92 protein-coding genes, 1 tRNA gene, 2 pseudogenes and 1 riboswitch are annotated in these 92,038 nt (G+C 69.1%); of the genes and pseudogenes, 65 read left to right on the top strand and 30 right to left on the bottom strand.

Features of this window, described 5'->3' with window-relative positions:
- The 14 genes and pseudogenes from RT323_RS02080 to RT323_RS02015 all read left to right on the top strand — a co-directional run.
- Window positions 1–307, top strand: a pseudogene (locus RT323_RS02080) (prephenate dehydrogenase); the annotation flags it as partial.
- A 10-nt stretch (window positions 308–317) separates the two neighbouring features.
- A complete protein-coding gene (cmk, locus tag RT323_RS02075; RefSeq protein ID WP_313404569.1) occupies window positions 318–971 on the top strand; it encodes a (d)CMP kinase in 654 nt (217 codons plus the stop codon).
- 163 nt (window positions 972–1,134) lie between these two features.
- Entirely contained in the window at window positions 1,135–1,617 is a 483-nt protein-coding gene (gene rpsP / locus RT323_RS02070) for a 30S ribosomal protein S16 (protein ID WP_313404567.1), read from the top strand.
- Between the two features lie 14 nt (window positions 1,618–1,631).
- Window positions 1,632–1,871 (top strand): RNA-binding protein, encoded by a 240-nt coding sequence (locus RT323_RS02065; RefSeq protein ID WP_313404571.1) that lies wholly within the window; start codon window positions 1,632–1,634, stop codon window positions 1,869–1,871.
- Between the two features lie 4 nt (window positions 1,872–1,875).
- On the top strand, window positions 1,876–2,391 hold the full coding sequence (gene rimM / locus RT323_RS02060) for a ribosome maturation factor RimM (protein ID WP_313404565.1): 516 nt from the start codon (window positions 1,876–1,878) through the stop codon (window positions 2,389–2,391).
- On the top strand, window positions 2,391–3,080 hold the full coding sequence (trmD, locus tag RT323_RS02055; RefSeq protein WP_313404563.1) for a tRNA (guanosine(37)-N1)-methyltransferase TrmD: 690 nt from the start codon (window positions 2,391–2,393) through the stop codon (window positions 3,078–3,080). Before rimM ends, trmD begins: the two co-directional genes overlap by 1 nt.
- 114 nt (window positions 3,081–3,194) lie before the next feature.
- Window positions 3,195–4,424: an ammonium transporter gene (locus tag RT323_RS02050; protein ID WP_313404562.1), complete on the top strand. Its 1,230-nt coding sequence runs from the start codon at window positions 3,195–3,197 to the stop codon at window positions 4,422–4,424.
- Window positions 4,425–4,597: 173 nt separating this feature from the next.
- Window positions 4,598–4,948 (top strand): 50S ribosomal protein L19, encoded by a 351-nt coding sequence (gene rplS / locus RT323_RS02045; RefSeq protein WP_313404561.1) that lies wholly within the window; start codon window positions 4,598–4,600, stop codon window positions 4,946–4,948.
- A gap of 70 nt (window positions 4,949–5,018) precedes the next feature.
- Complete coding sequence (gene lepB / locus RT323_RS02040; RefSeq protein ID WP_313404560.1) at window positions 5,019–5,684, top strand: signal peptidase I; 666 nt, start codon at window positions 5,019–5,021, stop codon at window positions 5,682–5,684.
- Window positions 5,685–5,726: 42 nt separating this feature from the next.
- Entirely contained in the window at window positions 5,727–6,383 is a 657-nt protein-coding gene (lepB, locus tag RT323_RS02035; protein ID WP_313404559.1) for a signal peptidase I, read from the top strand.
- Window positions 6,380–7,102 (top strand): ribonuclease HII, encoded by a 723-nt coding sequence (locus tag RT323_RS02030; RefSeq protein ID WP_313404557.1) that lies wholly within the window; start codon window positions 6,380–6,382, stop codon window positions 7,100–7,102. Before lepB (RT323_RS02035) ends, RT323_RS02030 begins: the two co-directional genes overlap by 4 nt.
- A complete protein-coding gene (locus RT323_RS02025) occupies window positions 7,099–7,404 on the top strand; it encodes a DUF2469 domain-containing protein (RefSeq protein WP_313404556.1) in 306 nt (101 codons plus the stop codon). The genes RT323_RS02030 and RT323_RS02025 overlap by 4 nt, the downstream gene beginning before the upstream one ends.
- A gap of 10 nt (window positions 7,405–7,414) precedes the next feature.
- Window positions 7,415–8,794, top strand: a complete 1,380-nt coding sequence (locus tag RT323_RS02020) for an MFS transporter (RefSeq protein WP_313404555.1) — start codon at window positions 7,415–7,417, stop codon at window positions 8,792–8,794.
- A 14-nt stretch (window positions 8,795–8,808) separates the two neighbouring features.
- Window positions 8,809–8,882: transfer RNA gene (locus RT323_RS02015), tRNA-Met, on the top strand.
- Window positions 8,883–9,297: 415 nt separating this feature from the next.
- Here RT323_RS02015 and RT323_RS02010 read toward each other — a convergent pair.
- Both RT323_RS02010 and RT323_RS02005 read right to left on the bottom strand, forming a co-directional pair.
- Window positions 9,298–10,428, bottom strand: a complete 1,131-nt coding sequence (locus RT323_RS02010; protein ID WP_313404553.1) for a low temperature requirement protein A — start codon at window positions 10,426–10,428, stop codon at window positions 9,298–9,300.
- Between the two features lie 492 nt (window positions 10,429–10,920).
- The gene (locus RT323_RS02005; RefSeq protein WP_313404551.1) at window positions 10,921–11,613 is read right to left on the bottom strand and encodes an SDR family NAD(P)-dependent oxidoreductase; all 693 of its coding nucleotides are present in this window, start codon (window positions 11,611–11,613) and stop codon (window positions 10,921–10,923) included.
- Between the two features lie 166 nt (window positions 11,614–11,779).
- Here RT323_RS02005 and RT323_RS02000 point away from each other — a divergent pair, with 166 nt between their 5' ends.
- Window positions 11,780–12,424, top strand: a complete 645-nt coding sequence (locus RT323_RS02000; protein WP_313404549.1) for a TetR/AcrR family transcriptional regulator — start codon at window positions 11,780–11,782, stop codon at window positions 12,422–12,424.
- Window positions 12,425–12,436: 12 nt separating this feature from the next.
- Here the strand turns inward: RT323_RS02000 and RT323_RS01995 are convergent, their stop codons facing one another.
- Window positions 12,437–13,663 carry an acyl-CoA dehydrogenase family protein gene (locus RT323_RS01995; protein WP_313404547.1) on the bottom strand — a complete coding sequence of 409 codons (1,227 nt, stop codon included), beginning with the start codon at window positions 13,661–13,663 and terminating at the stop codon, window positions 12,437–12,439.
- Window positions 13,664–13,790: 127 nt separating this feature from the next.
- Complete coding sequence (locus RT323_RS01990) at window positions 13,791–15,530, bottom strand: AMP-binding protein (protein ID WP_313404545.1); 1,740 nt, start codon at window positions 15,528–15,530, stop codon at window positions 13,791–13,793.
- A 165-nt stretch (window positions 15,531–15,695) separates the two neighbouring features.
- Between RT323_RS01990 and RT323_RS01985 the strand changes: the two genes are divergently transcribed.
- From RT323_RS01985 to RT323_RS01970, 4 genes are all read left to right on the top strand, one after another.
- Window positions 15,696–17,231: an FAD-dependent monooxygenase gene (locus tag RT323_RS01985; RefSeq protein ID WP_313404543.1), complete on the top strand. Its 1,536-nt coding sequence runs from the start codon at window positions 15,696–15,698 to the stop codon at window positions 17,229–17,231.
- Window positions 17,228–17,728, top strand: a complete 501-nt coding sequence (locus tag RT323_RS01980) for a MaoC/PaaZ C-terminal domain-containing protein (protein WP_313404541.1) — start codon at window positions 17,228–17,230, stop codon at window positions 17,726–17,728. The genes RT323_RS01985 and RT323_RS01980 overlap by 4 nt, the downstream gene beginning before the upstream one ends.
- 71 nt (window positions 17,729–17,799) lie before the next feature.
- Complete coding sequence (locus RT323_RS01975; protein ID WP_313404539.1) at window positions 17,800–19,134, top strand: MFS transporter; 1,335 nt, start codon at window positions 17,800–17,802, stop codon at window positions 19,132–19,134.
- A 10-nt stretch (window positions 19,135–19,144) separates the two neighbouring features.
- Window positions 19,145–19,873 (top strand): TetR/AcrR family transcriptional regulator, encoded by a 729-nt coding sequence (locus tag RT323_RS01970; RefSeq protein WP_313404537.1) that lies wholly within the window; start codon window positions 19,145–19,147, stop codon window positions 19,871–19,873.
- Here the strand turns inward: RT323_RS01970 and RT323_RS01965 are convergent.
- Window positions 19,863–20,873 (bottom strand): NADP-dependent oxidoreductase, encoded by a 1,011-nt coding sequence (locus RT323_RS01965; protein ID WP_313404535.1) that lies wholly within the window; start codon window positions 20,871–20,873, stop codon window positions 19,863–19,865. The genes RT323_RS01970 and RT323_RS01965 overlap by 11 nt on opposite strands.
- Before the next feature lie 90 nt (window positions 20,874–20,963).
- On the opposite strand from RT323_RS01965, the gene RT323_RS01960 reads away from it, so the two are divergent.
- The 6 genes from RT323_RS01960 to RT323_RS01935 all read left to right on the top strand — a co-directional run bounded on the left by RT323_RS01960 (window position 20,964) and on the right by RT323_RS01935 (window position 26,216).
- A complete protein-coding gene (locus RT323_RS01960; RefSeq protein ID WP_313404533.1) occupies window positions 20,964–21,716 on the top strand; it encodes a maleate cis-trans isomerase in 753 nt (250 codons plus the stop codon).
- A gap of 27 nt (window positions 21,717–21,743) precedes the next feature.
- Window positions 21,744–22,448 (top strand): VOC family protein, encoded by a 705-nt coding sequence (locus tag RT323_RS01955; RefSeq protein WP_313404531.1) that lies wholly within the window; start codon window positions 21,744–21,746, stop codon window positions 22,446–22,448.
- Between the two features lies 1 nt (window position 22,449).
- Window positions 22,450–22,695 carry a hypothetical protein gene (locus RT323_RS01950; protein ID WP_313404529.1) on the top strand — a complete coding sequence of 82 codons (246 nt, stop codon included), beginning with the start codon at window positions 22,450–22,452 and terminating at the stop codon, window positions 22,693–22,695.
- Window positions 22,692–23,945, top strand: coding sequence for an alpha/beta hydrolase (locus tag RT323_RS01945; RefSeq protein ID WP_313404527.1), 1,254 nt, complete (start codon window positions 22,692–22,694; stop codon window positions 23,943–23,945). The genes RT323_RS01950 and RT323_RS01945 overlap by 4 nt, the downstream gene beginning before the upstream one ends.
- 245 nt (window positions 23,946–24,190) lie before the next feature.
- Entirely contained in the window at window positions 24,191–24,574 is a 384-nt protein-coding gene (locus tag RT323_RS01940; protein WP_313404525.1) for a hypothetical protein, read from the top strand.
- Window positions 24,575–25,625: 1,051 nt separating this feature from the next.
- The gene (locus RT323_RS01935) at window positions 25,626–26,216 is read left to right on the top strand and encodes a TetR/AcrR family transcriptional regulator (RefSeq protein ID WP_313404523.1); all 591 of its coding nucleotides are present in this window, start codon (window positions 25,626–25,628) and stop codon (window positions 26,214–26,216) included.
- Window positions 26,217–26,226: 10 nt separating this feature from the next.
- Here the strand turns inward: RT323_RS01935 and RT323_RS01930 are convergent, their stop codons facing one another.
- Entirely contained in the window at window positions 26,227–27,633 is a 1,407-nt protein-coding gene (locus tag RT323_RS01930) for an amidase (RefSeq protein WP_313404521.1), read from the bottom strand.
- A 113-nt stretch (window positions 27,634–27,746) separates the two neighbouring features.
- On the opposite strand from RT323_RS01930, the gene RT323_RS01925 reads away from it, so the two are divergent.
- From RT323_RS01925 to RT323_RS01875, 11 genes and pseudogenes are all read left to right on the top strand, one after another.
- Window positions 27,747–28,853, top strand: a complete 1,107-nt coding sequence (locus tag RT323_RS01925; protein ID WP_313404519.1) for an alcohol dehydrogenase catalytic domain-containing protein — start codon at window positions 27,747–27,749, stop codon at window positions 28,851–28,853.
- A gap of 11 nt (window positions 28,854–28,864) precedes the next feature.
- Entirely contained in the window at window positions 28,865–29,062 is a 198-nt protein-coding gene (locus tag RT323_RS01920) for a hypothetical protein (RefSeq protein ID WP_313404517.1), read from the top strand.
- The gene (locus RT323_RS01915; protein ID WP_313404515.1) at window positions 29,059–30,516 is read left to right on the top strand and encodes a cytosine permease; all 1,458 of its coding nucleotides are present in this window, start codon (window positions 29,059–29,061) and stop codon (window positions 30,514–30,516) included. The genes RT323_RS01920 and RT323_RS01915 overlap by 4 nt, the downstream gene beginning before the upstream one ends.
- A gap of 152 nt (window positions 30,517–30,668) precedes the next feature.
- On the top strand, window positions 30,669–32,720 hold the full coding sequence (locus RT323_RS01910) for an acetate--CoA ligase family protein (protein ID WP_313404514.1): 2,052 nt from the start codon (window positions 30,669–30,671) through the stop codon (window positions 32,718–32,720).
- Window positions 32,720–34,129: an aldehyde dehydrogenase family protein gene (locus tag RT323_RS01905; RefSeq protein WP_313404513.1), complete on the top strand. Its 1,410-nt coding sequence runs from the start codon at window positions 32,720–32,722 to the stop codon at window positions 34,127–34,129. The genes RT323_RS01910 and RT323_RS01905 overlap by 1 nt, the downstream gene beginning before the upstream one ends.
- A 57-nt stretch (window positions 34,130–34,186) precedes the next feature.
- Entirely contained in the window at window positions 34,187–35,344 is a 1,158-nt protein-coding gene (locus RT323_RS01900; protein ID WP_313404511.1) for an acyl-CoA dehydrogenase family protein, read from the top strand.
- Window positions 35,345–35,363: 19 nt separating this feature from the next.
- A pseudogene (locus RT323_RS01895) lies at window positions 35,364–36,340 on the top strand (NAD(P)H-dependent flavin oxidoreductase).
- Window positions 36,337–37,464 carry a class II histone deacetylase gene (locus tag RT323_RS01890; RefSeq protein ID WP_313404509.1) on the top strand — a complete coding sequence of 376 codons (1,128 nt, stop codon included), beginning with the start codon at window positions 36,337–36,339 and terminating at the stop codon, window positions 37,462–37,464. The pseudogene RT323_RS01895 and the gene RT323_RS01890 overlap by 4 nt, the downstream one beginning before the upstream one ends.
- Window positions 37,465–37,478: 14 nt before the next feature.
- A complete protein-coding gene (locus RT323_RS01885; protein WP_313404507.1) occupies window positions 37,479–38,855 on the top strand; it encodes an FAD-dependent oxidoreductase in 1,377 nt (458 codons plus the stop codon).
- Window positions 38,856–38,902: 47 nt separating this feature from the next.
- Complete coding sequence (locus tag RT323_RS01880) at window positions 38,903–39,913, top strand: carbon-nitrogen hydrolase family protein (protein WP_313404505.1); 1,011 nt, start codon at window positions 38,903–38,905, stop codon at window positions 39,911–39,913.
- 253 nt (window positions 39,914–40,166) lie between these two features.
- Window positions 40,167–40,256 carry a hypothetical protein gene (locus RT323_RS01875; protein ID WP_396171746.1) on the top strand — a complete coding sequence of 30 codons (90 nt, stop codon included), beginning with the start codon at window positions 40,167–40,169 and terminating at the stop codon, window positions 40,254–40,256.
- A 1,194-nt stretch (window positions 40,257–41,450) separates the two neighbouring features.
- Here RT323_RS01875 and RT323_RS01870 read toward each other — a convergent pair.
- Window positions 41,451–42,089 (bottom strand): DUF998 domain-containing protein, encoded by a 639-nt coding sequence (locus tag RT323_RS01870; RefSeq protein WP_313404501.1) that lies wholly within the window; start codon window positions 42,087–42,089, stop codon window positions 41,451–41,453.
- A gap of 17 nt (window positions 42,090–42,106) precedes the next feature.
- On the bottom strand, window positions 42,107–42,319 hold the full coding sequence (locus RT323_RS01865; RefSeq protein ID WP_313404499.1) for a hypothetical protein: 213 nt from the start codon (window positions 42,317–42,319) through the stop codon (window positions 42,107–42,109).
- An 85-nt stretch (window positions 42,320–42,404) separates the two neighbouring features.
- On the opposite strand from RT323_RS01865, the gene RT323_RS01860 reads away from it, so the two are divergent.
- Both RT323_RS01860 and RT323_RS01855 read left to right on the top strand, forming a co-directional pair.
- Window positions 42,405–43,295, top strand: a complete 891-nt coding sequence (locus RT323_RS01860) for an ABC transporter ATP-binding protein (RefSeq protein WP_313404497.1) — start codon at window positions 42,405–42,407, stop codon at window positions 43,293–43,295.
- Window positions 43,292–44,890 (top strand): hypothetical protein, encoded by a 1,599-nt coding sequence (locus RT323_RS01855; protein WP_313404496.1) that lies wholly within the window; start codon window positions 43,292–43,294, stop codon window positions 44,888–44,890. Before RT323_RS01860 ends, RT323_RS01855 begins: the two co-directional genes overlap by 4 nt.
- Window positions 44,891–44,893: 3 nt before the next feature.
- Here RT323_RS01855 and ald read toward each other — a convergent pair whose 3' ends face one another.
- The gene (gene ald / locus RT323_RS01850; RefSeq protein ID WP_313404495.1) at window positions 44,894–46,024 is read right to left on the bottom strand and encodes an alanine dehydrogenase; all 1,131 of its coding nucleotides are present in this window, start codon (window positions 46,022–46,024) and stop codon (window positions 44,894–44,896) included.
- Between the two features lie 37 nt (window positions 46,025–46,061).
- A complete protein-coding gene (locus RT323_RS01845) occupies window positions 46,062–46,661 on the bottom strand; it encodes a phosphatase PAP2 family protein (protein WP_313404494.1) in 600 nt (199 codons plus the stop codon).
- A gap of 186 nt (window positions 46,662–46,847) precedes the next feature.
- Here RT323_RS01845 and RT323_RS01840 point away from each other — a divergent pair, with 186 nt between their 5' ends.
- The 4 genes from RT323_RS01840 to RT323_RS01825 all read left to right on the top strand — a co-directional run bounded on the left by RT323_RS01840 (window position 46,848) and on the right by RT323_RS01825 (window position 51,708).
- Window positions 46,848–49,433: an Ig-like domain repeat protein gene (locus RT323_RS01840; protein WP_313404493.1), complete on the top strand. Its 2,586-nt coding sequence runs from the start codon at window positions 46,848–46,850 to the stop codon at window positions 49,431–49,433.
- A 175-nt stretch (window positions 49,434–49,608) separates the two neighbouring features.
- Entirely contained in the window at window positions 49,609–50,103 is a 495-nt protein-coding gene (locus RT323_RS01835; protein WP_313404491.1) for a hypothetical protein, read from the top strand.
- A gap of 102 nt (window positions 50,104–50,205) precedes the next feature.
- A complete protein-coding gene (locus tag RT323_RS01830; protein WP_313404490.1) occupies window positions 50,206–50,994 on the top strand; it encodes an SDR family NAD(P)-dependent oxidoreductase in 789 nt (262 codons plus the stop codon).
- A 153-nt stretch (window positions 50,995–51,147) separates the two neighbouring features.
- Window positions 51,148–51,708: a hypothetical protein gene (locus RT323_RS01825; protein WP_313404488.1), complete on the top strand. Its 561-nt coding sequence runs from the start codon at window positions 51,148–51,150 to the stop codon at window positions 51,706–51,708.
- Between the two features lie 104 nt (window positions 51,709–51,812).
- Here the strand turns inward: RT323_RS01825 and RT323_RS01820 are convergent, their stop codons facing one another.
- Window positions 51,813–52,715 (bottom strand): LysR substrate-binding domain-containing protein, encoded by a 903-nt coding sequence (locus tag RT323_RS01820; protein ID WP_313404486.1) that lies wholly within the window; start codon window positions 52,713–52,715, stop codon window positions 51,813–51,815.
- A gap of 70 nt (window positions 52,716–52,785) precedes the next feature.
- On the opposite strand from RT323_RS01820, the gene RT323_RS01815 reads away from it, so the two are divergent.
- From RT323_RS01815 to RT323_RS01805, 3 genes are all read left to right on the top strand, one after another.
- The gene (locus RT323_RS01815) at window positions 52,786–53,766 is read left to right on the top strand and encodes a putative sulfate exporter family transporter (protein WP_313404484.1); all 981 of its coding nucleotides are present in this window, start codon (window positions 52,786–52,788) and stop codon (window positions 53,764–53,766) included.
- Window positions 53,767–53,837: 71 nt separating this feature from the next.
- Window positions 53,838–54,179 (top strand): DUF202 domain-containing protein, encoded by a 342-nt coding sequence (locus tag RT323_RS01810; RefSeq protein WP_313404482.1) that lies wholly within the window; start codon window positions 53,838–53,840, stop codon window positions 54,177–54,179.
- Between the two features lie 19 nt (window positions 54,180–54,198).
- Window positions 54,199–55,698, top strand: a complete 1,500-nt coding sequence (locus RT323_RS01805) for a mannitol dehydrogenase family protein (RefSeq protein WP_313404480.1) — start codon at window positions 54,199–54,201, stop codon at window positions 55,696–55,698.
- A gap of 78 nt (window positions 55,699–55,776) precedes the next feature.
- Here the strand turns inward: RT323_RS01805 and RT323_RS01800 are convergent, their stop codons facing one another.
- From RT323_RS01800 to RT323_RS01785, 4 genes are all read right to left on the bottom strand, one after another.
- Window positions 55,777–57,447, bottom strand: a complete 1,671-nt coding sequence (locus RT323_RS01800; protein ID WP_313404478.1) for an AarF/ABC1/UbiB kinase family protein — start codon at window positions 57,445–57,447, stop codon at window positions 55,777–55,779.
- 61 nt (window positions 57,448–57,508) lie between these two features.
- Entirely contained in the window at window positions 57,509–58,222 is a 714-nt protein-coding gene (locus RT323_RS01795) for a GAF and ANTAR domain-containing protein (protein ID WP_313404476.1), read from the bottom strand.
- 156 nt (window positions 58,223–58,378) lie between these two features.
- Window positions 58,379–58,948 (bottom strand): TetR family transcriptional regulator, encoded by a 570-nt coding sequence (locus tag RT323_RS01790; RefSeq protein ID WP_313404475.1) that lies wholly within the window; start codon window positions 58,946–58,948, stop codon window positions 58,379–58,381.
- Window positions 58,945–60,915, bottom strand: coding sequence for an MFS transporter (locus RT323_RS01785; protein WP_313404473.1), 1,971 nt, complete (start codon window positions 60,913–60,915; stop codon window positions 58,945–58,947). Before RT323_RS01785 ends, RT323_RS01790 begins: the two co-directional genes overlap by 4 nt.
- Before the next feature lie 161 nt (window positions 60,916–61,076).
- Between RT323_RS01785 and RT323_RS01780 the strand changes: the two genes are divergently transcribed.
- From RT323_RS01780 to RT323_RS01755, 6 genes are all read left to right on the top strand, one after another.
- A complete protein-coding gene (locus RT323_RS01780) occupies window positions 61,077–61,373 on the top strand; it encodes a hypothetical protein (protein ID WP_313404472.1) in 297 nt (98 codons plus the stop codon).
- 143 nt (window positions 61,374–61,516) lie between these two features.
- Entirely contained in the window at window positions 61,517–62,146 is a 630-nt protein-coding gene (gene bluB / locus RT323_RS01775) for a 5,6-dimethylbenzimidazole synthase (protein WP_313404471.1), read from the top strand.
- A gap of 155 nt (window positions 62,147–62,301) precedes the next feature.
- Entirely contained in the window at window positions 62,302–62,958 is a 657-nt protein-coding gene (locus RT323_RS01770; protein WP_313404469.1) for a hypothetical protein, read from the top strand.
- Window positions 62,959–63,034: 76 nt separating this feature from the next.
- On the top strand, window positions 63,035–63,397 hold the full coding sequence (locus RT323_RS01765) for a hypothetical protein (protein ID WP_313404468.1): 363 nt from the start codon (window positions 63,035–63,037) through the stop codon (window positions 63,395–63,397).
- 33 nt (window positions 63,398–63,430) lie between these two features.
- Window positions 63,431–64,054: a hypothetical protein gene (locus RT323_RS01760; RefSeq protein WP_313404467.1), complete on the top strand. Its 624-nt coding sequence runs from the start codon at window positions 63,431–63,433 to the stop codon at window positions 64,052–64,054.
- A 258-nt stretch (window positions 64,055–64,312) separates the two neighbouring features.
- Window positions 64,313–64,582 (top strand): hypothetical protein, encoded by a 270-nt coding sequence (locus tag RT323_RS01755; RefSeq protein ID WP_313404465.1) that lies wholly within the window; start codon window positions 64,313–64,315, stop codon window positions 64,580–64,582.
- A 144-nt stretch (window positions 64,583–64,726) separates the two neighbouring features.
- Here RT323_RS01755 and RT323_RS01750 read toward each other — a convergent pair whose 3' ends face one another.
- The 3 genes from RT323_RS01750 to RT323_RS01740 form a co-directional block, all read right to left on the bottom strand.
- A complete protein-coding gene (locus RT323_RS01750) occupies window positions 64,727–67,627 on the bottom strand; it encodes a DEAD/DEAH box helicase (protein WP_313404464.1) in 2,901 nt (966 codons plus the stop codon).
- A complete protein-coding gene (locus RT323_RS01745; RefSeq protein ID WP_313404462.1) occupies window positions 67,624–68,031 on the bottom strand; it encodes a (deoxy)nucleoside triphosphate pyrophosphohydrolase in 408 nt (135 codons plus the stop codon). The genes RT323_RS01750 and RT323_RS01745 overlap by 4 nt, the downstream gene beginning before the upstream one ends.
- A gap of 212 nt (window positions 68,032–68,243) precedes the next feature.
- On the bottom strand, window positions 68,244–69,434 hold the full coding sequence (locus RT323_RS01740; protein ID WP_313404460.1) for an MFS transporter: 1,191 nt from the start codon (window positions 69,432–69,434) through the stop codon (window positions 68,244–68,246).
- Between the two features lie 78 nt (window positions 69,435–69,512).
- On the opposite strand from RT323_RS01740, the gene RT323_RS01735 reads away from it, so the two are divergent.
- The gene (locus tag RT323_RS01735; RefSeq protein WP_313404458.1) at window positions 69,513–70,088 is read left to right on the top strand and encodes a TetR/AcrR family transcriptional regulator; all 576 of its coding nucleotides are present in this window, start codon (window positions 69,513–69,515) and stop codon (window positions 70,086–70,088) included.
- Here RT323_RS01735 and RT323_RS01730 read toward each other — a convergent pair.
- A complete protein-coding gene (locus RT323_RS01730) occupies window positions 70,085–70,369 on the bottom strand; it encodes a hypothetical protein (RefSeq protein WP_313404456.1) in 285 nt (94 codons plus the stop codon). The two genes, RT323_RS01735 and RT323_RS01730, sit on opposite strands and share 4 nt — an antisense overlap.
- 27 nt (window positions 70,370–70,396) lie before the next feature.
- Window positions 70,397–70,513: riboswitch (SAM riboswitch) on the bottom strand.
- 147 nt (window positions 70,514–70,660) lie between these two features.
- Between RT323_RS01730 and RT323_RS01725 the strand changes: the two genes are divergently transcribed.
- The 6 genes from RT323_RS01725 to RT323_RS01700 all read left to right on the top strand — a co-directional run bounded on the left by RT323_RS01725 (window position 70,661) and on the right by RT323_RS01700 (window position 76,203).
- Window positions 70,661–71,053 carry a PLDc N-terminal domain-containing protein gene (locus RT323_RS01725; RefSeq protein WP_313404454.1) on the top strand — a complete coding sequence of 131 codons (393 nt, stop codon included), beginning with the start codon at window positions 70,661–70,663 and terminating at the stop codon, window positions 71,051–71,053.
- Window positions 71,054–71,063: 10 nt separating this feature from the next.
- The gene (locus RT323_RS01720; RefSeq protein ID WP_313404452.1) at window positions 71,064–71,720 is read left to right on the top strand and encodes a GAP family protein; all 657 of its coding nucleotides are present in this window, start codon (window positions 71,064–71,066) and stop codon (window positions 71,718–71,720) included.
- Window positions 71,721–71,784: 64 nt separating this feature from the next.
- Window positions 71,785–74,364: a LuxR C-terminal-related transcriptional regulator gene (locus RT323_RS01715; protein ID WP_313404451.1), complete on the top strand. Its 2,580-nt coding sequence runs from the start codon at window positions 71,785–71,787 to the stop codon at window positions 74,362–74,364.
- Between the two features lie 94 nt (window positions 74,365–74,458).
- Window positions 74,459–74,716: a GlsB/YeaQ/YmgE family stress response membrane protein gene (locus tag RT323_RS01710; protein WP_313404450.1), complete on the top strand. Its 258-nt coding sequence runs from the start codon at window positions 74,459–74,461 to the stop codon at window positions 74,714–74,716.
- Window positions 74,717–74,817: 101 nt separating this feature from the next.
- A complete protein-coding gene (locus tag RT323_RS01705) occupies window positions 74,818–75,759 on the top strand; it encodes a DUF1214 domain-containing protein (RefSeq protein WP_313404449.1) in 942 nt (313 codons plus the stop codon).
- 30 nt (window positions 75,760–75,789) lie between these two features.
- Window positions 75,790–76,203, top strand: coding sequence for a hypothetical protein (locus tag RT323_RS01700; RefSeq protein ID WP_313404448.1), 414 nt, complete (start codon window positions 75,790–75,792; stop codon window positions 76,201–76,203).
- Between the two features lie 6 nt (window positions 76,204–76,209).
- On the opposite strand, the gene RT323_RS01695 is transcribed toward RT323_RS01700, so the two are convergent.
- Window positions 76,210–76,707 (bottom strand): hypothetical protein, encoded by a 498-nt coding sequence (locus RT323_RS01695; RefSeq protein ID WP_313404447.1) that lies wholly within the window; start codon window positions 76,705–76,707, stop codon window positions 76,210–76,212.
- A gap of 68 nt (window positions 76,708–76,775) precedes the next feature.
- On the opposite strand from RT323_RS01695, the gene RT323_RS01690 reads away from it, so the two are divergent.
- Window positions 76,776–77,441: a dihydrofolate reductase family protein gene (locus RT323_RS01690; protein WP_313404446.1), complete on the top strand. Its 666-nt coding sequence runs from the start codon at window positions 76,776–76,778 to the stop codon at window positions 77,439–77,441.
- Here the strand turns inward: RT323_RS01690 and RT323_RS01685 are convergent.
- Window positions 77,434–77,811 (bottom strand): hypothetical protein, encoded by a 378-nt coding sequence (locus RT323_RS01685; protein WP_313404445.1) that lies wholly within the window; start codon window positions 77,809–77,811, stop codon window positions 77,434–77,436. The genes RT323_RS01690 and RT323_RS01685 overlap by 8 nt on opposite strands.
- Before the next feature lie 144 nt (window positions 77,812–77,955).
- Here RT323_RS01685 and RT323_RS01680 point away from each other — a divergent pair, with 144 nt between their 5' ends.
- On the top strand, window positions 77,956–78,870 hold the full coding sequence (locus tag RT323_RS01680; RefSeq protein ID WP_313404444.1) for an LLM class flavin-dependent oxidoreductase: 915 nt from the start codon (window positions 77,956–77,958) through the stop codon (window positions 78,868–78,870).
- The gene (locus RT323_RS01675) at window positions 78,863–79,336 is read left to right on the top strand and encodes a MarR family winged helix-turn-helix transcriptional regulator (protein ID WP_313404443.1); all 474 of its coding nucleotides are present in this window, start codon (window positions 78,863–78,865) and stop codon (window positions 79,334–79,336) included. The genes RT323_RS01680 and RT323_RS01675 overlap by 8 nt, the downstream gene beginning before the upstream one ends.
- Before the next feature lie 9 nt (window positions 79,337–79,345).
- On the opposite strand, the gene RT323_RS01670 is transcribed toward RT323_RS01675, so the two are convergent.
- The 7 genes from RT323_RS01670 to kdpA form a co-directional block, all read right to left on the bottom strand.
- A complete protein-coding gene (locus RT323_RS01670; protein ID WP_313404442.1) occupies window positions 79,346–79,771 on the bottom strand; it encodes a hypothetical protein in 426 nt (141 codons plus the stop codon).
- Window positions 79,772–79,856: 85 nt separating this feature from the next.
- Window positions 79,857–80,474 (bottom strand): class I SAM-dependent methyltransferase, encoded by a 618-nt coding sequence (locus RT323_RS01665; protein WP_313404441.1) that lies wholly within the window; start codon window positions 80,472–80,474, stop codon window positions 79,857–79,859.
- Window positions 80,475–80,532: 58 nt separating this feature from the next.
- A complete protein-coding gene (locus RT323_RS01660; protein WP_313404439.1) occupies window positions 80,533–81,207 on the bottom strand; it encodes a response regulator transcription factor in 675 nt (224 codons plus the stop codon).
- The gene (locus tag RT323_RS01655; protein ID WP_313404437.1) at window positions 81,204–83,714 is read right to left on the bottom strand and encodes an ATP-binding protein; all 2,511 of its coding nucleotides are present in this window, start codon (window positions 83,712–83,714) and stop codon (window positions 81,204–81,206) included. Before RT323_RS01655 ends, RT323_RS01660 begins: the two co-directional genes overlap by 4 nt.
- 29 nt (window positions 83,715–83,743) lie before the next feature.
- A complete protein-coding gene (kdpC, locus tag RT323_RS01650; protein ID WP_313404435.1) occupies window positions 83,744–84,331 on the bottom strand; it encodes a potassium-transporting ATPase subunit KdpC in 588 nt (195 codons plus the stop codon).
- A gap of 5 nt (window positions 84,332–84,336) precedes the next feature.
- Complete coding sequence (gene kdpB, locus RT323_RS01645; RefSeq protein ID WP_313404434.1) at window positions 84,337–86,424, bottom strand: potassium-transporting ATPase subunit KdpB; 2,088 nt, start codon at window positions 86,422–86,424, stop codon at window positions 84,337–84,339.
- Window positions 86,421–88,067, bottom strand: a complete 1,647-nt coding sequence (kdpA, locus tag RT323_RS01640) for a potassium-transporting ATPase subunit KdpA (protein WP_396171744.1) — start codon at window positions 88,065–88,067, stop codon at window positions 86,421–86,423. The genes kdpB and kdpA overlap by 4 nt, the downstream gene beginning before the upstream one ends.
- A gap of 280 nt (window positions 88,068–88,347) precedes the next feature.
- On the opposite strand from kdpA, the gene RT323_RS01635 reads away from it, so the two are divergent.
- From RT323_RS01635 to RT323_RS01625, 3 genes are all read left to right on the top strand, one after another.
- Complete coding sequence (locus RT323_RS01635) at window positions 88,348–88,917, top strand: carboxymuconolactone decarboxylase family protein (RefSeq protein WP_313404430.1); 570 nt, start codon at window positions 88,348–88,350, stop codon at window positions 88,915–88,917.
- Window positions 88,914–89,780: an RNA polymerase sigma-70 factor gene (locus RT323_RS01630; RefSeq protein WP_313404429.1), complete on the top strand. Its 867-nt coding sequence runs from the start codon at window positions 88,914–88,916 to the stop codon at window positions 89,778–89,780. Before RT323_RS01635 ends, RT323_RS01630 begins: the two co-directional genes overlap by 4 nt.
- A gap of 115 nt (window positions 89,781–89,895) precedes the next feature.
- Window positions 89,896–90,462, top strand: coding sequence for a DUF2231 domain-containing protein (locus RT323_RS01625; protein ID WP_313404427.1), 567 nt, complete (start codon window positions 89,896–89,898; stop codon window positions 90,460–90,462).
- Here RT323_RS01625 and RT323_RS01620 read toward each other — a convergent pair.
- On the bottom strand, window positions 90,411–91,229 hold the full coding sequence (locus RT323_RS01620) for a cytochrome c oxidase assembly protein (RefSeq protein ID WP_313404425.1): 819 nt from the start codon (window positions 91,227–91,229) through the stop codon (window positions 90,411–90,413). The two genes, RT323_RS01625 and RT323_RS01620, sit on opposite strands and share 52 nt — an antisense overlap.
- 2 nt (window positions 91,230–91,231) lie before the next feature.
- The gene (locus RT323_RS01615; protein ID WP_313404424.1) at window positions 91,232–91,753 is read right to left on the bottom strand and encodes a DUF2243 domain-containing protein; all 522 of its coding nucleotides are present in this window, start codon (window positions 91,751–91,753) and stop codon (window positions 91,232–91,234) included.
- Window positions 91,754–91,852: 99 nt separating this feature from the next.
- Here RT323_RS01615 and RT323_RS01610 point away from each other — a divergent pair.
- Window positions 91,853–92,038 (top strand): deoxyribodipyrimidine photo-lyase (locus tag RT323_RS01610; RefSeq protein ID WP_313404423.1); only part of this gene is annotated, 186 nt, incomplete at its 3' end.

Below are 92,038 nucleotides of genomic sequence, written 5' to 3'. Positions count from 1 at the left end.
GCGATCGGCCGACGGCTCGGTCGCCGACCATCTCGACCGGGGCCGGGCCGGCGTCCAGCGCGTGCCCGGCAAGCACGGCGCCCACCCGACCGCCGTCGAGGGCGTCTTCGTCTCGATCGATGACACCCCCGGCGAGCTCTCCCGCCTGTTCGCCGACATCGGCGACGCGGGGGTCAACATCGAGGACATGCGCATCGACCACGAGCTCGGCCGAATGGTCGGCGTGGTCGAGGTCGTCGTCCGCGTCGGCGTCGCCGACGACCTGCACACCGCACTGACCGAACGCGGCTGGGCCGCGTTCCGCTGAGGAGACCTTCGTGACCCACGTCATCGCCATCGACGGGCCCTCGGGCTCGGGCAAGTCCAGCACCTCGCGCGGGGTGGCCTCCACGCTGGGGTACGCCTACCTCGACACGGGCGCGATGTACCGCGCGATGACGTGGGCGATGCTGCAGCGCGGCGTCGACGTGCACGACGCGGAGGCGGTCGCCTCCGCCTCGGCCGAGGTCGTGCTGGCCTCGGGCACCGACCCGCAGCATCCGACCATCGAGGCCGACGGAGTCGACGTCTCCGAGCCGATCCGCGGCGACGAGGTCACGGGTGCGGTCAGTCCCGTCGCGACCGTCCCGGAGGTGCGCCGGCAGCTGGTCGACCTGCAGCGCAAGCTGATCGCCGAGGCCGTGGGCGGCATCGTCGTGGAGGGCCGCGACATCGGAACGGTCGTCGCTCCCGACGCCTCCCTGAAGGTCTACCTCGTCGCCGATCCCGTCGCCCGTGCACGCCGCCGGGCGCTCGAGTTGGGCGTCGAGGACGCCGAGGCGATGCGCGAGGCGCTGGCCCGCCGCGACGCGATCGACTCGAACCGCAAGACCGCTCCGCTGGCCCAGGCCGAGGACGCGATCGTCGTCGACGGCACGGACATGACGCTCGACGAGGTCATCGACCGCATCGTCGCCCTCGCGCAGCGCTGACACGGGTTGGAGTGCGGGCGCCACGTCTGGCAGAATGGGTGATTGCGTCCGGAATCGGTGGGCCCTCTCTCCCGCCGCGCCCGGCCCTCGACGATGACCGGCATGCCCCACACGCCGGGTCGGACTCACCCACAGATCGATACATCAAGGAGACACCACACTCGTGGCAGTCAAGATTCGCCTCAAGCGGATGGGCAAGATCCGCACGCCTTTCTACCGCATCGTCGTCGCCGACAGCCGCACCAAGCGTGACGGCCGCGTGATCGAGGAGATCGGCACGTACAACCCCAAGACGGAGCCGTCGACGATCCACGTCGACAGCGAGCGCGCGCAGTACTGGCTCGGCGTCGGCGCCCAGCCGACCGAGTCCGTCGCGGCGATCCTCAAGCTCACCGGTGACATCGGTGGCCAGAGCACCCTCAAGCAGCCCGAGCCCAAGGCCGACAAGGCCGAGGCGTTCCAGGCCGCCCTGAAGGAGCTGCACGCCGAGCCCAAGAAGTCCGCCACCACCAAGTCCAAGAAGGACAAGGCCCAGGACAAGGCTGACGAGACGCCCGCCGAGGAGCCCAAGGCCGAGGAGACCCCGGCCGAGGAGCCCAAGGCTGACGACGCCAAGGCTGACGACGCGAAGGCTGACGAGGCCTGATCGTGGCCGCTCCCATGCAGGAGGTCGTCGAGCACCTCGTCGCCGGCATCGTCGAACATCCCGACGAGGTCACGGTCCGCACCAAGCAGACCCGCCAGGGCGAGCTGTTCGAGGTTCGCGTGAACCCGAACGACCTCGGCAAGGTCATCGGCCGCCAGGGTCGTACGGCCACGGCGATCCGCACCGTCGCGTCGGCCATCGCCGGACGCGGCGGCGCGCGGATCGACTTCGTGGACGTCGACCGTCGCCGCTGATCTGATGCGTGTCGTCGTCGGCCGTATCGGCCGTGCCCATGGCATCCGTGGCGACCTCTCCGTCGATCCCAGGACCGACGAGCCCGAACGGCGCTTCGCGCCGGGCTCGTCGGTCCTGTGTCGTGACGGGGTGCTGACGATCGCGGCCGCCCGCGAGCACTCGGGCAAGCTGCTCGTGACGTTCGCCGAGGTCCCGGACCGCACCGCCGCCGAGCAGTTGCACGGCGCGCTGCTCGAGATCGAGATCGATCCCGACGAGGTCCCCGACGAGGACGACGCCTTCTACGACCACCAGCTCGAAGGGCTGAAGGTCATGGTCGACGGCACCGAGCGCGGCACCGTGCTCGAGGTGCTGCACCTGCCCGCCCACGACTCGCTGCTGCTCGCCGTCGACGGCCGCCGCGTCCAGGTCCCGTTCGTCGAGGCGCTCGTGCCCGAGGTCGACCTCGAGTCCGGCACCGTGACGGTGGCCGACCGGCCGGGCCTGCTGAACCCCGAAGAAGCCGACGAGGTCCGCTAGTGCGCATCGACGCGCTGTCGATCTTCCCCGACTACTTCGCTCCGCTGGACCTGTCGCTGCCGGGCAAGGCGCGACGCTCCGGCCTCATCGACTTCCGCGCGCACGACCTGCGCGACTGGACCCACGACCGTCACCGCACGGTCGACGACACTCCCTACGGCGGCGGCGCGGGCATGGTCATGCGCCCCGAGCCGTGGGGTGAGGCGCTCGACGCCGTCTGCTCCGACACCGCCGTCGTGATCGTGCCGACGCCCTCGGGCAAGCCCTTCGTGCACGAGGACGCCGTGCGCCTGTCGCGTGCCGAGCACCTCGTGTTCGCGTGCGGTCGGTACGAGGGCATCGACCAGCGCGTCCTCGACCACGCCGCCGACCGGTGGCAGGTCCGGGAGATCTCGCTGGGCGACTTCGTGGTCAACGGGGGAGAGGTCGCCGCACTCGCGATCATCGAGGCCGTCGTGCGGCTGCTCCCGGGCTTCATGGGCAACCCCGAGTCGCTCACCGAGGAGTCCCACGCCGACGGGCTGCTCGAGTACCCCGTCTACACCAAGCCGGCGCAGTGGCGCGGGCTCGACGTCCCGGACGTGCTGCTCTCGGGCGACCACGGGCGGATCGCCACGTGGCGTCGCGAGCAGTCGCAGCTGCGAACGCAGCAGCGTCGCCCCGATTTAACGGGCGACGACCTCAGGTAACACGCTCGTAACGGCTGGGGTGCCGCCGCGTAATCGCGGCTGAGCAGTATCGGTGACGCGCCGCGGCAAGGGAGCCCGGGCGCTTCCCACCGTTACCTATGCGAAGAGGTTGATATGGAACCCGGGACGATCTGGCTGCTGATCTGCGCAGCCCTTGTTCTCTTCATGACGCCGGGCCTGGCGTTCTTCTACGGCGGCCTCGTCAAGGCCCAGAGCGTCATCTCGATGATGATGCTGAGCTTCGGCGCCATGGGCCTGGTCTTCGTGCTGTGGATCCTCTACGGGTCCAACATGACGGCCATCGGCGACGGCGACTGGATCTCGGGCTGGCTCGGCAACCCGTTCGCCGACTTCGCGATGCAGGACATGGCCACGGGTGACGGCGCGTCCTCGCTGGCCGGTGTCGCCTTCGCGGGCACCTTCGCCGTCATCACGACGGCCCTGATCTCAGGCGCGGTGGCCGACCGTGCCCGCTTCTTCCCCTGGATGCTCTTCGCCGGCCTGTGGGCGACGATCGTCTACTTCCCATCGCAGGGCTGGGTCTGGGGCCTCGACGCCGAGGGCGAGCTCTCCGGCTGGATCGGCAAGCTGACGATCGGTGACGCCGCCCCGATCGACTGGGCGGGTGGCACGGTCGTGCACATCAGTGCCGGTGCCGCGGCCCTCGCCCTGGCGCTCGTCCTGGGCAAGCGTGCCGCGGGCTTCAGCAAGGAGTCCGCCGAGCCGCACAACGTGCCGCTCGTCCTGATCGGCGCCGCGATCCTGTGGTTCGGCTGGTTCGGCTTCAACACCGGCGCGGCCACCGACGGCAACACGGGCGCGCTGATCTTCCTCAACACGATCGCCGCCCCCGCTGCCGGAGTCATCGGATACATCGTCGTCGAGCACTTCAAGGACGGGAAGCCTACCGCCGTCGGTGCCGCCTCGGGCATCGTCGCGGGCCTCGTGGCCATCACGCCGGCCTGCGCCAACCTGACGCCGTTCTGGGCGATCGTCCTGGGCCTCGTGGCCGGTGCGGTCTGCTGCTTCGCGATCGACCTCAAGTACAAGCTGGGCTACGACGACTCGCTCGACGTGGTCGGCCTGCACCTGGTCGCCGGCCTGCTCGGCTGCCTGTACCTGGGCTTCTTCGCCACGGACACGGGCCTGTTCACCGGCGGTGACCTGGACCAGCTGATCGCCCAGATCATCCCGACGGTCGCCGTCGCGGTGTTCTCCTTCGCGGTGGCCTTCGGCCTCGGCAAGGCGATCGACGCCACGGTGGGCTTCCGCGTGACCGAGGAGGAGGAGGTCGCCGGACTGGACAACGTCCTGCACGGCGGCGCCGCCTACAAGTTCGACTGACCGAGCGCCAAGCACCGCCCCGTCCCCGATTTCCTCGGGGGCGGGGCGTTGTGTCATCATTGGCTGTTGGTGCCGGACGACTCTGCCATGAGGGAGTCCCGAACAGCGCCACCCGAAACTTCCAGCAACACCGACATCCGCAGGTGACTCGTGGCACCGGCGAGGAGACCATCATGACGAACGTCATCGACCAGATCGCCGCCCAGAGCAAGCGCGACGACATCCCCGAGTTCCGTGCGGGCGACACCCTCAAGGTGCACGTCAACATCGTCGAGGGCAACCGCTCGCGTGTCCAGATGTTCCAGGGCGTCTGCATCAAGGTGCAGGGCTCGGGCATCGGCCGCACCTTCACCGTCCGCAAGGTGAGCTTCGGCGTCGGCGTCGAGCGTACGTTCCCGGTCCACTCGCCCGTGATCGACAAGATCGAGGTCGCCACCCGTGGCGACGTCCGTCGCGCGAAGCTGTACTACCTGCGCAGCCTGCGCGGCAAGGCCGCCAAGATCAAGGAGAAGCGCGACATCTGATCGCCCCTCCTCGACGCCCCCGCTCCGGATCCGGAGCGGGGGCGTCGTCGTCCACCGCTAGGCTCTGCGCGTGACCGACGAGCGCCGCACGCGAAGGCGTCGCCTGCCGTGGTGGCTCGACGTCCCGGTGGGGCTCGCGGTGGCCCTCGCCATCGCCCTCGTGGTGACCACGTTCGTCGCGCAGGCCTTCGTCATCCCGTCGGGGTCGATGACGCCCACGCTCGTGAAGGGCGACCGGATCGTCGTGCAGAAATGGTCCGGTTCGCCCGAGCGCGGGGACATCGTGGTGTTCCGGGACCCGGGCGGGTGGCTCGACCAACCCACCGATCCCACGCCGGTGGTCCGTGCCCTGCAGGTCGTCGGCCTGTCGCCCGAGGGCGGGCACCTGGTCAAGCGGGTGATCGGCGTCGCGGGCGACGAGGTGCGCTGCTGCGACGCCCGGGGGCGCACCCTGGTCAACGGCACCGCGCTCGACGAGCCGTACCTGGCCGACCCGGCGGCCAACGGCGTGCCGACGTTCCAGGCGACGGTCCCGCGGGGGCGCGTGTGGGTGCAGGGCGACAATCGGGGCGACTCCGAGGACTCGCGACTGCAGATGGACAGCCCCAGCGGCGGCTTCGTCCCGGTCGACCTCGTGGTCGGTCGGGTGTGGGCCCGGATCTGGCCGCTCGACCGTTTCGGAGCCCCGGAGTCGACCGTGGCGTTCGAGGACGTGCCGGCCCCCGGTCGCGACTGAGTCCTGCGTCGATGGACGGGGGCGAGGGGCTAGGCTCTTCGGGTGTCCGAGGAGAAGCGCCAGTTGCCGTTGTGGCAGGAGTCCATTCTTCTCGTGGCGACGGCCCTCGTCCTGGCCCTCATCGTCAAGACGTTCTTCTTCCAGGCCTTCTACATCCCGTCGGACTCGATGGTCCCGACGATGGTCAAGGACGACAAGCTCCTCGTGCAGAAGTGGTCGTACTGGGGCGGCGGGCCCGAGCGGGGCGACATCGTCGTGTTCCGCGACCCCGGGAACTGGCTGGGAGCCGACGAGTCCGACGACGGTGGCAACCCGGTGCAGGGCGCACTCGAGCTCGTGGGGCTCTTCCCGTCCGGTGACCACCTCATCAAGCGCGTGATCGGCACCGGCGGCGACACCGTCAAGTGCTGCGACGACCAGGGCCGCACGACCGTCAACGGCGCGTCCGTGGACGAGCCCTACCTCAACGACCAGGACGTGAACTCCGACCAGACCTTCGAGGTCGAGGTCCCGAAGGGCTACCTGTGGGTGCAGGGCGACAACCGCGGCAACTCGGCCGACTCGCGCGCCCACCTGGGACAGCCCGGCGGCGGGTTCATCGCCGAGGACGATGTCGTGGGCAAGGCGTGGCTGCGGGTCTGGCCGGTCGGTCGATTCGGCTTGATCCCGGGCACCGACGCGTTCGACGAGGTGCCATGAGCACCGCGCCGTCGCTGCGGATCGAGCGCCGGCTCCTGCGGGAGGGGCGCACGGCCCTCGCCTGCGCCGACGAGGTCGGACGCGGCGCGCTGTGCGGACCGGTCACGATCGGCATGGTCCTGGTGACCGAGCAGACCCGCACCGCACCGCAGGGGGTGCGCGACAGCAAGCTGCTGACGCCGGCCGCGCGTGAGGCGCTCGTGCCGAAGATCCGTCGCTGGGCGCCGGTCCACGGCGTGGGCCACGCGAGCCCGGCCGAGATCGACCAGTACGGGATCATCGCCGCCATGCGGCTGGCCGGCCACCGGGCACTGGCCCAACTGTCCGTGCGACCCGACGCGGTCCTGCTGGACGGCAACCACGACTACCTGAGCGTGCCCGAGCAGTCCGCGCTGTTCGGCCCACCGGGCCTGTCGGACGACGTCCCGGCGGTCACGACGATGATCAAGGCCGACATGCGCTGCGCCGCCGTCGCGGCGGCCAGCATCCTGGCCAAGACGACGCGCGACGCGATGATGGTCGACCTGGCGAAGGAGCATCCCCAGTACGGCTGGGAGCTCAACAAGGGCTACTCGGCGCCTGAGCACATCGCGGCGCTGGCCGAGCACGGTCCGTGCGACCATCACCGTCGCTCGTGGTCGCTGCCGGGCTGCGAACCGCGGGGCGACGCGGCGGTTACGATGGCCGACACGACGACGCGTGAGGTGGTGGCCGGGTGAGCGCCGAGGACCTGGAGCGGTACGAGAACGAGATGGAGCTCGCGCTCTACCGTGAGTACCGCGACGTCGTCTCGATCTTCAAGTACGTCGTCGAGACCGATCGGCGGCTGTACCTGTGCAACGCGGTCGACGTGAAGGTGCGCTCCGAGTCCGGTGACGCGTACTTCGAAGTCACGATGGCGGATGCGTGGGTGTGGGACATCTACCGCCCGGCGCGCTTCGCGAAGAACGTCAAGGTGCTGACGTTCAAGGACGTCAACGTCGAGGAGCTGCAGGACTCCGACGTCAAGCTCCCCGACTGAGCCTCGCCCGATGTCCACACCCACCGCGCCCGCCGACGGAGTGCGGGTGTTCGGCCACGTCCTGGTCAACACCCTCGTCGCGAACGTCACCACGAGCTTCCTGTGGTTCGCGCTGACCTTCTGGGTCTACCTCGAGACGCGCTCGGTGCTCGCGACCGGAGTGGTCGGCGGCGCCTACATGCTGATGTTGGCGTTCTTCGCGATGCTCTTCGGCACGATCGTCGACCGTCATCGCAAGCGCGACGTGCTGGTCGGCTCGAGCGTCGTGACGATGGCGTCGTTCGCGCTCGCGGGCCTGCTGTACGTCGTGGTCGGGCCCGGTGCGATCGTCCACATGTCGGGGCCGTGGTTCTGGCTGTTCGCCGGCATCGTCCTGTTCGGCTCCGTCGTCGAGAGCATGCGCAACATCGCGCTCTCGACACTCGTGACGCTGTTGATCCCCGACGGCAGGCGCGACCGCGCGAACGGCCTGGTGGGGACGGTCCAGGGGTTGGCGTTCATCGTCACGAGCGTGTTCAGTGGCTTGGCGATCGGCCAGCTGGGGATGGGCTGGACGCTCGTCATCGCGAACGTCCTCACGGTCTGCACGATGCTGCACCTGTTCTTCGTGCACGTGCCCGAGGAGCGTCCGGAGGCCGTGGGGGAGTCTGCTCCGAGGGTCGACGTCCGCGGCGCGCTGACGGCCATCGGGCTGGTGCCCGGCCTGTTCGCGCTCATCATCTTCACGACGTTCAACAACCTGATCTCGGGCGTCTTCATGGCGCTGATGGATCCGTACGGCCTGACGCTGTTCAGCGTGGAGTGGTGGGGGATCGTCTTCGGCATCGGCTCGACCGGGTTCATCCTCGGCGGCCTCATCATCGCGCGGTGGGGCCTGGGCTCGAATCCGGTGCGGACGATGCTGTGGGTCGTCGTCGCGATGGGCATCCTGAACGCGACGTTCACGATCCGCGAGTGGGAGTGGCTGTGCGTGCTCGGCATCTGGCTGTTCCTGCTGATGATCCCCGCGGTCGAGGCCGCCGAGCAGACCGTCATCCAGCGGGTCGTGCCGTTCGCCAGCCAGGGGCGGGTGTTCGGCTTCGCGCAGGCCTTCGAGTCGGCCGCAGCCCCGGTGACGGCGTTCCTGATCGCGCCGATCGCCGAGTTCTGGGTGATTCCGTACCTGGACTCGGACGCCGGTGCCGACCAGTGGGCGTGGCTCGTCGGTCGCGGGGACGCGCGCGGCATCGCGCTCGTGTTCTTCTTCGCGGGGATGATCATGGTCTTCGCTGCGCTGGCGGTGTTCGGGACCCGCTCGTACCGGCTGCTCTCGGACCAGTACCGGTCATCGGCGCCCGATCCGGCGGCTGCACAGGACCCCGGATTTGGGTCGACCGAAACCGTCCGGTAATGTTGCTCTTGCAACGCGGGGTGGAGCAGTTCGGTAGCTCGCTGGGCTCATAACCCAGAGGTCGCAGGTTCAAATCCTGCCCCCGCTACGAAGAAAGTCCAGGTCAACCACAGGTTGACCTGGACTTTTGCTTTGGGGGCAAACATGCGATCCCATCGTTTACCCATCACATTGACTGGGTCCGGCAGGCCGAGATCGACGCCGGCGCTCGACCCGGCACCACCTCGGCGGAGGCCGAGCGGATCGCGCTCCGCCAGGCCAGACCGACATCTCATTCTCGTGGCCGCTGGCTTGGATACCGCGTCCAGCAGGATGCGTTGGAATGGGCAACGATGGGAAGCGTCGGGAAAGGTCCCGATTTCTTCCACGGGTCGCAGGTTCAAATCCTGCCCTCGCTATCGACACGATCAGGCCCGGCATCCAACAGATTTCCGGGCCTGGTCGTTCTCGGGACTCGATCGACTGCACGTTTCGAATTCCAGCCCGATGCACGACAGTGCGAACTATCGCGGCGTCGCCCCAGTCACGTGCTCTGCGTTTCGCTCTCCCTGATCAAGAAGGGCCACGCCGATGAGCACCATGACGAGCATTCCGCTGACCAGTAGGGCAGGGACAGGGAGGCTGCCGGAGAGGAGCCCGACCGCCACGCAGATGAGACCTGCGATCAGTCGGGTGTGGCCGACACGACGGGACGCACGCAGTTGTAGAGCGAATTGCGCGAGAAGGAACAGAGCTGGTCCCGCGACGACGGTCGTCAGTTCGGCGCGGTCCAGCCGGTCCCATGGGTGGGCGATCACGAGCTCGTCACCCACGGCCGTCAGGAGAATCGCGGCCACGATCAGGACGTGACCGTACGTGTAGATGTCCCTCGCCCGACTCGTGCGACTCGCTTCACCGGCGAGGGAACGCTCGCTGAGCTCGCGGGTAGAGATGAAGTACAGCCACCACAGGGCCGCGGTTCCGGCAAAGGAGCTGACGAACGCGGCGACGGTTCCGGTGTTCAATTCAAGCTTGGCGGCGGCGGACCCCGTCAGGATGATCGTCTCGCCGAGTGCAGCGATCACGAAGAGCCCGAATCGCTCGGCGAAATGGCCGGTGGCGAGGCGCCAGGAGCCTGCAGCCAGCCTCGGCCGCCCGGGGAGCGGGAACAGAACGAGGGGGGCTGTGTAATCGAGGGCGAGCGCCATGAGCCAGAACCAGGCCCTGGGTGCCCCCTCGACCAGCCCGCCACCGATCCAGAACACGCCGGCCATGAGGAACCACACGAGAATGCGTCCTGCTTGCCCTCGTTCGATGCTCCCACGGCCGGCCGCCACGAACGCGAGGAAAGCATGGCGACCCACCTGGATGGCGAGATAGGCCACGGCGAAGAGCAGTCCGCGGTCGTCGAAAGCGTGCGGGATCGCGATGGCCATCAGCAGACTGCCGAACATCAGCGCGAACAGCAGGAGGCGGACGGGATTGGTCTCCGGGTTGAGCTCATTCGTGGCCCACGTCGTGTAGTTCCAGGACCACCACACTGCCAGCAGGACGATCGTCGCCTGGCCTGCTCCTGCCCAGGTGAGGTGTCCCAGAAGGAGATGCGATACCTGAGTGATCGAGAAGACGAACACCAAGTCGTAGAAGAGCTCCAAGGTCGCGGCGCGTTGAGTCTCAGCACCACCACGACGCCGGAGCCGTCTGCTCACTACACCGGAGTCCCAGCCCGATCGATCACGGTTCCAACAGGCTCCTCGGGACCGAGTGGCGGCGACTGCTCGTGGCAGCTCGAGCGGTTCCTCACGGTTGAGCTGAGTCACGGGATCTCCATTCGGTGACGTGTGGAAGGCGTGGGCGCGGCCCGCGCTTCGGGTCGCGGACCGCGTCCATCGGGTGCGGTGACTTGAGAGAACTGCCTTCAGGTGAGCGACGGCGGCGGGAAGAACGCCAACTGTGCCTCCATTGCGCGGAGTGGGAAGCGGTGATCTGCGCACGGTCCTCCTCGCTCGTCGTGTACTGGTCCCAGAACAACTTCATGCCGTCGAGGGCGAGGAAGCATCCCTCCTTGGACGGGTGCGATCCTGTTCGAGGCGAGGGCGCCCGCCGCGAACTGGGAATGAGGATTCCTCGGAGCCCGAGCCGCCCGCTCACCACGGCACGGTTCCTTCTCGATCGGTCACGGTTCCGGTGGGCGTCGCCGGACCGAGCGTGGCGACTCGTACGGCCGCCTCGGCCCCTTCTGCGACGCTGTGCCCGACATGACCCGTGAAGTCCGTTGCGGTCTGCCCGGGGTCGACCGCGTTGAAGCGGACGTCCGGGATCGTCTTCGCGTACTGCGTGGTGAGCATCGTCACCGCGCTCTTGGACGAGCCGTAGGCGGCGAGTGGGTACCGAGACTCCACCCGGGCAGGATCCTGCGTCAACGCGAATGAGCCCATGCCGCTGGTGACGTTGACCACCGAGGGATTGCTACCTGCTCGAAGCAGCGGGAGGAATGCGTGCGTGACCCGGACGAGTCCGAACACGTTGGTCTCGTAGACATCGCGCAGGTGGTCCGCTGTCATGTGCTCCGGTGCCGTGACCTCGCCGAGGATTCCGGCGTTGTTGATGAGGACATCGAGGTGCCCGACGCGTTCGTGCAGCGTGGCCACGGCAGCGTCGACGGACCCGTCGTCCGTCACGTCCAACTGCACGAAGCGGGCGCCGAGCCGGTCGGCCGCGTCCTGCCCGCTGACCGCATCGCGACCGCCGATCCAGACGTTCTGGCCGACGTCGATGAGACGGCGCGCGATCTCGCGGCCGATCCCGCGGTTCGCGCCGGTGATGAGAGTTGTTGTCATGTGGTCCATCCTCGAAATCGTCGGGGCTCCTCTGTGCGGACCGTCGGTCCCCGCAGATAAGTTACAAGCAGTCGCTGTAACGCAACTAGCCCGAAAGTAGCACCCCCGTTTCGTTACAGTCAAGACGTGTAAACTAACCCGTGGAGTCGAGCAACGGAGGGGTCGAATGTCTGGGGCAAGTACCGGAGAAGGGGCGCCCAGCGGCGCCGGGGGACGGCCACGCGATCCGGCCATCGAAGAGGCGATCATCGAATCGACCCGCATACTGCTCGCAACCAAGGGTTACTCGTCGATGACCATTGGCGACATCGTCGCGGACGCCGGGGTGACCCGCCCGACGTTGTACCGACGATGGGCGAACAAGTACGAGTTGGTGGTGGACGCGCTGCAGCACGGCTTGCGCAAACAACGCGAGGCCTACCCGCCTCTGGACCTTCAGAAGTTGGCGCCGCGGGAAGCGATGGTGGAGGCGGTGCGCCGGCTGGATCCGCGCTATCACAATCCGCGCGCCATGACCTTGCACGGCAACTTTATGGCCGAGGCGGAGCGTGAGCCGGGCCTCCTCCAGCAGATGCGGGAGCACGGGAACCAGCCGCGGTGCGAGGAGCTCGCCGAGGTGCTGCGCGACCTGCAGCGCCGGGGCGCAGTACGTGAGGACGTGGACCTTGACATGATCGTGAGTCTGGCGTTCGGCAGCTACTTCGCCGACTTCAACCGGTACGGACGTGCCGTGCCGACCGACTTCGCCGACCGACTCGTGGCCACCCTGTGGCCGGTTTTGGCCACACCGGACGGGAAAGGTCTCGTCTGACCGAACGGCGTCTCAGGCGTCGACCGTTCGCCGACGTGCCAGCTCTGCCTTCGCGAGCGCGTTCTTGTGCACCTCGTCAGGTCCGTCCGCGAACCGTAGCGTCCGGATGTAGGCGTACGCATTGGCAAGCGGGAAGTCTTGCGAGAGCCCTGCGGCGCCGTGCACTTGCATGGCCTTGTCCAGGATCCACTGGACGGTCGTCGGGGTGGCGATCTTGATGGCCTGGATCTCGGTGTGGGCCCCGCGGTTTCCCACCGTGTCCATCAGCCACGCGGTCTTCAGCACGAGGAGGCGCAGCTGCTCGACCCGCACGCGCGACTCGGCGATCCACTCGCGCACCACGCCCTGCTCCGAGAGCGGCTTGCCGAAGGCAACCCGGCCGTCCGCACGGTCGCACATCAGCTCGATCGCCCTCTCGGCGACACCGATGGCGCGCATGCAGTGATGGATGCGTCCCGGGCCCAGGCGTGCCTGCGCGATCGCGAATCCAGCCCCCTCCTCGGCGATCAGGTTCGTGGCGGGTACGCGCACGTCGGTGAACGACAGCTCGGCGTGACCGCCGTGGTCGTTGTCGCGATAGCCCAGGACCTGCATGCCTCGGTGCACCTCGACGCCCGGTGTGTCCCGCTCCACCAGGACCATGGACTGTTGCCGATGGCGACTGGCGTTCGTGTCCGTCTTGCCCATGACGATGAAGATCCGGGCGTTCGGGTTCATCGCGCCGGTGATCCACCACTTGCGCCCGTTGATGACGTAGTCGTCTCCGTCGCGTTCGATGCTGGTGGCGATGTTGGTCGCATCGGAGGAGGCCACCGCGGGCTCCGTCATCGCAAAGGACGAGCGGATGCGTCCGTCGAGCAACGGCGTGAGCCACGTGGCCTTCTGCTCGGGCGTGCCGAACAGGTTCAGGACCTCCATGTTCCCCGTGTCCGGGGCGGCGCAGTTGAACGTCGGCGGCCCGAGGTGCGGACTGCGTCCCATGATCTCGGCTAGGGGAGCGTATTGCAGGTTGGTCAGTTCGGCACCGTTCACTCCGGGCAGGAAGAGGTTCCACAGCCCTTGGGACCGGGCTCGCGCGCGGAGGTCGTGCAGGATCGGGACCGCGTCCCACGCCCACGGATCGTCGAGCTCGGCCAACTGGTCCTCGAAGACGTGCTCGGCCGGCAGGACATGCTCCTGCATGAACGCTTCGAGAGCAGCGCTGAGCTCTTGGGTGGTGGTGTCGGGTTCGAAGTTCATGACTGATCATCCTGGGAAGAGAGGGGAAGGAACCGAGGTGCGCGGAAGGGCGCGCGCGGGGTCAATGAGGAGAGTCGCGGTCGTGGACGGACCGCAAGGTCGCTCTCGTCGGACGCGGTGTCGGTGCTCACGCCGAGGCGACCTTCTCGGGTCCCGCGTCCGAGGACGCGCTCTCCTGGCGAACCTGAGCCGCGATGTCCGCGCTCATCTGCTTCTTGTCGAACTTGCCGACCCCAGTGCGGGGGAGCCGCTCGACCCACTCGAGGCGCTCCGGCCACTTGAACTTGGCCAGGCCGTGCGACTGGAGGTGGTCCTGCACCATCGACATGGTCAGCGGCGTGTCCACGGCCACGACGAACGCGCAGGCCCGTTCGCCGAGCCGGGCATCGGGCATCGGGACGACGGCCGCCTCCTCGATCCCCGGATGCTCGATCAGCAGGGCCTCGACCTCGGCGGCGCTCACCTTCTCCCCGCCGCGGTTGATGAGGTCCTTGATCCGTCCTTCGATCGCGAGATACGGCCGGCCGTCGTGCATCTGGACTACCACCAGGTCGCCGGTGCGGAAGAAGCCGTCCGATGTGAAGGCGGTGGCGTTGACGTCAGGGGCGCCGTAGTAGCCGTGGAGGGTGTACGGGCCTCGACAGACGAGCTCCCCGATTGATCCTGGTGCGACCTCCTCCTCCGAGGTCGGCTCGAGGACCTTGTACTCGTCCAGCGGCGACAGGGGCGTCCCGATGGTGTGCAGCCGAGCGAGTCGGGGCGAGTTCAGCGCCGTCACCGTGAAGAATCCCTCGCCCATGCCGAACAGCTGTCCGGCCCACGCGCCGTTGCCCTCGATGGCGTCGAAGATCTCCTCGGGGATCTTGCCTCCGGACAGGATCACTCGCCGCAGGCTGCGGGTGGCCCGGGCGAACTCCGGTCGCCCGACGGCCGCGAACATGAAGGGCGCGATCATGATGTCCGTCGCCTGCTCGGCCTCGACGAGGCGCAGGATGTCGTCGGTGTTCGCGCTGCCGAGCACGGCGCACCCGCCGACGGCGTGGGACGCGTGCAGGGTGCACACGGTCCCGGCGTTGTGGACGACGGGGGTGGGACAGTACATCCGCGTGGTCTCGTCCCACCCGAGATACTCGGCGTAGGCGCGTGCGTTGTACCAGTACTCGGCGTGAAGCCGAGGAATGATCTTCGGGACGCCCGTCGTCCCGCCGGAGAGCTGGAACACGGCGACGTCGTCGGGATCGATGTGTGCCTGCCTCGCGTCCACGGCCGAGCGTGCCTGTGAGGGGGAGGCGCCTTCGGTCAGGTCCTCGATCCGCCACTCGCCGGGAGACGTGGACGCTCCCGTGGGGGATCCGATCGTGAGGACATGCCGCAGCGTCTCGTGCTCGTCCCGGGCGCGGTGGGCGAAGGCGACGAGGTCGAAGCTGCCGCCCGCGCGGACGTCGACGACGTGCGCCACCGCGCGCACCTTGCGGCTGATCGGACCGATCTCGTGCTCGCGGTGCGCGGGAAGCGTGCAGACCGGGACGAGGCCCGCCTTGAGGAGCCCGTACCAGGTGACGACCGTGCCGACGGAGTTGCCGACCTGCAGCAGGACGGACCCGCCGGCCTCGAGCCCCAGGTCCATCAACGCGCACGCGAGACGGTCGGCCTGCTCGTCGAGCTGGCGGTACGTCAGCCGGCCATCCGGTGTGACGACAGCGTCTCGGTCGGGGAAGGCGTCGGCGGTGGCCCGGAGCTCATCGGCCACGGTGCGTTCGGACCACAGCCCGCGCGCGCGGTAGCTCTCGACGAGCTCGGGAGGGTACGGCGTAACGGCGGACGCCACGTCCTCGGACCCGGTGGAGCGCGGGCTCGGATTCGACATGCGAGGTCCCTTCGTAGTTGAACGTGAGCGTCACTTTATCGACACAAGTTTCAATGTCAAGCAGGTCTTGTCTTAAAGGGCAATCTGCGAACGTTCATCTGCGGGAGTCAAAGTATTGACGTACATGTTAAATTCAAGGGACCAATGCGACGAGAGGACTAGATCATGAAGTTGCGATCCGTGGCCGTTCTGGGCGGTGGCCCGGGCGGGCTGTACGCAGCCCGGCTGCTCAAGCTGCAGTATCCGGAGTGTGAGGTCGTGGTCCATGAGCAGACCGCGCCGCAGGCGACGTTCGGGTTCGGAGTCGGCCTCGCCGGCCGCACGCAGCGCAATCTGCGCGAAGCAGATCCGTCGTCCCTGGAGTCGATCGTCGATGCCGCCTGGCCTCATGACTCCGGCATGGCAGTGGGCGAGCGGCGGGTCGTGCTGCCGGGGGACAACCTGATCGCCATCAATCGTGCGGTGCTGCTGGAGGTGCTCAGGGGCCACGCCGAGGACATTGGCGTGATCGTGCGTTCCGGATCCCGCGTGGACGTCGAGGACCTGGAAGCCGATCTCGTGATCGCCGCGGACGGCGTGAGCAGTGCGACGAGACAGCGGTGGGCCGAGGACTTCGGTGCGGAGGTGGCGACCCACGACAGCCTCTACCTGTGGTGCGGCACGGACTTCGCGCTGCCGAGCGCGGTGTTCCGTCCGGTCGAGACCGAGTACGGGACGTTCGTCGCGCACGCCTATCCGTACCAAGGTGACCGCAGCACGTTCCTGATCGAGACGGACCGCGAGACCTGGTCGCGAGCAGGCTTCGATCGGAGCACCGACGAGACGCCGTGGGACGAGAGTGACCAGCACTCGCTGGCGTACCTGGCCAAGGCCTTCGACGAGGAGCTCCACGGACATCCGCTCATCGGGAACCGGACTCGCTGGTCGCAGTTCAGGACGGTCTCGTGCGCACGATGGCATCGCGGGAATGTCGTACTCCTCGGCGATGCCGTGCATACCGCGCACTATTCCATCGGGTCGGGCACGAAACTCGCCATGGAGGACGCGATCGCGCTCGTCCGTGAGCTGGTGCGCGGTGAGGACCTCGAGTCGGCGCTCGTGGCCTACCAGGACGCGCGCCGCCCGGCGGTCGAGCACCTCCAGGACACCGCGCGCCGGAGCATGCTGTGGTGGGACTCGTTCCCGTGGCGTCTCGACCTGAGTGTCGAGCAGCTCCTGATGTCCTACATGACGCGGGCCGGCAAGGTGTCGATCGAGCGCTTCAACAGCATGGCTCCCGAGGTCGTCGGCCAGGCCCTCGCCGCGTACGCGGGCGTCGACCGGGTTCAGGTGCCGGCGAGCGGGCTGGAGGACTGGGTCCTGTCGCGACCGCTGGTCCGGGACGGGGCGGGATGGACGCAGCGGTTGGTCGATCCCCGGGATCTGCCTGCGCCGTTCCGCGTCGACGTGGATGACGCATGGTCCCTGGACGCGGACCGAGTCGTGACCGCCTTGGCCACGGCACCGACGCTCGCCGGCGCTCCGACCGTTCTCGGGTGTGCGCGCGACGGCGGCGCGGTGCTGACGATGTTCGACGTGGCCGAGCGACTGCGCAGGGATCACGAGGTGGTCGTGGCGGCGGTGCTGCCCGAGGAGTTCAAGGACCTGGCCGCCGGGGCGCTCGCGAGCGAGCGTGTGGACCTGGTCGCGTGGTGCACGTGAGCAGTCCGGCGCCGGTAGGCGCTTCACAGCCGCTGTTCGCCGAGGACCTGCCGGTCGCCGAGGTCGTGGACCTCGGCACCTACGTCGTCAGCGTCGACGAGATCGTCGACTTCGCGCTGCAGTGGGACCCGCAGCCCTTCCACGTGGACGTCGCAGCAGCTTCCGACGGCTACTTCGGTGAGGTCATCGCCGCAGGGGTGCACGCGGTCGCGATCTTCCAGCGCCTGGCGGTCATCGGGGCGTATCGGCACTGGGCGGTCGTGGCCGGCCGGCAGGTCCAGCTGAGCATGCCCGCCCCCTTGCGTCCAGCCGTCCCCGTGCGCGGGGAGCTGGCCGTCCGGGAGGTCGTCGAGACGCACCCCGATCGGTCCCTCGTGACGGTGGACGGGCGCCTCCTGCAAGACGGCACGGACGTCCTGATCGCTCGCGTCGACCTGTACGTGCGGCGTCGCCACGTCGGTGAACCGATGCGCCAGGACAAATTGTCACAGACGTAAAGTTATGGACAAATCTGTAGAAGTTCAATAATGTGAGTGGCGTCACATTCCCGAGTTCGCTGGAGCGCTAGATGACACGTCCCTTCCACGTCCGTCCCGGACGCGTGCCTCGATCAGTCCTCGTCCTGTCGTTCCTGGCTCTCGTTCTCGAGGGCTATGACCTGACGATGTACGGCACGGTCGTTCCCGACCTGCTGGCTCAGCCGGGATGGAACGTCACCCCCGACACCGCCGGACACATCGCTTCGATGGCCGTGGTGGGCATGCTGATCGGCGCCTTCCTCGCCGCCGTGCTGACGCATCGGATCGCGCGACGGAACCTGCTCGTCGCGGGGGTGACCACCTTCTCCGTCGGCATGGCCCTGTGTTCGATCGCAGGGTCCGCGCAACAGCTCGGTGCCCTGCGCTTCGTCGTGGGCCTCGGTGTTGGCGTGCTGATGCCCACGGTGGCAGCGACGCTGGTCGAGTTCGCCCCCGTGGGCAAACGGGCGCTCCACACGGCAATCGGGTTCGCCGGCGTCGGCGTCGGCGGCTGCCTCGCCGGCCTGCTCGGCTCGCAGATCGTCCCCGAGCACGGGTTCCGGCCGATGTTCGTCATCGGCGCCGCACCGGCCCTCGTCGTCGTCCCGCTCCTCGTGCGATTCATGCCGCCGTCGATCGGACAGCTCGCGGAGCAGGGGCGGTTCGAGGAAGCGTCGGCGCTCGCCGCCCGCTTCGGTGCCAGTGCCCCCGACGGCGCCTCCCGCGATGAGCGCCCGCGCACCTCGTTGAACGACATCAGGACGCTGCTCGACGCGCGCCATGCGCCGGCGATGGTCCTGTTCAGTGCCGCGACGTTCCTGTGCCTGATGCTGATGTACGGCGCGGCTGCCTGGCTGCCGACCCTGATGATCTCGGCCGGTTACGGCGTGAAGTCCTCGTTGGCCTTCCTGCTCGTCCTGAACGTCGGAGCGACGATCGGCGGACTCCTGGCCTCGCCGGTCGCCGACAGGGCGGGCTTCAAGCCGGTGGTGGTGTCGGGCTTCCTTGCGGCGGCCGTGTCCCTCGTCCTGCTGCCGCACACCTCCGAAGGTCTCGTCGTGATCGCATTGATCGCACTGGTCGGCGCCGGCAGCACCGGCACCCAGGTCCTGATGAACGCCTTCGTCGGCAGCTACTTCCCCGGCAGCCTGCGGGGGTCCGCGCTGGGACTCGCTCTCGGCGTGGGACGAGTGGGCGGCATCGTCGGTCCGATGTACGGTGCGATGCTGATCAGCGACCACACGCCGACCGAGCAGTTCTACGGCTGGGCCATTCCCGGGATCATCGGCGCAGGGCTCATCGCGCTCGTCCCGCTCACGCGTTCCGCCGACAGCCGGGCGACCCCGATGGACGAAGGGGACCACGCGGTGAGCGAGGCTCGCTAGGGTGGTGCGAGTGAGCACACCCGAGACCCCGGCGGCCGCGGGAGGATCATCCTCCCGCGGTCGTCCGTCCGTGCGTCGCGAGCTGGTCGAGCAGCGGATCTTCGACGAGGCGACCCGTCTGTTCGCGGAGCGCGGATTCGCGGGCACGGGCTTCCAGGACATCGCCGACGCCGTGGGACTGACGCGCCCGGCGCTCTACCACTACTTCCCGAGCAAGGACGACTTGCTCGCGCGGATCGTCGTCGGCAGCACCGACGACTCCGCACGTGAGATGGAGGCGGTTCTCGAGCGAACGGATCTGGACGCCGCCGAGAAGCTGCATCGCGTCGTCGCGCTCACGGTGCGGCGCAATGCGCGGCAGCCCGAGCGGCTCCGCCTTCTCATCAGGTCCGAGTCCGATCTCCCGGAGGCCATCGCAGCGAGACACCGGGAGGGCCGCCGGACGGTGCTGCGCCTCCTGGTCAACATGATCGAGCGAGGGATCGCCGATGGACTGTTCCGGCCTGTCGATGCACGCGTCGCCGCGTTGGGGATCATCGGGACGATGAACTGGGTGGCTTGGTGGTACGACCCGCTCGGCAGCGAGGATCTGACCGCGTTGGCCGACCAGCTCGCGGATCAGGCGGTCGCCGGCCTGCTTGACCCTACGCGCGATGCGGCCGCAGGTGGAGGTCCGCTGGCCGCGATCGCGACACTGCGCGCCACCTTGGATCGGCTCGAGCGCACGCTCACGACCTGAGGCGAAGCACCAGCTTGCCCGTGTTGGCGCCGGAGAACAGCATCGACAGCGTTGCGGGGAAGTCGTCGACTCCGCCGTCAACGACGTGCGAGCGGGTGATGATGCCCCCGTCCTGCAGGCGCGACGCGATCTCACGGCGGGCCTCGGCGAAGCGGTGGGCGTAGTCGGTGACGATGAACCCACTCATCGATGCGCGGTTGACCAGGAGTGAAAGATAGTGTGACGGGCCCGGTGTGGGGGACGAGTCGTTGTAGGTCGCGATCGCACCGCAGATCACGACGCGGGCCGAACGGCGGAGCATCTGGAGCCCCGCATCGAGCGTCTCGCCGCCGACGTTGTCGAAGAAGATGTCCACGCCGTCCCCTGCTGCGCCACGCAGGGCATCGAGGACGGGTCCCGCGCGGTAGTCGATGGCCTCGTCGGCCCCGAGCGATTCGGTGAGCCACGTGGTCTTGTCCTTGCCACCGGCGATGCCGATGACCCGGCATCCCTGCGCCTTGGCGAGCTGGACCACCATGCTCCCCACGGCTCCCGCTGCGCCGGACACCAACACGGTCTGACCCGGCTTGACGGCGGCGACGTCGTGCAGGCCGAACCACGCCGTCATCCCCGGAAGTCCGAGCGCTCCGAGCCACGTAGCCTCGTCCGCGACCGAGAGATCGATCGGCGTCAGGTCTGCTCCGCGCACGACCGCCAACTCGGTCACGCCCACGAGTCCCATGACCGTGGTTCCGGCCGGTAGGTCCGGGCACCGGGACTCCAGGACGGTGGCGGTGCCGGAAGCCCGCATGACGTCGCCGATGGCGACCGGAGGCAGGTAGGACGGCCGGTCGTCGAGCCAGCCGCGCATCGCCGGCGCCAAGGACAGGCAGCCCACCCGGACCAGGACCTCGCCGTCCTCCAGCGCGGGAACGGGAGTTGTCGTGAAGGACCAGGTGGAGTCTTCCGGAAGGCCGTCAGGTCGGCGAGCGAGTCGGACTTGGCGGGTCGAGTGGGTCATGAGTCCTCCGGAGGGCTTGGCAGATGATTGTCACTGACGTAAGATCTTTTACGTTATCGTCAATCGACGTCGGAATGGAAGAGGGATCGCATGACTCATCACCGCATCGGGCTGATCGTCCCCAGCTCGAACGTCACCGTGGAGACGGAGCTGCCCCGGCTGTTGGCGCGGCATGCCGACGAGTCGTTCAGCTTCCACTCGTCGCGGATGCGCATGAGCGCGGTGACTCCGGCGGGCCTGCGCGCCATGAACGTCCAGCGCGAGCGGTGCGTCATGGAGGTGGCCGACGCGTCGCCCGACGTCATCCTCTACGCATGCCTCGTCGCGCTCATGGCGGGCGAACCGGGAGAGCACCGCCGGGTCGAGTCGCTCGTGGCCGAGCAGCTGGCGACGGGGGAGTCCCTCGCGAGAGTCCGCTCCAGCGCCGGGGCCCTCCTGAACGGCCTCGACGCACTGGGTGCTCGCCGGGTCGCCCTGGTCACGCCGTACATGAGGCCGCTCGCGGAGCGAGTCGTCCAATACCTCGAGACCGAGTCCGTCGAGGTGCACGACTGGGCAGCGCTCGAGGTCGAGGACAACGAGGCGGTCGGGCGCATTCCGGGCGAGCGTGTCATGGAAGCGGCATCCCGGCTCGACCTGACCGGCGTCGACGCCCTCATCATCTCCGCCTGCGTCCAGATGCCGTCGCTGGACCTGGTCGCGAAGGCCGAGGATCAATTCGGCCTCCCCGTGCTCTCGGCAGCGACCGCCGGCGCATTCACGGCCCTCGAGGCCCTGGGCCTCACCACCGTGCTTCCCGACGCCGGCTCCCTGCTCGCAGCCCAGCGGCCCGTCACTGCCTGACCAACGAAACCACCTGAGGAGAATCGCATGACACTTCACGACACCCATCTGGCTCGCGGTGTGGACCACGCGGCGTTTCCCACGTTCGACCCCGCCGGGACGGTTCGCTTCTACCGCGACGTCCTGCGATTCCCGGTCGTGCACTCGATCTGCGCTGCCGGCTGGGGTCCGGAGAAGCACCCGGACTTCATCCACTTCTTCTTCGACATCGGCAACGATGACCGGCTGGCGTTCTTCTACTACTTCGGATTCGAGTCTCCGCACGCCGCGCAGCAGGCCGCGGGCGTGGCCCACGGCGACGCGTACGCGAACTTCGACCCCGCTGTTCCCAGCTTCTTCGTCGGGTCTCGCCACCTCGCCATCCACGTCGACTCCAAGGAGGCGCTGGACGAGATGCAGCGCCGCCTCGACGAGAGCTCGTGGCCGACGGACATGCGGGTGCAGCACGAGACCATCGAGTCGATCTACACCACGGACCCGAACGGCTACATCGTCGAGTTCACCCGGGCGTTGCGGCCGGTGACCCCGGAGGAGGACGTCGACGCCAACCTGACGATCGACGCCCTGGTCGACATGATCGACTCCGGAGCGGACAGCTTCGACGCCCTCTTGCAGCGCAAGGCCGAGCTCATCATCGAGCGGGCAGACGACTGGACCCTCGAAGCGCCGGAGCCGGAGTTCGCTCCGCGGGGCGTCGAAGGCGCCACCCACGACAGTGCGGGGAGGCTCTGACATGGCATCGGTCTTCGTGCTGGACACCCCCGAGAACCGCCCGTTCGTCGCCGTCGCCGGCCAGGACGCCCGGGTCACCCTCGGACGGCTCGGACCCTACCTGCGGATCGAGACCGCCGATGAGGTCGAGGTCGACCGGCGTGCCACGGGCTGCCGCCACGCCGTCTGGTACAGCGCCATCGCGGGACTGGACGGGCTGCGGATCGAACAGTGGGACAAGGACGCGTTCCGGGCGGTGCCGCGATGAGCCGGTCCGTGCTGACCCAGTCGGGCGTGGGGGCCGGGCGCTATCTCGACGACGACACCTCGTACGAGGACTTCGAGGCCTCCGTGCACCAGCTCGTGACGCATGACGGCGCCCGAGTCGGCGGCGTCCTGCGCCGTCCGCCGGGACGGACCGGGACAGTGGTGACGATCATGCATCCGCGGGAGGACTCGACGCACCACCCGCTCGTCGGTCCCCTCCTGCGCGCGGGCTTCGCGGTCTGGACGCAGGGGTCGCGCGCGGTGAACAACGACCTGAGCCTGCTGCACGAGCAGGCGTTGCTCGACGTGGCCGCCGGGCACACCTTCCTGCGGGACCGCGGGTTCGTCAATGTGGTCACGCTCGGTCACTCGGGAGGAGGCACGTTGGCCGCGTTCTACCACGAGCAGTCCGCACGCACGCCGTCCCAGCGCCACGAGAGCTCACCGTCGGGAAAGCCCGTCCCCCTTCCGGAGGCCCTGATGCCGTTGGCCGACGGCGCGGTGTTCGTGGCCCCCCATCCCGGCCAGGGCGTCCTGCTCGCGAGGCTCATCGATCCCTCCGTCGTCGACGAGTCCGATCCACTCTCCGTCGACGCGACCCTCAACCTCTACGACCCGGGCAACGGGTTCGCCGAGCCTCCGGCCACGTCGCGCTACGAGTCGGACTTCGTCTCGGAGTACCGCGCCGCTCAGATGGCCAGGATCGAGCGCATCGACGCCCGAGCTCAGGAGCTGCTCGCCGACGCCCAGCGTGCGCGTCGTGACTTCGCAGCGACCGGAGCGTCAGCCGACCGACGGCGCGTGATCGCTCCTCGGATCATGACGATCCATCGCACCGACGCGGATCCGCGCTGCGTGGACCTCTCCCTCGATCGCAGCGAGCGGCCATACGGGTCCCTCTTCGGCAATCGGCCGGACCTGACGAACTACGGTCTGATCGGCTTCGCGCGGATCACGACGCCCGACGCGTGGATGTCGACGTGGTCGGTGACCACGTCGCGCGCGAACTTCCTGCGCAACGCGACGTCCGTCGTGGCGCCGTCGCTGTTGGTGGAGTTCACGGGGGACCAAGCTTGCTTCCCGTCCGATGCGCGAGCCATGTACGACGCCCTGAGCAGCCAGGACAAGAGGCACGTCAAGGTGGCCGGTCGGCACTTCGGCCAGGCTCTTCGCGAGGGTGCTCGCTCGGGCGCCGATCTGGCTGGGGAACAGGTCATCCGCTGGCTGAACGAGCGCTTCCCGGCCGGATGAGTCATGACCGGCCCGTTTCGCCCAGCATCACGGCGCGGGGTGGATCTGCTGCGCGGACGGACGGTAGTCGCCGGCGCGCCGGTCTGCGCTTCGGGCTGGATGGGAGTTCATGCGGCAACGGGGCGGCCAGCGAGCGAGCCCGCGTGACCGTCACTGCTCCACATCGCGCGAGTACACCATGGCGCCAGCACAGCACCTTGCTGGGCTCGTGAAACAAGCCTCGCGAGACAGATAGGTTCAGGTCAATGCACAAGAACATCATGATTGGCTCGGTCATCACCGTTGCCGTCTCCTGGATTTGCTGGTGGGCCTGGATGGGTTGGGACACCGCGAAGGATCTCGATCTCGCCACGGGCAATGAGACGGGTCCGTACGAGGCGTGGCAGGTCATCGGCTCGGCGCTGTGCGTGGTGGCACTCGTGGCCGTCGCGACCGTTCAGTGGGGTCCGCTCGTCGCGACCGTGGCCACCACCGTTGGATACACCGCCGGGTGGATGATCACTGCATTCAGCCAAGACGAGCAGGGACTTGCCCTGATCGGCGGCCTGTTGGTGCTCGCGGGCGTTGCGATCGGATCGGCGCTCGTCGCTGTACTGGCACGCCGTCTGGTCGGCCCCGCGAGGACCTAGTCTCGAGTCAGTCCACGGCGGGGTCGAGGATCGCAGAGCAGGACTCGGCGATCCTCGGCCCCGGCCGCGCCGGACGGAGAGTTGCTCGCCTGGACGCGACATGATGCCGTCGCGGACGCCGGTGGGCGGGCCTCGACCCGACCGCCGTCCAGGCGTGATGTAGCCGTGGTCTCAGCGTTGATGCCGGACGATGTCCTCATAGGGAGGACCCCCCCGGGATATCGACCTTGCTCGAGTTGGTGTCCGTTCGGTGCTGGGCGAGCTCGCTCGGCACCCGGATGTGAGCGACACGATCGACTCACGCACGCGCCCTGAGCCAGGCGCCCGCGCCCAGGGTCGCGGCAATTCGTGGCGCGCTCGCGGGGACGACGCCAGTCTCGACCGCGATATCGAGATCCACCTCGCGGCGGTAAGTCGAAGTGGAGCTCCGGACCGTCGCGCTGGTGCCGTGTTCGAGGAGGAGTGACCGCGAGTCGGTGGTGAGCGCTGCGGAACGATGCGTGGACGCGCGCCGCGCGAAGACGAACCAACGATCAACCCTCGTGAGGACGGCGTCGCGACGCGCTTCCCCGGGAAATCAGGTCCCTCCGGGGAGATGGAGACGTGTCGGGCTGTCGTAGCAGGGGTGATCCCGCTCACGCGTGGAAGATGTTCCTGCGCGGACGAGCACCCGGCCACTCAGAGCGTGACCGAGACGGGCACCAAGCCATGCAGAAACCGCCTCTCGCTCAGTTCACTGCACGTTGACTGCACGGATTGGGATGCGCGTCAGCGGTCATCAACGCGCTAGAATGAGCACTGTCAGGGTGCTGATTTCTCAGCCATTCCAGCAGAAGTGCGTTGGAACGGGCAACGATGGGAAGAGTCGGGAAAAGCCCCGGCTTCTTCCAGAGCGCCGGCTCAAGTCTCGCCCCCATCCACCACGAAGATCAGGTCCGGAATCCACCGGATCCCGGGCCTGATTCCTTCGGTAGCGTTCAATGGGCTTGGCCATGTTGCGGTGTCGATAGGGTGGGCGGACTCCGGTCCGGTCTTGAGAGGTTGCGTGTCGATGGCTCGTCCCAGCGTGGTGGAGGATCGTCGCCGCGAGATTCTCGAGGCGACATGTGACGTCGTGGCCGACCGCGGATTCCGAGATCTCCGGGTTGCGGACGTTGCCAAGATCGCGCAGTGCAGCTCGGGGACGATTCACTACTATTTCGACTCCAAGGACGAGCTGCTTCGCGAGGCCTTCAGGTTCGAGTACGAGAAGTCCCGCGAGCGTCGGGCGGAGGCACTCAATGATGAGGACGACCCCGTCACCCGACTGCGCAAGCTGGCCGCGGGTTACCTGCCGTCGACTCCCGAGTCGGTGCGCTCGTGGCGCGTATGGCTCGAGTTGTGGGTCTCGGCCGTGCGAGATCCGAGCATGAGTCGCATCAACGACGAGTATTACAACGAGTGGCGCGAGGCCGTCCTCGACGCGGCGAACGAGGGTCATTCCATGGGCATGCTCTCGGTGAGCGACTCGCTCCTGTTCGCCAACACCTACGTCTCGATGATGGACGGATTGGCGATTCAGGTCCTCGTCGGAGCGCAGAGCATGGACGTCGAACGCATGCGTGCGACCTGCCGCGCATTCGTCGACGAGTTCGCCGTGTGACGCTCGATCGTCAGGTCGGCGTACCCCACGCTCCCTCGAATGGCGTGAATCCCGGCGCGGCGCGGGGCCACGGATGAACTTCCTCCCAGAGCCGCGCGACCTCGACCAACGTGAGGTCCTGCTGACGGCCGCTCAGGATCTGCAGACCGTGCGGAAGGCCGAGCTCGTCGAGTCCTGCAGGTAGCGAGATGGCAGGGTGGCCGGTGAGGTTGGCCAGGACGGTCTGCGTGAGTCCCGGTGGGCTCCCGGGAGTCGCGAACCCGGGTGCGCAGCCATCGGGGGTGTAACCGGGGCCGGTGAGCACCGGCGCGGCCAAGACGGTCCCGGGAACGAGAATCTCGTCCAAGCGACGCTGCGACGCGGTGCTCCGCCGCCGGATGCCCAGATATTCCTGCGTCGTCACGTCGAACCCGCGCCGGAGAGCATCCAAGAACTGCGGGTCCCACGCCTCAGACCACTGTTCCACCGTCTCGGAGCCAAGGAGGTGCGCTTGTTCTGCAGAGGTCGCGGAGTACCAGTCGTCCTCCCAGTAGGTGGGCAGCTCTGGTTCGTCCGCGAAGAGCTGATCCACCGTCATCTCCTCGACGACCAGTCCGAGCGCCTGCTCGAGGAGTTCGCGGTGGTGCGCAGCGCGGCGAGCGTCCAAGGGCGACGGTGTCCCGGTGAACCGTGGCACGAGCACCACACGACGAATCGTCGAAGGCGACTCGAGCTGGTGCCTGCCGAGTCGAGGCGGACCGGTGAGCAGCGTCGTCAGGAGCGCCAGGTCGGACGCGCCCCGGGCCAGGATGGCATCCGAGTGGCAGTCGATCCAGGCCGGCCAGCGTGCCCCATCGACCACGCCGCGGCTGGGCTTGAGTCCCAGAAGCCCACACAAGGAGGCGGGGATCCTGACCGAGCCGCCGCCATCGCTCGCTGTGGCGAGAGGGACCATCCCGGCAGCGAGGGCTGCCGCGGAACCTCCGCTGGACCCGCCCGGGGACCAGTCCCTCCGCCACGGGTTCATCGTCGAGCCGTACAGCCGGTTGCTGGTGTACCCCTCGAAGGCGAACTCACACGTGTTGGACCGACCCACCACGACGGCACCGGCGGCGCGAAGTCGAGCAACGACGGGGGAGTCGCGGGAAGCTCGGGGAGCATCTCGAAACGCGAAGGCGCCGAAGGTCGTGGGCCAGCCTTCGACATCCTCGATGTCCTTGACCAGCAGTGGCATCCCGGCCAGGGGGAGGCGGGCGCGTTCGGTGGCCGAGAGTGAGTCGATCCGGGCCGCTTCGGCCAACGCGCGCGTCGCATCCGTCGATGTCACGGCGTTCACTGCAGCGTTCTGCAGTTCGATCCTTCGAAGGGATTCCTGGACGACCTCGACCGCAGGCAGCGCGCCGTCCCTGACCCTGGCGATGACAGTGGAAAGCGCCACGGCGCCACCTTTCCTCTTGGCTTGACTGACTCGCCAATCAATAATACTGTGCTCCAGGTCACGCTCGCAGCGAGACCCCGTTCTGTTCGACAACGAAACTGGTGAAGACTCCCATGACCTCCTTGCGTACACGCGCCCTGGTTCATTCCACGCCCGACGGCCTGACGGTGCGAGAGCTCGACGTGCGCGCCCCTCGCGGTGACGAGGTCCGAGTTCGCGTCCGTGCGTCCGGCGTGTGCCACTCGGACCTGCACCTGATCGATGGCGATTGGCCCTCGGACGAGGAGCTCGTGCCAGGTCATGAGGCGGCCGGTGTGGTCGAGTCGGTGGGCGACGACGTGCTCGGTCTCCAGCCCGGCGATCACGTGGTCCTGTCCTGGTTCCCGCCCTGCGGCGACTGCGTGGCGTGCGGCCGCGGACAGCAGTGGCTCTGCACGGGAAACATGTGCAACGAGCACCGACTGCCAGATGGCGGCACCGCCTACTCGGCCGACGGAAGGGATGTCTTCCCGTTCATCGGCGTCGGTGCGCTCTCGGAGTACGTCGTCGTTCCCGAGGCTGCCGCCGTCAAGGTTCCCGATGAGCTGCCCTTCGAGATCGGCGCCTTGATCGGCTGCAGCGTCGCGACGGGCGTGGGCGCCGTCGTCAACACGGCCGGCGTCTCAGCGGGGCAGGCAGCAGTCGTCATCGGCTGTGGGGGAGTCGGGCAGGCCACGATCGCGGGACTGGCCCTCGTTGGGGCTTCTCCCATCATCGCGATCGACTTGTCCGCCGAGCGATTGGAGGCGGCACGTGGGGTCGGTGCGACACACGTGGTGGACGGCGGAGCGTCGGATGTCGCAGCGCAGGTCGCCGCGATCGCGGCGGAGGGCGTCGACTTCGTGTTCGAGGCCGTGGGACACGTCGCGACGATCTCGCAGGCCATCGCGCTCGTGGCCCCCGGCGGCGCCGTCGTGCTGGAGGGATTGACCGCTGCCGACCGGGCCGTACCTCTCGACGCATATGCCGTCGCTGCGGAGGGCAAGCGCATCCTCGGCTGCAACTACGGCTCCACCGTCGCCGCACGGGACTTCCCGCGACTGGCCTCGCAGTACCTGTCGGGCGAGCTGCCGCTGGACACCTTGGTCGGACCGCGGATCTCGCTGCCCGACGCCATAGGAGCTTTCGAGGACATGCGCCGCGCCCGCGGGGGGCGCGCCGTCGTGGTGTTCGGGGAATGAGCGCGTCAACCATGACCGCTCTCGACGAGAGGAAGATGATGACGGACGACAACTTCGACGAGGAGCTGGAGCGCAGGCTCCGACTACTCGAGGATCCAGCATCGGGCGAAGGTCCGCTGGAGAACCTGCCCTGGCAGGATGTCGCTGCAGCGGTGATCGGCCTGGCCGTCATCAGCGTGCTGCTGCTGGTCTGGGGGTACCCGCGATGACGGGACCTGCACGCGGAGCCGTCGACGGAGGTCGCGCGACGGACCACGGAACGGCCGAGAACGAGCTGCCTCTTCTCAAGACCGACCGCATCTGGAACATGCGGAAGTTCTCCGGCATGAACGTCACGCTGGCCATCGCGACATGGGCCTTCCTGCAGGGCGGCGCCGTCGCCCTGTATGTCGGAGCCGAGGCTGCGATCGTCAGCATCCTCATCGGCTACGGCATCGGAGCTCTGCTGGTCTCGCTGGCGCCGTGCCTGCCTTCTGCCAAGTACGGCGTGGAGATGTACACGGGCCTGCGCAGCGTTTTCGGGGTCGCAGGAGCGAAGGTCGTCATGGTCGTCATGAGCGTCCTGGTCATGGCGGCATGGACGGCGCTGCTGGGCATCATGGTCGGTCACGCGATGGTCAACGTGCTCGACGAGATCATCGACAGCACCTTTGCGACGTCCAGCACGGCCATCACCATCGTCGCCCTTCTTGCCGTGCTCGGAACCTGGCTGCTGTTGATCGGCGGAGCCAAGGTCGTCGGCAAGGTCGGCAACTTCGCCGCGCCCGTGCTCGTGGTGATCACCCTCGGGATGCTCGTGCTGATCTTCACCGAGGTGTCCTGGGGTGAGCTGGCTGCTGCCCCCGCGCTGTACCCGATGGAGGACCAGCACATGGCGTTCATGCTCTCCATCGAGTTGAACGTGGCCGGCGCTCTGGCGTGGTACCCGATGATCGGCAACCTCGCCCGACTGACCGACACGCCCCGTGCCTCCTTCTGGCCCAACGCCTTCGGGTTCTTCGGTGCGTCGAGCTTCGCTGCGATCGTCGGTGTCTTCGCTGCCCTCACCCTCGGCTCGGACGATCCGACCGTGTGGATGATCCCGCTGGGCGGCGCCGTGCTCGGAATCGCCGTGCTGGCCTTCATTGCGTTCGCGAACCTCACGAGCATGGTCGCAGAGGCCTACTCCGGGATCAGCGCCATCACGGGCTTCAGCGCGAAGGCGCGGCGGGTCCGTTGGCCAGTCATGGCAGCTTTGTTCCTCGTCCCGGTCGCCGTGATCTGCCTGTTCCCCGAGACGGTCTACGACAACTACGGTCGCTTCCTGTCCTGGGTCGCCATCGTGGTCGCGCCCCTGTGCGGCATCCACATCGTCGACTACTTCGTGCTGCGCCGTACGCGGCTGAGCCTGCGCGACCTGTACCGGAGCGCAGGTACTTCGGCCTACGGGTTCTGGGGAGGCTGGAATCCGGTCGCCTTCGTGGCGCTGGGTGCCGGGGCTCTCGCGTACTACTTCTTGCTGCACCCCGTGAACTACGAGCCCGGGAACGGGTTCGAGTACTTCGGCGCCTCGGTGCCGTCGGTCGTCGTCGCGGGCCTCGTTCACTGGATCGGCACGATCGCCGTCGTGCGTCGTACCGGGCGCGGCGGATACGCCACGACCGAGGTCGAGTCTCGCGTCTGACTCCTCGTGATCCGTCCCGGTCCCGCCAAGGTGTTGACCGGGACGGATCACACCTGCCATTATTAACTGACTGATCAATTAAGAAATGAGTTGTGGTGTCCTTCTTGGTTTCGCCCCCGCCTCTCCGCGACGCGAAGGGACCCGCGGCCGGCTTGCACGTCTTCGGTGACCCGGACTCGGTGGCCGTCGTCGGCGCCTCGAACGACCCGGCGAAGTGGGGCTACTGGCTAGCTCGCGGGGCGCTCGCAGGGCGTGAGCGCCGCTCCGTCTGGCTCGTGAACCGAGCCGACGGCCACGTGCTGGGGCAGGAGACGAGACCGAACGTGTCCTCCCTCCCGGGCGTCCCTGAGCTCGTCGTGGTCTGCGTGCCACCGGCACATGTCGCCGCCGTGGTGGACGAGTCCCTCACGCTCGGCGCCAAGGGCTTCCTGATCATCACCGCAGGAGTTCCCGAGGCAGACGCCTTGGCGGCGCGGATCCGCGGAGCAGGGGCGCGTCTCATCGGACCCAACAGCCTCGGCCTGGTCGACGCGTCGACGGATCTGGACCTGGCCTGGGGACACTTCAGCGCCGGGAACCTGGCGATCGTGTCCCAGAGCGGGCAGCTGGGGTCGGAGATCGCGAATCTCGCGGCCCGGTCCGGTCTCGGCGTCTCCCGCTTTGTGTCGGTCGGCAACCAGATCGACGTCAACGCCGCGGAGTTGCTCGAGGACCTGGTCGAGCACGAGCAGACCAGGCTCGTGGCGCTGTACCTGGAGAGCTTCGCCGGAGGCGAGAGCCTCGTGCGCACGCTCCGCAGGCTTCGTGCGGCAGGCAAGCGCACGATCGTCCTGGCCACGGGTGCGAGCGAGGCGAGCCGGCGGCTCGCGGCAAGCCACACCGGCTCCATGACGTCCACCCTGGACCTGGTGGACGCAGCCTGTCGCGCGTCGGGTGCGGTGCGAGTGAACACCCCGACCGAGCTGGTGGAGCTGGCGAGCTACCTGTCCATGGCGTCCCTCCCCGCCGGCGACCGGGTGGCGGTCGTCAGCGACAGCGGTGGCCAGGGCGGCGTCGCAGCCGACGCAGTGGCAGCGGCTGGGCTCGACACCCCGGAGTTCTCCGCCGGTCTGCAGGAGTCGATCGCCGCACTCCTCCCGGCCGGAGCCGCGATCACCAACCCGATCGACCTGGCCGGTGCCGGTGAGAGCGACATGCAGACCTATGCCGAGCTCTGCGAGCTGCTCGCGGCGTCCGGTGAGGTCGACTCGATCCTCGTCTCGGGCTACCTCGGTTGCTACGGGGAGGACACTTCGGCGATCGCAGCCGACGAACTGGCGGTGGTGGACCGACTGGGAGCGCTGGTCGCCGCGTCCGACGTGCCACTCGTCGTCCACACGATGAGCGCCGGCTCGACTGCCGTCAGCCGGATGCGCGAGCACGGGATCGCCACGGTCGAGGCTGTCGAGCAGGGCGTCCGGGCGCTCCAGAACGCGCGTCATCTCGCATCGCATCCCGGACGGGAACTCGACACGGTCTCCCCGCGAAGCCTCGGTGCTGCCCCCGGGTACTGGGCTGCTCGCGGCGCCTTGGGACGGGTCGGCGTCGCGCTGCCGACAGCGGCGCTGGTGACGGACGTGGAGTCCGCACGAGCAGCGGCGCTGGAGCTCAGCGCCCCTCTCGTCCTCAAGGCAGGCTGGCTGGCCCACAAGAGCGAGCACGGTGGTGTCCGACTGGGGCTACGGAACGCCGGGGAGCTCGTCGATGCGTTCATCGAGATGCACGCTCGCCTGGGCGACGGAGAGTACGTGGTGGAGGAGCAGGACCGTCGCGACGACGTCGTCGAGGTCCTGATCGGCGCTCGTCGCGACCGCGACTTCGGGCCGACCATCAGCGTCGGAGCCGGAGGCACCGAGGCCGAGCTCTGGAAGGACGTTCGCACCGAGATCGCCCCGATCGATCGCGAGGTCGCACTCTCCATGCTTGAGTCGCTGCGGAGTCACCGACTCCTGACGGGATGGCGAGGCCGACCGGCGGTGGACATCGGTGGACTCGCGGATCTGCTCGTGGCGGTGGCCGAGGGAATCTGCAGTGACGAGACGATCGCGGACCTGGAGGTCAACCCGGTAAGAGTGGCGCCCGGCGGACCGTTGGCGGTCGACGGTCTGATCAGCTTCGTCGACCCCGCCACGCAGACAGTCACCCAGACGAGGAAGGCGCACTGATGGAGACGACTCGCGACGACGTTCTGGTGAACGGTGTCTGGCACCCGGTCGGCCGTTCGATCGCGGTGGAGAACCCTGCGACGACGTTGACGGTGGGCTCCGGTGCCGCGGCCGACCACACGCACGTGGACATGGCGGTCCGTGCGGCACGAACGGCGCTTCCCGGCTGGTCGCAGACGACACCCGCCGAGCGCGCGGACCTGATCGAGGCACTCGTGGAGGCCCTGCGCTCTCACCGCGACGAGCTCGTCGACCTCACGATCGCCGAGGTGGGCGCCCCGGTATCGGTCGCGCGGCCGTGGCACGTCGACGTGTCCTTGGACATCCTCTCGTCGGCCGCGTCGCATGCGCGATCCTTCGAGTTCGAGCAGCGGCACGGTGATGTCACGCTGCTGCGCCGTCCGGTCGGAGTCGCAGGTCTCATCACGCCGTGGAACTACCCGCTCTACCAACTCGCAGCGAAGATCGGCTCGGCGCTGGCAGCAGGGTGCACCGTGGTCCACAAGCCCTCGGAGCTGACGCCGCTGTCGGCCTATCTGTTCGCCGAGGCAACTGTCGAGGCCGGGCTCCCGGTCGGCGTCTTCAACCTCGTGCCGGGGACGGGACCGGACGTGGGTGGTCCCCTGGCCGCCCACGAGGGGGTTGACCTCATGTCGTTCACGGGCTCCACCGTCGTCGGGAGCACTGTCGCTGCGGCGGCCGTGAGCCACCTGGCGCGCGTCAGTCTCGAGCTCGGTGGCAAGTCCGCGAGCATCGTGTGCGACGACGCCGACCTGGCGAACGCGGTGCGATGGACCGTGGACTCCTGCATGCTCAACAGCGGTCAGACGTGCAGTGCGTGGACCAGACTTCTCGTCCCACAGTCGCGACTGGCGGAGGCCGTCGACATCGCGGCACAGCGCGCCGACGAGATGGTGGTCGGCGACCCGACCGAGACGGCGACCGAGCTCGGACCGCTCGTGAGCTCGTTGCAGCTCCAGCGTGTCACCGACAAGGTTGAGCAGGCGGTGCAGCGGGGCGCTCGCGTGGCGACATCCGCAACCACTCCGCTGCCGAACACCGGCCACTTCCTACGACCTGTCGTCCTGGCCGACGTGTCGGTCGACGACCCCGCGAGCCGCGAGGAGATCTTCGGTCCGGTCCTGGTCGTCCACGGCTACCGCGACGATGAGCACGCCATCGAGATCGCGAACAACACCGAGTACGGCCTGGCGGGAGCCGTCTGGTCGGCAGACCCCGCGCGAGCCGCCGGGATCGCCGCCCGTTTGGACACCGGCCAGGTCTTCATCAACGAGGCCGAGTTCAGCGTCGAGTCGCCGTTCGGCGGCTGGAAGCACTCGGGATTCGGACGTGAGTTCGGCCTCGAGGGCCTGCTCGAGTTCACCGAGCTCACAGCCGTCCACCACTGACCACGGTCCCGGTTGCCTCCGCGGATCGCCACACACCCCACCACACAGGAGAGTTCTATGCCCCAGCCCAATGTCGAGTACTGGCCCCTCACTCAGGATCAGCGCGACATCGTGGAGATGGTCACGGCCTTTGCGGCCGAGGAGATCCGGCCGCGCGGCCGTGAGGTCGACGAGGCCGACACCGTCTCACCGGTGGACATCTTCCAGAAGGCGGCCAAGGTCGGCATCACCGACTTCATGCTCCCGGAGGAGTACGGGGGCGGCGGATTCACCGACGTCTTCACTCAGTGCCTCGTGCAGGAGGCGCTGTGCTGGGGAGACCCCGGCATCGGCAACTTCGTGTGCTCGAACGGCTTCTTCGCCGACCCGCTCCTGGCGCTCGGCACCGAGGAGCAGAAGGAGAAGTGGCTCCGGCCGTTGACGGGCGACTCGCCGCTGTACACCGCGCTGGCCACCACCGAGCCCGGTTCCGGGTCGGACGCCGCCTCGATCGTGACCCGCGCCGACAAGGTCGACGGCGGCTACGAGATCAGCGGTCAGAAGGCGTGGATCTCCAACGCCGGTCTGGCCGACCAGTACGTCGTCTTCGCCAAGACCGATCTGACGCAGCGGTCCCGCGGTGTCAGCGCCTTCCTGCTGACGAAGGACACGCCGGGGATGACCTTCGGTGAGCCGATGAAGAAGATGGGCCAGCGCGCCATCGTGTGCCGTGAGGTCTTCTTCGACAAGGTGTTCGTGCCGGAGGAGAACCGCCTCGGTGACGAGGGCCAAGGCTTCTCCGGACTGATGAAGACGTTCGACGTCTCGCGCGTCGTGCTGGCCGCCGCTGCCACGGGCTCCGCCCGCGCCGCCTACGAGTACGCCCTGGACTACGCGCGTCAGCGGACGCAGTTCGGCAAGCCGATCATCGAGCACCAAGCCGTCGCCTTCCGCCTCGCCGACATGGCCACGCGGATCGAGTCGGCCTGGCTCATGACGCTGCACGCGGCACGCCGGCTGGACGCGGGGGAGAACGTGAACGGTCTCGCCGCAATGGCCAAGCTCCAGGCGTCCGAGACGGCCATGTTCGTCACGCACGCCGCGGTCCAGACGCTCGGCGGCTGGGGCTACTCGCGTGAGTACCCGGTCGAGCAGTGGATGCGCGACGTGAAGCTGGAGGAGATCGAGGAAGGCACGTCCGACATCATGCGCCTCGTGATCTCGCGGAACCTCTGAGCACGGCAGGAGAACAGTCATGATCTCGACGATCTTTACCGAGACGTTCGGCGTCCGGCACCCCATCACGTGCGGCGGCATGACCGGCTTGGGCACGGCCGAGCTGATCGCGCCGGTCGCGGAGGCCGGTGCGCTCGGATTCCTCACGGCGCTGACGCAACCGACCCCGGAGGCGCTCGCCGCCGAGATCGAGCGGACGCGTGAACTGACCGATCAGCCGTTCGGGGTGAATCTCACCATCCTCCCGACGCGGGACCCCGTGCCGTACGACGAGTACCGGGCAGCGATCGTCGAGTCCGGTGTTCGAGTGGTCGAGACGGCTGGGTCCAGTCCCGAGCCGCACCTGCCGGACTTCAAGGCAGCCGGCATCAAGGTGATCCACAAGGCCACCAGCGTGCGGCACGCGCTGTCGGCCGAGCGCAAGGGCGTCGACGCCATCAGCATCGACGGCTTCGAGTGCGCTGGTCACCCGGGGGAGGACGACGTCCCGGGTCTCATCCTGATCCCGACGGCAACCCGTGTCCTCTCGGTGCCGTCATCGCCTCGGGTGGGATCGCGACCGGATCGGGCCTCGTCGCGGCCCTCGCTTTGGGGGCCTCGGCGGTGAACATGGGTACACGGTTCATGGCCACGACTGAGGCGCCGATCCATCAGGCCGTCAAGGACCAGATCGTCGCTAACGACGAGCGCGACACGGTGCTCGTGTTCCGCGAGTTCCGTAACACAGCTCGCGTGGCCCGCAACGCGATCTCCGAGCAGATCCGCGAGCTAGGAGCCCGCCCGGACGCCACCTTCGCCGACGTGGCCGAGCTGGCGTCCGGCGCGCGGGGACGCGACCGGGTCCTGGCCCGTGGCGACCTTGAGGACGGCATGTGGTGGGCGGGCCAAGCCCAGGGCCTGATCCACGACGTCGCACCGGTCGCCGACGTGGTCGATGCGATTGTGATCGAGGCTGAGCAGCTGCTGCGGGAGTCCCTGCCGGCGGTCGTTTCGTGACCGCCGGCACCGCCTCGCGCACCGGGTGGGTCTGGCACGAGCTGTACGGCTGGCACGACACCGGTCGAGCCGCCGGGTACGTCCTGGGCGCGCCGGGTGTCCAGCCGTTCGCGCACTTCGAGTCCGCGGAGTCGAAGACCCGGTTCGCATCGCTCGTCGAGGTCAGCGGATTGCGAGAACAGCTCACGGAGATCCGCCCTCGTGCCGCTTCGGTCGAGGACTTGTTGCGCGTGCACGACGCCGCTCATGTCGACCGGATCCGCGAGGAGAGCCGGCGCCAGCACGGCGGCGACATGGGCGACGGGTCGTCGCCCTTCGGGTGGAACGGGTACGAGGTCGGTGCGCTCGCAGCGGGTGGAGCCATCGAGGCGGTGCGCGCGGTGGCCGACGGTAGCGTCGACAACGCGTACGCACTGGTGCGTCCTCCCGGTCATCACGCCGTCCGCGAGTCCGGCATGGGTTTTTGCATGTTCGCCAACGTCGCCGTCGCGATCGAGGCGGTCCGGGCGAGTCACGGCCTCGAACGGTTCGCCGTGATCGACTGGGACGTGCACCACGGCAACGGCACCGAGGCGATCTACGCCGACGACCCCGACGTGCTGACGGTGTCGATCCATCAGGATCGCAACTACCCCATCGACACCGGGGACGCCGGGGTGCACGGCGCAGGGGCCGCGGCCGGCTCCATCGTCAACGTGGCCCTTCCGCCGGGATCGGGGAACGGGGCATACCGTGCGGCGTTCGAGCGCGTGGTCCTGCCGTCGGTCGCGGCGTTCAAGCCCGACATGATCATCGTGGCATGCGGCTACGACGCGTCGGCGGCTGATCCGCTCTCGGCGATGATGCTGACATCGTCGACGTATCGGGAAATGACGCGGAGTCTCGTCGAACTGGCCGGCGCGGTTTGCGGCGGTCGCCTCGCGATGAGCCACGAGGGTGGGTACTCGCCCGTCTACGTGCCGTTCTGCGGCCTTGCCGTGGTCGAGGCGCTGAGTGGCATCGACTCCGGGATCGCCGACCCGTACGAGGCTGACTGGGCGGCGTGGGCCGGTCAGGAGCTCCAGCCGCACCAGGGGCGGGTCATCGAGCTCGTCCGCGGCCAACTCTCTTTGTCGACTGAATGAATTCGGGGAACAACATGACTGAACGCGATATTTCGGGCGGCCCCCTCCACGACGTCATCATCGTGGGAGCCGGCTACGCGGGACTGAGCGCCGCGCTGGAGCTGGTCGACGAGAGACTGGACGTCCTGGTGCTGGAGGCTGCGGGCAGGCCCGGAGGGCGGACGCTGACCGAGCATCGACCGGAGGCGGGGCCGGTGGACCACGGCGGCCAATGGGTGGGACCCACGCAGACCGAGCTGCTCGCGATGGCCGCTCGCTTCGGGTGCGCGACGTTCCCGACCTACGACGCGGGCGACCATCTCGAACGGTGGGAGTCCTCGGTGCACCGTGCGCCGACCCGTGGGACGTCCGACGCCCCCGGCCAGATCGGCTACGCCGCCTTCGTCGAGCGCGTCACGGCGCTGGCGGCGAGCGTCGACACCGAGGCGCCGTGGCGCACCGCCGACGCTGCCCGACTGGACTCGGTGACCGTCGAGTCCGAGTTGGACGGCCTCGACGACGCCGCTGCCGCACGGGTTCGACTCGCCGTGCAGGGCGTCTGGGCCGTCGAACCGCGCGACCTCTCGATGCTGCACCTCGCCTTCTACGTCGCCTCGGCCGGTGGGTGGGACCAGCTGATGCTCACCCTCGATCATGCCCAGGACTCACGGTTCACCGATGGTGCGCAGGGCCCTGCGTTGGCGGCCGCCGACTGGCTCGGCGATCGCGTTCGGTTGAGCGCGCCCGTGCGGAGCGTCACGTGGTCAGATTCCGGAGCGGTCGTGGAAACGACCGACGGACCCATCAGCGCAGGTGCGGTGATCGTCGCGCTTCCACCGCCCGCCGCCCGGTCCGTCGCCTTCGAACCGCCCCTGCCGTACGCGCGGCGCCGGTGGCTGGAACGGAGCGTCATGGGTGACGTAGCCAAGGTGCACGTGACGTATGAGCGTGCATTCTGGCGGGATCTGGGCGACTCTGGCCAGGCCTCGCTGTTCACCGACAGTCCGGTGGGAGTCGTGTTCGACAACTCGCCCGACGCTGCCGAGGTCGGGGTTCTCGTGGCGTTCGTCTATGGCGACCGGCTGCGAACGTGGGCGCAGTTGGACGACGCGGACCGCCGGGCGGCGATCGTCGCCACGCTGGTCGACCTGCACGGTCCCCGAGCCGCGCACCCCGTCGACTACGTCGAGAAGAACTGGACGACCGATCGCTGGATCGGCGGTGCCTACGCCGCGACGCCCGCTCCGGGTGCCTGGATCGAGCACGGTGAGCACGGCTGGCGCGAACCCACCGGCCCGATCCACTGGGCGGGCACCGAGGTCGCGGACGTGTGGAACGGCTACATCGACGGCGCGATTCGGTCGGGCCGTCGGGCCGCACGAGCGGTCGTCGCCCAACTCCGAGATCGCTGAGGCACCATGACGGAGTGCGCCACCCTGACCCAGGGAGAGAACACCTGATGCGTATCGCCATCGCCCAGTACCCCGCGATCTTCGACGACCTCGAGGGGGCGGTCAACCGATGCGCGGAGCACGTCGAGGAGGCCGCCGACGCCGGCGCCGACCTGGTGGCTTTCGCGGAGACGTGGCTCGGAGGCTACCCGGCCTGGTGCTTCGGGGCATCGAGCTGGGACGACCCGCTCGGCAGTCGTCTGTACGGCGATCTGGTGCGATCCAGTGCCGTGCTCGGGGATGGCACCGATCCACTCGCGCCGATCCGCGGTGCGGCCCGGGACCGGGGGATCGTGGTGGTGCTCGGCCTCAACGAGAGGGCCGAGCCGGGGTCAGGGTCGCTCTTCAACTCCCAACTCGTGATCGGCGCGGACGGCGAGATCGTCAACCACCACCGGAAGATCACGGCGACGTCGACCGAGAAGAACGTCTGGGCGGCCGGCGACGCGGCTGGCCTCCGCGTGGTCGAGACGGCTGCCGGCAGGGTTGGCGGTCTGATCTGCTGGGAGCACTGGAATCCTCTCGCGCGTCAGGTCCTGCACGCGGGCCACGAGGAGATCCACGTCGCGTCGTGGCCCGACCTCTCGGATCGCCATGAGCTGGTGAGCCGGACCTATGCCGTCGAGGGCCGGTGCTTCGTGGTCGTGGCAGCGAGTCTGCTGCACAGGGACGACGTTCCGGAGACGATGCTGGACGCGTTCCTGCACGGGCTGGCGGTCCCGGAGGAGGATTGCGGCTCCACCGATCATCTCTTCGACGGCGGATCCGGGGTCATCGGACCTGATGGGGAGTGGATCGTGGGTCCGGTCCGCGGCGTTGCCGGCCTGATCGTGGTGGACGTCGACCTCGACGACCTGATGGCGTCGCGCTTCACGGCCGACCTGGCTGGTCATTACCAGCGCGCGGACCTCTTCCAGCTGCACGTGAACAGCGACCGGCGCTCGCCGAGCGGGGTCGTGGCCTACACGGCCGAGCAGGTCGCTGTGGTCCCGATCGAGCGTGAGGGAGGCGTGCTCTAGGCATTCTCCTGGTGGTAAGCGGCTCGGTGGGCCGCTCGATTGGCTGAGCCCCGGTCCCGTTCCACCGTGGGCGCCGAGCTGGAGATCGGGGTCGACACCGGGATCATGCACGGCGCCGACATCGTAACGTGCATGACGCTGGGAGCGGACTTCACCATGATCGACCGGGCCTACTTGTACGGACTGATGGCCGGGCGGGCGTCAGGGAGTGGACCGCGCGCTCGACATCCTCGAGACGGAGAGCGTTCGCACGATGAAGTTGCCCGGGGCATCATCCATCGCCGAGCTCGAACCGGCCCGCGTCACCCAGCTTCGGCGCTTCGTGCCCTTCAGTCGGCTCTAGCCAGCCAGTCTCAGCCGGGGACAGTCCGGCGGCGCTCCGTGGGCGTTATGCCGTCAGCGACGGGCACATCTCGATAGCGACCTTTTCGGAGCCGAGGCTGGAGGGAGTTGGCGCCAACCTCGGCCTCCGCAATCGACGCCCGACGCGCCGGGTCTGGCGTCGACGACAGAACCCGACCATTCCACTGATCCGTCACTACCTGAAGTGCCACACCAACACGTCCAGCCAGCCCTGGAAAGTCGTCGTCCTCGCGAGAGTGGCGTCCTACCTCCATGTGGGCGTCCTGACTGGACATCGGTCGATCTAGCGCGCCAAGTGAGCCCTCTCGCTTGGCGCTCTCGGTTCCACAGCGCGGCGAAAATCGGCGGTGGGCGACCGGAACCAGACGATCTCGCCGGCGCGGGTGGTCGAGTACTACTGTGCCTCGGAGTGTCGGAATTGTGTCCATCATCAACGCAATCGGCCGCACAAGCGCGCAGGCCGAGGCAGATGAGGGATCAAGTCGATGAGTCGTACCGTACGAGTGTGGTCGAGACGTTTGCACAGGTCAGGGCAGCAACCGCACTCGCTGCAACCCCGACGCAACGGTGTGCATCATTCGGCGCGGACGTCAGTCAACACGTGCTCGTTGGACCGAAGGGTGCTTGGTTCAGCACACTCTGACCAAGCGACGTTTATGGATATCGAGGACTGCTTGGCGGCAGTTTCGGTGGTGGTCGTCGAGCACGTCTCGTCAGAGTGACCCACTGCGATACCCAGAGTTTCCGAAAGTTCCTGTAGTTCATGCCGGTCTTGGGGCGGTTCGGTGCGTGCTCGTTACATCACGTCGCGTCGTTCGGTGCACTGCACGTTTACTGCACGGATTGAGATGCGCATCAGTGAGGAACAGCGCGCTACATTGAAAATTGTCAGAGTGCTGATTCGTCAGCCATTCCAGCAGAAATGCGTTGGAACGGGCACCGTTGGGAAGTGTCGGGCAAGGCCCCGATTTCTTCCAGAGGTCGCGGGTTCAAATCCTGCCCCCGCTACCAAGATCAGGCCCGGGAATCCAACGGATTCCCGGGCCTGATTCATTGGCGGGCTCGAATGTCTCGATACGCCAGGCCCAGCACCGAGAACACGCAGGGAGCACCGCCTCACTGCCCGACGGGCCGGGTGGATGGCTCTTGGATCTGTCCGAAGAGCCTTCGAATGTCAGGCTGCGTGTGCTCGTGCCCGAGACTGACGACGAAGCTCCGCGGCGCCGAATGCGGACAGGGCGATCAGCACCGGCCACAGCGCGAGACGCTCGAGCAGGCCGGTGTACTCGTCCCCGGCCAGGATGAAGGCCGCCGCGCCCGCGCCGGTGACCACGCCGCCGCCCAGCATGAGCCGCGACAGGATCGGTTGTTCACCGCGGACGAGGACGGCCAGCGCCACGAGCGCCGCGGGCTGGGCGATGAACAGCGGTGTCGCGGCGATCACGTGGGCGGTGGCGTCCTGGTCCTGAGGCGTCAGGCCGGTCGCCATCGAGCTCAGTCCGGAGACCACGAGCAGTCCCGTCGCCCACGGGCCGAGCCGACGTGCCAGCGCCACCGCACTGCCGGCCAGCAGGAGGCCGAAGATCACGAACGACCCGTTCATCAGCCCGTGGCGCGCGGAGCAGTGGTCAGGTGAGCAGCCGGTCTCGCCGAGCCTGCTGACGGAGTCGGCGAGGAAGCTGTAGCCGCCGGTCGTCGCGGCCGCGACGAACAGCTCGGTGGCGATGTAGAGCGGTCGCACCACCAGTGCCAAGGCTCCCCAGCGAGCGGCGCGAGACCCGGTGAGGCCGCGGGGACGTGAGGCAACCGGCATTCGCCCACGGTAGTCGGCTAGCCGAGGACGAGCACCGCAGCGATGGTCAGGCAGGCCACGGCGGACAGGCACCCGAGTGTGAGCGCCAAGATGGCCACGTTGCGCATCCCCGGCGTGTGGTCGACCTCCTCGGAGCGGTAGGCGAGCATCCTGATCACGCCCATCGGCAGCAGCCACCCGGTGGCCAGTGCGGTGGCGAGGAGCGCAGCGGTCAGTGTCGATGTGCTCATGTTCTGGGCGTACCCGTCCCGTCTCGTCTGACTCGGGGCGTCCTCATGCCCGGATGACCGGCCGGTCACGTGCCACGATGAAACCGTGAGCGCCATCGAGCTTCGCGACATCGTCAAGAGCTTCGGCTCCGTGCGGGCTCTGGACGGAGTCGACCTGACGGTCGAGCAGGGAGAGGTCCACGGCTTCCTCGGACCGAACGGCGCCGGCAAGTCGACCACGATCCGGGTGTTGCTCGGACTGCTGAGGGCCGACTCCGGGAGCGCGGCCATGCTCGGTGGCGACCCGTGGAGCCAGGCCGCCGACCTGCACCGCCGGCTCGCCTACGTCCCCGGCGACGTCGCCCTGTGGCCGAACCTCACCGGCGGCGAGGTGATCGACGTGCTGGGGCGGATGCGCGGTGGCCTGGACGAGCAGCGCCGCGCGCAGATGCTCGAGCGCTTCGAGCTCGACCCCCGCAAGAAGGCGCGGACCTACTCGAAGGGCAACCGTCAGAAGGTGGCGCTGGTCGCGGCTCTGGCCAGCCGGGTCGAGCTCTACCTCTTCGACGAGCCGACCTCCGGCCTCGACCCGCTGATGGAGGCGGCGTTCCAGGAGGCCGTGCTCGACCTGAAGCGCGAGGGCGCGACCGTGCTGCTGAGCTCGCACATCATGGCCGAGGCCGAGGCCCTGTCCGACCGGATCAGCATCATCCGCGCCGGCCGCGTGGTCCAGAGCGGGACGCTGGCCGAGCTGCGGCACCTGACCCGCACCACGGTCATCGCCGAGACGGCCAGGCCGGCGACGGACCTCGATCAGCTCGAGGGGGTGCACAACGCGCGGTTCCTCGACGCCCAGGTCGCCTTCGAGGTCGACTCGGACCGCCTGGACGCGGTGATCCAGGCTCTCGCGCCGCTCGGTGTGCGGTCACTGACCGCGCATCCGCCGACGCTGGAGGAGCTCTTCCTGCGGCAGTACGGTGACGAGGTGACGACGTGAGCGCCCCGTTCACGGGAACCAGCCATCTGCTGCGACTCGTCCTGCGCCGCGATCGGCTGCGGTTGCCGTTGTGGCTGGTCGGCCTCGGCGGGACCATCGCGGCCACGGCGGCGGCCGTCCCGCCGATCTACGACAGCCCCGAGAAGGTGGCGGGCTACGCCAGTGCGGTCGGCGCCAGCCCGGTCAGCCACCTGATGTCCGGTCGGCAGGCCGCCGTGGACACCCTCGGCGGCATCGTCGCCAACGAGATCTCGCAGGTCGCCCAGCTCGGCATCTGCCTGATGGTGCTGTTCCTGGTGATCCGGCACACCCGAGCCGAGGAGGAGAGCGGACGGGCGGAGCTGGTCCGCTCCACGGTGGTCGGCCGGCACGCGGCCACGCTCGCGGGCCTGCTGTACGGGGTCGTCGCGGCCCTGTTGATCGGCGCGATCACCACGGCCTCGATGCTGCTCGCCGGGCTGGACGTCCTCGGCAGCGTCACCTACGGCCTCGGGCTGACGCTGCTGGGCCTGTGTTACGCCGCCGTCGCGCTGGTCGCGGCGCAACTGTCGACGTCGGCACGCGGCGCGCTCGGGATCGCCGGGGCCGCCGTGGCCGTGGGTTATCTCGTTCGTGGCGTGGGCGCGATGCAGGACAACGCCCTGGTCTGGGCATCGCCCTTCGGGTGGGCCCAACGCATGGACGCCTTCGGTGACGAGCAGTGGTGGCCCGTGATCCCGTTGCTGGTCCTGAGCGCGACCCTGCTGGGGGTCGCCGGATGGCTCACCGTGCATCGGGACTTCGCCGGCGGGGTCCTGCAGGCGCGGGCGGGTCGTCCGCGTGCATCGGCCTGGCTCGGCACGCCGTTCGGACTGGTGGTGCGGCTCCAGCGCGGCCTGCTGATCGGATGGACGATCGGACTGACGGCACTCGGCCTGCTCTACGGTGCGGTGATCCCGACCATCCCCGACCTGGTCGCTTCGAACCCGGACATCGCCGCGGTGATCGGTGCGTCCCCGGACGCCGAACAGGCGCTCGTCGACGAGTTCCTGCGCTACATCTTCCTGTTCATGGCGGTCGTCTCGACCGGCTTCGCGGTGTCGTCCGTGCTGCGGCTGCGAGCGGAGGAGGAGTCCGGCCGGGCCGAGGTCGTGCTGGCGACCCGCGTCCGCCGGTCCTCGTGGCTCGGTGCCACGGTCGCCTTCGCTGCGGTGGGTGCCCTGGTGGTGTCCGTGGCGATGACCCTCGCCCTCGCCCTGGGCTACGCGCTCGGCATGGGGGAGTGGAGCAGGATCGGCCAGCACGTCGGCGGCCAGCTGAGCTACCTGCCGGGCGTCCTGATGGTCGGCGCTCTCGCCGTGGCGCTCACGGGAGTGTCTCCGCGGTGGGGCGGCTTGGCGTGGGCGGTGGTCGCGTTCGTGTCCGTGCAGGTGCTGCTGGGCGAGACCCTGCGACTGCCGGACCGGCTCGAGTCGCTCTCGCCGTTCTGGCACCTCGCGGGCGTCCCGGTCGAGTCGTTCGAGCCATGGCCGGCGCTCGCCGAGCTCGCCGTGGCCGGGGTGCTGGTCGCGGTCGGCCTGTGGGGCTTCCAGCGGCGCGACGTCAGCGCGGGCTGACCGTCACGCCGAGGCCAGCACCTCGTCGACCGTGACCGAGCTCAGCGCGAGGGCGGATCCCACCGCGGCATTCGTCAGCTCGCCGTCGTGCGTGTTGAGGCCCTGCGCCAGGCCGGGATCGGCTCGCATCGCGCCGGTCCACCCACGCTCGGCCAGCGCGATCGCGTAGGGAAGGGTCGCGTTGGTCAGGGCGTAGGTGGACGTGTTCGGCACCGCGCCGGGCATGTTGGCGACGCAGTAGAAGGTCGAGCCGTGGACCGCGAAGGTCGGGTCGGCGTGGGTCGTCGGGCGCGAGTCCTCGAAGCAGCCGCCCTGGTCGATCGCGATGTCGACGAGAACGGACCCGGGCCTCATGCGCGACACGAGCTCGTTGCTGACCAGCTTCGGGGCGGCGGCGCCCGGCAGCAGCACGGCCCCGATGACGAGGTCCGCCTCGAGCACCTGCTGCTCGATCGCCAGTTGGGACGAGGCGAGCCCGTGCACGCGGTTGTCGTACCGCCAGAAGCTCATCCGCAGCTTGTCGAGGTCGGTGTCGAGCAACGTCACGTCGGCGCCCATGCCGAGGGCGATGTTCGCGGCGTTCTGGCCCGAAACCCCGGCGCCGATGATGACGACCTTCGCGTTGGCGACGCCACCGACCCCGCCGAGCAGCACACCCCGGCCGCCGGACGCCTTCATCAGCGCATGGGCGCCGACCTGGGGTGCGAGGCAACCCGCGACCTCGCTCATCGGGTACAGCAGGGGGAGTCCGCCGGAGGCTCCGGTGACCGTCTCGTAGGCGACACCGGTGACCTTCCGTTCGAGCAGTTCCTCGGTCAGGGCCCGGTCGGCGGCCAGGTGCAGGTACGTGAAGAGCAGCTGGCCCTCGCGCATGCGGTGGTACTCGTCGGCGACGGGCTCCTTGACCTTCAGCACGAGGTCGACGCCCCCGTCGGTGCCCCACGCGGACTCGGCGTCGTCGACGATCGTCGCCCCGGCGGCCTCGTAGTCCTCGTCGCTGATCGACGAGCCGACGCCGGCCGCGGTCTCGATCACCACCGTGTGGCCGCGACTGGTCAGCTCGCGCACCCCCAGCGGCGTGAGCGCCACGCGGTACTCATGGATCTTGATCTCCCGGGGAACGCCGATCCTCACGACCTCAGCCTCTCGTCAGCCGACTCATCCGACAACGCTACGCCTTGATCGGGATGCGCAGGGCGATCGTGCGAGCAGCGGCGGCGACGGCGATCCCGAGCGCACCACCTCCGACCGCGTCGCTCAGCCAGTGCGCACCCTGGTGGACGCGCACGAGGGAGGCGACGATCGTCAGGGCGGCCAAGGGGGCCGCGGCCGCCGGAACCTCGCGCGCGATCATGTAGGCCGTCGCGGTGGCGATCGCGGCGTGACCCGAGGGGAACGACGGGCCCTCCAGGGGCGCGTCGTCGCGCAGGATCGTCGGTGTCTCGTACAGCGGCCGCGGACGTTGCAGGAGCTTCTTCACCGCCACCTCGATGTCTTTCGAGACGGGCAGGGCCGCAGCCGTCGCGACGCCCTCACGGCGTCGGCCTGAAGCCCACAGCGCGGCGCCGGTCAGCGGCAGCATCCACGGGGTCCCGAGCTGCTGGGGGAGGCGGACCAGGCGCGTGTCCGGCCATTCGTTCACGATCGCGAACCACCGGACCTCACGAGGGCCGGTTCGCCGTCCGAAGGCGAGCGCGGACGCGACGAAGACGATGGACGCAGCGGTCGCGGCCACGATGTCGACGTCTGTCGATCCTCGGCGGACAGGCACGACCCCATCGTCGCCCCGTGCACGGGAGGGCGCATCCGATGTCCACCCGTCGTGGGTGCGTCGTCGCATCGAGTGAGTGGTGTGGACCTGCGATAAATCAGTCGATTCGTGAGACTGGAGAGTCGTTCGGACACTAGATTTCCAGCGAGGCCACGCGTCTGATCCGTCACGTCGTGACGAGAGCACATGGCCACTCCCGCAGGAGTCTGGATGAACCGTCACGTCCTCATGTCCACCCGCCCCGTGGCGGCGCTGATCGCGCTGGTCGCCGTGGTGGCGTCCACGCTCGCGCTCGCCGCGCCGGCGCAGGCCGAGCCGGACTCCCGCCCGCGGGTGCTGCTGCTCGGCTACGACAACGAGCCGTACGTCGCCGACGTGGTGGACAAGCTCGAGGCGTCGGGTTCGTTCGCGGAGGTCTCCGTCATGCCGGGCAGCAACTCGTGCACCTTCGGCACTCCGGCACTGGCTGAGCTCGAGGAGTACGACGCGGTGTTCCTGTGGACCGACTGCTCGATCCCCGACCCGTCAGGTCTGGGCAACGTGCTGGCGGACTACGTCGATGGCGGTGGGCGACTGGTGCTCGGCGTCTTCGCGACCTCCGCCGGGTACGCGCCCTCTGGCCGCCTCATCTCCGACGGCTACCTTCCCGTGGCCCTGCAGAACCACAGCTCGCAGACGCCCGAGACGCTCGTCGCCGACCTTCCCGGTCACCCGCTGCTCGACGGCGTGACGAGCTTCCATGGAGGCAGCTCGAGCTATCACGGCACCGGGCTGCAGCTCACCGAGGGGTCGACCCTGGTTGCCCACTGGAGCGACGGTGAGCCCCTCGTCGCGACGCGAGGCAATGTCGTCGTCCTGAACTTCTTCCCGCCGTCCAGCACCATCAGGCCCGACTTCTGGGACGCCAGCACCGACGGCGTCCCGCTGATGGTCAACGCCCTCACCCGGGGACTGGAGATGGCGCCCAGCTTCACGAGTGCCGCGAGCGCCACGCTCACGGCCGGGACCGCAGAGGCCTTCACGGTGAAGACCGTGGGCCACCCGCGGGCCGCGATCACCACGACCAGCGCGCTGCCGACCGGACTGACCCTCACCGACAACGGCAATGGCACGGCGACGATCGCCGGCACGCCGGCCGCCGGCACCGGTGGCGTCCACTCGATCGCGCTGACCGCCACGAACGGCGTCGAGCCCGACGCGACCCAGACGCTCGACCTGACCGTCAACGAGGCACCCGTCGTCACGACGCTGCCGACCGCCGCGTTCGCGGTGGGCTCCGCGGGCTCGTTCTCCGTCGCCGCGACGCCCGGCCACCCGGCGGCGACCACCCTGACCGCGACCGGCGACCTGCCGGCCGGCATGACGTTCACCGACAACGGTGATGGCACGGCCACCGTCTCGGGCACGCCGGCGGACGGCTCGGCCGGCACCTACCCGGTCACCGTGAAGGCGGACAACGGTGCCCTGTCGACGACGCAGACCCTGACCGTCTCGGTGTCGCTGGTGGCCCAGACGGTGACGATCACGTCCACCCCGCCGGCCTCGACTCCCGTCGTCGGCCAGACGTACGCGGTCACCGCGACCGGCGGCGCGTCCCCGAACCCGGTCGTCGTGTCGATCGACCCGGCCTCGGCATCCGTGTGCGCGGTCGACGGATCGACCGTGACCTTCGACCACCCGGGCTCGTGCGTGATCAACGCCGACCAGGCCGGCAACGGTCGCTACGCCGCGGCCTCGACGAGCCAGACCGTGGCCGTGACGGCTGCCGCCACGACCACCGAGCTGACCGTGAAGTCCGACCGACTCGCGGCCAAGGTCACGGCGAGCGCTCCGGGCGCCGGCACCCCGACCGGCACCGTGACGTTCTCGGTGGACGGCGTCGAGGTCGGCTCCGCTCCCCTCGTCGACGGCACCGCGACGCTGGCGCACCGCCTCGAGTCCGGCAGGAGCCGGGCCGTCGCCGCCGTCTACTCCGGCGACGGCGACTACACCGCGTCGTCGGGTTCGACGGCACGTCGCGATCCGGTGATCACGGCGCGCGTCACGAGCGCGAAGGCCAGGTCGGCGGCCGGTTGGTACCGGACTCCGGTCACGGTGACGTTCCGCTGCGCTTCCGGTGGCTCCGGCCTCACCGCGGCGTGCCCGAAGCCGGTCACGCTGAAGGCCAACCGCGCGGGCCAGTCGGTCACGCGCACGATCCTCGCTGCGGACGGCGGCGCGGCGACCGTGACGGTCGGCGCCATCAACATCGATCGCCGCGCGCCCAAGGTCGCGATCAAGGGCGTGCGCAAGGGCGCGACCTACCCCGGTCAGGCCCCGAAGGCGCGGTGCGTGAGCAAGGACAAGCTCTCCGGAATCGCGCGCTGCAAGGTCAGCAAGCGCGTTCGCGGCGAGTCGGTGACGATCAGGGCGACCGCGACCGATCGCGCGGGCAACAAGCGGATCAGCACGGTCAGGTACCGGGTCGCGCGGTTCTACGTCTCGGGCGCCACGTTCCGCCAGGGCTCCTACCGCGTCAGCGAGGGCAAGACCTACCTCGTCGTCGCGTTGACCTCGGGCTCCTCACGGCCGCAGTACTACAACGCGTCCCTGCGCGACTCGACCCCGACGGCGTCGGGCAGCTACCTGCGCCGGTCCGGCAAGCAGTCCGGCCTGCACCGCCACGTGCTGCCCGTGCGCATGGACCGGGGCATGAGCCGCCACGGTCGTTGGGACCTCGGTGTGAAGGTCGGCCGCACCCTGCACCGGATCCCGGTGACCGTGCGCCGGTGACGACCGGCTCGTAGCTCCCGCCAGGCCCGGAATCCATCGGATTCCGGGCCTGGTGCGTGGTGCCGGCCCATTTGGCCGGATCCCGCCAGCCAGGTGGCGTGTGTATCCGTCAGCACCGCGATGCCTCCTCGGAGTCGACGGCCCATCCGGACCGCCTCGCACCAGGAGGAACACCATGGCCACTGCTTCAGACCTCATCAGGGCACTCGCCCGCGGTCGCGTCACCCTGTCCGGCCTCGGCCGCCTCGATGTGCTCGCGGCACTCGACGAGCGCGTCGTGGAGCTCGTCGGCGGCGGGCCCCAGGGCCTGCTCGTGGGACGCGTCGGCTGGGCCGCGCTCAATCCCCAGCCCCTGCCTCCCGCGGAGGCCGGCCGTCTCCTGCTCTCGGTGATGGCACGCGGCATCATCATCGTCAGCGGCCGCGACGCCGACGCCCACCAGGCGTTCCTGGACGACATCGAGGACTGGTGCGGCACCGGGTGGCCCCGCCGCTGGCCCCGGCCGAGGCCGGGACCGTTCCCCGACCCGCGGCAGGAGGAGCTCGACCCGTCGGTGCTGCTCGGTGGGGCGCTGGCCGCGGCCGAGCTGGCGGCGAGCTATCCCGCCGGCGAGATGCAGGACCTCTTCGAGAAGACGGCCGAGCAGCTCACCGAGGCCGCCCTGCGCTGACCACCGGCACGATGAGGCATTCGGGTCGCCCGGCGGGGTCGAATGCATCATCGTTAGTCGTTCCTCGCACGCCGGCCGTGTGAATCACGGGAGAATGTCGCCATGACTCTCCTGATCACCGGCGCCGGGTCCGGTCTCGGCCTGCGCCTGGCCGAGCTCTACGCGCAGCGGGGCCATGCGGTCATCGCGCTGGACCTGCGGTTCGACGACGACGCACGTGTGCGGCTGGAGGCCGCCACCGCCGGCCGCCTCCACACGGAGGAGATCGACGTCAGGGACGGCTCGGCGGTGGAGTCCGCGGTGGTCCGCGGAGTCGAGGCGCTCGGTGCGCCGGGGCTGGCGATCAACTGCGCCGGCGTGCAGGACGCCGCGCTGTTCGAGGACCTGTCCGAGGACGCGTTCCGGCGGGTCATCGACATCAACCTGGTCGGCAGCCGCAACGTGGCCGCGGCCGTCCTGCCGCGACTCGCGCCGCACGGGCACCTCGTCCTGATCGCGTCGATGGCCGGGCTCGTCGCGAACTACGGGTACGCGGCGTACGGCGCCTCGAAGTACGGCGTCGTCGGCCTGGGTCAGGTGCTGCGCATCGAGCAGCGGCCGCGTCGGATCGACGTCTCGGTCGTGTGCCCGCCCGAGGTCGAGACGCCGATGGTGGACGACGAGCGTCGCACGATGCTGCCGGCCACCAAGGCACTCAAGGAGATGGCGGGCACGCTCGAGCTGGAGCCTGCGGTCCGCGAGATCATGCGTGGGATCGACCGGCGCAGGCCCGTGATCGTCCCTGGGACGGCCGCGCGGCGGACGCTGCTGCTGACGAGGCTCCTCCCGCGGTGGGTCATCAACGCGGTGACGGATCGGATCGTCCGGACGGCTCTCGCTTCGTCCCGATGACGGAGGAAAAGTGCCTCATCCTTCACACGAGTGTGCGCCAGTCACAGATTCGCGCATTCCGCTCGCAGTGTGAGACGGGCGTCATCCGTTCCCGACAGGGCACCGAAGCCCCCGCATGAGGTCGGAAGCTCCGGCCGCTGAAATGGGGACATCATGAAGAAGGTACTTCTCGCATTGCTCACGGTCGTCCTGGCCGCGGGCATGTCCACGGCGCTCGCCTCGCCGGCCCAGGCGAAGGCGAAGTCCAGCACCAAGGTCGGCTACACGCAGGTCGTCGTCGATCCGGCCGTCTACGACCTGATCACCGGCGCCGGCATCACCCCCGCCCCGACGGCCGGCGCGAAGGCCGGTGCGTTCAAGGACACGATCGCGGCCAGGTTCCCGATCTCGGGTTACCGCCTGGGCAAGCTGCGCATCAAGCACACGGGCGGCCTGAACCTCAGTGCCGGCTCCGCGGCCACGATCACGGTGTCGGACTTCAACATCGACCTCGGTCGCCTGCGCGTCAGCGGCAAGGTCAACGGCACCGTCGGAAACGTCGGTCGCGTGGACCTGTTCAAGGTCCGCGCCTCGAACCGCCTCGGCTACGGCGTCGTGAGGCTGACGCTGACGAAGACGGCCGCCGATGCGCTCAACGCCACCTTCGGGGTGGATGCCTTCGCGGAGAACGCGACCTTCGGCTACGCGACGCCGAAGCCGTTCTCGCGGTTCTGAGCTGTACCTGCACGACGGTGGGGAGCGGTCCCGTCCCACCCGGGACCGCTCCCTCCCGCATGTCCGCTCGTCAGTCGGGTTCCGCTGGAGGCGTCGACCGACTTCTAAGCCGGCGGTTGTCGCGTCGTGCCGGATCGGGCGATGCGCAGCAGGGCGTCGACGGAATCGGGCAACCGCCGGTCCATCAGCCAGACGGCTGTCAACGGCCGCCACAGGTCGAGGTCCGTGAGGACCTCGACCAGGCGTCCGGTCTCGAGGTCGGACACGACCGCGCGCCGTGAGACGACGGCGGGACCGACCCCGGCCCGGGCCGCTCCGATCAGCGCCGTGGTCGAGTCGGCCTCCATCGCGAGACGGGGCTCGAAGCGCAGGGCGCGCTCGAAGGTGCTGCGCGTCCCGCTGCCGGTCTCGCGCAGCACCCAGGCCTCGTTGCGCAGGACGTCGTGCGGAAGCGGGGTGCTGCGCCGAGCCCACGGATGGCCCGGTTCGACGACGACGGCCAGCTCGTCGGCGCCGACGATGCCGTGGGCCAGGTCGCGGGGGATCGCCGCGGTCTCGATGAAGCCGACGTCCACCGTGCGTGACCGGACCAGCTCGGCGACCTTCTCGCTGTTCACGACGTGGAGGCGGGGGCGGACGGCCACCGACCGGTTGCGGAGCTCGCCCAGCCAGCGCGGGAGGATGAACTCGGCGATCGTCAGGCTCGCCGCCATCTCCAGCTCGGCGTGCCGTTCGTCGCTCAGGGCGCCGAGCGCGGCACGCATGAGGTCGACCTCGTGCAGCACGGTGCGGGCCCAGGACACGATCGCGAGCCCGTCGGTCGTCAGGACGGTCCCGCGGGGGGACCGTTCGGCCACGGTCACGCGCCACCGTGCCTCGAACGAGCGGAGCCGGGCGCTCGCCGCGGGCTGGCTGACGCCCCTGGCCTGGGCCGCCGCGCTGAGGCTGTTCAGCTCGGCGAGATCGACGAGCAGGCGCAGGGTCTCCATGTCGATGTCAGGAGTCATCACCTCTGTTTATATCCCACGTGGATCCTGGGGTCTACTGCTGGAAGCGGTCCCGGGGGATGGTCGAGACATGCCCCTCACCCAGGACGCTCGAGCGTCGTCGCTGTACCGACTCACGCCGGCCCTCATGGCCGCCGTGGCGGCGGCCGGGCTCAACGTGGTCATCCCGCTCGCGAGCCCGCTCCTGGTCGCGCTGGTGCTCGGGCTCGTGGTCGCCAACACGCCGCTCGCGGACCGCCGGATCCTGCAGGACCAAGCGGGCCTCACCCGCCTGCTACTGCGTTGGGGCATCGTCGTGCTGGGTCTGAAGCTGCCGGTCGACGCGGTGCTCGGGATCGGGGTGGGAGGCATCGCCCTGGTGGTGGGCACCGTCCTGATCACCTACTACGGCACGCTCGCCGTGGGCACTCGGCTGGGACTCGAACCGCGCTTCGTGACCCTCCTCGCGGCGGGCTTCTCGATCTGTGGGGCGGCCGCCATCGCCGCGGTCGCCGACACGGTCCGGGCGCGCCAGCGGGACGTCGCGCTGGCCGTGGCCCTGGTCACCGTCTTCGGATCGGTCATGATCGTCCTCGTCCCTTGGAGTGCGCACCTGATCGGACTCGACGACAGGCAGGCGGCCGTCTGGGCCGGCGCCAGCATCCATGAGGTGGCGCAGGTGGTCGCCGCGGGGTCCGTGCTCGGCGGCGGGGCGGTGGCGTTGGCCACCACCGTCAAGCTCGGCCGGGTGGCCATGCTGGCGCCGATGTCGATCTTGGTGGCCCGCCGCAGCGCGGGCGAAGGATCGACGACGGCTCCGCTGCTGCCCTGGTTCGTCGTGGGGTTCGTCGCGACCGCGGCACTGCGGAGCACCGGCCTGCTGCCGGAGTCCGCGCTGACCGTGGCCGGCGTGGTGACCAACGTCCTGCTGGCGGCCGGCATGTTCGGGCTCGGCCTCGGGATCCGGTTGCGCGAGCTCTGGCCGGTCCCCGGACGTGCCCTGGCGCTGGCGACGCTCTCCACCGCGATCGCCGCCGGGTCCTCGCTCGGCCTGCTCGCGCTGCTGATGTGATGGGCCGGCACGAAGCCGTTACCAGGAGCTTGAACACTGGCGCCCGGTCGCGCATGCGGCAGGCTGGCTCCATGAGCGACGTCGGCAACCCCCGTGACCACCTCGCGAACGAGCGCACGCACCTGGCGTGGGTGCGCACTGCGCTCACCGTCATCGTTCTCGGCCTGGCGATCGCCCGCTTCGGTGACGAGGGCACGGTGTCCCTGGGCAGCATCCTGGCCGGCTCGGTGCTGCTCGCCGCCGGCACCGGTGTCGTCGCGTACGGCAGCTGGCGGTACCGCAGCACGGCCCGCGAGCTGGCCGAGGGCGCGTTCCCGACGGCCCGCTCGACGGTGGGCCCGATCGCCGCGGCCGCCGTGCTGACGGGGGCCGTGCTGGTCGCGCTCGTCGTCCTGCTCGTCGCCACCGTGTGACGGACCTACGGTGGAAGGCATGGATCGTCCAGAGTCCGTCCGGCGCGACGAGCCTGCACTGAGTGCGGCTGGGCTGTCCGCGCTGCCGACATCGGTCGACGTGCCGCGGTACGACCGGAGTCGGCTCACCGCCGGGATCGTCCACATCGGCGTCGGCGGGTTCCATCGGGCGCACGAGGCCGTGTACGTCGACCGGCTGCTCCGCCGCGGGTCAGCCGACGAGTGGGGGATCTGTGGCGTTGGGCTGCTGCCTCACGACCGCCGCATGCACGACGTCCTGGGCGAGCAGGACGGGCTCTACACCGTGGTCGAGCGCGCGCCCGACGGGTCGTCGCGCCTGAGCGTCGTCGGGTCGATCATCCGCCACCTCCACGCACCGGACGATCCGGAGGGGGTGATCGAGACGCTGGCCGCGCCGAGCACGCGGATCGTGTCGTTGACGATCACCGAGGGTGGCTACAACCTCAGGGGTGGGACGGGCGACTTCGATACGGATGCGCCCGAGGTCGTGGCGGACCTGGGCTCGCGCGTGCCGCGCACGGTGTTCGGGGTGGTCATCGAGGCCTTGGCGCGGCGACGCGACCGGGGCGTGAGGCCGTTCACGGTGCTGTCCTGCGACAACCTCGAGGGCAACGGCGAGGTGGCCCGGCGTGCGTTCGGCACGTACGCGCACCTGCGTGATCCGGTGCTGGGGGAGTGGGTCCACGAGAACGTGTCGTTCCCCTCGTCGATGGTCGACCGGATCACGCCCGTCACGACGGATGCGGACCGCGACCAGGTGGCCGAGCGGCTCGGGGTCCGCGACGGTTGGCCGGTGGTGTGCGAGCCGTTCAGCCAGTGGGTGCTGCAGGACGACTTCGTCGACGGGCGACCGCCGTGGGAGGAGGCCGGCGTCGAGATGGTCGACGATGTGCGGCCCTACGAGCTGATGAAGTTGCGGCTGCTGAACGCGAGCCACCAGGTGATGGGGTACCTCGGCCGGCTCGCCGGATTCGAGTACGTGCACGAGGTGTGCGCGGACCCGCACTTCGCGCGACTGGTGGACGGATACCTGTCCCGCGAGGCGACGCCCACCCTGGAACCGGTCGGTGTGGACCTCGGCGCCTACCGGACCACCCTGATGGAGCGGTTCACCAACAGTGCCATCGCGGACACGCTCGCGCGCCAGTGCGTCGACAGCTCCGAGCGGATGCCGAAATTCCTGTTCCCCGTGATCCGCGAGCAGCTCCGTCGCGGGGGCGAGATCGAGCGTGCAGCGCTCGCGGTCGCGGCGTGGGCTCGCTGTGCCGAGGAGGTCGACGAGCGCGGCGGCCCGATGCCGCTGCAGGACCAGCGTGCCTCCGAGCTGACCGCCGCGGCCCGCCGCCAACGATCCGAGCCACTGGCCTTCCTGCAGGTGCAGCCCGCGGCGGCCGACCTACTCGCCGACCGGCGCTTCACCGAGGCCTACGTCAGTGCCCTGAGATCCCTGCACGACGGCGGAGCTCTGACGACCGTCAGGCGCTTCGACGACGGGTGAGGGTCCCGACCGGCTCATGGGGCTCCGCCGCAAACAGTTCCTCGATGTCCGTCCAGGTCCTCGACCGCATCACCACGATCAGACTCCTCGAGTGGCCCCGGCGGAGTGTTCCGTCCGTGCCACCTTCCGGTCCGTCATGACGACCCAGACCGCCATGGCGATGCCGGCACAGACGGCGAACAGGAAGAACACCATCGCCAGGCCGGGATAGCCGAGCACCGTCCACGTCGACGGGATCCGCATCATCAGCGCCGCGCCCAGGATCGTGGCCGCGATGATGATGCCGAGCGTGAGGCGGTTCGCGACCCGCTGGATCACGGTGTGCAGGCGCTGCTCGTCGATCGCGTCGACCTTGAGCCGGAACTCCCCGTCGGCCAGGGAGTCCATGATCCGGTTGGCCCGCTTCGGGAACTGCTCCACCAGGGTCTTGGACTCGATCGCCGCCGCGACGATCCCGCCGGGGGACATCTTGAGTCCGGCGGCCGAGATGTCGCTCGCGTTCTCGCGGATCGCCTCGGTGGGCGAGAAGCCCGGGTCCAGGTGCGAGGTGGTCCGGTCGAGGTTGAGCAGTGCCTTGCCGACCATCGACATCTCGGCCGGCGGTCGCAGGCCGTGCGCGCCGGACAGCCGGCTGAGGTCGACCATCACGGCGCCGACGGCGACGTCCGCGCCGCTCGCGATCGCCTCGGACACGAGATGCGTGACGTCGTCGCGGAAGGCGCCGGCATCGAAGACGTCGGTGGGATGCCCCATGGACGCCAGGATCGAGGCCGTCTCCTCGCCGTCGCCGTCGCTGATGGCCAGCAGCAGCTTGATGATGTCCTGCTGGACGCGCGGCGGCACCGACGCGGTCATGCCCAGGTCGAGCAGCGCCAGGCGGCCGTCCTCGGTGAGCAGCAGGTTGCCGGGGTGTGGGTCGGCGTGCAGGACTCCGGCGTCCAGGATCATGTGCAGGTAGGCGCTGAAGAGCTGCTCGACGATGGGTCGCGCATCGAGGTCCACGAGTCCCAGCTGGCCGATGTCGGTGACCTTGCGCCCGTCGATGAAGTCCATCGTGAGGACCTTCGAGGTGGTGTACTCGTGGACCGGCCGCGGCACGACGAGCAGGTCGTAGGGGGCGGTCAGCTCGCGGAAGGTGTCGAGGTTGCGGGCCTCGCGGCGGTAGTCCAGCTCGCCGGCGAGGGATCGACGGAACTGGTCGAGCAGGCGGCCGAACCCGAAGCTGCGCCCGGCGGTGGTGCGCTTGTCGGCGAGGCGGGCGAGGCGGCCGAGCACCTTCATGTCCTCCCGGACGGTGTCGCGCACGTGGGGGCGCTGCACCTTGACGACGACCTCGCGACCGTTCCGCAGGCTGGCGCGGTGCACCTGGCCCAGGGACGCGGCGGCCAGCGGCTTGGGGTCGAAGTCGCGGAACCGCTCCTTCAACGTGGCGCCCAGCTCGGTCTCGACGACCTCGCGCACGGTGTCGAAGTCGATGGGGTCGACCTCGTCCTGGAGCCGCTCGAGCGCCGTCGTGTACGACGCGGGCAGCAGGTCGAACCGCGTGGACAGCAACTGGCCCAGCTTGATGAACGTCGGCCCCATCCTCTCGAGGTCGTCGGCGAACGCCTCGGCGCGCTCCGCGTCGCCCAGGGGCGTCTCGTCGTCGATGTCGAACTCGTCGAGCTGGGCTCCCGACAGCAGGTCGGACCGACCGTAGCGACGGACGAGGCGGGCGAGCGCGACGTAGCGGTTGTCGTCCAGGATCATGGGGCCAAGCATGCCGGTCGCCGTCGATGCGCGCCCCCGAACCTCCGGTCTCGATCGCACCTCAGGCGGCAGGCGGCGGCGGATCGACGGGCAGCCCACGCACCGTCGCGTTGCGGGCCAGGTCGAGCGCGATGTTGCGCAGTTTGCGGTTCTGGGCCTGCGAGACGCGTACGAGCGTCGCGAACGCCTGGTCGGGGGTGAGCTGGTACCGCTCCATCAGGATGCCCTGGGCTTGGCCGATCACGGTGCGGTGGGCGAGGGCCGACTCGTAGTTGTCGTGCTCCTGCGCGGCGAGCATCGCGACGGCGACGTGCGCCGCGAGCGCCAGCGCCGACTCCCGGCTGTCCTCGGTGAACGCGGCCACGGCGGAGGAGTAGAGGTTCAGCGCCCCGAGGGTGTCGTGGGTGACGAACAGCTGCACCGAGAGCATGGACCGGACGCCCAGCTCGTCAGCGGCGCGGCGCGACCACACGGGCCAGCGATCCTCGGTGGTGAGGTCGTCGCTCTGCACCGTCTCCTGCTCATGGATCGACTGCAGGCAGGGACCTTCGTCCAGTTCGTACTGCAGCTGGTCGCCGCGACGCACGAGGTCGTCGGTGGCGGCCGCGGTCTCGACGACCCGGCGCTTCTCGACCACCGAGATGCCGGCGTGCTCGCAGCCATCCACGAGCTCGACCGCGCCGGCGACGGCTCGTTGGAGCGTCTGGTCGAGACCGGACTCGGCGCTCATCGCGCGGGCGACCTCGGCGAACTGGTCCAGCGGGTCTTCGGTCATGCTCGACACTCTCACACCACGCTGCGCGGCCGCCCGCGTCAGCGGAGGCGCCTCCACGACGGGTAGCCCCCGGGCGTGAGGCGAGGCTGTGACGCGACGATGGGGAAGCCGTACGACTCGACCGGCGCCACGGAGAGTGAACGCAGGCCCTTCGGGTCACGGCAGACGCGCGCCCTCGAGCACTGGAGAGCCGTCGAGGAGTTGCTGGACGACCGGGCCGTAGGCCGCCTCGACGGCGTCGAGGTCGGCGACGAGCAGCGGGGTCTCGAAGAAGCGCAGCGAGGTCGCCAGGCCGAGCAGCGCGGCGACGGCGAGCTCGGCCCGCAGTTGCGCCTGCGGGCCCCCGAGGACGTCCGCGAGAGGTGCGACGTAGCCGTGCAGGAACTTCTCGCGGACCGCTGCGGCATCGGGAGCGTTCACGCGCAGCATGATGGCGCGGCCGAGGTGCTCGAGGTCCCCGCGGCGCTGCCGGTCGAGGAGCTCCCTCACCAGGGCCGGGCCCAGCTCCGCGGCGGGCACCTCGGGTAGAGGGGGAGCGATGATCGCCGCGGTGCGGTGGAACAGCTCCTCCTTGCTGCCGGCCACCTTCATCACGAGCGCGGGGGAGGTGCCGGCGCGTGCGGCGATGGCGCGGATCGTGACCTCGGGGAAGCCGTTGCGCGCGAAGAGCTCGGCGGCGGCGCGCCACACCGCGGCGCGCAGGCCCGAGGGGTCGTTCGCGGTCATGCGAGCGGTGTCCCGAGCGTGAGGTCCGCGGTGCGGTTGGCCTCCCAGACGGTGACCGGTCGAGCACCCGTCGCTCCGTTGTCGGCGATCGCGCTGAGCACGTAGCGCCCGTTCGCGGGACGCGGCACGGAGAAGTGCCCCTCGTGGTCGGTGCGCGTCGAGTGCACGGCCTCACCGGCGTGGTGGGTGAGGATCACCAGGGCGCCCGCGATCGGTGCGCCGTCCGGGTCGGTGATCGTGCCCTCGAGGGTCAGCCGGTGACGCAGCACGAGCGGCGGGAACCGGATGTCGTCCTCTAGCGTGACGATGCGCGAGCGCGGTTGCCAGCCGTCGGCCGACGTCACGACGAAGTAGTCGCCGGGACCGGGGACCGCGACCGTGACCTGTCCCTCGGAGTCGGCCTGGCCCCAGTCGACGGCGGCGCCGTCCGTGGTCAGGACGGTGACGACGGCTCTGCGGACCGGGCGGGCCAACTCGTCCACGACGCGCCCCCGGGCGACGCGGGTGGGCCGGCTGGTCGTGGCGGTGCCCGAGCGATCGGCCTCGGGGGCGAAGTCCTGCATGCGCAGCGTCGGGAGGACGACGACGGCGCTGCCCAGCGCCGCGGCGGCCGCGAGCCAGAACAACAGCGCGAACGCGCCCTCGCTCATGGCGTCGACGCCGCCGACCGTCACGAAGGAGGCCGATGTGACGGCCGCGACGATCGCGCTCGCGCTGGTGGTGCCGATCGAGCGCAGCAGGACGTTCAGGCCGTTGGCGGACGCGGTCTCGGTGACGGGAACGGCGCGCATGATCATCGTCGGGAGCGCGCCGTAGACCATCGCGGTGCCCATCGCCACGACGACGGATCCGAGCACGATCTGGGTGAGGTTGTCGCTCAGGAACACGCGGCCGACGTAGGCGACTCCCATCGTCACCGTGCCGACCAGCGCGGTCAGCTGCGGTCCGAAGCGACGCGTGAACCAGGCCGAGACCGGCGCCATCAGGCCGAACGCGGCGGCGTTGGGGACCATCCACCAGCCGGTCTCGAGGGCGTTGAGTCCCATGCCGTAGCCGGTCTCGTCCGGGACCTGGAGCAGCTGCGTCGTGAGCAGCATGTTGACGAACATCGAGAAGCCGACGAGCACGGACGCGGAGTTCACCAGCAGGACGGCTCGGCGCGACGAGACGCGCAGGTCGACGAGGGGACTGGGCGTCCTCAGCTCCATGGGCACCCAGATCGCGAGCAGCGTGAGGCCGCCGGCGACGAGGCCGAGCGTGGTGGCGGAGCCCCAGCCCCAGTGCGACCCCTTCGAGATCGCCAGCATGAGGGCGGTGAGCGCAGCGGACAGCAGGACGGCGCCGCGGATGTCGAAGGTGCCGCGGGTGCGGACGGGGGACTCGGGCAGCACGGTCATCGCGGCGATGAGCAGGACGACGCCGACGGCTCCGGTCACCCAGAAGATGGCGTGCCAGTCGAGGTGCTCGGCGATCAGGCCGGCGACCGGCGGGCCGACGCCGGCGCCGATGGCCAGCGTGGCGCTCATCAGCGCGACGCCGAGGGGGATCCGCTCACGCGGCAGCTCGTCGCGCATGATCGCGATGCCCACCGGGACGACCGCCATGCCGACGCCCTGCAATGCGCGGGCGAGGATCAGCAGGGACAGGTCCTGGCTGAATGCGCCGACCAGCGAGCCGAGCACCGAGATGGCCAGGGTCAGCACCATCATTCGGCGCTTGCCGTACATGTCGGCCAGTCGCGTGACGGTGGGGGTCGAGACGGCGCCCGTGAGCAGCGTCGCCGTGACCAGCCACGAGGTGTCGTCGGCCGAGGCGCCCACGAGGTCCGGCAGCGCGGGCAGCAGCGGCAGCATGAGCGTCTGCTGCAACGAGACGACGATGCCGCACAGCGACAGCGTCGTGACGATCAACGCGGCACTGCGCGCGGGGGCCTCGGTCCGTGGGGAGGTGGACGCAGAGCCGCTCATCGGGGTCCTTTCGGCGAGGCGTGAACGCTTGTTCACGGGACAGTCAATCAGGTGGGTCGCAGGTCCGCGCGTGGTGCCTCGGGGACCGTTGTCGTCCCGGTGCTTCGGGCGTACAGTCGAAGGACTGGTCGATGCGACCTTTGAGATGAACGGAGTGCATCATGGCCACTCATCACATCCACCTACCGCACGTCCACGTCCCGTATCCGCACGTGGGACAGGCGCAGGACGAGGCCCACGTCGAGGGAACCAAGCCGTCGCGCCTCGGCGGGATCATCCTCGGAGCAGGGGTGATCGTCGCCCTCGTCGCGTGGGGGACCGCGCTCGTCGTGCTGCTCAACCTGGGTCCGGTCAATCCCGGGATCTCGACCGGAGAAATCGCCGCCTGGACAGCCGTCGCGATCGCCTCGGCGATCAGCCTGTTCGTGATGGGGATCTGGAAAGCGAACCGCGCCTGAGTGGTGCTGGTGCTCCGCCCCCGTCGCTGCAGGACTTCTCGATCGCCGACGCCTCCGTGCCGGGAAGCCGGCCGGGGCGCGCGCGGGTACCGCGCTACCCTCGTCGGGTTTGTTGTCGGGCGAGGCCGAGAGGGTGGCACGTGGTGAGGGACCTCTACGACGTGATCAACCGTCGGCGTGACACGCGCAATGAGTTCAACGGACAACCGGTGGACGAGGACGTGCTACGGCGGGTCCTCGCCGCCGCCCACTGCGCGCCGAGTGTGGGGATGAGTCAGCCGTGGGACTTCGTGCTCGTCAGGTCGCGGAAGACCCGTGCGGCGTTCCGCGACCACGTGGCGCAGGAGCGCGAGATCTTCGCCGCCTCATTGGACGGCGAGCGAGCAGAGACCTTCTCCCGGATCAAGGTCGAGGGGATCCTCGAGTCCGGCCTCGGTGTCGTCGTCGGCTACGACCCGGGTCGCGGTGGGTCCCAGGTGCTGGGCCGCCATGCCATCGCTGATGCGGGGCTCTACTCGGTCGTCTGTGCGATCGAGAACCTCTGGCTCGCGGCGACCGCGGAGGGGCTCGGGGTCGGATGGGTGAGCTTTTACCGCGAGGAGTTCCTGCGCGATCTGGTCGGGTTCCCGGCGCACGTACGACCCGTGGCCTGGCTCTGCGTCGGGCAGGTCGACGCGTTGCCGGAGGTGCCGGACCTCGAACGGTTCGGCTGGCGGCACCGGTCGCCACTCGACGAGGTGTTGCATGAGGAGAGGTATCGGTCGCCGGAGTAGGCGGGGGCGGGCGAGACGCGGCAGTGGTGGATCTGGAACATGAACCGAGCCTGACGGTTCGGTGATCCGCGCTCGGAGATCGATTCGACCGCCTTGGGTGACGCTTGCGAGCGACTCATGATCGAGTTCGGGCAGCCCCCGGGCTTGTACCGGGCATGACGAACATCGACCCCGTTGCCCAGCCGACCCGTCCAGAGATCGCCCTGGTGGTGACCTGTCTCCTGGACCCGACCATTCCTCGCCCCGCGCGGGAGGCCGTCCACGCCGCGTTCGCGACGCTGCTGGAGCGTGAAGACCAGCGGACGATGCAGGAGGCGTCCTTCGCGCTGACGGTGGCCGTCCGTGCGCTGCCCAAGGCAGATCCGTGGCGTCGAGGCGGGATGAACGGCGACCCGTACGACGGTCTCGCGAGCGACGCGTGGCTGTACTGGGGTGAGGACGAGGTCCAGCGACTCGTGCGTCGTTTTGACGGGATAACGCCGGACGCGCACACCGTGATTCGCGGTACTGGCACGGCTGTGACCATTCGACGTGCGCTGAGGTGGACTCCTCCCGATGGTCGAGCCGACGCCTTCTGTGGCGCCCTGGCGGCGCTGTGGCGGCGCCTGTCCTCGTACGGGGTCACCGTTCCTCAGTTCGTCATGGCCCTGAGCCGGGTCGGTGACGATCTGAGCACGAGCCGGGCTGACGCCGTCGCGAGCACCATTCGCCCACCGGACGGGCTCGTGGCGGTGGTCACCGATTGCCCGGCTCGGCAGGTCGACCCGCCCGGGAGCGGCGGCCGTACGGACTTCGGCGAACCACCTTTCTGACGGCCCACCAACCTCGCTCGTCTCACCATCCGAGACTGTGATCGGGCGCGGGGTGCCAGCAGGGCTTGAGCAGGGCATGAAGACACTTCGTGCACTGCTCGCCCTGGTTCCCTTCTTCGTCATCGCCGCGCTGATGGTGGTGGCCAACGACCGAGTTTCCGTCGAGGAGATCGACTTCCCGACGCCGGGCACCGGGGATGTCTGCCAGCCGAGCGAACGCAACAACTGGTGTGCTCCGGTCGACCACCCCGGCGTCCTCGCGGCGGTGGCGGACCTGGAGGCGAAGGGCCTCACCTGCTCCGCGGCCTCGGACCTGACCGACCACATCGTGTTCCAGCACCGTGATTCGTTCGCCGTCGAGGTCGTGACCTTCGACCGGGCGCTGGAACTCGTCGAGGCCAAGGCCGGCTGGCTCCAGTCCTACTGCTCGCCCAACTGAGTCGAGCTCGTACCCCCCTCTGGAAGGAACGTCATGAACAAGCCTCGATGGAACAACCACTACGCACTGGTCATCGCGCACCGAGACGACATCATCCACGTCCGGGCGGCCACCGGGCACTACGGTGCCGTGGTCTCGGCCCTGGGCACGGCCGGCGCCGACTTCGAGGTCGACCTGGCTCCCGATGACGAGGAGGGGCCGCGGTGCTGCGGAATCCGTGCCCGGGTCCACGACGAGTACAGGTTGGGCGACGCCGGTGTCATCGCCGCCCACCTGAGCGGCCGAGGCATGCTCGCGTTCGCGTACGAGCCGTGCTTCGAGCCCGGCGCGGACGGTCCGGTGTGGCGCTACCGGCACGCGGGTGAGCACGCTGTCCCGGCGCGTCCGGTCTCCCTTCTGTTCAACATCGACTACGGCTTCGAGGACGGGTCGTGGTACTTCGGCACGCCAGGGACGCTCGCCCTGGTGGCTCGTTCAGCGCTGTGGCGAGGGCTGTCGGTGTACTCGGTGGGCGAGCCCGGCGCGCGAGAGGCTCTGGCGGTCGATTCTGACGCGGGCGTCCGCAAGGAAATCCGGGATGACCTCGAGTCGCTCGGGGCGTGGGTGCACGAGGAGGACTTCGGTCCCGCCGATGTCTCCGAGGGGGAACCGGGGTGACAGTGGTGCGCGTGGCCGGCCCAAAGAGGCAGGCCTGTACATGTCGGTGGGAAAGCGGAGAAGATGGCGAATGAAGTGGGACGCCGAAGGGTCGACACTCCAATCGTGCCGTAGTTGCCCCGTCTCGAGAATCTTCTGCTGTTCGAGATCGCCGCCACGATTATCGACGCCTGGTGGCGAAATTGACGGCTAATGGCGGAGCAACGTCTATTCGGAATTACCTCCGACCACGGAGCGGTGCACCTTGGTCAGTTCCGCATGCAGTTGCCGAACAGTGCGCTCGCGACGCGCTTGCTCGCCCTCGTCGCGCAGTTCATCCACAAGGACGTGGAGTCGCTGGAACTCGCCGCCGCGCCCGGCGACGAATTGCTGAAAGTTGCGAGTCCACGCGCGATCTCATCGCTGAGAACGAAATCCGTTCTTTACCATTACTGCGAGCAACGCCAGCATCGTCAACCACACTGGAATCACGACCGCGACACTACTTGCTTCATCGCCCCACGAACGCACTCCGGTAAAAATCGCTGAACCAATCCGCGCCCAAGCCTGATCAAAGCGATGAGCACGCATCGCCGGCGTTGCCTAGGACTCCAACCTTCGGATCAATTGACGTCCGAGCTCACTGCGCGCGGGGCTGTCCGTGGATAGTCCGCTCATTTCATCTTCGGTCCGTCATCCTGTCGTCGTTAGCGATGGATGGAAGTAGTCGAACAGCGCAGCGTCGATGGGTTCACGAAAGTTGAGCATCATGCGGACGATGGACTCGGAGCGGCCCGGAAGTGTTGTTTCTTCGGCGTCAGTGGAATCCGCCAGTCCGAGATAGAAGAAGTCCTCTGCGTTGTCCTTCTGGACAAACACGTGCATGTCGACCGCGTTAGCCACGAGCGGCGCGACTTCCTTGCTTTGGAGGTTGCGCCGACTACGGGTAAACCACCGCATCGTCCGCGTGTCGAGCAATTCGTCCTCGTACGCGGTAGTCGCTGAGATGTCATCGGATTTGTGCAAGGTCACGAAGTTCGCACACACCCCCGAATCCACATCCGTCTTGTAGCCGTAAATGGTGGTCGCATTCGCGCGCGGCCAGCCCAGGATTCGTGCGGCGTCCGATCGCGTGTACTGACGTCCCGGCGTGAAGAGTCTGTCCAAGGCGTAGCGATCGACCGTTAGGTGCTCACCGGTCTTGAGCACGTCCAGAACTGCCTTTTCGAAAGCATGGTTCCCCATGGACGATCCGAAGTCAGGATCAAGCTCGTAGCGGCCGTCGGGGAGACGCCGGGCGAGGGGAGCGCTGAACCGCTTCGACCCTTGCCGGGAATAGCCCGTCACCGTCAGCGTGTCGAAGGCACTCGACACTTGACGCGCGTCAGCTGCGATGCCCGCATCCGCCAAGACCTCCGTTGCGGTAGCGACCGTCAGCGTTGCTCCCTTCAGCAACGCTCTCAGGACAACGAACTCGTGCAATCGCTTCGAAGGGAGTACCTCGTACGAGAGCAGGTGCAACTGTTTTCCCTCGCGGGGACTGAATGCCGTTTCGTCGACCTTGAACGACGCGAGCAAGGCCGGAAAGTGGTCCTTCTTGGTTGCAAGAACGACGGGATCGACTGACTCAAAACGGAAGAAGTCCCACAAACTCGGTGAGGCGCCCACGCGGTTGCGCATGTCAAGTACCGCGCTCTTCAGGGCGCGCATGCTGTCCAGATTTGTCTGCGCGATGGACTCGAGCACGCGGCGGTGAGCGATCCGGTCAAAGCGAACGCTCGACAAGTCCGGGAGGACGCCGATTTCCTCCGCAGCGATCAGGTTCTTGCGTACCGATTCCTTGTTCAGCGAGTTGTCGCCGAATAAGGCGATAGGAATTAGATAGTTATTGGCGTAGTTCCCGATGAAGTCGATGACAACGAGGTACTCCTTGCGTTCAGACTTGCGCAGACCTCGACCGAGCTGCTGGACGAAGACGATGGCTGACTGCGTTTGGCGCAGCATCACGACTTGGTTCACCGAGGGGATGTCCACGCCTTCGTTGAAGACATCGACGGTGAGGATGTAATCGAAATCGCCTTCCTCCAAGCGCGCCACAGCAGATTCGCGTTCCGAGACGCTGTTCTTACCTGTGAGGGCAATCGTTCGAAGAGGCTTACCCCGAAGAGTCCGCTCGTTCAGCGCGGACGACAGCTGCTGGGCTTCCTCCGTCCGAGCACAGAAGATCAGACCTCGCGGAGGGACGCCGGCTTGACCGTACGTCTCCAGCGCGTCAACCAGGTGAGCGACTCGAGCTGGGGTCACCAAACGGGACAAGTCTGAATCGGCGGCGACCGTCTCTCCATCGTCGTATGTGACATCAGTGATCCCGTAGTAGTGAAACGGGCTGAGCATGTTGGCTTCGAGGGCGTGTTGCAGTCGGATCTCGTACGGGACGTTGTAGTCGAATAGCTCAAAGACGTTGAAGGAGTCTGTCCGCTCGGGGGTGGCAGTCATCCCGAGCAGGAAGTCTGGCGTGAGATAGTCGACGATCTTGCGGTAGGACGAGGCTCCCACGCGGTGAGCCTCGTCGATGACGACATAGTCGAAGGCGTCACGAGCGAAGGTAGCCATGGTGGCCGGCCGCCCGAAGCTCTGGATGGTCGCGAATAGGTAGCGGGTGCCGTCGTCACGAACTCCTCCGGCAAGCTTGCCGAACTCGGATTGCGGCCCGCCGAGAACCTTGCGGTACTCCAGGATGGTGCGATCAAGAATCTGTTCCCGGTGAACGAGAAACAGCATGCGACGGGGCTTGGCGGCACGGACGTCGAGTGCGGAGAGAATTGTCTTTCCGGTGCCGGTTGCCGAGATCACCACGGCACGCCGTTCACCCGCATCGCGGCACATTTGCAGTGCCTCCAGGGCATCGCGCTGCATGGCGTTCGGCTCCACATGGGTGTCACTCGTCTCGGACACGTGGGGCGTAGGTTCGGTCCGTTGGTCTCGCCCCACTGGCCGGACAGGCTCCCGGTAGGTGCGGGTGTAGTCATCGATCCACTCCTGGGTCAAGGGAGTCGACCCGTCGAGTTGCTCATGGACAAGTCGGCGAAGTTGAGTGTCCAAATCGCTGCCGGCAGCCGCCGACACCTTCAGGTTCCACTCGGTGTTTCGTGCCAACGCGTTCTCCGTGAGGTTCGCGCTCCCAATCATGGCCGTGACCGTGTCGCCGTGGTCGAAGATGTACCCCTTGGGGTGGAAGGCGTCTGAGTCGTGGATCCGGACGTCGATACCTAGACGCCTGAGCCCGAGAAGCTCGGAGAAGGCTGCAGGAGAGTTGAACGCTAGATAGTCCGAGGTGATGATCTGCCCTCGGCCATTGAACTCAACCAGCTCTTGCTTGAGCAGCGCGATTGCGCGCGGAGAGACGAAGGCCACCGAAAAGAGGAATGCGGTACTCCGTCGCAGTTCGTCCCTCAGTGTCTTGAGGACGGAGTGCTCGGCGGAGTTGAGCACAATTTGTGGGTGGAAGCGCCTCGGGGAGGAGATGTCACCGCGCAGGTAGCCGAACTCGACGTCGACCGCCAGCGGCTTTTCCCAACCGAAATCAGTGCTCATGCGGCAAGATCCGCTCTGATCTGCTCAATAGCAGGCACATCGGCTGGGGCCCAGGTCAACGACTCGAGCTCGTCAGGCGCGAGCCAGCGAACGTCGGCGTGTTCGGTCAAGGTCGGGTTTCCCGCGACCAGGTCGCAGTAGAACGTCGTCAACGTCACGACGGCAAAGTCATACTCGTGGGTCGTTGAGACCACTTCATTTCGGACTTCGACGTCGCATTGAAGCTCCTCACGGATCTCGCGCTCGAGCGCATCGCGCGGCGTCTCTCCGGGCTCGATCTTCCCGCCGGGAAATTCCCACATCCCACCGAGCGTCCCCCTGGGTCCGCGCTGGGCACACAGGACGCGGCCTTCCTGAACAATCACGGCGCCTACTACTTCTATGTGCTTCTTCTCAGACGTCACGGTGCACAGCTTGCCAGGACGCTTGTTTGTGCACTCCACATTGCGTTGGATCCGTGTGCCTCTGGTGGTACGAGATCGAACGCGCGGTCCGGCTCCCGCATATCGCGGCCTGGGCGCCTGCATGCTCCCGTCGACGTCGCGCCACGAGCGAAGCTAGCGATACTTGACGCGCAACGTGGCGACTGTCTGGAGATGTTCCGAAACCACACCAGTCAGGTGGGGGAATCGGCCATACAACTCACTCGAGGAGCACGCGCGAAGCCGCCCACAACCGCGACAAATGCCGTGATGACGAACGCGCAATCGGCGTTTGAGTCGACAAGAACACCGACCGTGGCGGAGCCGGTGGCCTGCGTCAGCGCCAGAGCGAGGAACGCTACACCGACCCCGGCAGCGGGGGAGTCCGGGAAGACCCTAGTTCCCCACAGCAGAAGGAGGCCCGAAAGGGCGATGTACGAGGCGCCGAACATCGCGGCAGCGAGCCAAGCGATTGAGAGGATCCCGGGGAACAACCCCATCAACAGGGTTGCGGCACCCATGGCCAGCATTGTGATCGTCCAAGAGGCGCGAAGACCAAGGTGTCGAGCGAGGTCGCCGGCGGTCGCGCCGAGCACGCCGAATGCGCCGAGCAGTGCCCAAGTGCTCAAGGACGCCCCTTCGCTCAGGCCACCCTCGGTGACGAGGACGTCGCGGCCGAAGGTCCAGACGGCCGAGCTCGCGAAGCCTGCGGTGACGGCAGCGATCAGAAGGGTGCTGGCACCGGCGGGCAGCAGGGGAGTGGGGAGCAGAGATCGAGCCCCTTCGGTCGAACCGGACTCGCCAGCAGGCACCGCCCATGCAACCCACGCGGTCACGAGCGCGCACGCCAGCGCGAAGGTGAACCAAGCAAGTCGCCACTCGTCACTGGCGAGGAGTGCGATCGGGGCGGCCAACATGATGCCAACGCCCGTGCCCGCGTTGATCACCGTCTGTGTCCGGTCTCGCGAGCGCTCTGCCACGGTGTGAGCCACGGCGTGCGCCAAGGGAGGGGACGCGATGCCCGTGCTCGAGCCCGCGACCAGCACTCCAACGGCCAGGACGGCAGCGTTCGGAGCGGAGGCGATCGTCAACGTGCCGACCGTGGCGACGACTCCGGCCGCCACAGCGACACGCTTCCCGCCGAACCTCGGCGTCAGCAGCGACGCTGCCACGATGGCCAGGCAGTACGAGACGAAGGAGCCGGATGCGATCGCTCCGGTCACCGCGGAGCCCAGGCCGAACTCCTCACGAAACGCCGGCACGAACACTCCGTACGCGAAGCGCGCGAGGCCGTAACACGCCGCGATCAGGGCCAGGCCGGCCGCCGTCAGCTGCCGCCGCGACCGCTCGGTGAGGGCCGGGACGTCCCGCTCCGAGTGACTCATGCCGTCCCCAATCTCACAGGTCTGTGAACCTCAGCAACGCTAGTACACTGATCTGTGAAGTCAAGGCGAGGAGGACCCATGAAGGATGCGACGGTGCTGGACGTTCCGGACCTGACTCCCGGCGCCCAACGCATCCTGGAGGTCGCCTCGGACCTCTTCTACCGCCACGGCATCCACGCCGTCGGGGTCGATACGATCGCCGCCGAGTCGGGCATCACGAAGCGCACCCTCTACGACCGGTTCGGCTCCAAGGACAACCTCGTCGCGATCTACCTGAAGGCGCGGCACGCGGCATGGTGGGGACGGCTCCAGGAGCGACTCGCGGAAGCACCAGACCCGCGCGCGCTGGCCGTCTTCGACGCCTACGCAGGCGACCCGTTGCCCACAGACCGCGGGTGCGCCTTCCTCAACGCTGCGGGTGAGCTGCCGCCGGACCACCCCGCCCACGAGGTGGTCAGCGCCCACAAGCGCGCCGTGCGCGACCTCGTCGCCCGCCTCGTCCGCGAGGACCGCCCGGGCCTCGACGACCCGGACGGCACCGCGGACGAGCTGTTCCTGCTTCTCGAAGGGTCGGTCGCCCACCGAGGGATCGAGCAGGGCGACGCGCTCCAGGTGAGAGCCCGTGAGCGGGCAGAGCGCCTGCTCGGCGGCTAGGTCGCCAACCAGTCCCATTCGACGTCGAACCGGGAGCTGCCGCCGAAGCGCACCGCCATCACGTTCCGGCGGCACCTCAACATGTCGCCCGGCTGCTTCTGGATCACCCCGCCCATGCGCAGCATCGTGATGAGGTCGTTCCACTCCCAACCCGGGAAGTGCAGCCGCACGTATGCCTGCGTGTAGCCCTTGCCCACGGAGATGAAGTGCCCGTACCGGAGCAGCTCGTCCAGCTCGGCGCGCGATCGGCGGTCGGTGTGGTCCGTCCAGATGTCGTCCATGTCCTGTCCTCTCTCGAGGGCACACGGGTGCCCGTCTTGACCCGTCCCGATCGGGACGTGCCCGGGTCTTCTCCGGAAGGCACCGTGTCGGGCGACGCGGTTGCCGGCCACCACTGTCCGGAGGCGTGGGTGGCTCTCTTGACCTCGGCAGCAAGGTAGCGAGCACGTCCGACGGAAACGGCCCACGTCCTGCACTCACCCGCCGGGGGTGACTTCCGCGTCGAGACGGACCGCAACTCTTCGTCAACCGTCATGCTCATCCCGCGTACTACCCGATTTCCAAGGAGAATCATGAACACCGTGTGGGATTTCGTGCTGCTGATGCTGTGGGCCTTCTTCTTCGTGGCCTACCTGATGGTGCTCTTCAACGTCATCGCCGACCTGTTCCGCGATCGCGAGCTGTCCGGATGGCTCAAGGCAGTGTGGCTGCTGTTCCTCATCTTCATCCCTGCGGTCACGGCACTCGTCTACGTGATCTTCCGCGGACGGGGCATGACCGAGCGTTCCCTCGCGGCGGCAGAGCGCTCCCGGGAGGCCACCGAGAGCTACATCCGCCAAGTGGCCACGGCACCTTCCCCTGGCGCAACGCCCGCCGAGCAGATCGCCGTGGCGAAGTCGCTGCTCGAGGACGGGACCATCTCGGCCGACGAGTTCGACGTTCTGAAGGCCAAGGCGCTTGCCTGAGGTCGGCGTCGTGGTCGAGACGATCGGGGCCGTCCTTCCCAGCGCGCTGGGCATCGTCATCAGCCCGGTCCCGGTCATCGCAGTCGTCCTGATGCTGATGTCGCCACAGGCGAAGTCCACGGGCGCCGGCTTCCTCGGCGGTTGGCTCGCGGGCATCGCCGGCGCCACGGTGCTGGTGGCGACCCTGGTCTCAGCGCTTCCCGACAGCAGCGGCGAGAACACGCTCGCCTCGGTCCTGCGAATCGTCCTCGGACTGGTGCTCGTCGCCCTGGCCGTCCGCAGCTTCCGTTCGCCGGGAGGACCTGAGGACCTCCCCGGATGGATGTCGGCCGTGGACTCGATGTCCGGGCGACGAGCGCTCCTCCTGGGTGCGGGGCTCGCAGCATTCAACCCGAAGAACCTCGTGATGGTCGTGGCCGCAGCCGACAGCGTGGCCGCCGCCGGTTCATCACCCGCCGAGACGCTGGCGACCCTCGGTGTCTTCGTGGTGCTCGCAGGGGCCTCGGTGGCGCTACCGGTCCTCGCGCACGCCGCAGCCCCGCAGCGGGTCGCGGCGCCGTTGGCCCGGCTCAAGGAATGGCTCGTCCAGCACAACTCGAGTGTGATGGGAACGCTGCTGGTGGTCCTCGGAGTCGTGCTCGTCAGCCAGGGCCTACGGACTGTGTGAGGGTGGTGGTCCGGAGCCCGCCGCAAGGCCGTGCGAAGGACTCTCCTGCGATAGCCTGCCCCGCATGGAGCAGTACGTCGCGGGCGGAGCGGCTCCGTGGATGGCGATCCGCGCCCCCGAGCCGGCGCCCGGGATCGTGCCCCGTCCGCGTGTCGTCGAGGTCCTGGCGAATGCCACCGCGCGAGCGTTCGCTGTGGAGATCGTCGCCCCCGCCGGGTTCGGCAAGAGCACGGTCCTGGCGCAATGGGCGAGAGCGCAGCCGATTCCTGTCGGCTGGGTGTCACTGAGTACGCACGCCCAGAACCCGCAGCGTTTGGCGAACGCGGTCCTGACGTCGCTCGCGGGCGCCGCGGCCAGCGCCGGGCCGGACTACGCGCCGGTGACAGGTCTTCAGGGTCGTGCCGCCCCCGTCCGGGAACTCTTCGCCGAGCTTCTGGCCGTGCTCGATGCGCTGCCGGGCCGCGTCATGCTGGCCCTCGACGACGGCCACGAGGTGCCCGGCCTCGCCGAGCACGGCCTGGTCGCCGAGCTCCTGACCGCCGCGCCGCGGAACCTCGGCATCGTCCTGGCCACCCGCACCCCGACGCCGGGCCTGGTCCGGTACCGATCGACGGGATCCGCCGTCCAGATCTGCGCCGACGAACTGCGGATGACGGACGACGAGGTCGTCGCTGTCGGTCACCTCGCCGACGCAGGACTGGACCACGTCGCGGCGCGGCAGATCGTGGACGCCACGGGTGGGTGGCCCGTCGCGGTACGCCTCGACCTACTGACCCCCGGAACCGCCCTGCCGGGATCGACCGCATCCGTCGGCGAGTACGTCGAGCACGAGGTCCTCGACCGCCTTCCGGGGCCGCTGCGCGACGTCGTGTTGCGCACGACCGTGCTCGACCAGTTCGACCAGTGGTCCGCACGCGAGCTCTCGGGCCGCGACGACGTCGAGCAACTGCTGGCCGACGCCGAGGCCAGGGGCCTGTTCCTCACCCGCGTGACCGACGGCAGCCGGGTGGCCTACCGCTGGCACGCCCGATTCGCCCAGGTCTGTCGCGCCCTCCTGCGTCGCACCGACCCCGGCGAGTTCGTCCACCTGTGCCGGACGGCGGCACGCATCTGCGGACCGAACGATCCCGTTGCCGCGCTGGCGGTCGCGCAGGTGTCCGGCGATCCAGACCTCGTGCTCGAGGCCCTGTCGGCGCACTGGCTGCCGCTCCTGATCGAAGGCGACCTGGACGTCCTGCGCGCCGCGATGGACAACCTGCCCGCCAGCCACCGGCGCGACCCGGTAGTCCTGGTCGTGGAGGCGGCCTGCGGCGACCTGTCCGGGCACCGAGCGGTCTCGAAGATGCTCCTGGAGCAGGCGGCTGCCCGCGAGACCGGCTCCAGTTCGACCGCACGCATCGCCCTGGCCCAGGGGCGACTGCTGATCACCGACGACGGCGCGGAGCTTGCGGACGCGTGCGACGAGCTCGATGCGCTCCTGCGGACCGAGCTCGACCCCGGCGACCGGGCCCACGCCGACTCCCTCTTCCTGCTGGGCTGGGCCGAGATGCGACTGCGCCGCCGACCTCTCGTCGCCCTGGAGCTGCTCCTGACGGCCAGTCAGCTCGCGGAACGGCGCGGCTCGCCGGTCCTGGCCCACCGGGCCCACGCCAACGCTGCCTTCGCCGCCGCCTTCGCCGGAGACTTCACCGTCGCCCGGCAGCAGCTCGGCCTGCTCGGTCCCGGCACCCGCCGCGGTACGGACCTGTGGGGCGTCTACGACGGGGGCATCGAGGCCTTCGCGGAGGGATGGCTCGCGTTCTGGTCGGGTGACCTGTCGACGGCAGAGGCGCGATTCGTCGACGTCATCGAGCGCCACGATCTCGAGGCATATGCCCCGTTGTCACGGATCATGTACACCTTCGTGGCCTGCGCGACCGGTGATCCGCGGCGCCTCGACCGTGCGGAGGTGTTGCGCCGCGACGTTCCGGTCGTCGACACCCACGGCGTGCCCTGGGGTCACTACTCCACGATGTCCGCCGCGATGCTCGTGGCGAGCCGCGGGGACCTGGCCAGAGCGGTGGACATCGCCCGGTCTGCCGTCGATCGCGGGCACGTGCCGGTGATCGCCCTGCAGGCAGCCGCGTTGATGTACCGGGCGAAGCGGCTCCGCGAGACGGCGGAGCAATTGCGCCGGCTCTCTCCGCTCGAGGACCAGCCGACGTACATCCGGGTCGCGGCTCTCGTGCTCAATGCCCTCGTGCAACGCCAGCGTGGCCAAGGCGAGTCGGCGACCCGCCAGCTCGAGCGCAGCCTCGACATCGCCGTCCCACTGGGCATCGCGCAGCCCTATGACCTGGCGATGCCGGGCATGCGCCGCATGTTGGAGACCCATCTGGAGCAGGGCACGCGGCACCCCCATTTCGTGGCACGGCTCCTGATGGGCGACGAGGGCACAGGCGTGACCGTGTCGACGGCCGCGCTGTCCCCGCGTGAGCGCGAGATCCTCGGCTACATGCGCAGCACGATGACCAACTCCGAGATCGCGACCGCGCTGCACGTCTCGGTCAACACCCTCAAGACACACCAGCGCTCGATCTACCGCAAGCTGGGCGCCGCGACCCGGCGGGAGGCCGTCCAGCTCGCCAGCGCCGCGGCTGACTGAGCCGAACTGCACGTGCTCACCCCGGGAGGGTGAGTGTCAGCGCTCCGATGCCGAAGACTTCCTGCCGGGGGCGCGAGGCCCCTACTGTGTCGACATGCTCATCCTCGCGATCATCGTGTTCGGAATCCTCGTCGGCGGCCTGGCCCAGATGGTGCTGGGGCGCCGGATGGAGTCGGTGAACTGGACGGTGGCCGTCGTCGCCGGTCTGCTCGGCTCACTGCTGGGTGGGCTCGCGTCGAGCCTCATCGCGGGCGACGGGTTGGACCTGCGAGCGAGCGGTCTGATCGGGTCGTTCCTCGGCGCGATCGTCGTGACCGCTGCGTGGGGTGCGCTCTCCTCTCGACGGGCCTGACAACGGTGCTCACCCCGCCGGGGTGAAATTCGCGCCGACGACTTCTGTCGCGCCTCGGACCCTTGCGACACTGGCGGCTCGCGCTCACCAGGAGGACAGCCATGCCCGTAAGCGTCAACGTCGACAACTTCGTCGAGGCCGAGAACGCCCGCATGTTCCACGACCTGCAGGCGGAGGCCGGTGCGGTCAACGTGTTCTCCCACGTCCGCGAACCCTCGCCGATCGACCACCAGCTCGTCGTGCGGCTCAACCGCGACACGCTGTACAGCTTCGCCGTCGTGGACCTGGCGCAGGACGCGACCCTGACCCTGCCGGACTGCGGTGAGCGATACCTCTCGGCGATGGTCGTCAACGAAGGCCACTTCGTCCCCGTCGTCCTGCACGAGCCGGGATCGCACCGCTTGACGCGGGACCAGATTGGCAGCCGCCACGCCGCGGTCGCGCTGCGGATCCTGGTGGACTCCCAGGATGCCGATGACGTCGCGGAGGTCGGTCGGCTCCAGGACAGCGTGGTGATCGAGGCCGGATCGGCCGAGCCGTTCGTCGTGGCCGACTACGACACGGTCAGCTTCGACGCGACGCGCGATGCGCTACTGGACCTTGCGCGAGGACTGACCGGATTCGACCGCATGTTCGGCCGCCCGGAGGAGGTCGATCCGGTCCGCCACCTGGTGGGAACCGCGGCCGGCTGGGGCGGCCTGCCGGGCTCCGAGGCCGCCTACGTCGGCGTGCAACCGACCGAGGAGGGACGCTTCGAGCTGACGATGAAGGATGTTCCGGTCGACGGCTTCTGGTCGATCTCCGTGTACGACGAGAAGGGCTTCTTCGCCCCGAACGACCGAGATGCCTACACGGTCAACAACATCACCGCGGTTCCGGACCCCGACGGCTCTGTGACCGTTCGGTTCGGCGACTTCGGCCCCGACGTCCCCAACGTGATCCCCACTCCAGCCGGCTGGAACTTCCTGGTCCGTCTGTACCGCCCGCGTGCCGAGGTGCTCGACGGCACGTGGCAGGTCCCTGCGCTCGTCCCCGCCAGCTGACCCACTCGCACATCAACCATCGGAGGAACCATGAACCGACCGCACAAGCTCGCGACCACCCTCAGCATCGGCGTCCTCGCCCTCGGGTTGGCCGCTTGTGGCCAGTCACAGGAGGAGAAAGAGCAGGCCGCGTGTGACGCGATCGCAGAGCTGAGCACCACACTGTCCGACGTCGGCGCGAACCTCGACGCAGAGTCCACCGTGGAGCAGTGGCGCGACGCCCGTTCGCAGGTGCGGAAGGCGATCGAGGAGGCCGAGGACGCCGTCGAGGAGGCCGACGAAGCCGCCTGGGACGAGGTCGACGACGCTTGGGACCGCTTCGAGGACGCAGTGCAGGACGTCGACGGCAGCGCAACGGTGCCCGAGGCCGGCGCTTCCCTGCGTGACGACCTCGCCGCTCTGCAGGCCGCCCGCGACCAGGCGGCGTCGGGTCTGACCTGCTGAGCGAGATCAGTGCAGGAGGATCTTCGAGGCCAGGAGCGTGAACCCCAGCAGCGAGGCCACGAGTGACTCGTGCACCGCGCGGCCCGTCGACAGGCGGGCCGCGCGGGAGGCGACGAACACCGTGCCGCCAAGCTGGAAGATCGTCCAGGCCAACGAGACGTACACCGCTTCATCGAGCTCCGCGCCGCAGGCGACGGCCGCGAGGTACGCGAGCATGACCGGCACCCCGCCGGCCAGCACGCCGATCTGCAGCCCGGCGTTGTCCGCCAGTCGACGATGGAGCGGGGCCGCCTGCCGGTCGAGTTGGTCGCGCAGGGCGTGCAGGTAGACGTGCGTGAGCCAGTAGACGACGATCACCACCGCCCACGCCGTGGTGACGCGGGCGACCGTGTGCGCGTGCGATCCCGCGATCGTGATCGCGGCAGCCGCGACGATGGTTCCCTCGATCGGCGCGCCGATGTCGTGCAGGAGGCGATGTCCGAACCGGCGGGGAGTCGTGTTCACGCGGTCAGGCTAGTGGAGGGGCACCGGGGCCTTGTCGGAGTCTTCCGTGCGGCCCAGACTGAGGTCCCATGAGAGTGCGCGCCGACCTGAACATCTCGCTCGACGGCATCGCCGCCACCGCCGACGGGACGCCCGAGAACCCGTTCGGTGAGGACTGGGGCCGCCTCGTCGCCGCCTACCTCGCCACCCGCACGATGCAGGATCGCGTCATGGGCGACACGACCGGCGCGGGCACGACCGGCGTCGACGACACGTACGCCGCGGCCTACTTCGACGGGATCGGCGCCGAGATCATGGGTGCCGGCAAGTTCGGCCTGCACACCCATCCCGACGACGCCGACTGGCGCGGGTGGTGGGGCGACAACCCGCCGTTCCACTATCCGGTCTTCGTCCTGACGCACGACCCGCGGCCCGATCTGCAGATGGAGGGCGGCACCACGTTCCACTTCCTGACCGCCACGCCGCAGGAGTCGCTCGAGCGCGCCCAGGCGGTCGCTGGTGACAAGGACGTGAGGATCGGCGGCGGTCCGACGGTCGTGCGCCAGTTCCTCGAGGCCGGCCTGATCGACCAGCTGCACGTCGCCATCGCACCCATCGTCCTGGGGAAGGGCATCAGCGTGTGGGACGGACAACGCGGACTCGACCAGGGCTTCGACGTCACGACCGAGGTCGCCCCCGAGAGCGGGACGGTGCACGTCACCTTCACGCGCGTGGAGGCACTGCCGATCAGCTGACGGCGATGACCGCGGAGCAGGCCGCCAGGACCAGGCAGACCGGTGTCATGGTGAGCCGCTCCGGCCTACTGCGCGAAGCGGCGTTCATCGCGATGCCGAGCGTGAAGTAGCCGGTGACGACCCAGGCGGCAGGCTCGCTGAAGCCGGACGGGAAGACGTCGATCACGCCGGCGCGGTCGAGCAGGACCGCGGCGATGAACGCATAGAGCAGGACCGAGACCGCACTGCCGATGCGCAGGTGCGTGGGCAGGACCTCGTGCTGACCTCCCCAGGTGAAGCGACCGAGCGGGGCGCCGGCGGCGACGGCCAGCTGCAGGACGCTCAGGGCGGCCAGCAGTGCGAGGGTGATGACGACGGCGGCTTGGGTCACGGGTTGATCCAAGCAGGACACCGCCGGGTCTCGACACGTGGTCTCGCCTCTCGCCGGCACTCGGTCAAGAAGGACCCGACTCGACCCCGGCAGCGTGGTCCGAGACAATCGCCATGTCGCCCCGAGCGACGCGAGGAGTGCCCCATGACCACCACCGACTACGGTCACGACCTGCTGTTCGGCACGTTCGTGACCCCGGTCAGCCATCCTGTCCACCAGGCCGTCGAGCAGGCGATCGTCGCCGAGCGCGCGGGCCTGGACCTGGTCACCTTCCAGGACCATCCCTACGTCGCGAAGTTCCACGACACCTCGACGCTGATGGCCTATGCCGCGGCCAGGACCGAACGGATCCGGCTGGCGGCCAACGTCACCAACCTGCCGCTGCGCCCACCGGCGGTGCTGGCGCGGTCGATCGCCACGCTCGACCAGCTGAGCGGCGGTCGGATCGAGCTGGGCCTCGGAGCCGGTGCGTTCTGGGACGGCGTCGCCGCCATGGGTGGCCCCCGCCGGACACCTGGGGAGTCCATCGAGGCGCTCGAGGAGGCCATCGCGATCATCCGCGGCATCTGGGACACCAGCGACAGGAGCGTCCTGTCGGTCGAGGGCAAGCACTACGACGTGCACGGCGCCAAGCGCGGGCCCGCCCCGGCCCACGACGTCGGCATCTGGGTCGGCGCGTACAAGCCGCGCATCCTGCGCATGACCGGGCGCGTCGCCGACGGGTGGATCCCGTCCCTGTCGTACCTGGAGGAAGGGCCGTCCGAGCTGGGCGCCATGAACCGCCGCATCGACGAGGCCGCCCTCAAGGCCGGCCGCCGGCCGACGGACATCCGCCGGTTCCTCAACATCAGCGGCCGGTTCGCCGCCCAGGGCAGCGGGCTGCTGCAGGGCCCGCCCACCCAGTGGGCCGAGGAGCTCGCCGAGATCGCGCTGACCCACGGCACCAGCGGGTTCATCGTGTCCTCGGACGACACCGTCGTCACGCAGACCTTCGCTGCCGAGGTCGCGCCCGCGGTCCGAGAGCTCGTCACCCAGGAAAGAGGGACGCAGCATGGCTGAATGGCTCGACGAGACCGAGCAGGCCACGTGGCGCAGCTTCCTGCGCATGCACGCGAACCTGATGACGGCGGTGGGGGAGCGTCTCCAGGCGGACTCCGGCATGTCGCTCCCGGACTTCGAGGTCCTCGCCATGCTGTCGGAGGCCCCGGACGCCGAGCTGCGGGAGCGCGACCTGTGCTTCGAGCTGCAGTGGGAGGAGAGCCGATTGGCCCATCACGTCCGCCGTCTGGAGGAGCGCGGACTGCTGCAGCGCGACGGGCACGTCGACGGCGGGCAGTCACCGATGATCAGCCTGACCGAGGCCGGCCGAGCCGCCGTCGACGCGGCCGCCCCGGCTCACGTCGCCCGGGTGCGTGAGCTCTTCTTCGACGTCCTCAGCCCCGGGCAGGTGCAGGTGATGGGCGACGCGGCCGCAGCCGTGCTCGAGAACGTCGCCGGTGTCACGGACACGGACGACAAAGCCTGAGGACCGACCTCAGATCTTGATCTTCTTGCGCGAGGTCAGGCCAGAGATCAGCAGGCTCAGACCAGCGCCGACCAGCCAGATGTCCTTGGCGATCGCGGTGCCGTCCTGGCTGGGCCGGAACTTCGAGCCCTCGGCGGTCATGCCGGGTGTGTTCAGGTACATGTTGATCAAGCCGCCACCGAAGCCGGTGAGCGCGGCGCCTGCCACCGTCGCGGGCACGAACGGCGTCAACAGGGCTGCGCCCAGCGCGATCTCGCCGGCGCTCAGAGCCTTGCCGAACGTGACGGGGTCCAGGTTCTTCACCGGGGGCACACCGTTCGCCGCCATGCCCTGCATCCCTTCGGCCGCCTCACGCGGCAGGTTCCGCTTGTTCAGGCCGCTGTTGAGGATGAACGCGCCGGTGGCAAGACGCAAGGGGACGTGGCTCAGCTTCATGGGGACACTCCTTCGAGGTGGGTTCCCTCGCCACGCTACGACCGAATGCGGGGGTGCGCGCCCCGAGTGGGCGCCGGCACCGTGCCTAGGAGGCGACCCGCAGCACGGTCACGGCGAAGTCCGAGTCCGGCGCGAACGGGTCGAGGTGCCACGTCGAGAACCGCTGCTCGACGGTCGCGATCCCGCGCTCCGCGAGCGCGGCCAGGTCGGCGTCGTACTGCTCGAAGGAGTAGACCTGCTCGGGGCGGCAGCCGATCACCACGCGACCCCCGGGACGCGTGACCGCGCAGAGCCGCTCGATCACGGTCCGCTCGGTGCCGGGAGCGACGAACACCAGCACGTTGCCGGCGCAGACCACGAGGTCCACCGGCTCGCCGCCGACGTCCTCGAGGGTCAGTTCGCTCAGGTCCACCACGCCGTACGTCGGGCCCGGGTGGTCGGCCTCGGCGGCGGCGATCAGCTCGGGGTCGACGTCGACGCCGTACGCGGTGTGCCCGGCGGCGTGCAGCGCCTGGGCCATCCGGCCGGTGCCGCATCCCGCGTCGAGGATCCGCGACCCGCGCTGTGCCAGCATGTCGGCGAAGCGGGCCTCCCCGAGCAGGTCCACCCCGTCGGCCTCCAGCGCGCGGAAGCGCTCGATGAACCACTGCGAGTGGCCCGGCTGCGTGTCGGTGAACCAACGGGGCTGCGGCGAGGAGGTCATGGGCCCATCCTGCCTCCCGGCGGGAGCATGCTCGACCGGCCGTCGGTCGCAGCCGCAGTCACGGGGTGAAGCGATGTCCGATGCCGGGCTCGGTGACGAAGAGGGTCGGTCTCGAGGGGTCGGCCTCGAGCTTGCGGCGAATGCTGGCGAGATGGACGCGCAGGTAGTTGGACTGGCGCTCGTAGCCGACGCCCCAGACGGCGCGCAGCAGCTCGGTCTGGCGGACGAGCCGGCCCCGCTTGCGCGCGAGCACGTCGACGATCTTCCACTCGATCGGCGTCAGGTGGATCTCCTCGCCGTCGCGTGTGGCGCGCGACTCGGTGACGTCGAGCCGGAGTCCACCGGTCTCCACGACCAGGCCCGGCTCGCTCCCGGCGTTGCGGCGCGTCACCACGCGCACGCGGGCGAGGAGCTCCTCGATCGAGAACGGCTTGGTGACGAAGTCGTCCGCACCGAGATCGAGCGCCTCGACCTTGTCGTCGGGCTCACTTCGCGCCGACACGACGATGACCGGCACCTCGGTGAACGCGCGCAGACGCGTCAGCACGGTGATGCCGTCGAGGTCCGGCAGCCCGAGGTCGAGCAGCACCACGTCGGGCATCCGCTCGTCGACGATCTGCAGAGCAGACCTGCCGTCACCCGCCGTCTCGACCTCGTGGTCCCGGGCCCTCAGGTTGATGCTGAGCGTGCGCAGGATCGCCGGGTCGTCGTCGACGACCAGCACGAAGCTCATCTGGCCTCCTCGGTCGGTCGCGGAAGGTCGATGGCGACGGTCAGGCCGCCGCCGGCCGTGGGCTCGGTCGCGATGGTGCCACCCATGGCCTCGGTCAGTCCACGCGCCACTGCCAGTCCGAGGCCGACCCCGTCCTTGCCGGGCACGTCGCCCAGCCGCTGGAACGGCGCGAAGATCCGCTCGAGGTCCTCGTGGCCGATCCCCGCGCCCGTGTCGGCGATGCGCGTCAGGACCCGATCCCCGAGGACCGCCACGTCGACCCGGATGTCGGCGTCGTCCGGCGCGTACTTGAGCGCGTTCTCGCAGATGTTCGCCAGGACGCGATCGAGCAGTCCCGGGTCGGCGATTGCGGTGGCCTCCTCGTCGATGTCGATGACGATCCGATCGCCGTGGTCGAGCGGTGCCACGGCCGTGCGCACGGCACCGGCCAGCCCGACCTCGTCGAGGTGGACGGTGACCGCTCCGGTCTGGATCCGGGTCATGTCGAGGAGGTTGGTCACCAGTGCGTTCAGGCGGTCGGCCGACTCCTCGATCGTCTCCAGCAGCGCGGCCTCGTCCTCGGGCGAGAACGTGACGCTCGTGCCTCGCAGGCTCGAGACAGCGGCCTTCACGGCCGCCAGGGGTGACCGCAGATCGTGCGAGACGGCGGCCAGCAGTGCGGTGCGGGTCCGGTCGGCCTCGGCCAGCCGGTGCCGGTCGATCTCGGCCGTCCGGGCGCGCGTGCGATCGGACATCACCTTCGCGTAGGCGGCGTAGGCGCTCAGCAGGCTGCGCTCCGAGCCGGTGTGCATGCCACCACGCAGGGCGAGCGCCGTGCGGTCGTCGATCGACGTGGAGATCTGGCCGTCCTCGATCGTCGTGGGCGCGTGCCCGACGGCGGCCACCGTCCTCCACTCGCCGGTCCCGGCACGGTGCAGGACCGCGGCGCCCTCCGCTCCGAACAGCTCGGACGCCGAGGTCAGCAGTCCCCGGAGGTCGTCGCTCGAGGTCAACAGGCTGTGGGCGAGCACGGTCAGGCTGTCGGCCTCGGTCCGTGCCCGTCGTGCCTCGGCGGCGCGGCGGGCCGAGTGATCGACCACCGTCGAGACGGCGATGCCGACGACCACGAACAACGCGATCGCCAAGGCGTTCTCGGGATCGGCGATCGTCAGGACGTAGCGTGGCGACGTGAACAGCAGGTTCAGCAGGACGCCACTGAGGACGGCCGAGACGACCGCTGGCACGAGGCCGCCGATGAGCGCGGTGGCGACGACGACCGCCATCAGCAGCATCGCCTCGAAGGGCAGGCCGTGCAGGGTGTCGGTCCACCACAGCGCCAGGCTCAGCAGGGTCGGAGCGAGCAGCGCGAACGCGAACCCGGCGGCGCGACGACGGGCACCGAGTCGGTGTTCGCCGGGCACGGCAGCGCCGCGCCCTCGCGCGTAGTCGTGCGTGACGATGTGGACGTCGACGTCTCCGGAGGCGCCGATCACCCGCTCTCCGATCCCGGGCCGCACGAGGGTCGACAGGCGTCCGCGCCGGCTGGCCCCGATGATCACCTGGTCCGCGTTCTCCGCGTGGGCGAACGCGAGGATCGCCTCGGCGGCGTCGTCCCCGACGAGCGTGTGGAAGGTTCCGCCGAGCTCGTCGGTCTTGGCGCGCAGCTCGGCAAGGCGGTCGGGCGAGATCGCGCTCAGCCCGTCGTGCCTCGTGACGTAGAGGGCCAGCCATTCGCCACCGGCGCGCCGTGACGCGATCCGGGCGGCGCGCCGCATCAGGGTGGCCGACTCGGGCCCGCCCGTGACGGCGGCGACGATGCGCTCGCGCGTGGCCCAGGTGCCCCGGATGCCGTGCTCCGAGCGGTAGCGCTCCATCCCCTCGTCGACGCGGTCGGCCAGCCACAGCAGCGCCAGCTCGCGCAGCGCCGTGAGGTTGCCCTCGCGGAAGTAGTGGTGCAGGGCCGCGTCGACCTTCTCCGCGGCGTAGACGTTGCCGTGGGCCAGCCGGCGCCGCAGCGCCTGGGGGCTCATGTCGACCAGCTCGATCTGGTCGGCAGCGCGGACGACCTCGTCGGGGACCGTCTCGCGCTGCCGGACACCCGTGATCGCGTCCGTCACGTCGTTGAGCGACTCCAGGTGCTGGATGTTGACCGTCGTGACCACATCGATCCCGGCGTCGCGGAGCGCCTCGACGTCCTGCCAGCGCTTCTCGTGCCAGCCACCCGGCACGTTGGTGTGGGCGAGCTCGTCGACCAGGACGACCTCGGGGCGGCGGGCCAGGATCGCGGCGAGGTCCATCTCGGGCTGGACCGTGCCGCGGTACTCGATCTCGGCTCGGGGGACCACCGCGAGGTCGGCGAGCGCGTCGATCGTGTGTCGGCGCCCGTGGGTCTCGACGTATCCGACCACGACGTCGGTGCCTCGCGTGAGGCGACGGTTTCCCTCGTCGAGCATCGCGAACGTCTTGCCGACGCCGGGCGCGGCTCCGAGGTAGACGCGCAGGGTCCCGCGCTCGCTGGCTGTGCCCACGTGCTCAGTCTCCACCCGGGTCGGTGCGCCTAGCGGGCGGCACGGGCGACCGCGACGTTGAGCTCGAGCACGTTGACACCGGACTCGCCGTGGAAGCCCAGGAACGGACCGCTGGTGTGCTCACGCACGAGCGACCTCACGGTCGCGGCGTCGAGCCCGTTCGCCCGGGCGACGCGGGCGACCTGCAGGCGGGCGTAGGCGGGGGAGATGTGCGGATCGAGGCCCGACCCCGACGCCGTCACGGCGTCCGCCGGCACCTCGGACGGCGATGCCGACTCGGTGGCGGCGACGGCGGCGCGACGCTCCGCGATCAAGGCGATGAGGTCGTCGTTGAGGGGGCCGAGGTTGCTGGGCGCGGACGCCAGGGTGTCGTGATCGTTCGCCGAGGGGCGCGGATGGAACCACTGGTCGCCCTCGAAGCGCTGGCTGACCAGGCGCGACCCGACCACCTCGCCGTCGACCCGGACGGGCTGGCCGGCCGCGCGGTCGCCGAGCGCCTGGGCGGCACCCCAGGTCGCCACGGGATAGCCGATCCCCAGGACGAGCGTGAACACGATGAGCAGGCGCAGGCCGGCCAGGGCCTGGCGAGCGAGATCCGACAACGGGGTGAGGAGCATGATGATCAACCGATTCCGGGGATGGTGGAGACGAGCAGGTCGATGAGCTTGATGCCGGCGAACGGGACGAGCACGCCGCCCAGTCCGAAGACCAGCACGTTGCGCCGCAGCACCGAGAGCGCCGACGCCGCCCGGAACCGCACACCGCGCAGCGCGAGTGGGATGAGCGCCACGATGATCAGGGCGTTGAAGATGACGGCCGAGAGGATCGCGGAGCGAGGCGTGGCCAGGTCCATGACGTTCAGCGCGTCGAGCGACGGGTACGCCGCGACGAACATCGCGGGGATGATCGCGAAGTACTTCGCGACGTCGTTCGCGATGGAGAAGGTCGTCAGCGCGCCGCGCGTGATGAGCAGCTGCTTGCCGATCTCGACGACGTCGATGAGCTTCGTCGGGTCGGAGTCCAGGTCGACCATGTTGCCGGCCTCCTTGGCCGCGGCCGTGCCGCTGTTCATGGCGACGCCCACGTCCGCGGCCGCGAGTGCGGGCGCGTCGTTGGTGCCGTCGCCGGTCATGGCGACGAGGTGTCCGCCCTCCTGCTGCTTGCGGATGAAGGCCAGCTTGTCCTCGGGCGTGGCCTCGGCGAGGAAGTCGTCGACTCCGGCCTCCTTGGCGATGGCCCGCGCGGTCAGCTCGTTGTCGCCGGTGACCATGACGGTGCGGATGCCCATGGCGCGCAGCTGGGCGAACCGCTCGGTCATGCCCTCCTTCACGACGTCCTTGAGCTGGACGACGCCCAGGACGGTGCGCTCGCCGCGGGGCTCGACCTGCGCGATGACCAGGGGAGTGCCGCCACCGCGCGCGATCGCGTTGACCGTGTCCGTGACGTCCTCGGGGAGCTCCTGCCCGAGCCAGGCTGTGATCGCCGAGCCCGCTCCCTTGCGGATCTGGGTCCCATCCGCGAGGTCGACGCCCGACATGCGGGTCTGCGCCGTGAACTCGATGAACTCCGCGCCGTCGGGAAGGTCGTCGTCCATCGCTCCACGGGCGAGCGCCAGCTCCACGATCGAGCGGCCCTCGGGCGTGAGGTCGGCGAGGCTGGAGAGCCGTGCGGCATCGCGCATCCGGTCGTCGTCGACGAGCGGTGCCGCCGCGAGGAGAAGGGTCGCGCGGCGGTTGCCGTGGGTGATGGTGCCGGTCTTGTCGAGCAGCAGCGTGCTGACGTCACCGGCGGCCTCGACCGCGCGCCCCGACATCGCCAGGACATTGACTCGCACCAGGCGGTCCATGCCCGCGATGCCGATGGCGGACAGGAGCGCGCCGATCGTCGTCGGGATGAGGCAGACGAGGAGCGCGACCAGCACGACGACGTCCTGCGGCGCGCCCGAGTACTCGGCCATCGGGGCGAGCGTCGCCACCGCGACGAGGAACACGAAGGTCAGGCTCGTCAGCAGGATGGACAAGGCGATCTCGTTGGGGGTCTTGCGTCGCGATGTGCCCTCGACCAGGGCGATCATCCGGTCGAGGAAGGTGTCGCCCGCGGCCGCCGTGATGCGCACGACGATGCGGTCCGAGAGCACCCGGGTGCCGCCTGTCACCGCGCTGCGATCGCCGCCTGCCTCGCGGATGACCGGCGCGGACTCGCCCGTGATGGCCGACTCGTCGACCGAGGCGATGCCCTCGACGACGTCACCGTCGCCGGGGATGACCTCGCCGGCCTCGACCACGACGTGGTCGCCGACCCTCAGCTCGGCACCTGGTACCTGGGTCTGCGTGCCGTCGTCGGCCAGCCGGCGGGCCATCGTGTCGGTCCGGGTGGCGCGCAGCGACGCGGCCTGGGCCTTGCCCCGTCCTTCGGCGACGGCCTCGGCCAGGTTGCCGAAGATGACGGTCAGCCACAGCCAGATCGCGATCATCACCGTGAAGCTGCCGGGATCGGCGATCGCGGCGATCGTCGCGGCGACGGATCCGAGCCAGACGATGAACATGACCGGCGAGCGCCACAGGTGGCGCGGATCGAGCTTGCGCAGTGCCTCGGGCAGCTGCCGCAGTGCCTGCCGGCCCAAGGCGCCCGTGGTGATGCCGGGCCGGCCGGGGGACGGCCGCCGGTCGGACGCGTCGGGCTTCGGGCGGTCGGTGGTGGTGATGCTCATGCGAGTGCCTCCGCAATCGGTCCGAGGGCGAGAGCCGGGAAGTACGTGAGCGCCGTCATGATGACGATGACGCCGACGAGCATCCCGACGAAGAGGGGTCGGTGGGTGGGCAACGTCCCGGTGGTGACGGGGACCTTGCCTTGTCGCGCCAGCGATCCGGCGAGCAGCAGGACGAGGACGATCGGCAGGATGCGGCCCAGCAGCATCGCCAGTCCCAGCGTGATCTGGAAGAAGTCCGAGGTCACCGTGATGCCACCGAAGGCGCTGCCGTTGTTGTTGGCCGCGGAGGTGTAGGCGTAGAGCACCTCACTGAAGCCGTGACCGTCCGGGTTGCCCATCGCGTCGGCGCTCGAGTCGCGAGCGATCGCCATGGCCGTCCCTGTCAGGACCAGCGTGGGCGTGGCCAGCGCGTACAGGGCGACGAAGGTCATCTCGCGCGAGCCGATCTTCTTGCCGAGCAGCTCGGGCGTGCGTCCCACCATCAGTCCGCAGAGAAAGACGGTCAGGATCGCCATGATCAAGATCCCGTAGAGGCCCGATCCGACGCCGCCGGGAGCGACCTCGCCGAGCATCATGTTCACCATCGCGGCACCGCCGCCGACCGGGGTCATCGAGTCGTGCGACGCGTTCACGGCGCCGGTCGACGTGCCGGTGGTGGCGACGGCGAACAGCGAGCTCGCCCACTCGCCGAACCGCGTCTCCTTGCCCTCCATCGCCGCGCCGGCGGCCTGGGCCGACGGGGCGTGCGCCCCGGCCTCGGCCCACGTCGTGACGGCCAGCGCGACGGTCCACAGCGCAGCCATCGCACCGAGCACGGCGAGCCCCTGCCGACGGTGGCCCACCATGGTGCCGAGCGTCCGCGTCAGGCACACCGGCAGCAGCAGGATCATGAAGATCTCGAAGAGGTTGGTCAGTCCCGTGGGGTTCTCGAACGGGTGCGCCGAGTTCGCGTTGAAGAAGCCGCCGCCGTTGGTGCCCAGCAGCTTGATCGACTCCTGGCTCGCGACGGGTCCGCCGGGCAGCACCTGGGGGTCGCCCATCAGGGTCGTGGCGCTCGTGTCGCCGAAGGTCTGGACGACGCCACCCACCATCAGGACCACCGCGCCGGCAAACGCGAGCGGCAGCAGGATGCGCACGGTGCCGCGCGTCAGATCGACCCAGAAGTTGCCGAGCGACCCACTGCGAGACCGTGCGAACCCGCGGATCAGTGCGACGGCGACGGCGATGCCGACGGCGGCGGAGAGGAAGTTCTGCACCGCCAGGCCGGCCATCTGGGCCGTGAAGCCGAGCGTCGACTCGCCGGCGTAGGACTGCCAGTTCGTGTTGGCCACGAAGGAGATCGCCGTGTTGAACGCCATCCAGAAGGGCATGCCCTCCATGTCGCGGCTCATCGGCAGGTGCGACTGGCCCATGAGGATGCCCATCAGGACCACAATGCTCACGAGCGAGAACGCGGCCACGCTCATGGCGTACGACTTCGGGCTCTGCTCACCGTCGGGACTCACCCCCACGATGCGGTAGACGAGCCGTTCGACGCGCAGGTGGCGCGGCGTCGTGAAGACGCGTGCCATGTAGTCGCCCAGGGGGACGTAGAGGACTCCCAGCAGGGCCAGGAGGACGGTGATGGAGACGAGGCCTCCCATGGTCTCGGTCACTGGAATCGCTCCGGGAGGACGAGGGCCGCCAGGAGGTAGACGGCGAGCGTGATCACCGCTGTCGTCATGAGGCCGTTTTCGATGCTCATGACGACAGCCAAACCCGGAGGACGGGCTCCCCGGCGCTCCTTGACGCGTTCTTGACGCCGCTTGACGCACCTTTGCCACGCCGTCGGACCGTCACCCTGAGGCGCGGGTGTCACGGAATCGGCTCAGCCGGTGTCAACATGTCGGACGACCTTGCCGAGGTCCGCATGAAGGAGTCGCCATGACCAGCACGTTCCGCATCCCCGCCGCCCCGATGGACTCCGCCGCCGCCCGCCTCGTCAGTGCGGCCGCCCGCCGGATGTACGGCCGCGTGCCCGACATGGTGCCGGTCATGTGGCACCACACGAAGGTGCTGCGCGCGGTGCTGGCGTTCGAGAGCAGGGTCGGCCGGTGGGACGCGCTCGACCCGCACCTCAAGTCCTACGCGGTGATGGCGTCGGCCGCGGGCATCGGCTGCGGCTGGTGCCTGGACTTCGGCTACTACCTGGCCCACGACCAGGGACTCGACGAGCGCAAGGTCCGCGAGGTGCCGCGCTGGCGCGAGTCCGACGTCTTCACGCCGCTCGAGCGCGACGTCATGGCCTACGCGGAGGCGATGACCGCGACCCCGCCGACGGTGACCGACGAGCAGGTCGTGCGGCTGCGTGACGCGTTGGGTGAACGCGCGCTGGTCGAACTGACCATGATGGTGGCCGTGGAGAACCAACGCTCGCGCTTCAACTTCGCCGCCGGACTGGCCAGTCAGGGCTTCAGCGACGTCTGCGAGCTGCCCCTGGCGGACGCCCCGTGACCGACGTCCTGACCGAGTTCACGGCGCACCGGGCGCTGCTGTTCACGGTCGCCTACGAGATGCTCGGCTCCGCCGCGGACGCCGAGGACGTGGTGCAGGAGACATGGCTGCGCTGGAGTGCGGACGACCGCGAGGACGTGAGGGAGCCGCGGGCCTACCTGGTCCGGATCACCACGCGCCTGGCCCTCAACCGCCTGCGAACCCTGGCGCGGCAGCGCGAGTCGTACGTCGGGCCGTGGCTGCCCGAGCCGCTCGAGACCGTGCCGGACGTCGCCGACGACGTCGCGCTGGCCGAGTCCGTCTCCACCGCGATGCTGCTCGTGCTGGAGACGCTCGGCAGCACCGAGCGCGCCGTCTTCGTCCTGCGTGAGGTGTTCGACGTGCCCTACGACGAGATCGCTGCCGCGGTCGACCGCACCCCCGAGAACGTCCGCCAGATCGCCCGCCGCGCCCGCGCCCACGTGGCGGCCCGGCGCCCGCGCTCCGAGGTCACGACCAAGGAGCGGGACGAGGTCGTCGCGCGGTTCCAGCGGGCGATCGCCGAGGGCGACCTGCAGCAATTGCTCGACGTGATCTCACCCGACGTCGTCCTGATCAGCGACGGTGGCGGCAAGGTCAGCGCGGCGCGTCGGCCCATCCTGGGGCGCGACAAGGTGCTGCGCTTCCTCGCCGGGGTCATGCCCGACGACGTCACGATCGAGCCCGCGTGGGTCAACGGCGAGCCCGGCCTGGTCATCCGCGAGTCGGGCACGGTGACGGGGGTGGCCACCGCGGTCGTCGAGGACGGCCTCGTGACGACGATGCACATCGTGCGCAACCCCGACAAGCTCTCGCTCCGCGGGCCGGTCCGCCTGACCCGCTGACCGGGCATGACTGGGGAGCCTTGGTGACACCTGATGACGCCAGGACTCCCCACTGCGCATGGCCAGCGCTCAATGGGGTACATCTCGGTCACGGCTGGTCGAAAGGACATCACCCATGACGACACGCTCACACCGACGGCCCACGGTCTCGCCCGCCGTGCAGTGGACCCAGCGACTCGAGCAGAGCAAGGCGCTGGACCCCGCGGTACGCGCGGTCAGTCCGCTCGCCGAGGGCCTGATCGCCTCCGAGGGGCGGCGCCGCCTGCTGCACGGGGACTGGATGGGGCACGCGGTCCATCCGCTGCTGACCGACCTGCCGATCGGGTTCTGGACCTCGGCCACCGTGCTCGACCTCATCGGTGGCGAGGAGGCTCGTCCGGCCGCTCGCCGGCTGGTGGGGCTGGGCGTGCTCTCGGCCGTGCCGACCGCGATCACCGGCTGGGCGGAGTGGGCTGCGACCTCCGAGCCCGGTGTCCGGCGCGTCGGCGTCGTCCACGCCGTCTCGAACGCCGCAGCGGGCATCGCCTACGGCGCCTCCTGGTTCGCGCGCAGGCGCGGGAACCACGCGCGAGGACGGAACCTGGCGCTGGTGGGAGCCACCGTCGCGTCGGTGGGCGGCTACCTCGGCGGTCACATGACGTCGGCGCGCAAGGTGTCCACGCGGCACCCGGCGTTCGACTGAGGCCGGCCCCGCCACGTGGCGGCCAGCAGCATCACCAGGGCCAGCAGCAGCTCGGCGACGTCGCCGCCGTAGTACATGAGCGAACCGGCCGCCCGCAGCTCCTCGGCGGGCTCGTCGACCTGCACCCACAGTCCGGCGTAAAGGAGCTGTGACACCGCGGAGTGCACCACGATCGAGGCGCCCAGCGTGATGAGCCGGGTGCGCACACTCGCGCGGTGGGGCGATGGGTCGAGCCCCGCGATCACCCACGCGAACAGGAATCCCGAGAGCACGAGGTGGACGTGGACCAGCAGGTGGACGCCCGTGGACTCGGTGCTCCACCGGTACAGCGGCGTGAAGTACAGGACGACCATGCCGCCGCTCGTGAGCACCAGCGCGACGACGGGCGTCGAGAGCAGGCGGACCGGGGCGGTGTTCAGGAACGCGCCGAGACGACGAGCGGCCCGGTGGGGGAGTGCTCGCAAGAGCAACGTGACGGGCATGCCCAGCACGAGCAGCAGGGGCGCGACCATCGCCAGCAGCAGGTGCTGCGCCGCATGGCCGCCGAAGTCGTCGTGGGCGAGCGTGTCGAAGGACGGCGAGAGAGCCAGGGCCAGGAACGCGGTCCCCGCGACAAAGGCGACCGTCCTGCGCAGCGGCCAGCCCTGACGTGCCTCGGCCCGGATCGTGCCGACGACGTAGGCCACGGCGACGAGTCCGAGCACCAGCATCGGCACGTACGCCCACGCCTCGGGCGACGCGTCGTGACCGGCATGGGCGGACAGCACGCTCAGCCTCGCGTCGCGGGTTCGCGCCGGGACGCACGGCGGGCGAACCACCAGCCGACGACGATGAGCAGGACGCCCAGGGCCAGGAAGGCGAGGTCCCACGCGAGCTCGTTCTCGCCCTCGCGCACGTGGTGGATCCCCAGGATCTGGTGGCTGAGGAGTCCCTCGACGACGTTGAAGACGCCCCAGCCGACGATGATCCACGGCCACAGGATCCTCAACCGCCAGGTCCGGCCCCGACCGTGCTGCACGCGGTTGAACAGCATCGCCATGCCGGTCAGCACCAGCAGCCAGGTCACGACGTGGAAGATGCCGTCCCACAGGGTGTTCATCTCGAGGCCGTGCACCGTGCCCGGCGGGTAGGTCGGGATGCCGACGTTGTCGCTGTCGGTGCTGGTCAGCAGGTGGTGCCACTGCAGCACCTGGTGCAGGACGATGCCGTCCACGAAGCCGCCCAGGCCCGCGCCGAGGATGATGCCGGGCGCGGCGAGGCTGCGTTGCTCGCTGGAGGCGTGGGGGTCCATGGGCTCTCCTCTTCGCGGTGGTGAAGATGCCGTACCCAGCGCCCCGGCGGCCATGCGCGTGACCGTGCCGACCGTGCTCGCCCGCCCTACGATGAATCGATGGCCACGACCGGCGGGACCTCCGCTCCCACCTCGATCTGGTGGATCCGTCGCGACCTGAGGCTCCAGGACAACCCCGCGCTGGTGGCCGCCGGCGGGGACGGCCGCGTGGTGCCGCTGTTCGTCCGGGACCCGCGCCTGTCCGGCACCGGTCGGCCGCGTCGAGCGCGGCTCGAGGCGTCGCTC

Source organism: Aeromicrobium sp. (assembly GCF_032084975.1).
Lineage (GTDB): Bacteria > Actinomycetota > Actinomycetes > Propionibacteriales > Nocardioidaceae > Aeromicrobium.
The sequence above is the reverse complement of the archived record's forward strand: the minus strand, read 5'-3'. Positions and strand labels throughout refer to the sequence as shown.

Coding starts and splice junctions, on each gene's coding strand:
- RT323_RS01680 (WP_313404444.1), top strand. CDS start 77,956: ATGACCACCACCGACTACGGTCACGACCTGCTGTTCGGCACGTTCGTG.
- RT323_RS01780 (WP_313404472.1), top strand. CDS start 61,077: ATGGCCACTCATCACATCCACCTACCGCACGTCCACGTCCCGTATCCG.
- RT323_RS01705 (WP_313404449.1), top strand. CDS start 74,818: ATGCCCGTAAGCGTCAACGTCGACAACTTCGTCGAGGCCGAGAACGCC.
- kdpB (WP_313404434.1), bottom strand. CDS start 86,424: ATGAGCATCACCACCACCGACCGCCCGAAGCCCGACGCGTCCGACCGG.
- RT323_RS01870 (WP_313404501.1), bottom strand. CDS start 42,089: ATGCCGGTTGCCTCACGTCCCCGCGGCCTCACCGGGTCTCGCGCCGCT.
- RT323_RS01865 (WP_313404499.1), bottom strand. CDS start 42,319: ATGAGCACATCGACACTGACCGCTGCGCTCCTCGCCACCGCACTGGCC.
- RT323_RS01715 (WP_313404451.1), top strand. CDS start 71,785: ATGGAGCAGTACGTCGCGGGCGGAGCGGCTCCGTGGATGGCGATCCGC.
- RT323_RS01805 (WP_313404480.1), top strand. CDS start 54,199: ATGGATCGTCCAGAGTCCGTCCGGCGCGACGAGCCTGCACTGAGTGCG.
- RT323_RS01915 (WP_313404515.1), top strand. CDS start 29,059: ATGACGGGACCTGCACGCGGAGCCGTCGACGGAGGTCGCGCGACGGAC.
- RT323_RS01815 (WP_313404484.1), top strand. CDS start 52,786: ATGCCCCTCACCCAGGACGCTCGAGCGTCGTCGCTGTACCGACTCACG.
- RT323_RS01790 (WP_313404475.1), bottom strand. CDS start 58,948: ATGACCGCGAACGACCCCTCGGGCCTGCGCGCCGCGGTGTGGCGCGCC.
- RT323_RS01665 (WP_313404441.1), bottom strand. CDS start 80,474: ATGACCTCCTCGCCGCAGCCCCGTTGGTTCACCGACACGCAGCCGGGC.
- RT323_RS01875 (WP_396171746.1), top strand. CDS start 40,167: ATGAAGTTGCCCGGGGCATCATCCATCGCCGAGCTCGAACCGGCCCGC.
- RT323_RS02020 (WP_313404555.1), top strand. CDS start 7,415: ATGTCCACACCCACCGCGCCCGCCGACGGAGTGCGGGTGTTCGGCCAC.
- RT323_RS01820 (WP_313404486.1), bottom strand. CDS start 52,715: ATGACTCCTGACATCGACATGGAGACCCTGCGCCTGCTCGTCGATCTC.
- RT323_RS01825 (WP_313404488.1), top strand. CDS start 51,148: ATGAAGAAGGTACTTCTCGCATTGCTCACGGTCGTCCTGGCCGCGGGC.
- RT323_RS01615 (WP_313404424.1), bottom strand. CDS start 91,753: ATGGACCCCCACGCCTCCAGCGAGCAACGCAGCCTCGCCGCGCCCGGC.
- RT323_RS01920 (WP_313404517.1), top strand. CDS start 28,865: ATGACCGCTCTCGACGAGAGGAAGATGATGACGGACGACAACTTCGAC.
- RT323_RS01830 (WP_313404490.1), top strand. CDS start 50,206: ATGACTCTCCTGATCACCGGCGCCGGGTCCGGTCTCGGCCTGCGCCTG.
- RT323_RS01945 (WP_313404527.1), top strand. CDS start 22,692: ATGAGCCGGTCCGTGCTGACCCAGTCGGGCGTGGGGGCCGGGCGCTAT.
- RT323_RS02005 (WP_313404551.1), bottom strand. CDS start 11,613: ATGACAACAACTCTCATCACCGGCGCGAACCGCGGGATCGGCCGCGAG.
- RT323_RS01810 (WP_313404482.1), top strand. CDS start 53,838: ATGAGCGACGTCGGCAACCCCCGTGACCACCTCGCGAACGAGCGCACG.
- RT323_RS01975 (WP_313404539.1), top strand. CDS start 17,800: ATGACACGTCCCTTCCACGTCCGTCCCGGACGCGTGCCTCGATCAGTC.
- RT323_RS01770 (WP_313404469.1), top strand. CDS start 62,302: ATGACGAACATCGACCCCGTTGCCCAGCCGACCCGTCCAGAGATCGCC.
- kdpA (WP_396171744.1), bottom strand. CDS start 88,067: ATGGGAGGCCTCGTCTCCATCACCGTCCTCCTGGCCCTGCTGGGAGTC.
- rplS (WP_313404561.1), top strand. CDS start 4,598: ATGACGAACGTCATCGACCAGATCGCCGCCCAGAGCAAGCGCGACGAC.
- RT323_RS02065 (WP_313404571.1), top strand. CDS start 1,632: ATGCAGGAGGTCGTCGAGCACCTCGTCGCCGGCATCGTCGAACATCCC.
- RT323_RS02050 (WP_313404562.1), top strand. CDS start 3,195: ATGGAACCCGGGACGATCTGGCTGCTGATCTGCGCAGCCCTTGTTCTC.
- RT323_RS01760 (WP_313404467.1), top strand. CDS start 63,431: ATGAACAAGCCTCGATGGAACAACCACTACGCACTGGTCATCGCGCAC.
- RT323_RS01900 (WP_313404511.1), top strand. CDS start 34,187: ATGCCCCAGCCCAATGTCGAGTACTGGCCCCTCACTCAGGATCAGCGC.
- RT323_RS01955 (WP_313404531.1), top strand. CDS start 21,744: ATGACACTTCACGACACCCATCTGGCTCGCGGTGTGGACCACGCGGCG.
- RT323_RS01735 (WP_313404458.1), top strand. CDS start 69,513: ATGAAGGATGCGACGGTGCTGGACGTTCCGGACCTGACTCCCGGCGCC.
- RT323_RS02000 (WP_313404549.1), top strand. CDS start 11,780: ATGTCTGGGGCAAGTACCGGAGAAGGGGCGCCCAGCGGCGCCGGGGGA.
- RT323_RS01730 (WP_313404456.1), bottom strand. CDS start 70,369: ATGGACGACATCTGGACGGACCACACCGACCGCCGATCGCGCGCCGAG.
- RT323_RS01740 (WP_313404460.1), bottom strand. CDS start 69,434: ATGAGTCACTCGGAGCGGGACGTCCCGGCCCTCACCGAGCGGTCGCGG.
- RT323_RS01660 (WP_313404439.1), bottom strand. CDS start 81,207: ATGAGCTTCGTGCTGGTCGTCGACGACGACCCGGCGATCCTGCGCACG.
- RT323_RS02030 (WP_313404557.1), top strand. CDS start 6,380: ATGAGCACCGCGCCGTCGCTGCGGATCGAGCGCCGGCTCCTGCGGGAG.
- RT323_RS01990 (WP_313404545.1), bottom strand. CDS start 15,530: ATGTCGAATCCGAGCCCGCGCTCCACCGGGTCCGAGGACGTGGCGTCC.
- kdpC (WP_313404435.1), bottom strand. CDS start 84,331: ATGCTCCTCACCCCGTTGTCGGATCTCGCTCGCCAGGCCCTGGCCGGC.
- RT323_RS01965 (WP_313404535.1), bottom strand. CDS start 20,873: ATGACCCACTCGACCCGCCAAGTCCGACTCGCTCGCCGACCTGACGGC.
- RT323_RS01995 (WP_313404547.1), bottom strand. CDS start 13,663: ATGAACTTCGAACCCGACACCACCACCCAAGAGCTCAGCGCTGCTCTC.
- RT323_RS01710 (WP_313404450.1), top strand. CDS start 74,459: ATGCTCATCCTCGCGATCATCGTGTTCGGAATCCTCGTCGGCGGCCTG.
- RT323_RS01935 (WP_313404523.1), top strand. CDS start 25,626: ATGGCTCGTCCCAGCGTGGTGGAGGATCGTCGCCGCGAGATTCTCGAG.
- RT323_RS01625 (WP_313404427.1), top strand. CDS start 89,896: ATGACGACACGCTCACACCGACGGCCCACGGTCTCGCCCGCCGTGCAG.
- RT323_RS01835 (WP_313404491.1), top strand. CDS start 49,609: ATGGCCACTGCTTCAGACCTCATCAGGGCACTCGCCCGCGGTCGCGTC.
- RT323_RS01765 (WP_313404468.1), top strand. CDS start 63,035: ATGAAGACACTTCGTGCACTGCTCGCCCTGGTTCCCTTCTTCGTCATC.
- RT323_RS01880 (WP_313404505.1), top strand. CDS start 38,903: ATGCGTATCGCCATCGCCCAGTACCCCGCGATCTTCGACGACCTCGAG.
- RT323_RS01725 (WP_313404454.1), top strand. CDS start 70,661: ATGAACACCGTGTGGGATTTCGTGCTGCTGATGCTGTGGGCCTTCTTC.
- RT323_RS01985 (WP_313404543.1), top strand. CDS start 15,696: ATGAAGTTGCGATCCGTGGCCGTTCTGGGCGGTGGCCCGGGCGGGCTG.
- RT323_RS01960 (WP_313404533.1), top strand. CDS start 20,964: ATGACTCATCACCGCATCGGGCTGATCGTCCCCAGCTCGAACGTCACC.
- RT323_RS01905 (WP_313404513.1), top strand. CDS start 32,720: ATGGAGACGACTCGCGACGACGTTCTGGTGAACGGTGTCTGGCACCCG.
- RT323_RS01750 (WP_313404464.1), bottom strand. CDS start 67,627: ATGAGCACTGATTTCGGTTGGGAAAAGCCGCTGGCGGTCGACGTCGAG.
- RT323_RS01840 (WP_313404493.1), top strand. CDS start 46,848: ATGGCCACTCCCGCAGGAGTCTGGATGAACCGTCACGTCCTCATGTCC.
- RT323_RS01675 (WP_313404443.1), top strand. CDS start 78,863: ATGGCTGAATGGCTCGACGAGACCGAGCAGGCCACGTGGCGCAGCTTC.
- RT323_RS01885 (WP_313404507.1), top strand. CDS start 37,479: ATGACTGAACGCGATATTTCGGGCGGCCCCCTCCACGACGTCATCATC.
- rimM (WP_313404565.1), top strand. CDS start 1,876: ATGCGTGTCGTCGTCGGCCGTATCGGCCGTGCCCATGGCATCCGTGGC.
- RT323_RS01800 (WP_313404478.1), bottom strand. CDS start 57,447: ATGATCCTGGACGACAACCGCTACGTCGCGCTCGCCCGCCTCGTCCGT.
- RT323_RS01700 (WP_313404448.1), top strand. CDS start 75,790: ATGAACCGACCGCACAAGCTCGCGACCACCCTCAGCATCGGCGTCCTC.
- RT323_RS01950 (WP_313404529.1), top strand. CDS start 22,450: ATGGCATCGGTCTTCGTGCTGGACACCCCCGAGAACCGCCCGTTCGTC.
- RT323_RS01670 (WP_313404442.1), bottom strand. CDS start 79,771: ATGAAGCTGAGCCACGTCCCCTTGCGTCTTGCCACCGGCGCGTTCATC.
- RT323_RS01795 (WP_313404476.1), bottom strand. CDS start 58,222: ATGACCGAAGACCCGCTGGACCAGTTCGCCGAGGTCGCCCGCGCGATG.
- RT323_RS01635 (WP_313404430.1), top strand. CDS start 88,348: ATGACCAGCACGTTCCGCATCCCCGCCGCCCCGATGGACTCCGCCGCC.
- RT323_RS01940 (WP_313404525.1), top strand. CDS start 24,191: ATGCACAAGAACATCATGATTGGCTCGGTCATCACCGTTGCCGTCTCC.
- RT323_RS01925 (WP_313404519.1), top strand. CDS start 27,747: ATGACCTCCTTGCGTACACGCGCCCTGGTTCATTCCACGCCCGACGGC.
- RT323_RS01785 (WP_313404473.1), bottom strand. CDS start 60,915: ATGAGCGGCTCTGCGTCCACCTCCCCACGGACCGAGGCCCCCGCGCGC.
- RT323_RS01755 (WP_313404465.1), top strand. CDS start 64,313: ATGCAGTTGCCGAACAGTGCGCTCGCGACGCGCTTGCTCGCCCTCGTC.
- RT323_RS01690 (WP_313404446.1), top strand. CDS start 76,776: ATGAGAGTGCGCGCCGACCTGAACATCTCGCTCGACGGCATCGCCGCC.